The organism is Arthrobacter agilis (genome assembly GCF_006494655.1).
GTDB classification, from domain to species: domain Bacteria; phylum Actinomycetota; class Actinomycetes; order Actinomycetales; family Micrococcaceae; genus Arthrobacter_D; species Arthrobacter_D agilis.
Window position 1 is genome coordinate 518,065 of sequence record NZ_VHIM01000001.1, and the last position, 99,201, is coordinate 617,265.

Here is a 99,201-nt window from a genome sequence, read left to right on the forward strand (position 1 = left end):
CGGCACGGCCCCGGTCTTCCTCATCAGCCTGAAGGCCGGCGGCTTCGGCCTCAACCTGACCGAGGCCGACTACTGCTTCCTGCTGGATCCCTGGTGGAACCCCGCCTCGGAGGCGCAGGCCGTGGACCGCACGCACCGCATCGGGCAGACCAAGAACGTCATGGTCTACCGCATGGTGTCGAAGGGGACCATCGAGGAGAAGGTCATGAAGCTCAAGGAACAGAAGGCCAAGCTGTTCACGTCCGTGATGGACGACGACGCCGTGTTCAGCTCCGCCCTCACGGCCGACGACATCCGGGGGCTTCTCGAGGCCTGAGGCTCAGGCGCCGTCGTCCGCGCGGAGCGCCGGGTCGAGGAGCTGCGCGAAGACCCGTGGCTGCGAGGCGATCCACCAGTGGCCGCCGGGAACGCTCGTCACGGTCAGACGCTCCACCCACTCCTCCAGCCCGTCGACGAGGTGCGGGGACAGGAACGGGTCCCGGAGGGGCACGATCACGTGGACGGGGACGGTGATCCGACGGCGGGGTGGCGGTTTCGCCGCCATGAACATGTTGGCCCGGTACAGCGCGAGACCGCGGACGGGGTCCGAGCCGACGTTCCTCCGTGCCGCGAACTCGTATCTGCGGGTCAGCACGTGCCGCCAGAGGAGCTCGGGCAGCACCGGGAGCTGGAACGCCCCGACGTACCAGCTGCGCAGGAGCTGGGCCAGCCCCTGGGCCGCGGACCGCGGTGTCCGCAGCCGCCCGCGCAGCCAGTGCGAGAAGTGGCGGAGATCCGGCCCCGAGATACTCGTGTAGTCGAGGACCGCGCCGTCCGACCTCGGGTCCTGGACCACGGCCCACCCCTGGATCGAGCCCCAGTCGTGGCCGATCAGCCGCACACCACCCGGCGTGTCGACGTCGGCGAGGACGGCGAACACGTCCTCCACGAGCTCCGCGAGCAGGAACCCCGCACCCTCGAGCGCCCGTGACCGACCGGCGTTGCGCGTATCGAAGGTGACGATATGGTGGGTTGCCGCCAGCTGCCTGATGACGGGGAGGAAGACGCGGTGATCGTCGGGATAGCCGTGCAGGAGGACCAGGCTGGGTTCTCCCGCGCGCGGCTCCACACCGTACTCGAACACGGCCAGCTCAGCTCCGGCCGTCCTGACTGTCCTGTGCCTCTCCCGCGGTTCGTCCATGCCCCCACCCTAGGCCCCGTCTCCGGTCAGCGGGCTCCGCCTCCACCGTCCGTCCGTCCATCCGTCCATCCGTCCCCGGATCGTCGGGCACGAGCCTTCCTCCGTCCAGCCAGATGGTGCGGTGGGCGACGGCGGTCGCGAAGGCGGCGTCGTGCGTCGCCATGACCACGGCTCCGCCGCTCCGCGCGTGGCGGCGCAGGAGGCGGGCGAGGCCCGTCCGCGCGGACTCGTCGAGGCCACCGGTCGGCTCGTCGAGAACCCACACCGTGGAGCCCGTGGCGATGATCGACGCGAGCGCCACGAGCCGCCGCTGCACGAACCCCAGTTCGTACGGATGGAGCTCACGGACGAATCCCAGCCCGACGACGTCGAGGGCGTCCGCGGCGCGTCGCAGCGCCTCGGAACGCCGCACGCCGGCGGCCAGCGGACCGTACGCCACCTCCCGCAGGACCGTGCGCTCGAACAATTGCTGGTCCGTGTCCTGGAACAAGTAACCGACGTCGCCCGCGAACGTGCCCGTCGGCTGACGGCGGATCTGCTGCCCGAGGACGGACACCGTGCCGGTGTCCGCCCGGTGCAGGCCGTTGAGGTGCTGCAGCAGCGTGGTCTTCCCCGACCCGTTGGGCCCGCGGACCGCCACGATCTCCCCCGCCCGGACGGTCAGGGTGATACCGGACAGACCGGCGCCCGCCGGTCCGGTGTCGCTGTCGCTCCTGGTGTCGCTGGTGGGCGCGCTCTCCCCGGCGCCGGTCGGATGGTGGAAGCCGACGTCGGTCAGCACCACCGGGGACGGGGTCGCCGCTCCGGCACCGGTCGGCGAGTCCTGCGGGCGGACCCCTGCGTGGTCGGTCGGCTCGCCGTCGTCCGGGTGGGAGCCCAGGCCCCCCGTGCGGGAGCCCAGGCCGTCCGGCAGACCGGGCGGGTCCCCCGCCGTGCCGATACCGTACCGCCGCAAGCCCGCCCACCGGGCCTCGGTGAGCAGGCCCGAGAACACCGGGTGTCCCTCGGCGAGGGCCAGCACACGGGCATCGGCCGGCCCCGACCGCGGAAGCATCGCGTCGCAGACCACCACGGCGGTTCCCGCTCCGCGCAGGGCATCCAGCGCGGCAGCCACCTCGGCGGCGGAGTCCTCGTCCAACCCATGGAAGGGCTCGTCGAGTACCAGGACGCGGGGTCGCTGCACCACGGCCGCGGCGATGATGGTGCGCTGCAGTTGGCCACCGGACAGGCGCCGCGGGTCGCGGCCGAGCAGGGACGTCAGCCTGAGCGATGCCGCGACGTCGTGCACCGACCGGCGCAGCTCCTCGGTCGGGACTCCCCGGTTCGAGGGCCCGAAGGCGATCTCCTCGGCGACGGTTGCCGACATCATCGACAGCTGACCCCACGCGCCCTGGGACACGAAGGCCACGGCTGCGCTCCATGCGGCGCGGTCGATCCTGGGATCGGCCGGTGATCCGTCGAAGCGGACGGTCTCCCCCGCGAGGGTGATCGATCCCCTGAAGCGGCACCCGGCGTCTGAGCCGACGAGCCCCGCGAGCAGACGCGCCAGCGTCGTCTTGCCCGAACCCGATGCCCCGGCCACCACCACGTACTCACCCGCCCCCACCGCCAGCTGGACGCCCGAGAGCAGCGGCACGCCGTCGTCGTAGGTGAAGGACTCGCTCCGCACCGTGATCATGCGACCGCCCCGATCACGAGCCACGCGGCGGCGAAGAGGAGCACCGCGACGGTCGCGACGCGTCGCCCGGTCCGCTGGGCCGCCGTGTCGGTGTCGGGCAGATAGCTCGTCCGGGGCCCGGAGGAGGAGAACCCACGGGCCTCGAGCATGTGGTTGCGCTCCGAGGCGTCCACGAGGAGACCGATGACCAGCGGCGTCGTCACCATCAGGAGCGCGCGGAGGCGTGAGAGCGGTCCGCGCCCGACCACGAGACCGCGTGCCTGCTGCGCACGGGTGATCTGCCGCGCGCGCAGGGCGACGTGGGGGAGGAGTCCGAGGGCGGAGCCGATGATGAACACGAGTTTCCGGTTCCAGCCGCGGTGCGTCATGGTCGCGATGAGATCGGGGAGGTCGAGCGTCATGGCGGTGGTCAGGAGGACGCCCGTGAAGACACTCATCCGCAGTCCCATGAGGGCCGCGAAGACCAGGCCCTCCTGGGTGACCCGGGCCGGTCCGAGATCGAGCAGCACCACGCGGCCCTCCGGGAAGAACAGCCCGTGGAGGAGGACGGAGGAGAGCAGCAGCGGCCCTGCGACGAGGACGATCGCGACGCCGATCCGGCGGGGCTGTCCGGACACGAGCACCGCGGGGACGACGACGAGCAGCAGCACCGCCAGGGAGAACTCCCAGCGATTCACCACGAGGACGAGGACCACCAGCAGGACGGCGCCGAGCAGCTCCGTGAGCGGGTTGAGGGTCCTGCGGCGCGGCATGGGTCAGCGAGCGGCGGTGTCGGCTCCGGCCGGCGTCGTGGCGCGGCCGCCGCTCCGCTCGCCCAGCACCCTGTGGGTCCGCGCGAAGGGGAACTGGCGGACGGCCCGCTGCGGGAGCGCGTAGACGATCAGGGCAACGACGACGAAGACGACGATCTTGTCGAGCGAGTCCGAGAGCAGCCCCTGCTTCGTGGCCGCGACCAGCAGCTTGTCCCCCATCGACCGGAACACGGCGATGATCGCATTGGTGCCGAACGTCCCGGCCGCGCCGAACATGAAGACCGCCACGGGAGCCGCGACGATCCCGCCGATCGCACCGACGACGAGCCCTGCCACGGGCGCGAAGTACACGCGGCGGAAGGCGCCGTGCTTCGCGGCCAGCCCCGCGAGCAGGCCGATCAGCGCGGCCCCCGCGGCGAACGGCAGCGCGAACGGGTTGAAGAGACCCCAGAGCGCGTTGCTGAGCGCCCCCGTCGCGGCACCGGCGGCCGGGCCTGCGAGGACGGCGACGAGGACCGTGCCGATGGCGTCGAGGTAGATCTGCATCCCGAGCGATCCGGCGATCTGCCCGATGGCGATGTTGAGGGCGATACCCAGCGGGATCACGACGAGCGAGCTGGTGGTGAGCATCGGCAGGATGCCGCCGACCAGGAGGGCTCCACCGCCCAGGAACCCGACGAGCGAGACGAGCGATGCGGCACTGCCCATGCCGCCCGCGATCTCGGTGGGCTGGACGGTCACCAGGAAGACGTAGGTGGCGACGATCAATGCTCCGCCGAGAACGAGGAGCAGGCTGCGGGATCGCTGGGCAGCGGGCTCGGGGGGAAGGGTCAGCGGAGAGCTCACGATAGTCCTTGGGCGCGACGGCGGGGGGAAGCACCTCATGTCACCTCGGCGCGGCCAGCGCAGCAGCGCGGGCCGGTCCCAGTGTACCGGCCGGGTGGGCGCGCCGCGCCGGGCGGTCAGACCCGCGGGGGCGCTCCCGCGGGTCTGGCAGGCCGAGCCGGGGCGCACACGGCGGGAGGGGTCAGCCGTGCATCCGCGCCAGGTCCGCAAGCCGCCGGACCATCAGCGCGAACACCTCCTCGGGGTGGTTGCCCGAGACGATCCGCGCGTTCGGCTGCCTCTTCCACATCCCGGCGACGTCGGCGACGGTCTGCCCGATGGTCAGCGGTGACCCGGTCTCGACGTCGACGGTGGCGAGCCGCTCGTCGAAGGTCGCCTCGCCCGTGGCCACCATGGCCGCGAAGAGATCGTGCAGGTGCGCGATGTAGCCCTGGTCGTACGACCGGTGGAACTCCATGTAGAAGCGGAGGGCGTCCGACAGGCAGGCGACGACGGCGTTGGAGCTGCGGCTGCGCGTCCCGTCCCGCTCGCCCGGGTCGAGCACCTCCGGCTCCGCGCCGGCGGCCCGGGCGACGGCGTCGACATGTGCGGGCGTGCATTCGATCCGTTCCGTGGTCTCCAGTGCGCAGACGACCGGCAGCTTCTCGAACGGCAGGCCCTCGCAGGCCGCGTACACCTCCCGCGCCGCGTGCGGGTCCACGTGCGTGTTCCACTCGGCGACCGGCGTCGTGTTCCCCGGGTAGTTGAAGGAGCCGCCCATGATCACGAGGCCCTTCAGCAGCTGGGGGAGCTGGGGTTCGGCGCGGATGGCGAGCGCCAGGTTGGTCAGCGGACCGGTGACGACGCCGGTGATCTGCCCGGGGTGGCAGCGGACGGCTTCGAGCCAGACGTCGACGGCGTGGCGCGTGGAGATGTGGCCGCGGGGCGGAGGCAGTTCGGCGTAGCCGATGCCCTGGTCGCCGTGCGTCTCCTCCGTGGTGACGAGGGGAACCTGCAGCGGCACCTCGCTCCCGATCGCCACCTCCACGCCGGCGTGCCCGCACAGGTCGAGGAGCGCGAGGTTGTTGAGTGCCACTTGGCGGGCTCCGACATTGCCGGCGGTGCAGGTGATGGCCTCGACGGAGACCCCCGGGGTGGCCAGCAGGTACATGAGCGCCACGGCGTCGTCGATCCCGGTGTCGACGTCGAGCAGGAGGCGGCGGCGGGCATCGCCCACGGTCAGTCCGCCGCCGTGGTGCGGAGCAGCTGCAGGCGGAGGGTGCGCGCGGTCTCCATGTGGGTCCGGGCGATGGCCCTCGCGTCATCGCTGCGCCGCTCGGTGATGGCGCTGATGAGGGCCTCGTGCTCCAGCAGCACCTCCTGCCACCGGTCGCCCACCGAGAGCGTCGAGCGGGGTGTGTGGATGAGGTGCGTGGAGAGCCGCTGCAGCAGGTCCATGAGGACGGGGTTCCGGGCGGCCGCCCAGAGTGAGGTGTGGAACTCGAGATTGTTGGTCACCTTGGTGGTGTCGTCCGGGTCGACGACGGCACGGTCGCGTTCCAGCAGCGCCTCGAGGCGCATGAGGTCCGCGGTCCCCCGGTTGAGTGCGGCCTGTCCGGCGGCCTCCTCCTCGAGCATCACGCGCAGGTCGTAGATCTGGATGACCTCCTGCGGGTCGATCTGGGGCACCTGGAGCCCCCGCGCGGCGCGCTCGAGCAGGCGCTCGTGCTGCAGCCTGCTGAGCGCTTCGCGCACCGGCGTGCGGGAGACGCCGAAACGCTCCGAGATGACCACTTCACGCAGGGCCGTCCCGGGCGGATGGACACCGGCGAGGATCTCGCTGCGGAGCACCCGGAAGATGGCGTCGCCGTCCACGCGCGCCGACAGTTCGACGGACTCGGCCATGGCGCCCCCTCGGGTCGGCTGGAAGGTTGGGGTGGGAGCGGGACCGAGGACTACGAGTCCCCCGCCCTGGCGACGGCCCGGGCCGGGAACTCGCGCTCCCGGCCCGTTCCGCACGGACGCTAGCTGGCGAGCTGGCGCAGCACGTACTGCAGGATGCCGCCGTTGCGGTAGTAGTCCGCCTCGCCCGGCGTATCGATCCGCAGGACGGCGTCGAACTCGACGGCGCTGCCGCCGTCGGCCGGCGTCGCGGTCACGTGGAGCGTGCCCGGCGTGCGACCCTCGTTGAGCTCGGTGACACCGGAGACGGCGAAGGTCTCCGTGCCCGTGAGCCCCAGCGATTCTGCGTTCTCCCCTGCGGGGTACTGCAGGGGCAGCACGCCCATGCCGATGAGGTTCGAGCGGTGGATGCGCTCGTAGCTCTCGGCGATGACGGCCTTGACGCCCAGCAGCGCGGTACCCTTGGCCGCCCAGTCACGCGACGAGCCCGAGCCGTACTCCTTGCCGGCGAGGACCACGAGCGGGGTGCCCGCGGCGCGGTAGTTCTCCGCGGCGTCGTACACCGCGGCCTGCGGGGCGTCGGCCTGCGAGAAGTCCCGCGTGAACCCGCCCTCGACACCGTCGAGGAGCTGGTTCTTGATGCGGATGTTCGCGAACGTGCCGCGGATCATGACCTCGTGGTTGCCACGGCGCGAGCCGTAGGAGTTGAAGTCCTTGCGCTGCACGCCCTTCTCGGTGAGGTACCGGCCGGCCGGGGTGTCCGACTTGAAGGAACCCGCGGGTGAGATGTGGTCGGTGGTGACGGAATCGCCGAGCTTCAGGAGCACGCGGGCGCCGTCGATGTCCTCGACGGGGCTCGCCTCGCGCTGCATGCCCTCGAAGTACGGGGGCTTCCGCACGTAGGTGGACTCCGGGTCCCAGGCGAACGTGTCGCCGGCGGGCGTCGGCAGGGACTGCCAGCGCTCGTCGCCCTCGAAGATCGTCCGGTAGCTCGACGTGAACATGTCCTCGTCGATCGACGCGTCGATGACCTGCTGGACCTCGACCGGGTTGGGCCAGATGTCCTTCAGGAACACGTCCGTACCGGACTCGTCCTGGCCGAGGGGCTCGTTGTCGAAGTCGAAGTCCATGGTCCCGGCGAGGGCGTAGGCGACCACCAGCGGCGGGGAGGCCAGGTAGTTCATCTTCACGTCCGGGTTGATGCGGCCCTCGAAGTTGCGGTTGCCGGACAGGACGGCGGTGACGGCGAGGTCGTTGTCCTGGATGGCCTGCGAGATCTCGTCCTCGAGCGGGCCGGAGTTGCCGATGCAGGTCGCGCAGCCGTAGCCGACCGTGAAGAAGCCGAGCTTCTCGAGGTACGGGATCAGACCGGACTTCTCGTAGTAGTCGGTGACGACCTTGGAGCCGGGAGCCACGGACGTCTTGACCCATGGCTTGGAGACGAGGCCCTTCTCGACGGCGTTGCGCGCCAGCACGGCGGCGGCGAGCATGACCGACGGGTTGGACGTGTTGGTGCAGGAGGTGATCGACGCGATGCTGACCGCGCCGTGGTCCAGCTCGAACTCGCGTCCGTCCTTCATGGTGACCGCGACCTTCTTCGACGGACGTGTGCTTCCGGCAGCGCCGGCGTCGACGGTCTCGCGGGGCCGGTTGTTCTCGTCGGTGACGGACTCTGCGGTGCCCGGGGTGAAGCTCGGCGAGTCGGACGCCGGGAAGCTCTCCTGCGAGGACTCGTCGACCGTCCCGCCGGGGGCGAAGTCGAGGTCGGGATCGGTGGAGTAGTTCCGCAGGTCCTCCCGGAACTGGCCCTTGGACTTACTGAGCTCCACGCGGTCCTGCGGACGCTTGGGGCCGGCGATCGAGGGCACGACGGTGGAGAGGTCCAGCTCGAGGTACTCGGAGAAGCGGATCTCACGCGAGGGATCGTGCCAGAGGCCCTGTTCCTTCGCGTACGCCTCGACGAGCGCGACGTTCTCGGCGGGACGGCCGGTCAGGCGCAGGTAGTCGAGGGTGACGTCATCGATGGGGAACATGGCGGCGGTGGAGCCGAACTCCGGGCTCATGTTGCCGATGGTGGCGCGGTTCGCGAGCGGCACGGAGGCCACACCCTCACCGTAGAACTCCACGAACTTGCCGACCACGCCGTGCTTGCGCAGCATCTGCGTGATGGTGAGCACCACGTCGGTGGCCGTGGCACCGGCGGGGATCTCGCCGGTGAGCTTGAAGCCGACCACGCGCGGGATGAGCATGGAGACGGGCTGGCCGAGCATCGCTGCCTCGGCCTCGATGCCGCCGACGCCCCAGCCGAGCACCCCGAGGCCGTTGACCATGGTGGTGTGCGAGTCGGTGCCGACGCAGGTGTCGGGGTACGCACGGAGGACGCCGTCGATCTCGCGGGTCATGACGGTGCGGGCCAGGTACTCCAGGTTGACCTGGTGGACGATCCCCATGCCCGGCGGGACGACCTTGAAGTCGTCGAACGCGGTCTGGCCCCAGCGCAGGAACTGGTAGCGCTCGCCGTTGCGCTGGTACTCGATCTCCATGTTGCGCTCGAGGGCCCCGGCGTTGCCGAAGGCGTCGATCTGCACGGAGTGGTCGATGACCATCTCGGCAGGCGCCAACGGGTTGACGCGCTTCGGGTCTCCCCCGAGATCGGCGACAGCCTCACGCATCGTGGCGAGGTCGACGACGCAGGGGACGCCGGTGAAGTCCTGCATGATCACGCGTGCGGGCGTGAACTGGATCTCGGTGCTGGGCTCCGCCGCGGCATCCCACTGCGCGAGGGCGCGGACGTGGTCCGCGGTGATGTTCGCACCGTCCTCGGTGCGGAGCAGGTTCTCGAGAAGCACCTTGAGGCTGAACGGGAGGTTCTCCGCGCCATCGACGGCACTGAGCCTGAAAATTTCGTAGTCAGCGCCGGCGACATCGAGTACGCCCTTCGCGCCGAATGAGTCCGCGGTCGTCATGACGTCGGCTCCCTTCAGAGAGATTGTGGAATACCTCCATCCTATTCCACGATTCCCGTCACTGTATACAGTCGTACACCGAGTTTCGGAGCCTCTCAGGCATCGCGCGGCACGGCTCCGTCGCCACTCCCGGCACCCTGTAGCCCGAGGAGCAATTCGTCCTGGTGCAGCGACTCGGTGCGACTGTGATCCACCACTGGGCCCGTTCCGGCGATCTCGCGGATCAGCTCGATCCCGGCGATGGCTTCTTCCTTCGACGCATAGAACGTGGAGACCGCGACGAGCGTGCCGTCCGGCGCCGTCAGCTTCACGCGGAAACCATCGTCGTGCGCATCCACCAGTTTGAAGTACCCTGCCATCGTCCTGCCTCCTTGTAAGGTGATCGCCACTCTGCGATTCCTTGCCCTAAGCATACTTATTGATCGTTCCGTCCACGCCCCGATCCGACCGCCGCCGGGTACTGGACAGCGGCGACACACTGCGGCAGGCGGAGGCCCGCTCACGTAGTCTTCCCCGTGCCATCCCGATTCCGACCACCCTGCCGCGACGGGCAGGACGCAGAAGGAGCATCATGACCGAGTCGAGCAGCAGCGCAGGGCACCCGGACGGCGCCGCCCTTCCCGCGGACCACCCCCTCGGCCCGGCGGTACCCATCCCGCCGCGCGACGAGGAGGCACAGGACACCGGGGCGAAGGACACCAGGGCGAAGGACGACACAGGGAACGACGTCGCGCCCGGATCGGACGACGGCGCGCCGGCAACGCACGAGGGCGCCGACCAGCAGGGCGACGACGGCCGCCCGGAGGCGGACCGCCGAGAGGACGTCCTCGATCCGGGAGCGGGAAGCGCCGATCACCATGCTGCGAGCATCCGCGACGAGCAGGGCACGCACAGCGCCGGCACGGTCCCGGCCGCCTACAACGGCGACGGCACGCCGGACAATCCCGAGGAGGACGGCCACCCGGAAGAGGCTGCAGCGGAACCTGAGCGCTGGGACAGCGGCGGGGCTGCGGGCTGATCCGGCCGGGCCCGGCCGGATCGGTCGGGCCCGCCGACCTCCGGCCCGGGCCGGTTCGTCTCGGACCGCCGACCTCCGGGCCGGGCCGGATCGGTCGGATCGGCGGGCAGCGCGGGGCACTACCGGCCGCGACGCGCCAGCCGCGCCACGAGGGGCGACGGCGCCACCCTCGCCAGTGCCGTGATGAGCTTGTACCGGGCGCTCGGCACCGACACGGCCTTGCCCGCCGCGGCGTCGCGGATCGCCTCGCGGACCACGAGCGCCGCGTCGAGCCAGAGGGGCCCCGGAACGCTGCTCTTGTCGGCCCCCATGCGCTGGTGGAACTGGGTGTGCACGAAGCCCGGGCAGACGGCTGTCACGCGGATTCCTTCCGGCCCGTACGTCAGGTTCGCCCACCTGCTGAAGCTGATCATCGCTGCCTTCGCCGCACCGTAGGTACCTCGAGGAGTGAATCCGGCCACGCTGGCCACCGTGAGGATCGTCCCGACCCGCCGTGGGCGCATCGACTGCAGGGCGGCGTGGGCCAGGGCCAGCGGAACTTCGACGTGGATGCGGAGGTGCCGGATCTCGTCCTCGAGCGCGTTGTCCGCGAAGGGCTTCACCAGCCCGTATCCGGCGTTGTTCACGAGGACGGTGACCGGAGCCGCACCGGGAGTCCCTGGTCCCCGCCCGCCGACAGGACCGGGCCCCCTGGTGGGTGGTCCCCCGCCGGCGGCCGCCCGCAGCCGCGCGAGGACCCGACCCAGTCCCTCGTCGTCGAGCAGGTCCGCGGCGATCGTCTCGATGCCGATCCCCCACCGGCCACGGAGCTCGCGTGCCACCTCGTCGAGCGGGCCGGGAGCCCGCGCCACCAGCACGAGGTCGTCGCCGCGAGCGGCGTACTGGCGCGCGAACTCAGCTCCGATGCCGGAGGTCGCGCCGGTGATCAGGACGGTCTCTGTCATGGCCCCAGCCTCCCCCGGATGCCCCGAACGGACAAGGAGTCGCCACCAGGGCGTCGATGCACCGACCCTGAAGGGTCGGTGCAGGGTCGGTGCAGGGCGAGTGCAACGTTGGTGCAACCCCCGCACCTGTAGCGTCGGCGGCACCGGCGGCTGCGCACTCCATCGGTGCACCGCGCGTCGGGCACCCGGGTACACCGGGTGTGAGCACACACGGAAGAAGGACGTTCCATGAGCGGTAACAGAGCTGTTGCGTACAAGGGACCGGGGAAGGTCGAGGTCATCGACATCGACTACCCCACATTCGAACTCAAGGACGGGCCGGGGGTGAATCCCGCCAACGTCGGCCGATCAGTGCACCACGGTGTGATCCTCAAGACCGTCACCACCAATATCTGCGGTTCGGATCAGCACATGGTGCGAGGGCGGACGTCGGCTCCCTCCGACCTCGTGCTGGGCCATGAGATCACCGGCGAGGTCGTGGAGGTGGGACGCGACGTCGAATTCATCAAGAAGGGCGACATCTGCTCCGTCCCCTTCAACATCGCCTGCGGCCGATGCCGCAACTGCAAGGAACGCAAGACCGGCATCTGCCTCAATGTGAACCCGGACCGACCGGGCAGCGCCTACGGCTACGTCGACATGGGCGGCTGGGTCGGCGGCCAGGCCGAGTACGTCCTGGTCCCCTACGCCGACTGGAACCTGCTGAAGTTCCCGGACCGCGACCAGGCGCTGGAGAAGATCCTCGACCTGACCATGCTCTCGGACATCTTCCCCACCGGATTCCACGGCGCAGTGACCGCCGGGGTCGGTGTCGGGTCCACCGTGTACATCGCAGGTGCCGGTCCGGTCGGCTTGGCCGCCGCTGTGTCGGCGCAACTGCTCGGTGCGGCCGTCGTCATCGTCGGCGACCTCAACGAGGGCCGGCTGGCGCAGGCACGGAGCTTCGGCTGCGAGACGGTGGACGTGTCCAAGGGCGATCCCCGCGACCAGATCGAGCAGCTGCTCGGCGTTCCCGAGGTCGACTGCGGAGTCGACGCCGTCGGGTTCGAGGCACGTGGGCACGGTTCCGGATCCGCGGCCGAGGCGCCGGCCACGGTGCTGAACTCGCTCATGGACATCACGGCTGCCGGCGGCGCCCTGGGCATCCCCGGGCTCTACGTCACGAGCGACCCCGGCGCGGGCGACGATGCCGCGAAGGTGGGGTCGCTCTCGATCAGCCTGGGCACCGGATGGGCCAAATCGCTGTCCTTCACCACCGGCCAGTGTCCGGTGATGAAGTACAACCGCGGGCTCATGATGGCGATCCTGCATGACCGCGTCTCCATCGCGAAGGCCGTCAACGCGAAGCCGATCGGCCTGGAGGAGGCACCGCGTGGTTACGAGGAGTTCGACGCCGGAGCCGCGACGAAGTACGTCCTGGACCCGCACGGCTACGTAGCAGCCTGATTCGCAGCCCCGGCGGCTCGATCAGGTGAGGGGACCCGGATCCGGGTGGATCCGGGCCCCTTTGCCTGTGCCATGACCGAAAGGAATGGAAGTGTGGCATAAACCCGTCGATTCGGCCACTTCCGATTCCTTTTCCGCCAGCAAAGTCAAGCGGCGCGCCGTACCGGTTTGGCAACGAATGAAAATTACCCTACCGTTGAGGTAGTTCCCCGTCCGGGGAAGCGAAAAGGCTGCCGATCATCGAGCAGCTGTGAATGCCCGGCGCCGTCCTCCACCGCTCGTTGCTCGACAGGCGGCTGCCGAACCATGACCTCTAAACCGTCAAGGTGAGCAGCGGCGCGAAGAAGTCCGGGGACGGACCTAGTGCGGGTGGCCTCTCGGAGCATCGTAACCCCATGAATACACACACCTTCAGCACGACCGCGCGTCGCGGATTCGCAGCAGTAGCGCTCACCGGCCTCGGCCTCGGCGCCGCAGCAGGCGCTGCGAACGCAGCACCCGCCAGCGACTGGGACGCCCTCGCTCAGTGCGAGAGCGGCGGCAACTGGGGCATCAACACCGGCAACGGTTTCTCCGGTGGACTGCAGTTCACTCCCTCCACCTGGGCCGGCTTCGGCGGCCAGGGACTCCCCCAGAACGCCAGCCGCGAGCAGCAGATCGCCGTGGCCGAGAACGTCCTCGCCGGCCAGGGCTGGGGAGCATGGCCCGCGTGCTCCGCGAAGCTCGGTCTGAACAGCGCCGCCAACCCGGGTGGCGTCCCCGCCCAGGCTGCTCCCGTCCAGGTCCGGCAGGCACCCGCCCAGCTGCAGGTCCAGCAGGTTCCCGTGCAGCAGGCCCCTGTTGCCCAGGCACCCGTCGCCCAGGCACCGGTCGCCCCGGCACCCGTCGCCCCGGCACCCGTCGCCCAGGCTCCCGTGGTCGAGGCACCCGCCGTCCAGGCACCGGTTGCCCAGGCTCCCGTCACCCTGAGCGGCGAGACCTACACCATCCAGTCCGGTGACACCCTCAGCGGCATCGCCACCAAGCTCGGCATCGAGGGTGGCTGGCAGGCGCTGTTCGCAGCGAACGCCGACACCGTCATCCACGCGGACCTGATCTTCACCGGTCACGTCCTTCAGCTCCCGGCCTGATTCACGGCTCCCGAGCTCTCTGCCTGACCGAGGGGCACGCCCCCTCCGCAGAACCCCACGCGGCACCCGCACCCCAGCCAACAGTCTGGCGGAGCGGGTGCCTCGTCGTTCCTAGCCCTGACAGGACGTCGCGTCGACGTCGATCTTGAGGTTGTGCGCCACCGAGTAGTCGCGGTCCGGCGAGGAGAACGCCACGAGGATGTTGTCGGCACTGCCGTGCGTGGCACCCTCGGCGAGCTCCACCGTGACGATGATGTTGACGTGCGCATCGGGGACGAACTGGTAGCCCTCGGCGGGCTCCGGCGGGCCGATCGGCTCCGGCGACGCCGTGGGGCTCGGCGCTGCGGAGTGCTCCTCGTGCGCGTCATCGCCCGCGGCAGGGTGGTGATGACCTTCCCGGTTGGCCGTCTGCACCATCGAGGAGATGACGTCCAGGTCCTGCGGATTCCCGAGCGCCATCTCACCGAAAGTGAAGGTCTCGAGCGTGGGGTTGTGGAGCATGACGGTGTAGCGGAGGCGGCTGTCGTCGGGCTGGACGCCACACAGCTCGGCGCCGTCGAGCCCGATGTCCAGCGGATCGTCGCCGAGATCGGCTCCCACGGGAGCTGCCCGCGTGCCGTCCTCCGGCATCGCCGCTTCGCCCGGCCCCGGGGATGTATCGGCGGGCGTGTTGACGCCGAGCGGATTCTCCTCGACGCCGCCGCAGGCGGCCAGGGCGAGGGACGCCGTGAGCGCGATGGCGAGGAGGCCGGCACGGCCCCGGATCGCAGAGGTCTTCGGTGTCACTGAACAGCCCGTTCGTCTCGGCCAGCCGTCGGACGGCACTTCTCCGGCGGCGATAGCTGTGATTCGTCGCACACGACGGCGCGGCTTGGTGCCCGGGCCGCCGTGTCCGAGCAGCATCGATCAGGCGAGCGGCTTGCCGCCGGTCACGCCGAGGATCTCGCCGGAGACATAGCGCGCGTCGTTGGAGGCCAGGAACACATAGGCGCCGGCCAACTCGGCGGGCTGGCCCATGCGGCCCAGAGGGGTTCCCTCACCGAAGGATTCGAGCTTCTCACTGCTGGTCGTCGCAGGCTGGAGCGGCGTCCAGATGGGCCCGGGCGCCACGGCGTTGACCCGGATGCCCCGCTCCCCCAGGATTCCCGCGAGACTGAAGGTCAGATTGTTGAGCGCGGCCTTGGTCGCGGCGTAGTCCATCAGGCTGGTGGACGGATGGTACCCCTGCACCGAGGTGGTGTTGATGATCGAGGCGCCGTCGGACAAGTGCGGCAGCGCCGCCTGGGTCAGCCAGATGGTGCCGTACACGTTGGTCTCGAACGTCCGCCGCAGCTGGTCCGCGTCGATGTCCGGCAGACCGTTCGGCTGCGCGATGTGGAAGCCGGCGTTGTTGACCAGGATGTCCAGGCCACCGAGGTGGTCGAGGACCCGGCGGACCGCCGCTTCGGCGTAGGACTGGTCCCTCAGGTCTCCCGGCACGGCGAGGGCGATTCGACCCTCGGCGCGGATCAGTTCGAGGCAACTTGCGCCGTCCTCCTCTTCCTCCGGAAGGTACCCGATGGCGACGTCGGCCCCCTCGCGTGCGAAGGCGAGGGCAACGGCCCGGCCGATGCCGGAGTCACCGCCCGTGATGAAGGCCTTCCGACCGGTGAGGCGGCCTGTCCCCGAGTAGCTGTCCTCGCCGTGGTCCGGCCGGGGGTCCATGCGCTCGGTGTACCCGGGGTACTCCTGCAGTGACGTGGAGACGTCGACGTCGGGACCGCGGGGGTCCTCCTGGTCGAGCGTGCCTGACGGATCGTTGCCCATGATGCTCCTGACGATGATGGCCGAATACTAAGCCTACTGTCATTGTGTTTGTCGCGTTAGTCCTCTAGTAATGGACGTATGACAGTGATCCTGAGGTCCCTAGAAACAGCTGTTCCCGAGACCGTGATGGTGCAGCCGCAGGTCCGCGACGTCTTCGCGGCCCAGCCCGGCCTGACCCGCCTCGGGCAGCGGCTCGTCGGAGCGGCCTTCGACTCCTCGGGCATCGAGACGCGCTACACCGCGGTGAAGGAACTGACGGTCACCGAAGCCTTCGAGAATCCCGTGTTCTTCGACCAGAAGGACATGCGGATCCTCACCCCCAGCACCAAGACACGCAACGAGGTCTACGCGGAGGAGGGCACCAAACTCTTCGTCGAGGCCGCGCAGAAGGCGCTCGACGCCGCCACCGGCATCGACGCCTCCGACGTGACCCACGTGGTGACCGTCTCCTGCACCGGGTTCTTCGCGCCCGGCCCGGACTACAAGGTGGTGCGTGCCCTGGGCCTCGAGCCCTCCGTGCAGCGTTACCACCTCGGATTCATGGGCTGCTACGCGGCCTTCCCCGCACTGCGCTCGGCCAAGGCGTTCTGCGAGGCCGATCCGGACGCCGTCGTGCTGGTGATCTCCGCGGAACTGTGCTCGCTGCACGTCCGGTCCTCGAACAACCCCGACACCATCGTCGGCTCCTCCCTCTTCGCGGACGGGGCCGCCGCAGCGATCATCAGCGCACGGGACCTGCCCCTGGACGGCCCCGCCCTGAGCCTTGACCACTTCGAGACGGTCCTCACGCCGGTCGGCGAGGAGTCGATGGCCTGGAACATCGGCGACGAGGGCTTCGAGATGGTCCTCGGGACCTATGTCCCGCACATCATCGACGAGCACATCATCGGAGCCCTCGAACCCCTGCTGGCACGCGACGCCTCGCTGCAGGGGCTCGACTACTCCGAGATCGAGCACTGGGCCATCCACCCGGGCGGGCGCAGCATCCTCGACAAGGTCGAGGCCAAGCTGGGCCTCTCGGAACACCAACTGGTCCCCGCGCGCGAGACGCTGCGCGACTACGGCAACATGAGCAGCGCCACCGTGATGTTCGTGCTCAAGAACATCCTCGAGCAGCCCGCCACGGACGGCAACAACCGGATCTGCTCCATGGCGTTCGGGCCCGGGCTCACCGTGGAGACCGCGCTGCTCACCCGGATCGGGGCAACCCCCGACGACGCCGCGCAGCACACCGACGGCGCCGCGGCGGTTCCCACGGCCCGCACCGTGCCCGCGGATCTCGAACCCGTCCTCGCCCGGGCAGGCGCATGAGCCCATGGGGCTTCCTCGCGGAGCGTGACCCCACCGCCGTCGAGCAGATGGACCGCCCGGACTGCGACCCTGCCAGGCTCGACCGCACCTATGCACAGTTCGGCCTCGTCAACGCGGTGGTCTCGGGATGGCGCCGCACCTACACGTCCCTGCTGCGGCCCGCCTTCTCGACGGACCGCACCAACACCCTCCTCGATATCGGGTCGGGTGGCGGCGATCTCCCGCGGGCACTCGCGCAGTGGGCGCACCTCGACGGGCTGGAGGTGGAGGTCACCGGGATCGACCCGGACGAGCGTGCACACACCTATGCGACGTCGAAACCCGCCCGACCGGGCCTCACCTTCCGCCGGGCGCTCAGCTCCGACCTGGTGGCCGAGGGAGCGGTGTTCGACGCCGTCGTCTCCAACCATGTGCTGCACCACCTCGACCGGGCGGAATTCGACGGACTCCTGGCGGACACGGAGCGGCTTACGCACCGCGTCGCCGTCCACAGCGACATTGCCCGCCATCCGCTCGGGTACGGCCTGTTCTCGGTCGGCACCCTGCCGATGCCGGGATCGTACATCCGCGAGGACGGCCTCACCTCGATCCGACGGAGCTACACGCCCGACGAACTGCGCCGAGCCGCCGGAAAGCGGCATGGGTGGTCCGTGCGGACGGCCGCGCCGTTCATCAACCTGCTCGTCCTCCGGCGCGCCGGGAACGGGGTCGTGCGGGATGCATGACGTGATCGTCGTCGGCGGCGGACCCGTCGGGCTCTACACGGCCCTGCTGCTGCGCCAGGCCGGACTCCACGCCGTCGTCCTCGAGCGGCGCGCCGAGCGCAGCAGCCATTCCCGCGCCATCGGCATCCATCCCCCCGCGCTCAGGGCACTGGAGGCCGGCGGCATCGCGGACGAGCTGCGATCACGGGGAGTCCGCATCCGCGATGGTGTGGCGCGCAGCGGCGGACGCCACGTCGGCACGGTGTCCTTCTCGACCCTGCCGGGTGAGGAGAGATATGTCCTGGCCGTGCCACAGGCCGTCACCGAGGAGATCCTCGAACGGCGCCTCGAGCAGGACTTCCCGGGCACGCTGCAGCGCGACGTCGCGGTGGTCACCACGCACGACGCCGGAGACCACGTCCTCGCGGTGACCCGCGCGCACGGCAGGGACGCCGTCCTCCGCGCGAAGCTCGTGGTCGCCGCGGACGGCGCCCGGAGTTCCATACGGGACGATGCCGGCATCCGCGCGCCCTCGAGGCGGTACCCGGACTGCTACGTGATGGGCGACTTCCAGGACGAGACCGGCGACGGCGACGACGCCGTGCTCTATCTGGAGACCGACGGGATCGTCGAGTCCTTCCCCCTGCCCGACGGCATCCGGCGCTGGGTCGTGCGTCTGGGCTGTCCCGTCGAGCGCCCGACGGCCGAGGACCTGACGGATCTGATCCGTGCGCGGACGGGCGTGGACGTGGACCCGGGGACCAACTCGATGCTGAGCGCGTTCGGGGTGCAGTCACGCCTGGCCGAGCGCTTCGTCTCGGGCCGCACCGTTCTCGTGGGCGACGCCGCACACGAGATCTCCCCCATCGGCGGGCAGGGCATGAACCTCGGCTGGCTGGACGCCGCCCGGCTCGTGCCGATCATCGCGGCGTCACTCAGGGACGGCGACGACGTCGCAGCACGGCTCGCGCTGTACGAGAGGGATCGCCGCGCGCAGGCCGCCCTCGCGCGGCGCAAGGCACACCTCAACATGGCACTCGGGCGCCCCCTGCCCGCCCCGCTGATGCGTCCGCGGAACGCGATCCTCGCAGCGCTCATCCGGAACGACTCCGTGCATGCCGGCGTGGCGCGCGCCTTCACCATGCAGTAGGGACCCGTGGGGCCGGCGGAAGCACCGGCTCCCCGACGCGAAAACCCCCGCTACCGCCGACGTCGTCCGCGAGGTGGACGTCAGGGTGCGGGGGTTTCCGGTGTCCGGGGACTACTTCTTGAGCAGGCCCTTCTTGACGTTCGTGGGGCGCTGCATCTCGCCCTGCTTCGCGCCCATCACGACGACGATGCCGCTGATGAGGGGCAGCAGCCACTGCGTGGTCTTGAGCTGCGACTGGGCCTTGGCCAGTTCGTCGCTGGCACCGGGACGTGGCTCGGTCGCGCCGTCACCGCCCTGTTCGGACAGTTCACCGACCTTCTTGCCGAGCATGCCGGAGTAGAGCGAGAGTGCCATACCGGCGAGCGTGACGATCGACTTCCAGACCGTGTTGGAGCCCACCGAGTCCTGCGCCGCGACGCGGCCCTTGTTGCCGAGGATCAGGCCGATGCCGCCGGCGGCGTGGACGGCGAACGCGGCGACCTGCACGGGGGTCCACTTGGCCCAGCCGAGCGCGGAGAGGCGCGTGCGCTCCTTCGGGTCCTTCGCCTTGCCGGTCGCACCGTTCAGGCCGACGGCGCCCATCAGGGTTCCGCCGAACCAGGCTGCTGCGCCGAGATCGTGGGCTGATCGTGCCAAAAGGTTTCCTGCCATGATGTGAAGCTCCTTAGACGTTTTGGTTCGACCTACCCTCTACATCTATCAGCATGCTTAGGATTAAGCTATCGGGAGGTCCCCGGCCGCCGTCGGCTGGGAATCTCGCCCCTCATTTGATACGGAAGGCAGGCGATCCATGACCGACTCCACGAAGAACCTCGACGAGATCTGGCCAGCATGGAAGGAGGCCGTCAACATGAGCGCCTCGCAGCTGACATCGTGGCTCGACACGGAGGAGTCCCGGTCCGTGGGGCAGAAGGAATCCGATGCAGGCGAGTCCGTGGGGCACCGCTCCGGCAAGCGGATCATCGAGATCCTGGGAACGAAGCGGGACGACCTCACGGCCGACGACGTCAGTCACATGCACAAGGTCGTCGGCTACGTGCACCGCCATCTGGCGCAGGAACCGTCGAAGGAGGACATCGAGTCCTCCAGATGGCGCTACTCCCTCATGAACTGGGGCCACGACCCACTGAGGTAGCAGGCAGGGCGGCATCCGCCACCCTGCCTGCTATGTCCCGTCCGTCGGTGTGCCGGTGCGGGCTACTTCTTCGACAGCGCACTTTTCTTGTGCGCAGCCTGCTTGCCGGACTTCGAGCTCTCCACCGTGTAGTAGGGCTCGTCCTTCGACGCGTTGAACTTCTGGTCGTCGAAGGTGAACTCCTTCTCGTGCTTCTCCACGATCGTGCCTTCGGTCTCGCCCTGCGGCGTGTTCCAGGTGATCTTGTCGCCCTTGCTGAATGCCATGGCGTTCCTTCCTCGGGTGGGGATGTCGAGCAGTGCCTCCGACACTCTCACCCCCCGGCAGAAAAGGAAAGCCTACTGATCAAGATGGGTGGGGGCGAACAACCGGATCAGCGCCTCCACCACCACGACGTTCGGGCCCTCGCCGGCGAGGCTTTCGCGCAGCGCCTCGCCGATCCCCTCCGGTGCCACGCGCCGGGCCGGCACCCCGAAGGATTCAGCGAGCGCCACGAAATCGGGCCGCGCGAGTTCCGTCGCCGTCGCCTTGCCGAAAGCCCCCTCCATGTATTCGCGGAGGATGCCGTAGCCGCCGTCGTCGACGATCAGCCACGTGACCGGGATGTCGTGCTGGCGGGCCGTGGCGAGTTCCGCGATCGAGTACATGGCAGAACCGTCGCCGGAGACCGCGAGCACCCTGGCCGGGAGCCCCCGCGACTCGAGCCCCACGGCACCACCGATGGCACCGGGGAACCCGAACCCGAGCCCGCCCGCCCCCTGCGCGGAGTGGAACTGACCGTCGCGGGCGTCCCAGCAGCTCCATGCCCAGTACGCGGAGATGGTCATGTCCCAGAACGTCTGCATGTCCGCCGGTACGGCCTCATGGATGTCCCGCAGGAAGGCGAGCTCCTTGCCGAGGTCCTGGCCCTCGAGCCGCGCCGCCACCTTGGCGAGCGTCCCGGCGACCAGCGTCACGGCGTCGTAGCCCGGCTCACGGTCCCGCGGCAGGGGCTCGAGTGCCTCGTCGAGGGCGGCGAGCGCCTGGCCGGCATCGGCCCTGATGCCGAGCGCCGGGCGGTTCGATTCGAGCACGCGGGGTTCGGCATCGATCTGGATGATGCGCCCGCGCGGCTCCAGGGTGAAGTAGTTGGAGGTGACCTCGCCGAGGGACGAGCCGACCACCAGGAGGACATCGGCGTCCTCGAGCACCTCGGTCACGTGGCGGTCCTCCACCCACGACTGCAGGGACAGCTCGTGCGTCCACGGGAAGGCGCCGTTGCCACCGGGTGAGCAGACCACGGGCGCGCCGAGCTTCTCGGCGATGGACAGCAGCCAGGACTCGGCCCGGCCACGGCGCGTCCCCCCGCCCGCGACGATCGCCGGCCGCTTCGAGTCCCTGAGCCAGGCGACGGCCTCCCGGGTGAGCTCGATGCGGGGCGGATTGTCGAAGGGTTCTGCGAGGGCGTCCTCGACCTGCGGCACCAGCACAGGATCGAGCAGCACGTTCTGCGGCACCTCCACCCACACGGGCCCCTGCGGCGAGGAGACGGCCTCCGTCCACGCGTCCTGGATGGCCGAAGGAATACCGGAGGCGTGCTGGATGAGGCGCTGGCTCTTGGTGACGTTGGCCGCCGAGGCCTTCTGGTCGTCGAGCTGGTGCAGCATCCCCTTCCGTCGGGCGCCGAGGCCCTCGAGCGGGATCTGGCTGGCGACGACGACCATCGGTACGCCCGTCGCATAGGCCTCCTGCAGGCCGGCGAGCGAGGTGAGCGCCCCCGGTCCGGTGGAGAGGAAGAGCACGCCGACGTCGCCCGTGGCCCGCGAGAAGCCGTCCGCTGCGAACGCGGAGTTGTTCTCGACGCGCGAGGAGACGAAGCGGAGCTCGGAGCGGGAGAGGGCGTCGAACAGCCCGAGGGCGTGCTGTCCGGGGATACCGAAGACCGTCGTCGCGCCGAGGGCTGTCAGCGTCTCGACCACGAGATCGCCGCCGTTCCGCTGTCCGGTGAGGTGCATGGGCGGGGCGGATGCTGCGCCTGCGGTGATGTCCATCAGTGCTCCTCGACGATCGGGGTGGGGGTGTCGGGCGTCAGGGTGTCGGCCATGAGCGTGACGAGGTCGTACGCCACGTGGGAAGCGGCCACGCCCGTGATCTCGGCGTGGTCGTAGGCGGGAGCCACCTCGACGACGTCGGCGCCGACGAGGTTCAGGCCCCGGAGCCCGCGGAGGATCTCCAGCAGCTCGCGGCTCGTGATGCCGCCGGCCTCGGGGGTTCCGGTACCCGGGGCGTGCGCGGGATCGAGGACGTCGATGTCGACGGAGACGTAGAGCGGACGGGTGCCGATGCGCGTGCGCAGCTTGTCGACGATCTCATCGACGCCCTGGCGGTAGACGTCTGAGGACGTGACGATGCCGAAGCCGAAACGGCGGTCGTCCTCCAGGTCGCGCACCCCGTAGAGCGGGCCCCTGGTACCCACGTGGGAGATGGCCTCGGTGTCGAGGATGCCCTCCTCGACCGCGCGACGGAACGGCGTGCCGTGCGTGTACTCGGCGCCGAAGTAGGTGTCCCAGGTGTCGAGGTGCGCGTCGAAGTGCAGCATCGCGACGGGTGAGCCCGCGCGCTCGGCGGCGGCCCGGAGGAGCGGCAGGGCGATGGTGTGGTCGCCACCGAGCGTCACGAGGCGGGCGCCGTCGGCCGTGAGGTCCAGCGCGTTCTGCTGCACCGTCTCGATGGCCTCGTTGATGTTGAAGGGATTCACGGCCATGTCGCCCGCGTCGGCCACCTGGACACGCTCGAACGGCGAGACGTCGAGCGCCGGGTTGTAGGGGCGCAGGAGCCGCGAGGCCTCGCGGATGTGGTTGCCGCCGAAGCGAGCGCCCGGGCGGTAGGAGACACCGGAGTCGAAGGGGACACCCACGACGGCGATGTCCGTCCGGTCCACCTGGTCGAGGCGGGGCAGCCTCGCGAAGGTCGCCGCCCCTGCGTAGCGGGGAATGCGGGAGGAGTCGATGGGCCCGAGGTGGCCGCCTCCCGTGACGCGCAGTTCTTCCACGATCTCCATCCCATCCGGGCCCGCACCCGCGGAGTTGCCCAATATGCATCAAAAGGTTTTCCCAAGGCTATTCCCGGCGCCCAGTGGGGTCAAGGTTCCCGTCCGACCCTGACACCCGGTGCGGTCCGGACACCCGCGCCATCAAGATTCCGTTAAGAGCGGCGTTACGCCCTCGCGGCGGTCCTACTGTGATGCGGTGAGCTCCTCCGTACGCCTCCAGTCCCCCGCCGCATCACGCGTCCGGGCCAGGACACGCCTCGAACGCTGGCTCCTCAACGAGTCCAGCCAACCGGCCGTGCACCAGCCGGAGAAGGCCCGCACCCAGCCCTGGTGGAAAGTGATGTGCCTGACCGGCGTCGACTATTTCTCCACTCTCGGGTACCAGCCGGCCATCGCCGCCGCGGCCGCCGGCGTCCTCTCTCCCCTGGCGACCCTGATCCTCGTCGCCGTGACGCTGTTCGGCGCGCTGCCCGTCTACAAACGGGTGGCGTCGGAGAGCCCGCGCGGGGAGGGCTCCATCGCGATGCTCGAGAAGCTGCTGCCCAAGTGGCGCGGCAAGGTCTTCGTGCTGGTCCTGCTCGGCTTCGCCGCGACGAGTTTCCTCATCACAATGACGCTCTCGGCCGCGGATGCCAGTGCGCACCTCATCGAGAACCCCTTCGCTCCCGCCTGGCTCCAGGGCCAGGAGATCCTCCTCACGGTGGTGTTCCTGGGCCTGCTCTCGGGCGTGTTCCTGCGCGGCTTCCGCGAGGCCATCGGGATCGCCGCGGGGCTCGTCGCGATCTTCCTCCTGCTGAACCTCTGCGTCATCTTGGTCTCCGCCGTCCAGATCGTGGGGAACGGCGGTCTCGTGCACGGCTGGTGGACGGCCCTGACCACGCAGCACGGCAATCCGCTGGTCATGCTCGGCCTCGCCGTCCTGGTGTTCCCGCGCCTGGCCCTCGGGCTCTCCGGCTTCGAGACCGGCGTCGTCGTCATGCCCCAGATCGAGGGGAAGCCCGGCGACACCGAGCAGGATCCAGCAGGACGCATCGTGGGCGCGCACCGGCTCCTGACCACCGCGGCGCTCATCATGAGCGGCTTCCTCGTCACCTCGAGCATCGTCACCACGCTGCTCATCCCGGCGGCAGCCTTCGAGGAGGGCGGACCGGCGAACGGCAGGGCCCTCGCCTACCTCGCCCACCGGTACCTCGGCGACGGCTTCGGCACCGCCTACGACCTCTCGACCATCGGGATCCTGTGGTTCGCCGGGGCATCGGCCATGACGGGCCTGCTCAATCTCGTGCCCCGGTACCTGCCGCGCTACGGCATGGCACCTGCCTGGGCCAAGGCCGTGCGGCCCCTCGTGCTGGTCATCACCCTCATCGCCGTCGTCGTCACCGTATTCTTCAAGGCCGACGTCGAAGCACAGGGTGGCGCCTACGCCACCGGGGTCCTCGCCCTCATCACCTCGGCGTCCGTCGCCGTCACGCTCTCTGCGCACCGCAGGAACCAGCGGGGCCTGACGATCGGCTTCGGGACCGCCACCGTGGTCTTCGTGCTGACGACGGCCGTCAACATGATCGAGCGTCCAGACGGCCTCAGGATCGCCGCGTGCTTCATCCTGGGCATCATCGTGATCTCCTTCATCTCCCGATCACGCCGCGCGTTCGAGCTCCGCGCCACGAGCATCAGGCTGGACGAGGCGGCGCTGTCCTTCGTCAGTTCCCAGGACGACGGCGACATCCTGCTGATCGCGCACGAGCCGAAGCGGCTCAGCAGTTCGGCGTACCGCCACAAGCTGCAGCACGCCTGCGCCGTCTCGCACTTCCCCGGCACGGCCCGGCCGCTCTTCATCGAGGTGACGGTGGACGATTCCTCCGATTTCGAGACCGAACTGCGGGTGCGGGGCGTGGTCCGCCACGGCTACCGCGTCCTCGAGGTCCACAGCTCCAACGTGCCCAACACCATCGCGGCGGTCATGCTGCACATCCGCGACATCACGGGTCTCATGCCGCACGTCTACTTCCGGTGGACGGAGGGGGATCCCGTGGCCAATCTCTTCAAGTTCCTCTTCACGGGCGAGGGCGAGATCGCACCGGTGACCCGGGAGGTCCTGCGGGCGGCCGAACCCGACGTGACCCGGCGGCCCTGGGTGCACGTGGGCTGAGCCGCCGCTACGTGCCCGACGCCGCCGGCACGAGCGTCCACAGCACCACGGCCTCGGAGTCGTCGGGGCTGAGCCAGGTGTGGGGCTCACGCCCCGGGAAGGTCACGGTGTCACCTGCTGCCAGCTCGTACCGGTCGTTCGGGAAGATCAGGACGAAGCGCCCCGAGACGACGTGCAGGGTTTCCACCTCGCAGTCCACCGAATACAGCTCGTCCTCCCCCCTGCCGTGGGGCTCGACGACGGCGCGGATCATCTGCAGCCTGCGCTCGGACCGCGCGGTCACGAGCCTCTCGTTGATCCCCTGCCCCCCGAGGCTGATCCCGGGCGCGTCCCCGAGCCTCGTCAGGTGCGTCTCCGGGACCAGGAAGAGATCCCCGATGGAGATGGACAGCACCTGGCACAGTGTCACGAGGGACGCGACCGACGGGGAGGTGAGATCACGCTCCACCCTGCTGAGGAATCCCTTGGTCAGCCCCGTGGAGCCGGCGACCTGCTCGATCGTCATGCGCTGGGCCTGCCGCGCGGCGCGGATCCTCGATCCGATCGCAACGGGAGCGTTGGTGGGCTCGACGGGCAGGGCCTTCATGCGTGTCCTCTCCTACAGCGTCCCGGGGCAGGGCATCTCAGGAAGCATATCCGTCACACCGCCATCACGAGGGCGACACATCGGCCTGCCACGATTGACGCGTGACTCGCGTCACGAGTAGCTTACTGGGCAACAACGGTTGCCTGCTAGGCATCCAATCGCTATCGAACGAAGGGCCCCCTCATGCAGGCACTCAACATCGCGATCGTGGTGGTCTACCTGGCCGCCATGCTCGGCTTCGGCTGGTGGGGCAAATCCCGCACCCGGAACGCCAGCGACTACCTCGTCGCCGGCCGACGCCTCGGCCCGCTCCTCTACACCGGCACCATGGCCGCCGTCGTGCTCGGCGGCGCCTCGACCGTGGGCGGTGTGGGCCTCGGCTACCAGTACGGCATCTCCGGGATGTGGCTCGTCGTGGCGATCGGCACGGGCGTGCTGCTGCTGAGCCTGCTCTTCGCCCCCACCATCCAGCGTCTCAAGATCTACACCGTCTCGCAGATGCTCACCCTGCGCTACGGCCACCGGGCCACGCGCGTGTCCGGGATCGTGATGCTCGCCTACACCCTCATGCTCTGCGCCACTTCGACGGGCGCCTACGCCACCATCTTCGTGGTCCTGTTCGGGTGGGACCGGGCGGCATCGATCGCCGTCGGCGGCGCGATCGTCCTGGTCTACTCCACGATCGGCGGGATGTGGTCCATCACGCTGGCCGACATGGCGCAGTTCGTCATCAAGACCATCGGCGTCTTCGCCCTGATGCTGCCCTTCTCGCTCCAGGCCGCCGGCGGCTTCGACGGGATCCGCGAGCGCGCGGGAACCGAGTTCTTTAGCATCACGGGCATCGGCGCGCAGAGCATCATCACCTACTTCGTCGTCTACACGCTCGGGCTGCTGATCGGCCAGGACATCTGGCAGCGCGTCTTCACAGCGCGGACGCCGGAGATCGCCCGCTGGGGCGGCTCCGCCGCCGGCGTCTACTGCATCCTCTACGGCGTGGCCGGGGCCGTCATCGGCATGAGCGCGAGCGTCATCCTGCCCGCGATCGAGTCGCGGGACGATGTCTACGCGGATGTCGCGCTCAACGTCCTGCCGATCGGCGTGGGCGGGCTCGTGCTCGCCGCCGCGGTGGCAGCCATGATGTCCACGGCGTCCGGGGCCCTCATCGCGGCAGCGACCGTGGCCCGCACCGACGTCGTCCCGTTCGTGGCGGGCTGGTCCCGTGGAGGGCGACGCGCCACGAGCGTCGTCGACGGTCGGGAGCAGGTGACCGAGGACCATGACGTCGCGTCGAGCCGCTGGTGGGTCCTCGGCCTTGGGCTCGTGACGATCGCCCTCGCCGTGATCGTGCAGGACGTGGTCGCCGCACTCACCATCGCCTACGACATCCTCGTTGGCGGACTCCTCATCGCGATTCTCGGTGGCCTCGTCTGGCGCCGCGGCAACGGGATCGGCGCGGGGGCTTCGATGGCCGCCGGCACCGTGGTCACGCTCGCGGTCATGGCCTTCCTCGAGATCACGGCCGAGGCACGCTACGACGGCATCTACGCCAACGAACCGATCTACTTCGGCCTGGCGGCGTCGCTGATCGTGTACGTGGCCGTCTCGCTCATGACCCGGCCCACGGACCCCCGGGTGATGGATGCCTGGGACCGCCGCGTGGCCGGCGATGTGCCCGAGGACACCCCCCAGGAGTCGATGCACTGAGCTCCCGGCCCGCGGGACCGCACTGCGCGTGCCGGTCCCGCGGGAGGCCGATCAGTCCTCGGCCGGGGATGATCCGCTACGACCCCATCGCCGGCTCCTCCGGCCACGACGCGCGCCGGTGTCCGGCACGTCAGCGGCAGTGCCGGTGCCGGTGTCGGCGTCGTGCACGTCAGCGGCAGCGGCAGCGCCTGCATCGTGCCCGGAGTCAGAGCCGGTGTCCTTTCCGTCGGTGTCGTACCCCTCGACGCGCCGCTCCTGCGTGCCGGGACGCTCATCGGCTTCCGCGACGGCGACGGCGGCCGCCTCCTCCTTCTCGGCATGCTCGTGCTTGGGTGTGGAGCTGAGGCCGTGACCGGTCTCGTCGAGCGCCGTGCGCCGCTCGGCGTCCTCCACCTCCTCGTCCGTGATGTCCTCGTCCCGCTCCTCGTTCCAGGCCTTGATCGCGGCCCAGCCGACGGCGGCCACCGGCACGGAGAGGATGGCGCCGATGATGCCGGCGAGGATGGTCCCGGCCGTGAGGGCAACCAGGATGACGAGCGCGTGGACCTGCAGCGTGCGGCCCATCACCACGGGCTGGAGGAAGTTGCCCTCGAGCTGGTTGACCACGATGACGGCGATCACGACCAGGAGCGCCACGAACGGCCCGTTGGCCACGAGGGCGATCAGGGCGGCGAGCACCCCGGCGAGCGTGGCGCCGACGAGCGGGACGAAGGCACCGACGAAGACGATCGCGGCCAGCGGCAGTGCGAGCGGGACATCGAGGAAGAACAGGGCGAGACCGATGAACAGCGAGTCGACCAGCGCCACGATCGCGGTTCCGCGCACGTACCCGCCGAGGACGGCCATGCTGCTGTAGCCCACCCGACGCGCCTTCACGAGCCGCTTGCCCTTGAACGCGCGCAGCATGAAGGCCCAGATCTTCTCGCCGTCCTTCAGGAAGAAGAACAGGATGACCACCATGAGCAGCGCTCCGGCCACGAAGTTACCGGCGGCACTGAGCCCCGAGATCGCCCCGGCACCCACGGTGCTGCTCGTGGCGAAGTCCACCACCCAGTCACGGGCCTGCTGGATCTGCGCGTCGTCGACCGGGATGGGTCCGTTCTGCACGAAGGCGTAGAGCTTGTCGAAGCCTTCGGTCGCGCTGGTCGCCAGCTCGTCCGCCTGACCCATCACGGCGAAGACGATCCCCGTGATGAGACCACCGAAGATCAGCAGGAGGAGCAGGAAGGAGACCGCGGTGGCCAGGGACGCATTCCACCCCTTCCGGCGCAACCAGTTGACGAACGGACCGATCGCCGCGGCCAGGATCAGGGCCAGAAGCATCGGGATGACCACGAGCCTCACCTGGATGAGCGCATAGACGGCCACCACGGCGAGCACCAGGAGCAGGAGCACCTGGGCAGCCCTGGTGCCGGCTTTCCCCAGGCTGTCTCGCCATGGGTCCTGTCGAGCGGGGGTGTCCGCCCCCGGATACTGGGATCGGGTCATCGTCTGTCACTTCCTTCGGCACGGGGGCCATCGTTGAGCAGTTGCGTGCGCACCTCGCGTCGGAGGATCTTGCCGATCAGGGATCGTGGCAGGTCCTCGACCTGGACGATGGTGCGCGGGACCTTGTAGGCGGCGAGTGCATCGCGACACCGGGACCGTACATCCTCGACGTCGAGGATCGCCCCCTCGGAGAGCACGACGACGGCGGTCACGTCCTCGCCGCCGCCGCGTCCGGGAAGGCCCACCACGGCCGCGTCGCGGACACTCGGATGGGTCTTCAGGACGTCCTCCACCTCGCTCGGCGCCACGTTGAAGCCACCCGTGATGATGAGTTCCTTGATGCGGTCCACGATGGTCAGGAAACCGTCGTCGTCCATCCGTACGATGTCGCCGGTCCGGAACCACTCGCCGTCGATCAGCGCGGCGTGTGTCTCGTCCGGCCTGCGCCAGTAGCCCTGGAACACCTGCGGCCCACGGATGAGGAGCTCGCCCGGCTCGCCGGGCGATCGGTCGGTCGAGGGCTCGTCCGGGTCCACGATGCGGACATCCGTGCCGGGGAACGGGACGCCGACCGTCCCGGGACGCCGGGTGGGCCCGATCGGGTTGCCTGCAGCGACGGGCGAGGTCTCGGTGAGTCCGTATCCCTCGATGAGGTAGCCCCCCGTCGCTGCTTCCCAGGTCTCCACCGTCGACTGCGGGAGGTTCATGGCGCCGGAGATCGCGAACCTGATGCTGGTGAGGTCCACGCCCCGTTCGTCAGCCGCAGCGGCGAGCCGCTCGTAGATCGGTGGGACGGCGGGCAGGAACGTGGGCGGACTCTTCTTCACGGCATCGAGTACCAGGCCCACGTCGAAGCGGGGGAACAGCACGAGCTTGGCCCCGATGCTCATCGCGAAGGTGAGGCACAGGGTCAGGCCGTACGCGTGGAACATGGGCAGGACGGCGTAGACCGTCTCACGGCCGGTCTCCAGCCCGGGCACCCATGCCCGGCCCTGGGCGGCGTTGGCCAGGAGGTTACGGTGCGTGAGCACCGCTCCTTTGGGGATGCCGGTGGTGCCGCTCGTGTACTGCAGGACGGCGGTGTCCGTGGCCGCGGGTCGGGGGTGCCTGCGCGTGAGGGGTTTGTGCCGGAGCAGCTCCTGCCAACGCACCGTCCTTCGGGGTCCGGTCAGCTTCTCCGTCGTGGTCAGCGCCTTCCGCGCATCGCGCGCGCGGCGCACGGGCAGCGTGAGGGCGAGCCGACGCGATGCGGGCATGGCGCTGATGAGGTCCACCGTCACCACGGCCGTGACCCGGATGTCCTCGGGAAGCCGCTGGATCCGGGGCACCACGCGATCCCACACGATCGCGACCTTCGCCCCGTGGTCCTCGAACTGGTGCCGCAGCTCCCGGTCCGTGTACAGCGGATTGTGCTCGACCACGATCGCGCCGAGGCGCAGTACCGCATAGAACGCGATGATGTGCTGCGGGCAGTTGGGCAGCACGAGCGCCACGCGGTCCCCCGCCGTCACCCCGAGGGCACGCAGGCCCGCCGCGGCGCGGTCGACGGCGGCGCCCAGCTCCCGGTAGGTGGTCGGTGCTCCGAAGAACTCGAGCGCGACGGCCGAGCGGTAGGTCCGTACGGAGTCCTCGAGGAGATCCGGAAGACTGCCCTCGGGTACGACGAAGGTGCGGGGCACCCCCGGCGCATAACTCGCCAGCCAGGGTCGGCCTGCCAGATTCATAAGCCTGCTTCCTGTCGTCCGTCCGACTCTATCGCGCGTCGGAACGACACGGTACCCGAAGCGCGGCGCCTCACCGTCGCGCGCGCACCCCGGCCCGCCGATGCTCCGGCGCTCCGGCGCTCCGGCGCTCCGGCGCTCCGGCGCTCCGGTAGGATGGTCGGGCGAAGGGGAGTAGCTCCGCATCCGCTGGATGTGCGGCTTGTCGACATACTGGCACCGAGGGTGCCCGGCAATCCACCGGCTCAGCCGGCGAGCGAGACCTTCGGCCGAGATGACGCACCTGCGATCCCCGGCCGGAGCTCCAGCTTCGGGACGGGAGCGCACGCACCCGAACAACCGGAGTACACCCCGTGAACAGCCAGGAATCCATGCCCGACCCCACCCCTGACCCGTCGTCGGTCCCTAGCGGCGGCCAGGGTCCCTCCCGCCAGGACATCCGACGCTGGCGCCAGTACCTCGCCGACGAGCGGGGTGAGGCGGCGACCTACCGCGACCTGGCCCACCGGAGGACGGGCGAGGAGCGGGAGATCCTCCTCGGGCTCGCCGAGGCGGAGGGGCGCCACGAGGCCCACTGGCTGGCCCTCCTCGGCAACGACGTCGGCCGGCCGCTCCGCCCATCGCTGCGCAACCGCATCCTCGGCGTCCTCGCCCGGCGGTTCGGCTCCGTCTTCGTCCTGGCCCTCGCACAGCGTGCGGAGGGCCGCTCCCCCTACGGCACCGATCCCTCTGCCACGAGCGCCATGGTGGCGGACGAGCAGATCCACGAGGAAGTGGTGCGCGGCCTCGCCACCCGAGGGCGCAACAGACTCTCCGGGAATTTCCGGGCAGCGGTCTTCGGGGCGAACGACGGCCTGGTCAGCAACCTGGCCCTCGTCATGGGCATCGGCGCCACGGGCGTCTCCACCTCCTTCATCCTGTTCAGCGGACTGGCCGGGCTGCTGGCCGGAGCACTGTCCATGGGCGCGGGAGAGTACGTGTCGGTCCGGTCGCAGCGCGAACTCCTGTCGGCCACACGACCCACACAGATCACGCTGACCGCCGCCAAGGAACTGGACATCGCGGCGAACGAGCTCGTCCTGGTCTACCGGGCACGGGGCATGACCCCGGCGGCGGCCGAACACCGCGCCGCCGAACGGCTGGGCCTGTACACGTGCGACTGCGATCCGAGTTTCTCGCTCCAGCCGGAGGAGGACGAGGCCGTCGATCAGCACGAGGCCGTGGGCACGGGCCTCGGCGCGGCGGCGTCGAGCTTCTGCTTCTTCGCCTCGGGCGCGATCATCCCGGTCCTGCCCTATCTCCTGGGGATGAGCGGCCTCTCGGCGGTCGTCGTCGCCTGCGCCCTCGTGGGTCTGGCCCTGCTGGCGACCGGCGCCGTCGTCGCCCTGTTGTCCGGGGCCTCCCCCCTCCGCCTCGCCCTGCGTCAACTCGCCATCGGCATGGGCGCGGCCGCCGTCACCTACGCGCTGGGACTGCTGTTCGGCACCTCGGTCGGCTAGCGGCGGTCCTGGAGCACGTAGTCCTCGAGCTTGGCGAGCGTGGCCTCGATGCTCGCGGGGTGCCGGCGGGTGAAACCGGTCAGGCGGAAGACGAACCGCCACCGGACGGCCCGGCCGTCCCACTCCTCGCGCACGAGGGTCTGCCCGCCGCGCGGCTCGAGCGTGTAGCGCCACACGTGGGCCGAGAAGTGCCGCCACGCGATACGGCGGCCCTCCTCGAACTCGACCACGCGATTGAGGATCCGGTAGGACGTCCCCATGCTCATGTCCATGCCGAACCTCGCCCCGAGGGACAGCCGGGTCGGGCCGTTCGGCTGTTCACCGCGTACGGTGCCCGAGCCGTCGATCACGCTGTGCAGGGCCGGTGTCGCGAGCACCTCGAAGATGCGCTCTGCCGGCGCATCGATGAGGCGCTCGCGCGCGATGAGATAGGGAGTGGGTGTCATGCCCTCATTCTGCCCGTTCCCCGGCCCCGCCCCGTCCGTCAGGGCTTGAGCAGCACCTTGATGGCCCGGCGCTCGTCCATGGCCCTGTACGCTTCCGCGGCGTCCTCGAGTGGCATCTCGACGTCGAACACGCGGCCGGGGTTGATCGTGCCGTCCAGCACGTCCTTCAGGAGTTCCGGGATGTAGGTGTGTGCCGGAGCCATGCCGCCGCCCACCGTGATGTTCTTCGCGAACAGCACGCCGATCGGCAGTTCCGGACCTCCCGCGGGAACCCCCACGAAGCCCAGGTTGCCGCCCGGCCGGGTGCTGCGGAGCGCCTGGTCCATCGATTCCTTGGTCCCCACGCACTCGAGGACGGAATCGGCGAGGACTCCCCCGAGCAGCTCACGGACCTTCTCCACGCCCTCGTCGCCGCGCTCGGCCACGATGTCCGTGGCACCGAACTCTCGGGCTAGCGCCTGCCGGTCCTCGTGACGGGACATGGCGATGATCCGCGCCGCGCCCAGGCGCTTCGCGGCCAGCACGCCGCACAGGCCCACAGCGCCGTCGCCGACCACGACGACGGTGCTCCCGGGACCGACGTTCGCGGACACGGCGGCGTGGTGACCGGTCGACATGACATCGGAGAGGGTGAGCAGGCTGGCCGTCAGGGCGGCGTCGGGCTCGGTGACGCCCTCGACCTTCCGCAGCGTCCCGTCCGCCTGCGGCACCCGGACGGCCTCGCCCTGGCCGCCCTGCAGGAAGTCGCCGTGCTCGTCGTTGCTGCCCCAGCCGGCGAGGTGGTCGCAGGCGACCGTGACACCGTTGAGGCACTGGGGGCAGTGCCCGCAGCTGTCGACGAAGGGCGCGATCACGAAGTCGCCGACCGACAGGTCGCGGACGTCCTCGCCGATCGATTCGACGACCCCGACGAACTCGTGGCCGATGGCCTTCGGTTCCTTGGTGGGGCGGACGCCACGGTACGGCCACAGGTCCGACCCGCACACGCAGGACGCCGTGACCCTGACGACGGCGTCCGTCGACCGGATGATGCTCGGATAGTCACGGTCCTCGACGCGGATGTCCCCTGGCCCGTGGATGATGGTGGCGCGCATGTCGTCCTCCTGGAAGCTTGCCTGACGCGATCGGTGGTCCCCCAACCGCCACCCTACAAGCTGGCCACCGGCACCCCCCACCGTCGGGGCGTGCTGGTGGCCGCACAGCGGGGACTGATAGCCGGACAGCGAAAAGCCTCCCCCGCAGTCGCGGGGGAGGCTCGTCGTCGGGCAGGGATCAGAGTGTCGCGTAGACCTCGCGCAGGAGCTTCGCGGTCTCGGACGGCGTCTTGCCGACCTTCACACCGGCGGCCTCGAGGGCCTCCTTCTTCGCCTGCGCCGTGCCGGCCGAGCCGGAGACGATCGCGCCTGCGTGGCCCATCGTCTTGCCCTCGGGCGCGGTGAACCCGGCCACGTACCCGACCACGGGCTTCGTCACGTTGGCCTTGATGAACTCGGCCGCGCGCTCCTCGGCGTCGCCACCGATCTCACCGATCATCACGATCGCCTTGGTCTCGGGGTCCGCCTCGAACGCCGCGAGGGCATCGATGTGCGTGGTGCCGACCACGGGATCGCCGCCGATACCGATCGCCGTGGAGAAGCCGAGATCACGGAGCTCGAACATCATCTGGTAGGTCAGGGTGCCGGACTTCGAGACGAGGCCCACGCCCCCCTTGCCGGTGATGTTCGCCGGGGTGATGCCCACGAGGGACTCGCCCGGAGTGATGATGCCGGGGCAGTTCGGGCCGATGATCCGGGTGACCTGGTGGCCGTCGGCGTCGACCTTCGACTGGGCGAGCGCCCAGAACGAGGCGGAGTCCTGGACGGGGACACCCTCGGTGATGACGACGACGAGGCCGATACCTGCCTCGATGGCCTCGACGACGGCGTCCTTGGTGAACGCCGGCGGAACGAAGACGATCGACACGTCGGCGCCGGTCTCCTTCATCGCTTCCTCGACCGTGCCGTACACGGGCAGGGTGACGTCACCGTGGGTGACGCTGGTGCCGGCCTTGCGTGCGTTGACGCCGCCGACCACCTGGGTGCCGGCCTTCAGCATGAGGGCGGTGTGCTTGGTGCCCTCGCCGCCGGTGATGCCCTGGACGATGACCTTCGAGTCCTTGTTGAGGTAGATAGACACGGGTGTTCCCTTACTTTCCGTAGGCCAGCGCGGCGGCCTTGTCGGCGCCTTCGTCCATGGTGTCGGCGAGGGTCACCAGCGGGTGGTTGGCCTCGGCGAGGATGCGGCGTCCGTCCTCGACGTTGTTGCCGTCGAGGCGCACCACGAGGGGCTTGTTGGCCTCGTCGCCCAGCATTTCGAGGGCCTTCACGATGCCGTTGGCGACGGCGTCGCAGGCGGTGATCCCGCCGAAGACGTTGACGAAGACGCTCTTCACCTGGGCGTCGTTGAGGATGACGTCGAGACCCGCGGCCATGACCTCGGCGGACGCTCCGCCGCCGATGTCGAGGAAGTTCGCGGGCTTCACGTTGCCGTGTGCCTCGCCTGCGTAGGCGACGACGTCGAGCGTGGACATGACCAGCCCGGCACCGTTGCCGATGATGCCGACCTCGCCGTCGAGCTTGACGTAGTTGAGGTCGTTCTCCTTGGCCTTCGCCTCGAGGGGATCGGCGGCGTTTTTGTCCTCGAGCGCGGCGTGGTCTGCGTGGCGGAACTCGGCGTTCTCGTCGATCGTGACCTTGCCGTCGAGGGCGAGGATGTCACCGGCGCCCGTCTTGACGAGCGGGTTGACCTCCACGAGGGTGGCGTCCTCCTTCACGAAGACGTCCCACAGCTTCAGGATGGTGTGGATGACACCATCACGCAGCTCGGGCGCGAACCCGGCGGCGTCGACGATCTCCTCCGCCTTCGCCTGGTCGATCCCGGTGCCGGGGTCGACGGCGATGCGTGCCAGCGCGTCGGGGCGTTCGACGGCGAGCTGCTCGATCTCGACGCCGCCCTCCACCGAGCACATGGCCAGGTAGTTGCGGTTGGACCGGTCGAGCAGGACGGAGAAGTAGAACTCCTCGGTGATGTCCGCGCCCTGCGCGATCATCACCTTGTGGACCGTGTGCCCCTTGATGTCCATCCCGAGGATGTCCGAAGCGTAGGAGAAGGCCTCGTCGGGGGTCTTGGCGACCTTGACGCCGCCCGCCTTGCCGCGACCGCCGACCTTGACCTGGGCCTTGACGACGACGACGCCGCCGATCTTCTCGGCTGCCGCCTTTGCTTCTTCTGGGGTGTGCGCCACGATGCCGGCGAGCACGGGAACCCCGTGTGCCTCAAAGAGATCGCGCGCCTGATATTCGAACAGGTCCACGGGCTAGAGTCCTTCTACGTCGAAGTAGGTTTACAAGAGGGAACTTTAGCCCCCTCGGGCCTGAGGCCTTTTCCAGACTATCCGTTTAGTGAGTAAGGCCACAGTTCTATCTTTTGTAGAAATCGAGGTTCTGCTGGTAGCGCCCCGGGCCCCGTGTTCCGGGCCTTCAGGCCACCTTCGTCAGCGGCGCGTAGCGCAGCAGGAGCCGCTTCTCGCCGACATCGAACCGCACCTTCGCGACCGTCTTGTCCCCCGCACCCTCGACGGCCAGCACCGTACCGTTGCCGAAGCTCGCGTGGTTGACATGGTCGCCGACGGACACCGAGACGACCTCCTTCTGCGGCTGCACCCGACCGATCGCCTTCGCGGCGGCCGGAGCACCGCCACCGGAGAATCCGCCACCGCTGGCACCCCAGTAGGACCCGCTGAAGCGGGGACCGCTGCTGCTCCCCCCGCCGCCGGACCAGGCCGGTTTCGCAGCACCCTCCCGCTTCCAGTGGATGAGCTCCTCCGGGATCTCGCTGACGAACTGGCTCGCGGGGTTGTACTGGCTCTGGCCCCACATGCTGCGCACCTCGGACCGGGTGATGTAGAGGCGCTGGCGGGCCCGGGTGAGGCCCACGTACGCGAGGCGGCGTTCCTCCGCGAGCTCCTTCGGATCGGTGGCCGACCGCTGGTGCGGGAAGATGCCCTGCTCCATGCCGGTGAGGAACACGACGGGGAACTCGAGGCCCTTCGCCGTGTGCAGCGTCATGAGCGTGACGACACCCTGCCGGCGCGCCTCCTCGACGGCGCGCTGCACGTCGGCGGCGGACCCGTCGGGGGCGTCGGGGATCTGGTCGGCATCGGCCACGAGGGACACCTGCTCGAGGAAGTCCCCCAGCGTGCCCTCGGGATTGTCCCGCTCGAACTCGCGCACCACGGCCACGAGTTCGGCGAGGTTCTCCACGCGTGACTCGTCCTGCGGGTCGTTGCTGATACGCAGCTGCTCGAGGTAGCCCGTCTGCTCCAGCACCGCTTCCAGGGCGGCGGACGCACCGGAACCAGCGGCCACCTCCGCGAGGTCGTCGACGAGCTTGACGAACCCCGCGACCGCGTTGACCGAGCGCGTGGCCATGCCGGGCGCCTGGTCCGCGCGCCGGAGGGCTTGCATGAAGCTGATGCGCTCACGCTCGCTGAGGGCGGCGAGAGCGTACTCGGCGCGGTCGCCGATGCCGCGCTTGGGCTCGTTCAGGATGCGCCGCAGGTTCACGACGTCGTCGGAGTTCACCAGCACCCGCAGGTACGCGAGGGCGTCCTTGATCTCCTTCCGCTCGTAGAAGCGTGTGCCGCCCACCACCTTGTACGGCAGGCCGACGCGCAGCAGGATCTCCTCGATGGACCGGGACTGCGCGTTGGTCCGGTAGAAGACGGCCACGTCGCCGGGGCGCAGGTTCTCCTCGTCCTGGAGCCTGTCGATCTCCTCCGAGATGAAACGAGCTTCCTCGTGTTCGTTCTCGCCGACGTATCCGACGATCTTCTCGCCGCTGCCCTCGGCCGTCCAGAGGCGCTTCTCCGGCCGGTTCGGGTTGCGGGAGATCACCGCGTTGGCCGCACTGAGGATGTTCTGGGTGGAGCGGTAGTTCTGCTCGAGCAGGATCGTGCGTGCACTCGGGTAGTCGTTCTCGAACTCGACGATGTTCCGTACGTCGGCGCCACGGAACGCGTAGATCGACTGGTCGGAGTCACCCACCACCGTCAGCTCCGCGGGATCCTCCGTCGATTCGCCCGGCACACCGACGATCTCGCGGACCAGGGAGTACTGCGCATGGTTGGTGTCCTGGTACTCGTCCACGAGGACGTGGCGGAAACGGCGCCGGTAGTAGTCCGCCACTCCGGGGAAGGCCCTGAACATGTAGACGGTCTGTGCGATGAGGTCGTCGAAGTCCATGGCGTTGGCCTGGCGCATGCGCTGGGCATAGCCCGTGTAGACCTCGGCGACGGCCTGTTCGAACGGGTCCGCGAGGTTGACGGTGGAGGCGAAGGACTCCTCGTCGACGAGTTCGTTCTTCAGTGCCGAGATCTTGTGCTGGATGGCCTTCGGCGGGACCTTCTTCGGGTCGAGGTCCAGGCCCTTGGCCACCAGGGTGATGAGGCGCAGGGTGTCCGCGGAGTCGTAGATCGAGAAGTTCGAGTTCAGCCCCACCGACGCCGCCTCGCGACGCAGGATCCGCACGCACGAGGAGTGGAACGTGGAGATCCACATGCGTTTCGCGACGTCGCCGATCAGCCCCTCGATGCGCTCGCGCATCTCGGCCGCCGCCTTGTTCGTGAAGGTGATCGCGAGGATCTGCCCGGGGTGTGAACGGCCCGTGGCGAGCAGGTAGGCGATCCGGTGGCTCAGCACGCGCGTCTTGCCGGACCCTGCGCCCGCGACGATCAGGAGCGGCGAGCCGCCGTGCTTCACCGCCTCTTCCTGCTGCATGTTGAGCCCGACGAGCAGCTCCCGCGCACGCACCTCGTCCACGCCCGCCCTCGACGGCAGGTGGGCGGCCGCGGGATCCCCCGATTCAGCGGACCCTCGGACGGCGGGCGTCGCCTCATTCCCCATCGCAGCTTCGCGGGCACGCTTCTTCTCGGCGGGCGTGGGCGGGGAGACGTAGGGATCGAAAAGCATGTCCATGATGCCGTCAAGTCTAGGCCGTGCCCCCGACAGTCGCCGGTGGCGGTGCCGGTGCCGGTGCCGGTGCCGGTGCCGGTGCCGGAAAAGACGACTGCCCCCGCCGGGGTCCCGGCGGGGGCAGTCGATCAGCGAGGGGGTGCTGCTACTTCTCGCTCTGGAGCTCGTCCTTCTCGATGCCGAGGATGAGGAGCTTGCCGCTCTTGCGGTCGGCGAGGTACTCGCGCATCTCCCGCTTGATGACGGGGAGCAGGAAGTACACGCCGAGCAGGTTGATGAACGCACAGACGAACAGTGCGGCATCCGCGAAGGCGATGACCTGGCTGAAGGTCAGGACGCACCCGGCCACCGTGAAGAAGAGGAACACGATCTTGTAGGTGATCTCCGCCGTCTTGCCGCGACCGAACAGGTACTCCCACGCCTTAAGGCCGTAGTAGGACCAGGTGATGAGGGTCGAGTACGCGAACAGGATGACAGCGATAGCGAGGACGATCGGGAACCAGGGGATCACCGTGGCGAAGGCGTCGGAGGTGAGGATCACGCCGTCGGGCGTATCGCCGCCGCCCTGGACCTGGTCGATGCCCGCCTGCAGGCTCGGAGCACCGGCGATGATGATGGCCAGCGCCGTCATGGTGCAGATGAGCACGGTGTCCACGAGCGGCTCGTAGAGGGCCACGAAGCCCTCACTGACCGGGCGACGGGTCTTGACCGCCGAGTGGGCGATGGCCGCGGAACCGACGCCGGCCTCGTTGGAGAAGGAGGCACGCTGGAAGCCGACGATCAGGACGCCGAGGATGCCGCCGGCGATTCCCTGCGGGTTGAAGGCGCCACTGATGATCGCTCCGAAGGCGCCGGGCACCTGTTCGATGTTGACGAGGATGACGAACAGGCATGCCAGGACGTAGACGCCGCCCATGGCGGGGACCAGGCGGGAGGTCGTGGCACCGATGGACTTGATGCCGCCCAGGATCACGATGGCGACCAGGAACGCGAGGACCAGACCGAAGATGAGTGCGGCGCCTGCGCTGCCGAGGAAGCCGTCCGCTCCGCCGGTCACGTTCTGCACCTGGGCGAAGGTCTGGTTCGCCTGGAACATGTTGCCGCCGGCCACGCCGAAGATCAGGATCGCGACGGCGAAGATGCCGGTGAGGATCTTCGCCGGAATGCTGCCCATCTTTTGGAAGGCGATCGGAAGGTACTTGAACGGACCACCACTGATGGTGCCGTCCTCGTGGACCTCGCGGTACTTCACGCCGAGGGTGCACTCCGCGAACTTGGTCGCCATGCCGATCAGGCCCGCGAAGATCATCCAGAACGTGGCGCCCGGGCCACCGAGGGCCATGGCCGCACCGACGCCGGCGATGTTGCCGAGACCGACGGTGCCGGAGAGTGCGGAGGTGAGGGCCTGGAAGTGGGGGACCTCGCCCGGATCGTCCTTGGAGGAGTAACGCCCACGCACCACTTCGTATCCGACCCGCAGGCCGCGGAGCTGGGGCACTCCGAAGTAGATCGTGAAGATGATCCCGGCAAGGATGAGCCAGGCGACGACCGCGGGGAAGCTGACGTCGCCGATCGTGATCGGGAAGAACACGATGTTGGAGAAAATCTCCGTGGGTCGTGCGAAGGCGTTGTTGATCGCCTCGTCGATGGCAGCGAGCCACCCGACATCCTCGGTGACTGTTGTCATGGGTAGAGCGGTATGTATTGGCATCCCCCTAATGAACAGCTTTTTCGGTGTGAAGGCAATCACAATGCCGCCACACGCGCCGAACGTCATCTGATCGCAACGCAGTTCACATGGCGTTCACAGGCGGCCATGGGACATGCACATGTCGCCCATACTGGGAGGGTGGCAAAGACAAGGGCTCAGATTGCACGCAAGTACGCCGCAGGCGCACCCACGCCCGCTCCTCCCCGCCCGGGCTCCGGCCAGAAGAGCAACGGCACCCTCGTGTTCATCGCGGCGGCGGTGGCCGCCCTCTTCCTGTTCTGGTACTTCCACCTGCTGACCCTCGGCCAGATGACGCAGCTCTCCGACGGCCTCCCGATGCCCGATTCCCTGATCGGCGGTTACGACGTGGCGCACGTGGAAGGCCTGCGTGCGGCCATGGACGACGACGCCCGCGGGCAGCTCAGCTATCTCCACAAGACGGCCGGCACCCTGTTCCCGCTGATCTTCGCGTTCGCCTGGCTGCTCCTGGTGCAGCTGAACACCGGGCGGCGATGGCTGCGCTGGCTGCTATGGAGCCCGGTCCTGCTGTTCGTCGTCGTCGACCTGTGGGAGAACGTGGCCATCGATGCGATGCTCGCCCAGGCGGCGCCCGAGCCGGGAGCCGTGGCGCTGGCCTCCACACTCACCGTGCTGCGCTGGGTACTGCTCGCGGTGAGCCTCGTGGCCGGTGCCACCTCCGTGTTCCTGCCACGACGACTGCGCACACGAGGTCAGCTCACCGGGACTCCGGCGACGGGAGCACCCGCGGGCGCCGACGGCGCGACGGGCGCGAACGGGGCCACGCGGACCGGGTAAGCTAGGACCGCCGCATCGGTGATCCACCGGTGGCGCGCCTCTGTAGCTCAGTAGGATAGAGCGTCCCTCTCCTAAAGGGAAGGTCGTCGGTTCGATTCCGGCCAGGGGCACCACGGCCCGGTGTCCGACACCGGATGACGGGGAGGGCGGGCCGGCGCCCGTCCTCCCCTCGTCTCGGAGGGAACGCATGGCCGGCTCGGGGCCCAGCATCACGGTGACAGCCCTGTGCCTGCTCGATGCCCGCGGGCGCCTGGTGCTCGTGCGGAAGCGCGGGACCTCCCTCTTCATGCAGCCCGGCGGCAAGCCCGAACCCGGGGAGGACGCCGCACAGGCAGGCGTCCGCGAACTGTTCGAGGAGCTGGGCCTCGCGGCGACCGTCGGGGATCTCGAACCGCTCGGCAGGTGGCGCGGCCCGGCGGCCAACGAGGCGGACACCCTGCTCATCGCCACCGTGTTCCTGTGCCCGCTTCCCGGCCCGCCGATCATCGGCGCCGAGATCGAGGAGCTGGACTGGCTCGATCTCGACGTGGCCCCGCTGCGGCACGACCTGGCCCCGCTCCTGACGGACTTCGTGGTGCCGGCCCTGCTGGCGCGCAGGGGCCAGCGCGCCTGACATCCGTCCTCGGAGCCGCGGAAGCCCGCTCGAGTGAGCGGGAGCGACCCTCCTCAGGCGCCGCTCAGCGCCCCGGTCTCCTCGTCGGCCGCGACGTTCTTCTGCACCGCGAACTGGGTGCGGTGCAGTTCCTCGTACCGCCCGGCGAGCGCGAGCAGCTCGTCGTGCGAACCGCGCTCCACGATGTTCCCGTCCTCGATGACGAGGATCATGTCCGCGCTGCGGATCGTCGAGAGCCGGTGCGCGATCACCATCGCCGTGCGGCCCTCGAGCGCCTCGCTGAGCGCCGCCTGCACCGCTGCTTCCGACGTGGAATCGAGCGCCGCCGTCGCCTCGTCGAGGATGACGACGCGCGGTTGTGCGAGCAGCAGGCGCGCGATGGTCATCCGCTGGCGCTCACCGCCGGAAAGCCGATAGCCGCGCTCCCCCACCATGGTGTCCAGCTGATCGGGCAGGGACCGGACGAGCTGTTCGAGGCGGGCGCGCCGCACGGCGTCCCACACCTCGTCCTCCGACGCATCCGGGCGGGCCAGCCGGAGGTTGGAGAGGATGGTCTCGTGGAACAGGTGTCCGTCCTGTGTCACCATGCCGAGCGTCTGCCGCATCGACGCGAAGGTCACGTCGCGCACATCGGCACCGGCGAGGCGCACCGCACCGCCGTCGACGTCGTACAGGCGGGCCAGCAGCTGGGCGATGGTGGACTTCCCCGCGCCCGAGGTGCCCACGAGGGCCACGGTCTGACCGGGCTCGATGCGGAAGGAGATGCCGTGGAGGACCTCCTCGCCGCCTCGGGTGTCGAGCGTCGCGACCTCCTCGAGCGACGCCAGTGACACCTTGTCGGCGGACGGGTAGGCGAAACGCACGTCGTCGAACTCGACGGCGACGGGACCCGCCGGCACGCTCGCGGCGTCGTCCTTCTCCTGGATGAGCGGCTCGAGATCGAGCACCTCGAAGACGCGCTCGAAGCTCACGATGGCGCTCATGATCTCCACGCGCGCATTGGCGAGGCTGGTCAGCGGGGCGTAGAGGCGCGTGAGCAGGAGAGCGAGCGTGACGACCTCGCCCGTATCGAGCTGGCCCCTCAGCGCGAGGAACCCGCCGAGTCCGTAGACGAGGGCCAGCGCGAGGGCGGAGACCAGCATGAGGGCCGTGAAGAACACGAACTGCAGCATCGCCGTGCGCACCCCGATGTCCCGCACGCGTGCGGCGCGCAGGCGGAACTCCTCGGCCTCCTCGTCCGGCCTGCCGAACAGTTTCACCAGGGTGGCCCCGGGCGCGGAGAACCGCTCGGTCATCTGCGTGCTCATGGCCGAGTTGTGGTCCGCGGCCTCGCGGCGGAGGGCGGCGAGGCGGCTGCCCATGCGACGGGCGGGGATGAGGAAGATGGGCAGCATGATCACGGCGAGCACCGTGACGAGCCAGGAGGTGCTCAGCATGACCGCGAGCGTGAGGATCAGCGCCACGAGGTTGGTGACCACTCCGGACAGCGTCCCGCTGAAGGCCTGCTGGGCGCCGATGACGTCGTTGTTCAGGCGGCTGACGAGCGCTCCGGTGCGGGTCCGGGTGAAGAAGGCGATCGGCATCCGCTGCACGTGGTTGAACACGGCGGTCCGCAGGTCGAGGATCACGCCCTCGCCGATCCTCGCGGAGAACCAGCGGGTCACGAGGGACACCGCGGCATCCGCGACGGCGACCATCGCGATCACGACGGCGAGCCACACCACCGTGCGGACCTCGCCCTGCGCCACGATCACGTCCACCACCTGTCCGGCCAGTACGGGCGTCGCCACCGCGAGGAAGGCGCCCGCGACGGACAGGAGGACGAAGAACACCAGCTTGGAGCGGTAGGGCACGGCGAACGTGAAGATCCGGCGCACCGATTCCTTCGAGAATCCGTGCTTGCCGTTCCGGGCGGTCGAGATCTTGTACAGCGAGCTCCAGGCCGCGCCTTCCATGCTCATAGCCATTCCTTCCATGGATGCCAGTCCCAGCTTAGGCGCCGGTGTTCTGGACCCCCGCCGCAACACTTCGGAACAATAAGTGCATGCTCCGGTGTTCACCTCAGTAGTGTTCACGTCCGGTCCCGGTGGGGCCGAGGGAGCATCCCCCGGCTTCAAGCCGGAGGACGCCCCGCTTATTTCCCCACCGGGCCTGCCCGCCATCGCAATCGAAGGAATGCCCCCATGAAGCACAGCCTGTCCGTCCTCGGTGCCGCCGCCGCACTCACCCTCGCCCTCGCCGGCTGTGGCTCGTCGTCGACCCCTGCGTCCGGCGAGTCCGCCGCCCCCTCCTCCCTGCAGGAGATCCAGGACTCGGGTGTCCTGACCGTCGGCACCGAGGGCACCTACCGCCCCTTCAGCTTCCACGAGGGCGGAAGTGGCGCGCTGACGGGGTACGACGTCGAGGTCATCACCGCCGTCGCGGAGAAGATGGGCGTGGAGGCGGAGTTCGAGGAGACGCAGTGGGACGCGATCTTCGCCGGCCTCGAGGCGGGACGTTTCGACGTCATCGCCAATCAGGTGAGCATCACGGACGAGCGCAAGGAGTCCTACGACTTCTCCGAGCCGTACACGGTCAGCTCCGGCGTGATCGTCACGACCGCGGACAACGACGACATCTCCTCGTTCGAGGACCTCGACGGCAAGACGACGGCGCAGTCGCTGACCAGCAACTGGAACGACCTGGCGAAGGAGAGCGGCGCCAACGTGGAGCCGGTCGAGGGCTGGGCACAGTCCGTCACGCTCCTCGAGCAGGGGCGCGTCGATGCCACCATCAACGACGAGCTGACCTACCTGGACTACCAGAAGAACAACAGCAACGAGAACATCAAGATCGCGGCCACCACCGAGGAGAACTCGCAGAGCGCCGTGGCCGTCCGCAAGGGCAGCACCGAGCTCGTCGACGCCATCGACAGCGCCCTCGAGGAGCTGCGCGCCGACGGCACCCTCGCGGAGATCTCGCAGAAGTACTTCGGCTCCGACGTCAGCGAGTGATCGGATCACTAGGCTGGGGACGACGACGCGTCCCGCACGGCAGGGGCGCCGGGGCCGGAGGGGCTGACTGATGGACTGGGAACTGGTGCGCACGTCCTTCTGGCCCATGCTCTCGGGCGGGCTGATGGGCACCATCCCGCTGTCCCTCGCCTCGTTCGCCCTCGGCCTGGCGCTGGCCCTCGTGGTCGCGCTCATGCGTATCAGCGGACAGCCGGTCCTCTCCGCCGTCGCCCGGGCCTACGTGTCCGTGATCCGCGGCACGCCGCTGCTCGTGCAGCTGTTCGTCATCTTCTACGGGCTCCCCTCCATCGGGGCGACCATCGATCCGTGGCCCAGCGCCATCATCGCCTTCTCGCTCAACGTGGCGGGCTACGCGGCGGAGATCCTGCGCGCCGCCATCCTCTCCGTGCCGAAGGGGCAGTGGGAAGCCGGGCACACCATCGGGATGTCGCGCGCCCTGACGCTACGCCGTGTGATCCTCCCCCAGGCGGCCCGGGTCTCCGTGCCTCCCCTGTCCAACACGTTCATCAGCCTCGTGAAGGACACCTCCCTGGCCTCGCTGATCCTCGTGGGTGAGCTGTTCCGCGAAGCCCAGCAGATCGCTTCCTTCTCGCAGCAGTTCCTCCTGATCTACATCGAGGCCGCGGCGATCTACTGGGTGTTCTGCCTCGTCCTGTCCGGCGGCCAGTCCGCACTCGAGAAGCGATTGGACCGCTATGTCTCCCGCTGATCCCCTCCTGAGAGTCACCGGTCTGCAGAAATCCTTCGGGGACAACCGGGTGCTGTCCTCCATCGGTCTCGACCTCGCCGACGGGCAGGTCCTCGCGCTCGTGGGCCCGTCCGGCTCCGGCAAGACCACCGTGCTGCGGTGCCTCAACGGACTCGAGACACCCGACGGCGGCACGGTCGCCTTCCGCGGCGGACCGGACGTGGACTTCGGCACGAAGGTCGCGAAGAAGGAAGCGCTCGCCCTCCGCGACCGCAGCGCCATGGTGTTCCAGAACTACAACCTCTTCCCGCACATGACAGTGCTGGAGAACATCATCGAGGGCCCGGTCCAGGTGCAGAAACGCCCCCGCAGGGAGGCCGTCGTCGACGCCGAGCGACTCCTGGAGCGCGTGGGCCTCGCCGAGAAGCGCGACGACCACCCCTTCAACCTCTCGGGCGGGCAGCAGCAGCGCGTCGGGATCGTCCGCGCGCTGGCACTCCGGCCGGATCTGCTGCTCTTCGACGAGCCGACGTCGGCCCTGGACCCCGAGCTCGTGGGAGAGGTGCTGACCGTCATCAAGGAGCTCGCGGAGGAGAAATGGACCATGGTGATCGTGACCCATGAGCTGGCCTTCGCGCGGGAGGTCGCGGACGAGGTGGTGTTCATGGACGGCGGGGTCGTCGTCGAGCACGGGCATCCCGACCAGGTGCTGCGCAACCCCCGTGAGGAGCGCACGCGCCGCTTCGTGCAGCGCCTGCTCAACCCGTTCTAGGGCCCAGGCCGACCCCCGTCCGGGACCCCTCGGGATCCCCCGCCGACATCGCGCGTCAGAACCATCCCGCGTCCCGTCCCAGCCGACGTCGCGCGTCAGAACCGTCCCGATGCCGCGGCCCAGCCGGCGTCGCGCGTCAGAACCGTCCGGTTGCCGCGGCGTCGTGCACGTCCTTGGAGCCGCGCGGGGAGAGTTCCGCGGCGTGTTGCCCCGCGACACGCCTTCTGCCGGTGAACCGCGTGCACGACGCCGCACCCGTCGCCGGATCACCGCAGCAACGGTGCACCACGCCGCACCCGCCGCCGGATCACCGCAGCAACGCCGCACGACGCCGCACCATCGCCGAGGTCAGTCGCGGTCGGGGCTGCGGGCGGCTCGATCAGGCGGTCTGCTCAGGCGGCGATGCGGTCCGGGTGCGAGTAGCAGTTCAGCGAGGTCCCACGGCTGAAGCCCACGAGGGTCAGCCCGGCGTCGTCGGCCAGGTCCGCGGCGAGCGACGACGGCGCGCTGACAGCAGCGAGCACCGGGATGCCCGCGAGCTGCGCCTTCTGCACGAGCTCGAAGGACGCCCGGCCCGAGACCTGCAGGATGGTGCCCCGCAGGGGGAGCATGCCCTCGCGCAGGGCCCAGCCCACCACCTTGTCGACGGCGTTGTGGCGTCCCACGTCCTCCCGCAGGCACAGGAGGTCACCCTCGGCGGTGAAGAGCCCGGCAGCATGCACGCCGCCGGTGCGGTCGAACAGCTTCTGGTGCTCGCGCAGACGGTCCGGCAGCGACGCGAGGATCCCGAGGTCCACGGACGCGGTGTCCTCATGGAGGTCGAATCTGGAGGACTTCCGGACGGCGTCGATGGACGCCGTCCCGCAGATGCCGCACGAGCTCGAGGTGTAGACATGGCGCTCCATTGCGGTGTCGGGAAGCTCGACGCCGGGCCGAAGCTGCGCCTCGACCACGTTGAACGTCTGCTGGCCGTTGTCGTCCACTCCCGCGCAGTAGCGCAGGCTCGGCAACTGGCCCGGTTCCCACACCACCCCCTCGGAGACGAGGAAACCCGCCACCAGGTCGAAGTCGTCGCCCGGCGTGCGCATGGTGACGGTGAAGGCACTCCCACCGAGCCTGATTTCCAGGGGCTCCTCCCCTGCCAGGACATCCTCACGGCGTCCGGTCTGCGCCCCGATCCGGAACTTGGTGATGCGGCGGCGCTGCGTGACCCTGTTCATCCGGCTCTCCTCACTTCGGCCCTATGATGAGGTTAGTTGACCCCGGACACTTTGCCGGCGGGTCGACGTCGACACGAGGATGTGGATAGCGTGGCAACGAAGGCCCCCAAGGACAATATCGACGAAGCACAGCTGACGGTGGGGGCGCGGAAGACGCGGGCAGTAGGCCTACCCGCCGTCATCAATTCGCTGAAGATCTCCATGGACCAGATGGGCCCCGTGCGCAGCGCACAGACCCTCCTCGCCGTGAACCAGGTCAAGGGCTTCGACTGCATGGGCTGCGCCTGGCCCGAGGGCGACAAGCGCCACACGGCCGAGTTCTGCGAGAACGGCGCCAAGGCCGTCGCCGAGGAGGCCACGCGCCGCACCGTCCCGCCGTCGTTCTTCGCCGAGCACTCCGTCGAGGACCTCATGGGACGGGACGACTACTGGCTCGGCCAGCAGGGGCGCCTCACGCACCCCATGCTGCTCGACGACGGCGGAACCCACTACCGCGCCGTGTCCTGGGACGAGGCGAACCAGGTCATCGTCGACGAGCTCGCGGCCCTCGACAGCCCCGACGAGGCCGTCTTCTACACCTCCGGACGCACCTCGAACGAGGCCGCCTTCCTGTATCAGCTGATGGTGCGCGGTATCGGCACCAATAATCTGCCCGACTGCTCGAACATGTGCCACGAGTCCTCAGGATCGGCGCTGAACGAGACACTCGGCGTCGGGAAGGGGACGGTGTCCCTGCTGGACCTCGACACCGCGCCGCTGATCATCATCGCCGGCCAGAATCCCGGCACCAACCACCCCCGCATGCTGACCTCGCTCGAGAAGGCCAAGAAGAACGGCGGGGCCATCGTGGCCATCAACCCGCTCCCCGAGGCCGGGCTCATGCGCTTCGAGAACCCGCAGAACCCCATGGGCCTGCTCGGCACGCGCTTCGGTGGCGGCACGGCCCTGGCGGACGACTTCCTGCAGATCCGCATCGGCGGGGACCAGGCCCTGTTCCGCGGCCTCGGCAAGCACCTCCTCGAGCGGGAGGAAGCCACCGGCACGGTGTTCGACCACGACTTCATCGCCGAGCACACCCTCGGGCTCGAGGACTACCTCGCGAGCCTCCGGGAGACCAGCTGGGAGGAGATCACGACGGCGAGCGGCATCTCCAAGGCCGAGATCACGAAGGTCGGCGACCGCATGATCGCCTCGCCCGGCACGATCGTCTGCTGGGCGATGGGCCTGACGCAGCACAAGCACTCGGTGTCCACCCTGCGCGACGTCGTGAACGTCCTGCTGCTGCAGGGCAACGTCGGCAAGCCCGGAGCCGGGGTCTGCCCGGTGCGCGGCCACTCCAACGTGCAGGGCGACCGCACCATGGGGATCTTCGAGCGCATGCCCGAGGCGTTCCACGACGCCCTCGACCAGCGCTTCCACTTCGCTTCCCCCCGCCGGCACGGCTTCGACACCGTTGCCGCCATCCGGGCGATGCGCGACGGCAAGGCGCGGGTCTTCATGGGCATGGGCGGCAACTTCGTCCGCGCGACACCGGACACGAACGTCACGGAACAGGCGCTGCGGAACACGCGCCTGACCGTGCAGGTCTCGACCAAGCTGAACCGCTCGCACCTCGTCACCGGGACGCGCGCCCTGATCCTCCCTGCCCTCGGCCGCACGGACAGGGACACGCAATCGGGCGGCGACCAGCGTGTCACCGTCGAGGACTCCATGAGCGCGGTGCACGCCTCGACGGGCCGCCTGAAGCCCTCGAGCTCCGAGATGCGGTCGGAGATCGCCATCGTCTGCGACCTGGGTGACCGCCTGTTCGCCCGGGAGGACAGCCCGTTCCGCAGCAACGCCCCGCAGCTGGACTGGAAGGCCGCGCAGGCGGACTACCGCGTCATCCGGCAGCACATCAGCGCCGTGGTGCCGGGCTTCGACGACTTCGAGGACCGCATCGACAAGCCCGGTGGCTTCGTGCTGCCGAACGGCCCACGCGACAGCCGCACCTTCACCACCGCGACGGGCAAGGCGAACTTCTCGGCCAACACACTGGAGTACCCGAAGGTCCCCGCGGGCAGGCTCATCCTGCAGACCCTGCGCTCGCACGACCAGTACAACACCACGATCTACGGCAAGGACGACCGCTACCGCGGCATCCACAACGGTCGCCGCGTCGTCTTCCTCAGCCCCGAGGACATCGCGGAGGCCGGGCTCGACGACGGCGACATGGTGCACCTGGTCTCCGAGTGGTCCGACGGCGTCGAGCGCCGCGCCGAGGACTTCCGTGTGGTCGCCTACTCGACGCCGAAGGGGTGTGCGGCAGCGTACTACCCGGAGACGAACGTCCTCGTGCCGCTCGACTCGACGGCCGACATCAGCGGCACGCCGACGTCGAAGTCCGTGATCATCAGAGTCGAACGAGCGGGCTGACCGGTCGGAGGGCGCCAGGCGCGCCCTCCGACCGGCGCTCCGCCGTCAGGCCAGCCAGGGGAGGGACAGCCCGGGTACGGAGTCGCCCGCCGCACACCCCTCCGCGGGCACCACGAGGACGCCGTCGGCCGCGGCCAGCCCCCGCAGCATGCCCGAGCGCTGGTGCGAACTCGGCACGGCGTGTCCGGACTCGAGCCGGTAGGGGACGAGGCGGCTCCTGCCGTGCAGGGGTTCGAAGGCCTCCGCGCTCGTCACCGGCTCCGGTTCGTCGAGGCCCGCACCGCGCAGGCCGGCCAGCAGGGGCGCGGCGACGGTGAGCATCGCCATCATCGCGGCCAACGGATTGCCCGGGAGGCCCACGAGGAAACGGCCGTCGGCCAGGCGTGCCAGCAGGGTCGGGTGCCCGGGTCTCATCGCGATGCCGTCGATGATGAGTTCCGCGCCCAGTTCCGTGAGGGCCCGCCGGATGTGGTCGGCCGAGGAGCCCCCGGTGCCGCCCGTGGTGATCAGGACGTCGCCCGAGGCCCTGGCAAGGGAGAACTCGTCGGTCGCCTCGGCACTGATGGCCGCGACGACGTCGTCGAGATCGTCCTTGGCACGGCCCGCCACGTCCACGTGGCCGCCGAGCATCGCCACGAACCCGGGCAGTTGCGGGCCGAAGGTGTCCCGCACCTGGCCCGCGTGCGGGAGGCCGTGGTCGATCACCTCGTCACCCGTCATCAGCAGGGACACGCGCGGCGACCTGAGGACCGTCAAGGTATCGTGCCCACAGACCGCGGCGAGGGCGATCTGGGCCGGGTTCAGGACGACGCCGGCGGGGATGGCGATGATGCCCTGCTCGGCCTCCTCCCCCGCGGGACGGACGTGCTCGTGCAGGGCGGGTTCATCGGGTCGGGCGGAGCCGTTGCGGTCCAGCAGGTCACCGCGGACGGCGCCGTGCTCGGTCCGCAGGATACCGACGGCGTTCTGCGGGACCACCCCGCCCGTGAGGATGAAGGTGGCTTCCCCCGGTGCGAGGGCGACCTCTCCGGAGTCGGCGTGCGGCGACGGCCGCCCTCGGGGGTGTTCCTCGGGTGCGGCATGGCTGACGAGCCGCCACGGGGCCTCCCCGTTGACCGCCCAGCCGTCCATCGCGGACGAGGCGTAGTGCGGGATGGGCTGGAGCGGGTACACGGGTTCGGCCAGCGTCTGCCCCAGGGCGTCCGCGAGGGGAACGGTGTGGAACGGCAGTGCCCGTCCGGCACGGTACGCGAGCGTCCGGGCGGTCCGCCAGTCGACGTCCTGCGCAGGGATGAGGGCCTCGCTCATTCGGTGCCGCCGTCCGTCGCGGCCTCAGTGCACAGGGTGTCGGCGACGGACATGGCCGAGTCCATGGCCACGCGTTCCTCTGCCTGCCCACTGCCCACCGCGAGCCCTGCGGCATAGCCGACCACGAACGTGGTGAGCGGTGCCGCCGGCCGGACGACGCCGTGCGCCGCCTTGCCGGCGAGATCGAGGACGGCGTCGATGTCCACGCGCGTCCCGTCGATCTCGAAGGCGGCGAGCAGCTTCTCCGTCCAGTCGTGCAGGAGCTTCTGGCGATCGTCCATGGGGGTCCTCCGGGTGGTGCTAGGGGACGTCGACGCCCAGCGCTCGTGCATCGTTCCAGGTGTCGACGTCGTACGTCGTGCCCCGCGGAACCGGGACCGGTCTGCTCCTCACAGTAGCAAGGAGGCTGCGCATCGAGAGATTGTCAGCGGACCCGCGTGCGAGGACGGCGCCGATGGACGCGGCGAGGTCCGCGGAGCGGTAGAGCGCCGCGAGCGGTTGGTCGCGTCCGTCGTCGACCGCGACGAGAGACGCACGCGTGTCCGCCGAGGCCTCCGCCAGCAGCAGCGGAAGAAGCTCTCCCAGGCGGGGCATGTCACACGCGACCACGGCGCACCAAGGCGATCGCCCCGGGTCGAGGGCTGCGAACCCCGCGACGACGGCCGCGGCGGGCCCCGCGAACGGCGGCTCCTCGCGCACGAAGGACGGCGTGCCCGGCAGGGACGCTGCGATACCGCCCGGCACGGGTCCCACGACCACGATCCGTGCTGCCTGGTCGAGGACCGCGCACGTCCGGTGGAGCAGCGTCTCGCCGTCGAGGAGGAGGCCCGCCTTCGGCACGCCGCCGAGACGCGAGGACCGGCCTCCGGCGAGGACGACGGCATCGAACCGCGGTCCGGGCTCGCTCACGCAGCCCTCTCCGTGAGGAACTCGCTCCACTGCGGCGCAGGCTTCTCCAACTCCCTGATCTGCCACTGGGGACCCCGCGGCGGCAGGGGCACGACGCGCAGGGACCAGCCCAGGCTGCCCAGGGTCTTGTCCCCCTTGGCGTTGTTGCAGGGTGAGGCAGCACGCCACCAGGTTCTCCCAGGTGTCCGCGCCGCCCCTCGAACGCGGCATGACGTGATCGATGGTGGACGCCGTCCGGCCGCAGTAGGCACACAGGTGGTTGTCACGGCGGAGGACACCGCGCCGGGTCGCGGCCACGTCATGGCGGTACGGGATCTTCACGTACCGGTTCAGCAGGATCACCGATGGCCGCCCGAGGATCTCCGAGGGCCCGACGATCGGTTCGTCGTCCTCGGCGACCACACTCGCCTTGCCCGTGAGAACAAGCACCAGCGCCCGGCGGAACGTGACGACCGCCAGTGGTTCATACCCTGCATTCAGAACAAGAGTGCGCATACGAAGGGCCTCGTTGCTACTGCTCCCCGCGCCGGTTGCCATCCCGGGTCACTGGGAGACGTGCTTCGGATTATCACTGCAAGGGTAAGCCGGAGACCCGGCGGGGGCTAATCGGCGCGCAGCCGGGTGGGCACGTGTCGCACGGCGCGGGTTCTGCTGGTACTCGCCCTCTCGGCGCCGGGACGCGAAAGGGACCGACGCCGAGCGCCGGTCCCTTTCGCACCTGCGGATGGTTCGGGTACTGGTCAGCCGCCCACGCGGATGTAGACGCCGCCGGAACCGAGTTCGGCCGGTGCGATCACCGTGGAGTTGCCGTTGAAGCCACCGTGCACGGCCTGGCCGCCGCCGATGTAGACAGCGATGTGGGCCATGCCCATGCCGCCGTCGGCGTAGTAGATGAGGTCACCCGGGATGGCTTCTCCGGCGCTGACGGTCCGACCGAGGGAGAGGTAACCGGCCGGCCAGCCGTGGAAGTTGATCCCCGCGGCGGCGAGGGCGTTGCTGGCGAGCCGGGTGCAGTCCTGCGTCACGCCGAGCTGGCCCTTCGCCGCGGCGGCGATGGTGGCGGCGACACCGGACGAAACGGCCGGAGCGGGAGCGACGACCTTGGCGGGCACAGGAGCGGCGAACTTGGCGGGCGCGGGAGCAGCGACCGGGGCCGGCGCTGCGACCGGGGCTGCGACGACGGCGGTGGCGACGGGCGCAGGTGCTGCGACCACGGGCGCTGCCGCAACGGGTGCCGGTGCTTGAACGGGGGCCGGCACCTCTGCGACGGCGGCTGCCGCGACGGGAGCGGACACCTCCACGACGGCGGCAACAGGAGCTTCCACGGGGGCTTCGACCACGGGTGCAGGCTGCACGGCTGCGAGCTTGGGCTTCGCGACGACGGGCTTGGCCTTGACTTTCACGGCTGTCTTGTTGAAGGAGACCACCGGCGTGGTCGAGGCGACGACGGCCGTGCGGGTCGCGGTCACCGTGATGTTGGAGGTGGCGACATCGCGCTGGGGCTGGAGGTCCGCGGCGTTGGCTGCGACACCGCTGGTCAGGATGAGGCCGGATGCAGCGGCGATGACGGCGGCCTGGCGGCCCATCCCGCCCGCGTTGGTGGTGACGGCCTTGGCGAGGGCTGAGAGTCCGGCAGCGTTCTGCGCGTCTGCCCGGTGGCGTGCGATGGTGGCGCGTGAAGTCATGGTGTTATCTCCGTGGGGTTCTAGCGGACGCGGACGAAGCTGGCGCCGGGAAGGTCGGACAGGGCGTGAAGGCCGGTGTTCATGCCGTTGAGGCCACCGCTGATGACCTGGCCGTTGCCGACGTAGATCGCGACGTGACCGGGTGTGATGACGAGATCGCCCGCCGCGGGTGATCCCACGACGTCGCCGAACTGGAAGAACTGACCGGGAGCCAGATCGCCGACGGTCTTGCCGACGGAGCGCAGGGCCTTCTCGACCATCGCCGTGCAATCCTGCGCGACACCGATCTGGCCGTACGCGGAGGCGACGAGACCCGCTGCGACACCCGAGGACTGGACGGGGGCAGGCGCAACAGGAGCGGGAGCCGCAGGGGCCGGAGCTGCCGCGACGGCAGCAGCAGGCGCCACCGGCGCGGGAGCAGCGGGGGCTACCGGCGCGGGGGCAGCAATGGCCACCGGAGCGGGAGCGATGGCTGCCGGAGCGGGAGCGATGGCTACCTCGACGGCGGCCACCTCCACAACGGGGGCGATCTCAGCGACGGGAGCGGCCTCGACGACCGCTGCCTCCACGGACGCGGCCTCTGCGACGGGGGCTTCCGCGACGGGTGCTTCCGCGGCCGGAGCCTTCGCGATCGGAGCGATCTTCACCGATGCAGCCGGGGTGACGGCGACGGCTTCCCGCTCGAAGGCGACGGTGGCTGTGGCCGGAACCGTGATCTCGACGGCGGCGACGCGGCTGATCGTCGCTGTGGACGACTGCACCTCGCGCTCGGCGGTGGTGACCCCGTGGGCCGGCAGGCCTGCCGTGAGTACCAGCCCGGAGGCGGCGACGACGACCGCGGCCTGGCGCCCGACCGATCCGGCGTTGGAGGCTGCTGCGGCGGAGAGCGCCGTCAGCGGACTGCGGGTCTGGGGCGCGCGGTGGCGACCCAGCGAAGAGCTGGTGGACACGTTGGATTACCTCTCCCAACGCCTGCGAGGTGAGCTGTCGGATTCGGATGGGAGTCACCCGGCCGCTGCGTGAACAGCGACTTAACCCCGAGGATCTCTGGATCGAGACCCGAAAATTGGTTCCCCCGCCTCTGCCATGCGATGGTGCGAACGGACCTCCGGCAATGGCAGAGCTAGGCAATTTGCGCGGAGGGTGCCGGATCTAGAGCGACGGTGGCACGGGATGAAGGCTATCCCAGAACCAGCCTTATGTCACGTTCCGATCACGGAACGGTGTGTTTATGGTGACGGCGCTGCTCGCGGGCCCCGCCGTTCGAGGCGTGAGCGCCGTCGCCCGGCATGCCGCGCGGCCTGGTGAACCGGCCGCGCAGTGTAACGGACCCCGTCATGCAGTGCCGCGCGGCGAGGTGAACCGGCCGCCTCAGGCCGCGACGGCGACGAAGACGTGCGAGGCGACCTCCGGCGGAAGTTCGAGCGCTCCCTCGACGCCGGGCACCCGTACGGACACGTATCCGCCCACGGATTCCAGCGAGAGCTGCGCTCCCGGGCGGAGCCCCCCTTCGTCCAGCTGCGTGAGGAGCTCCGGGTCCACCTGGATGGGCTCCGCGAGACGGACCAGCGTGACGCTGCTGTCCGGGGAATACGTCCCCATGGCTGCGAGCAGTGTCACCACGCCGTCCGTGAACAGCTCCGACCGCACGCCTCCGATGGCCTCGAGGCCCGGGATCGGGTTCCCGTAGGGCGATTCGGACGGCTTCCCGAGCAGTTCGTACAGCCGCCGCTCCACCCGCTCGCTCATGACGTGCTCCCAGCGGCAGGCCTCGTCGTGCACGTAGGCCCAGTCGAGTCCGATCACGTCACTCAACAGGCGCTCCGCGAGGCGATGCTTGCGCATCACGCCGGTCGCGCGGTGCCGGCCCAGTTCGGTGAGTTCGAGGTGTCGATCCCCGGACACCACGACGAGGCCGTCCCGCTCCATGCGTCCGATGGTCTGGGAGACAGTGGGTCCCGAGTGGCGCAGGCGCTCCGCGATGCGCGCCCGCAATGCCACGATGTTCTCCTCCTCGAGCTCGAGGATGGTCCGCAGGTACATCTCGGTGGTGTCGATGAGATCCGTCATGCGGGGTCAGCTCCTTGGTGCGGTGCGGGTGCGCGGCCGGACATGCCTCACGCCGGTCGAGGGGCGTGGCGCCCCGTGACAGCAGCCGGTTCACCCCACGCTTCCCAAGGTTAACGCATGAGTGAACCTCGGGAAGCGTGGAGGACGTGGGTCGGATCTCCCTGATGGACGACGCCGCCCGGCGCACGCGGCGCGAACCGTTCACAAATGGAGGGCCGCCGGTCGCTGGGGCAGAATGAGGGCCGTACCCGCCGCCGACCAGCTGGAGAACCCATGAGCGAAACACTCCGCATCCCCGATCACCTGCTGCCCGCGGACGGCCGCTTCGGCGCCGGTCCCTCGAAGGTGCGCAGGGAACAGCTGGACGCCCTGGTCGCGGCCGGACCGGCGCTGCTCGGGACATCCCACCGCCAGGCTCCCGTGCGGAACCTCGTGGGGCGCGTGCGCGAGGGTCTCGGGACGTTCTTCGACGCACCGGACGGGTACGAGGTGGTTCTCGGTGTAGGCGGCTCGACGGCGTTCTGGGACGTCGCGACCTTCGGACTCGTGGAGGCGAAGGCCCAGCATCTCTCGTTCGGGGAATTCGGCTCGAAGTTCGCCGCGGCCACGACGAAGGCGCCGTTCCTCGACGATTCCTCCGTGATCACCGCGCCGCCCGGCACCCGGCCGGAGGCAGTCGCGGAGACCGGGATCGACACCTATGCCTGGCCGCAGAACGAGACCTCCACGGGCGTCGCTGCACCTGTGCGGAGGGTGCAGGGAGCGGACGACGGCGCCCTGGTACTCGTCGACGCGACATCGGCCGCAGGTGGGCTCGACGTCGACGTCTCCCAGGCGGACGTCTACTACTTCGCACCGCAGAAGAATTTCGCGTCCGACGGCGGGCTGTGGTTGGGCCTCTTCTCCCCCGCGGCCCTCGAGCGGGCAGCACGGATCGCCGCCGGTGACCGCTGGGTCCCCGACTTCCTGAACCTGCAGACAGCGATCGACAACTCCCGGCTGAACCAGACCTACAACACCCCGTCCCTCTCCACCCTCGTGACACTCGACGCGCAGGTGCAGTGGCTGAACGCGCAGGGCGGCCTCCCGTTCGCCGCGGCACGCACGGCGGATTCCGCCGGCCGCCTCTACCGCTGGGCGGAGGCCTCACCGGTGGCGAGCCCCTACGTCGCTCGCCCCGAGGACCGCTCGAACGTCATCGTCACCGTGGACTTCGACGAGGGTGTCGACGCCGCACGCATCGCCGCTGTCCTGCGCTCCCACGGGATCGTCGACGTCGAGCCGTACCGCAAGCTCGGCCGCAACCAGTTGCGCATCGCCACCTTCGTCGCGATCGAGCCGGACGACGTCTCGGCCCTCATCGCCTGCATCGATCACGTGGTGGAACAGCTCCTCTGAGGGAGCCGGGGCCGCCGTCAGCGACTGCTGCCCGCGGCGCCGGGCTCGTGGTCCAGGCGGAGCCGGCGGGGCGCCGTGCGGTCGTAGCGCAGCCTGACCTCGTGGTACTTCCACGCCCAGAAGATCCCCGCCGCGGCGGCGATGATTCCTGACGCGGCAGCGACGCCGAGGCTCCACCGCGGACCGAACATGTCGGAGACCCACCCCACCACGGGCGCTCCGAGGGGTGTTCCGCCGAGGAAGATCGCGAAGTAGAGGGCCATCACCCGCCCGCGCATGGTCGGGTCGGTGGTCGTCTGCACGTAGGCGTTGGCGCTGGTCATCAGGGTGAGCGCGAACAGTCCCACGGGCACCAGCGCCAGCCCGAACAGCCAGAGGGTGGGGGCCAGTGCCGCCAGCAGGCACGCGACACCGAAGGCGGCGGATGCTCCGAAGATGAATCGCAGGCGCGGACGCTCGCGGCGTGCGGACAGGAGCGCACCGGCCACCGAGCCAACGGCCATCACCGAGGAGAGGACTCCGAAGACCCCGGCGCCTTGGCCGAACTCGGTACGCGCCATGGCCGCGATGAACACGGCGAAGTTGAGCCCGAACGTCCCGACGATGAAGATGGCGAGCATGACCATCATGAGGTCCGGACGCTGACGGACGTACCGGAAGCCGGCGCGGATGCGCCCCTTGCCCCGGGCCTGCCGCGGTTGCGGGTTCAGTTCCGAGCGGCGCATGGCGAGGAGGACGTAGACCATGGCGCCGAAGGTGAGGGCGTTGATCATGAACACCCAGCCCGGCCCCACTCCTGCGGTGAGGAGCCCGGCCACGGCCGGACCGATCAGCCGGGCCCCGTTGAAGGAGGCACTGTTGAGGGCGACGGCGTTCGGCAGGTAGTCATCGCGTACGAGTTCGGAGACGAAGGCCTGCCGGGCAGGAGCGTCGAACGCGGAGACCACACCGAGTGCCAGGGCGAACGCGTAGACGTGCCACAGGACGGCGACGTCGAGGATGACCATGAGGCCGAGCCCCACACCCAGCAGCGCCATGGCGACCTGCGTCACCGCCAGGAGCTTCCGCCGGTCCACGGTATCCGCGATGAGGCCCGCCCAGGGCGCGATCACGAGCTGCGGACCCAGCTGGAGTGCCATGACGATGCCCAGGGCCGAGGCGTTCTGCGGCGTCAGGATGTCGTACACCAGCCAGTCCTGCGCGGTGCGCTGCATCCAGGTGCCGATGTTGGAGATCAGGGCCCCGATGAACCAGAGCCTGTAGTTGTGGATGCCGAGAGACCGGAAAGTGCTCATGCGCTCCCCTGTCCGTCCCGACGCCCCCGACCGATCACTCGGCGTCGGGGTCTTCCGCGCCGTCGGAACGGGTGTCGGCTGCCTCGTCGATCCCTGCACCGGCTGTGTCGGCGACCGGGTCAGCGTTGTCCGTCGGGGCGTCGTCCCCGGGGCGTCCGGCGGACGATGCGGCGTCCGCCGACGGGGCGGCGTCCGCTGACGGGGCGTCGTCCGCCGACGGGGCGTCGTCCTCCTGGGAGTCCTCCGGGCGCACCCGCTCGGACCAGGGCAGCCATTCGGGAGCCAGGAGTGCCGCGTCGGAGGGCAGCAGGCCGACCTCGCAGATCGTGACCTCCTTGCTCCGGGCCACGCGTGCGACCGTCGCGTACCACTGCCAGCCGCCGTACCCGGGCACGAAGGCTTCGAAGCGGTGGGTGACGAGGCGCTCTCCCTCGATCACCGCCGAGACATGGCGTCCCACCCGCGCCTCGGCGGCGCCCTCGAGGATCGCCTCCCGGGCTCGCTCCACGGCACCCTCGAGCACCGAGTCCGAGGTCGGGATTCGCCGGGCCGCGCGGGGCCGCTTCGGCGGGTCCGAGCGCTGGGGCGCGGACGCCTCGGAGAGGGCGGCGTCATCGGTCGGGAGCATGCCGGTCCCGGTCGGCGCTTCGCCGTGGGCAGTCTCCGGGCTGGTCTGGGTCATGGTCGAAGCCTACGCGTCGAGGTCGTCGGCGACGGCCCTGAGCACCGCGGCCACCTTCGTCGCGTGGGACTTCTCCGGGTAGCGACCCTTGCGCAGGCCGTTCGAGACGGCGTCGAGCAGCTTGATGAGGTCCTCGGTGATGACCGCCATGTCGTCGGCGCTCTTGCGGGTCGCCTTCGCCACCGACGGCGCCTGCTCGAGGATTCGCGCGGAGAGGGCCTGCAGCCCGCGGCGGCCGTCGGCGACGCCGAACTCCAGCTTGGTGCCGACCTTCACCTCGCTCACGCCGGCGGGCAGCGCCGAGGCATGTAGGAACACTTCCTTGCCGTCGTCCGTGGCCACAAAACCGAAGCCCTTGTCCACGTCGAACCACTTCACTTTGCCGATCGGCACGTCGTCTACCTCTTCTTGGCTGAACCGGACGCGAAGGCGTCTGCGGTGATGGTCCCGGCTCCATGACACTGGTGCTGGAGATGCGTGCTGCACTGCCGCCGCCGGGTAAGTCCGTGTCTCCTAGGATATAGGGTCACGGCCCTGCGCCCTGCCGAGATTCTTGTAGTCTGGGACGGCTATGATCCCTGACGACCCGGCCTCCTATCCCCCTCGGCGCGACGACACCGGGCGACGCCCGCACGACCCCGCGGAGCGACCCGGGCGTGGTCGGTTGATCGTGATGATCCTTGCGGTCGCCTTCGCGATCGTCGGGCTGCTGTCCCTGGCAGCCATCCTCGCCACGGCGTTCGTGCAGGGCACGGTGTGGCCCGGCTTCGTCCTGGCCAGCTATTTCTGCCTCCCCACCGCCTTCCTCCTGATGGTGGCCCTGGTCGTGTGGTCGGTCATCGGCCGCCGTCGGACCTGACCCGCCGCGCCCTGCACGCCCCCACACTCCGGGCTCCCACTGGATGAGGGCCATCCGGGGTGTCGGGGGTGGCGGGTAATCTAGGCGTGATGTCCGCAATCCGAGCACTGGCCGATCAGCTGGCCCGCCGGAGCGATGACGACCTGCGCCGCCTGCTCTCCGTCCGGCCCGACCTCATCCTCCCCGCGGTGCCCGACTTCTCCGCGCTCGCAGCGCGGGCCTCCACCCGCGTGAGCCTGCAACGTGCGCTCGACAACGCCACCCGGCCGCATCTCCAGGTGCTCGAGGCCGTCGCGATCCTGACGGACGACGACGGCCTCCCGGTCTCCCGCCCGCGGCTGCTGGCAGCCCTCGGTGCGACGGTAGCGGCGGATGCCGACCGGATCGTCGAGGACCTCGTCGGGAAGGCGCTCGTCGTGGAGTCGGAGGACGGCATCCTTCCCGTCGGCGCCCTGACCGACGCCCTGGGCCCGTATCCGGCCGGGCTGGGCCGCTCCTTCCGTACGCTTGCCCGATCCATCCCGCGCTACGGCCCTGCACTGATCACCGCTGTGCCTCTCGTCGCACCCGCCGCACGCACGGAGGCACTCACGTCCGCCGCCGCAGCGGGGCTCGTCGACGCGGTCGCGGCCGACGCCGACGCGTGGGACCGGGTGCTGGCGGAGGCGCCGGACGGCGTCCAGGGCCTCCTCGACCGCCTCCGGGAGACCCCTGTGGGCACGACGGCGACAGGAAGCGACGGCGGCGCCTCGCCCGCGGTCCGCTGGCTGCTCGACAGGGGTCTGCTCGCGCCACTCGACGCCCTGCACGTGGAGCTCCCGCGGGGCGTCGGGATGGCCCTGCGGGGCCACGCGGTCTTCCCCACCCTCGCGCTCGAACCACCCGTCGTCGTCGAACGGACAACGCGCGCAGCACTGCGCGACAATGCCGCGTTCGGCGCCATCGCGGAGACCCTGAGGCTCATGACGACCCTCCTCGGGATCGTCGCCGCCGTTCCCGTGGCCACCCTGCGCTCCGGCGGGGTGGGCGTGCGCGAGGTGAGGCGCGTCCGGGAGGCCCTGCAGAGCAGTGATGCCGAGGCCGTCTGGCTGCTGGAGCTCGCCGCATCGGTGGGCCTTCTCGCCCTCGATCCCGACGATTCGCGCTGGAAGGCCGCACGCCTGCAGGTCTGGGAGTCGCTGGACCGCGACGCGCAGTGGCTCCTCCTCGTCGAAGGGTGGCTCGCCCTGGACCGGGCGCCGGCGCTCATCGGGTCCCGGTTGCCGGACGGCAGCGCGGTGAACGCGCTGGCCGCGGAGGCGTCGCGTCCCGACGCGCCGACGGTGCGCCGGAGGCTCCTCCAGGCCGCCGTGCACCTGACCGGCCCCGATGCCGCCCCCGAGGCGCTGCCCGTCCTGGCCGACCGGTCCGTCGTCGACCTCGCGTCCTGGTACCAGCCCCGCCTGCAGCGGCGCTTCGCGCGGCTGCTCCCCGGCATGCTCCTCGAGGCCGCGGCGCTGGGCCTGACCGGCGGCGGATCGCTCACCGATGCCGGGCGCCTCGTCGCCGGCGACCAGCTCGAGGACGCCGCCCGCCACGTCCGCGAGGCACTGCCGGACCCTGTGGCCCACGTCGTCCTCCAGGCGGACCTCACCGCCGTCGCCCCCGGCTACCTGCAGCCCGAGGTGGCGCGCGGGCTCCTGCGCATGTCCACGCCCGAAGGCCAGGGACCGGCCACCACCTACCGTTTCTCCGCCGATTCCGTGCGGTCAGCGCTCGATGCGGGCGAGGACGCCGCCTCCATCCTGGCGTTCCTGAGCACGCACTCGGCCACCGAGGTTCCTCAGGCCCTCACCTACCTGGTCGAGGACACGGCATCCCGGTACGGGCGCCTCCGCGTCGGTCGTGCCGGCAGCTACGTCCGGACGGACGACGACGCCGTGACCGCCGCCGTCCTGGCCGACCCACGGGCGTCCGTGCTCGGCGTCGTCCAGGTGGCACCCACCGTCCTCGTCTCCCCCGCCTCCCCCCAGGAACTGACCGCACTCCTCCGGGACCTCGGCTTCACCCCCGCACCCGATACGCCGGCGGGAGAGGGTGCCCGGACGATGTCGGTCCGGGAGACGGGGGATGCAGGGACCGCGGCCCGCCTGCCGCCGGACCAGCTGCGATCGCAGCCCACCACATGGGCTGTCGCCGAGGAGGAGATCACCGCGCAACTGGCCGTCCTCCGATCCGCGCGGACCGGCCCCAGCGACCGGCAGATCGGGTCCGACGGACCTCTGCTGGGCCTCGAGACCCTGCGTGCCGCCATCCGCTCACACAGCAGCATCCGGCTCGGCACGGCGGACAGCGAGGGGAATCACGTTCGCCAGATCCTTGTTCCCCTCTCGGTATCGGGTGGGCGCCTGCGCGTGTTCGACCCGGACAAGCAGGTGGAGAGAGTCGTATCCGTACACCGCGTCATGGACGTGGAGATCCTCGAAGGGAGCCCCGCTGATGGTTGACGGACCGCTGATCGTCCAGAGCGACAAGACCATCCTGCTCGAGGTGGACCACGAGCAGGCCACGGAGGCGCGGCACGCCATCGCGGCGTTCGCGGAACTCGAACGCGCCCCCGAGCACGTGCACAGTTACCGCCTCACGCCGCTGGGCCTGTGGAACGCGCGGGCGGCCGGGCTGGACGCGGAGCGGGTCCTCGACACCCTGCTGAAGTATTCGCGCTTCCCCGTGCCGCACGCGCTCCTCATCGACATCGAGGACACCATGTCGCGGTACGGGCGGCTGCGCCTCGAGAAGGACCCGCAGCACGGGCTGGTCCTGCGCACCACCGACTACCCCGTCCTCGAGGAGGTGCTGCACGCGAAGAAGATCCAGCCCCTCCTCGGCCCGAGGATCGACGGCGAGACCGTCGTCGTCCACTCCTCGCAGCGCGGGCAGCTCAAGCAGCTGCTCCTGAAGCTCGGCTGGCCCGCGGAGGACTTCGCCGGCTACGTGGACGGAACGCCGCACCCCATCGCGCTGGACGAGGACGGGTGGACGCTGCGCCCCTACCAGCAGCTCGCCGTCGAGAACTTCTGGTCCGGCGGCTCGGGCGTCGTCGTCCTGCCCTGCGGTGCCGGCAAGACACTGGTCGGCGCTGCCGCGATGGCCACGAGCCAGACCACCACCCTGATCCTCGTGACCAACACCGTCTCCGCCCGGCAGTGGAAGGATGAGCTGCTCAAGCGGACCTCGCTCACGGAGGAGGAGATCGGGGAGTACTCGGGCGCCGTCAAGGAGGTCCGTCCCGTCACCATCGCGACGTACCAGGTGCTCACGACGAAGCGGGGCGGGCTGTACCCGCACCTCGAACTCCTCGACGCCAACGACTGGGGCCTGATCGTCTACGACGAGGTGCATCTGCTCCCCGCGCCGATCTTCAAGATGACCGCCGATCTACAGGCGCGCCGCCGGCTAGGCCTCACCGCCACGCTCGTGCGCGAGGACGGCCGCGAGGGCGAGGTGTTCTCCCTCATCGGGCCCAAGCGCTACGACGCCCCCTGGAAGGACATCGAGGCGCAGGGCTACATCGCGCCCGCGGACTGCGTCGAGGTGCGGGTGGACCTGCCACGTGACGAGCGCGTCGCCTATGCGATGGCCGAGGACGGCGACAAGTACCGTCTGTGTGCGACGTCGGACACGAAGTCCGACGTGGTGGAGAAACTGGTCGCGTCGCACAGGGGCGAGCAACTGCTCGTGATCGGGCAGTACATCGACCAGCTCGACGACCTCGCCGCGCGGCTCGACGCACCCGTCATCAAGGGTGAGACGACCGTGAAGGAGCGCCAGCGCCTGTTCGATGCGTTCCGGGCCGGCGAGATCCACGTCCTCGTGGTCTCCAAGGTCGCGAACTTCTCCATCGACCTGCCGGAGGCCTCGGTGGCCGTCCAGGTCTCCGGCTCGTTCGGTTCCCGTCAGGAGGAGGCCCAGCGGCTCGGCCGCCTGCTGCGGCCGAAGGCGGATGGTCGTGCCGCACGCTTCTACACCGTCGTCGCCCGCGACACCCTCGACCAGGACTTCGCTGCGAAACGCCAACGATTCCTGGCAGAGCAGGGCTATGCCTACCGGATCCTCGATGCGGCGTCGATCGGCGAGACCGGGCCCAGCGACTGACCAGGCCACTCTCAGGGCCGACCCAGCGAACTCACAGAGAACGTGCGGATACTGGTGGGGTGAAGAAAACAGGCCCCGAAGCAAAACTGCTCGTCGTGGATGACGAACCCAATATCCGCGAGCTCCTTTCCACCTCGCTGCGTTTCGCAGGTTTCGAAGTGGTCGCGGCCGGCAACGGCCGTGACGCCCTCGCCGCCGCGGAGCTGCACAACCCGGACCTCGCGGTCCTCGACGTCATGCTCCCCGACATGGACGGGTTCACGGTCACGCGGCGCCTGCGCGCCGCGGGCCGGCACTTCCCGGTCGTCTTCCTGACCGCTCGCGATGACACGGACGACAAGGTCACCGGGCTCACGGTCGGCGGCGACGACTACGTCACCAAGCCCTTCAGCCTCGACGAGGTCGTGGCCCGGATCCGTGCGGTCCTGCGCCGCACCCATCCGCTCGAGGACGACGACGCCGTGATCCGCGTCGACGACCTCGAACTCGACGACGACGCCCACGAGGTCCGCCGCGGAGGTGAGGTCATCGACCTCTCCCCCACCGAGTTCAAGCTGCTGCGCTACCTGATGATGAACCCGAACCGCGTCCTGTCGAAGGCACAGATCCTCGATCATGTCTGGGAGTACGACTTCAACGGCGACGCCTCGATCGTCGAGTCCTACATCTCCTACCTGCGGCGCAAGATCGACAGGAACCCCGACGCCGCCGCACTCATCCAGACCAAGCGCGGCGTGGGCTACCTGCTCCGTACCGCCGACAAGCGGTAGCGCGGGCCCCTCGTGATCAAGCGGTGGAACGCGGCGTCCCTCCGGTCCCAGCTCGTGGCGATCATCATGCTGCTCATGATCGTCACGGTGGGCATCACGGGGCTCGCCACTGTCTCGCTGCTCCGCGACGGTCTGATCGATCGCGTGGACCAGGACCTCAGCAACAATGTGCAGAACGTGTCGAGGAACTTCTACACGAATCCCCAGGGCGACAGCTCGGTCCTCAGGTACTACGCGGCCGTCCTGGACGGCAGCGGCCAGGTGACCGGCACCAACCAGCTCGACGGCGCTCCCGACCTGCCCGATCTCAGCGGCCTGACGAGGGAACGGATCCTCGAGCTCCAGAGCTCTGGCCTGAACGTACCGAGCACCGACCCGACGGGCCCGGGTTGGCGGGTCCAGGTGTACTCGTTCCGCGCCAATGACGGATTCTTCGCCATAGCGTCCCCGCTGAAGACCGTGAACGATTCCCTGCAGGAGGCCACGGAGATCATCTTCACGTCGGGTCTCGTGACCACGACCCTTGCATCGCTCATCGCCTTCATCACCGTGACGCGTCAGTTCGCCCCGCTCGCACGCGTCGAGCGCACGGCGGCAGGCATCGCCGCCGGGGACCTCACGCGCCGCGTCGCCGTGGAAAGGCCGGCCACGGAGATCGGGCGGCTCTCCCGATCGCTCAACGCGATGCTCGCCCACATCGAGCGTGCCTTCGCCGCGCGCACCGCCTCGGAGACCAAGATGCGGAGGTTCGTCGCGGACGCGTCGCATGAGCTGCGCACTCCACTCGTCACCATCCGCGGCTATTCCGAGCTCTATCGGCACGGTGCGCTGCAGAAGGACGAGGACGTCGCGGCGGCCATGGGCCGGATCGAGAGCGAGGCGATCCGCATGGGCCAACTGGTGGAGGACCTCCTGACGCTGGCGCGCATCGACGAACAGCGCCCGCTCGAGGTCAAGCCGGTGGATCTCAAGGTTCTCGGCCATGACGCGGCGTTCGATGCCCGCGCGACCGCGCCGGACCGCTCGATCACCGTGATCGGGCTCGACGGCGGAACCCCGCGCCCTGCCCCGACACGGGGTGACGAAGCCAGGCTCCGCCAGGTGATCGCCAACCTGATGACGAATGCGCTGCGGTACACGCCCGAGGGCACGCCGATCGAGATCGCCGTGGGAGTGGCACCCGTGCTGCACGGCCACAGCGATTCCGTGCTGGAGGTGCGCGACCACGGGCCGGGCATCTCCGATGCCGATGCGGCCAAGGTCTTCGAGCGGTTCTACCGCGCGGACTCGTCACGGTACCGCGAGACCGGCGGCACGGGCCTCGGCCTCGCGATCGTCGCTGCCCTGGTGGCCCAGCACGACGGCAGCGTACGGCTCGAGGAGACCCAGGGCGGCGGTGCGACGCTGTCGATACGGCTGCCCCACATCCCGGCCGACCAGCAGGACGGCGACGACGCAGGTGCGTCCCGCGGAGCATCCGCGCCGGTGAACGGCATCGTGCCTCCACAGCGTCCAGCCGCACAGCCGGTTGTCCACAAAGGCCGCGACGACGGCTGACCGCCCCGCATCCTCACCTACCGTCGAGGGGTCACAGCACGTGCGATCGATCCCAGGGGAGACAGCAATGGCATTCTTCAACGTAGACACCGACAGCCTCGCGGCCAAGAGCAGCCAGGTCCAGGGCACCATCTCGCGGCTTCAGGCGGAGGTCGATTCGATGCAGGCGGGGCTCCGTGAACTGGAGGGTCTGTGGACGGGCCAGGCCGCGTCGAACTTCCAGCAGCTCATCGTGCAATGGAGGGCCACGCAGCAGCAGGTCGAGGAGTCGCTCACCGGCATCAACCAGGCGCTCACCGTCGCGACGCAGCAGTACGCGGAAGCGGAGCAGAGCAACGCGCGTATGTTCATGAGCTGACACCTGCCGATCGCCGCAGGACGGCGAACGCCCTGCCGGGCGCCGAGCCTAGCCCGTGTCCTGCCCCGTTCCCGTGTGACAGTCAGGACGAAGAAGAGGGCGGCACCCCCGGTCAGGGGTGCCGCCCTCTTCTGCTGTGCAGGTGGTGCGATCGATGCGGGGGGAGGCTAGAAGCCGCCCATCCCGCCCATGCCGCCCATGTCGTCCCCGCCGCCACCGGCAGGCGCTGCCTTCTCCGGCTTGTCGGCCACGACGGCCTCGGTGGTGAGGAACAGGCCGGCGATCGACGCCGCGTTCTGCAGGGCCGAGCGGGTGACCTTCACGGGGTCATTGACGCCGGCGGCCAGCAGGTCCTCGTACTCGCCGGTTGCGGCGTTGAGGCCGTGACCGGCGGGCAGGCCGCGGACCTTGTCGACCACGACGCCGGGCTCGAGGCCGGCGTTGAAGGCGATCTGCTTGAGCGGGGCGTCGATGGCGACGCGCACGATGTTCGCGCCGGTCGCCTCGTCACCCGTGAGCTCGAGGTTGGCGAACGCCTTGGCGCCGGCCTGGATGAGGGCCACGCCGCCACCGGCGACGATGCCCTCTTCGACGGCAGCCTTCGCGTTGCGGACGGCGTCCTCGATGCGGTGCTTGCGCTCCTTGAGCTCGACCTCCGTGGCCGCTCCGGCCTTGATGACTGCAACGCCACCGGCCAGCTTGGCCAGGCGCTCCTGCAGCTTCTCACGGTCGTAGTCGGAATCGGAGTTGTCGATCTCCGCGCGGATCTGGGCCACGCGGCCGGCGATGGCGTCGGCGTCGCCGGCTCCCTCGACGATCGTGGTCTCGTCCTTGGTCACGACGACCTTGCGGGCGGTACCCAGCAGGTCGAGGGTCGCGGTCTCGAGCTTGAGGCCGACCTCCTCGGCGATGACCTGGCCGCCCGTGAGGATGGCGATGTCGGCGAGCTGCGCCTTGCGACGGTCACCGAAGCCCGGGGCCTTGACGGCGACGGACTTGAAGGTGCCGCGGATCTTGTTGACCACGAGGGTCGCGAGGGCTTCGCCTTCGATGTCCTCGGCGATGATCAGCAGCGGCTTGCCGGACTGCATGACCTTCTCGAGGACCGCGACGAGGTCCTTGACGTTGCTGATCTTCGAGTTGACGATCAGGATGTACGGGTCCTCGAGGACCGTCTCCTGGCGCTCGGCGTCCGTGACGAAGTAGCCCGAGATATAACCCTTGTCGAAGCGCATGCCCTCGGTGAGTTCGAGCTCGAGGCCGAAGGTGTTCGACTCCTCGACGGTGATGACGCCTTCCTTGCCCACCTTGTCGAGGGCCTCGGCGATCAGGTCACCGATCTGCTTGTCACCGGCCGAGATGGAGGCGGTGGCAGCGATCTGCTCCTTGGTCTCGATCTCCTTGGCGGAGGCGAGCAGCTCATCGGTGACGGCCTTGACGGCCTTCTCGATGCCGCGCTTGAGGCTCAGGGGGTCCGCTCCGGCCGCGACGTTGCGCAGGCCTTCCTTGACGAGCGCCTGGGCGAGCACCGTGGCGGTGGTGGTTCCGTCGCCTGCGACGTCGTCCGTCTTCTTGGCAACTTCCTTGACGAGCTCCGCGCCGATCTTCTCGAACGGGTCGTCGAGCTCGATCTCCTTGGCGATTGAGACGCCGTCGTTCGTGATGGTGGGGGCGCCCCACTTCTTCTCGAGGACGACATTGCGGCCACGCGGGCCGAGCGTTACCTTGACGGCATCAGCGAGGATATTGAGGCCTCGCTCGAGGCCGCGGCGGGCCTCTTCATCAAAAGAAATGATCTTGGCCATAACGGCGTAGGTCCTTTCGGGACGGTTGCATTTCAGCACTTGAATGCTTGCCTGCGTGTGGTGCCCGCGACGGCCGGGTATCACCTGGACGATCTCTTTCACGACCAGGGCGACACCCCCACCACAGAGGTTTGCCTGCTTCACCCGCCACGCGCAGCTTTAGCAGTCTGCGCGCGCGAGTGCTAACTCCATAATTAGCACTCCCACCCCCCGAGTGCAACCTGCTGAGGGGAGTCGGGGGGACCACGAAGACGGGCTCGGCAGGCCGTGGTGAGGGGACGGGAGCCCCAACCATGGCGCCGATTTCTCGCAGGGCATAGGTTGGGCGGACATCGAGCAACAGGAGGCATCGTGTCGACGTCAGCATCCGGTCCGGACAACGGGAAAGACGACGTGCAGGGAGCGGCGGGCAGCGCCCCTGGTGAGGAACCCGCATCCTCCCCCGCTGCCCCACCACGGGCGGATGCCGGCACCCGGCACGACCGGCCGTCGGGGCCTCTGCCCTCGGGCGAGGGTATCGGCCCGGCTGACCACCCGCCGTACGGGTACCCGCAGAACGGGCACGGTCCGGGCCCGTCCCAGCCGGGCCCCTACCAGCCGGGCTCGTACCAGCAAGGCCCGTACCAGCCGGGCTCGTACCAGCAGGGCCCGTACCAGCCGGGCTCGTACCAGCCAGGCCCGTACCAGCCGGCCCCCTACGGGCAGGGTGGGTTCGCTCAGGGCCCCTCCGGCCGGCCCTACGCTCCCCAGAAGTCCCGGGTGGTGGCCGGTGTCCTCGGGATCCTGCTGGGATCGCTCGGCATCCACCGCTTCTACCTCGGTTTCACCACGATCGGCGTCATCCTGATCCTCATGTCCACCGTGGGCGCGTTCCTCACCTTCGGTCTGAGCGCGATCGCCGCCGGAATCTGGGGACTGATCGAGGGCATCATGATCCTGGTGGGATCGGAGCAGTTCCAACGGGACGCGAAGGGCATTCCCCTCAAGGACTGAGCACGTGCGTGCACCGATGCCGGGTCCCGAGGCCGATCCGGTTCCCGTTCGATCTGAAGGCCCGCCGTCGCACCTGCGGCTACTCGAAGTCGGGGCCCAGCACCACCGAGATGTCCGGAGAGACGTCCGGGCTCTCGACCACGGTCGCGATGTCGAGGTCCGCCGCGACGGACTCGGCGGCCTCGCGTTGCGCCTCCCCGTTGTAGAAGACCACGGAGGAGTCGAGCGGCGCTCCGGCCCAGTTCCCGGGCAGCGCAGCCGTCCATCCGGCGGTGGCCAGACGCTCCGCCGCGACGGTCGCGAGGCCGGGAGCGCCGGTGCCGTTGAGCACGTTGACGGTCTGGTCGCGGTCCGGATCGTCCCCCGCGTCGTTCCCGGCATCGGTCGCCGTGGCGGATGCCACTCCGGGATCACTGTCGGGTGCCGACGCCGCGGGGCCCCCTGACGCACCGCCCGTCGGGTCCGGAGCCAGGGCATCCGCGGACGGACCCGGCGTCGTGCTCGAGGCGGGGGCGGCACCCGGACCCGTGTCGTTCCCTCCGAAGAGGCCGAGCCGAGGGAGCAGGAAGAAGACACCGAGGACGATCAGGAGCGCGAGGACGCCGACCGTGATCTTCAGCCCCAGACCGCTGGAGCGAGCAGGATCGAGGTGCTCCCGATGCACGCCCTGGCGGTCCGATGTCTCGGGGACCGCGTCGAACTCGTCCCTCGGGTGGTCAGTCATGACGTGGGCTCGTCCGGATGCGGGTCCTGCATGCGGTACTGCTAGATGTCCGCGCCGAGGCGCCGTGCCGACCGGACCTTCTGGCGTGTGGACCGGAGGCGACGCAGCCGCTTCACGAGCATGGGATCATGCGCGAGCGCCGCTTCCGTGTCGATCAGCGCGTTCAGCAGCTGGTAATAGTGCGTCGCGGACAGCGTGAAGAGATCGCGGATGGCCTGTTCCTTGGCTCCCGAGTACTTCCACCACTCGCGTTCGAGGGCGAGCATGCGCTGCTCGCGGTCGGTCAGGGTCAGGCGGGCATCCGGTGCGGGGTGGGGGCTGTCCGCCTGTCGTCGTGCCTCTGCCATACCTGCTACCGCCTTCCATCTCCAGCTCGGGTGTCACCCCATGGTAGAGAAGAATTACATGCCTGTCATTCGCGCAGGACGCCACCGCCGGGCAGGTCAGAATGGAGGCATGACCCACGACGACGGCGCACTCTTCGACCTTCCCGTCACCCCCGCCGCCGGGGCACCGACGTCCTCCGCCGACGAATCCGTCTTCCCCTTCGCGGCCCCTGCCGGCGTCGCTGATCTCGTCGCGCCGGACTGGGTGCCGGCACTCGAGCCGCTGCAACCCGTGCTGCACGCACTGGCCACCGCCCTGGCCGCAGATCTCGCTCGCGGAGCGCGTGTCCTGCCCGACTCCCACGACATCCTCCGCGCCTTCACCACTCGCCTCGCAGAGGTGCGGGTGGTCATCGTGGGGCAGGACCCCTACCCCACCGTGGGGCATGCCGTGGGGTTGAGCTTTTCCGTGCATCCGGCCGTGCGTCCCGTCCCCCGGAGCCTTGCCAACATCTACCGGGAACTCTCCTCCGACACTGGCGCCGCCGTCCCCGCATCCGGAGATCTTTCCGGCTGGGCCGCGCAGGGGGTACTCCTGCTGAACCGGGTCCTGACGGTGCGCGCCGGCGAGGCCGCATCGCATCGCGGACTCGGCTGGGAACAGGTCACCGACGCCGCCGTCCGCGCACTCGTCGCCAGGGGCGGCCCGCTCGTCGCCGTGCTGTGGGGCAAGGACGCCCAGCGGCTCAAGCCGCTCCTGGGCGCCACACCGACCATCGAATCCGCGCATCCCAGCCCGTTGTCGGCGTCGAGGGGGTTCTTCGGCTCACGGCCGTTCACCCGCGTCAACAGCCTGCTCGCCGAGCAGGGAGCTGACCCGATCGAGTGGGCGAGGACGTCCGCCGTCGTCCGCACCCCCTAGTTCGCCCAGCCGGGGCAGCACGCGCGGTCGTCCGCATCAGCGGCGCCTGTTCCGCTGCCGTTCGTTGGAACTGAGCTTGCGCGTGAAGGGCCTCGCGACATTGTCACCGAGCACCACTCCGGCGGCGATCGCCAGGACCACGGTCAGGGCGTTGAACAGCCCGAGTGCGCCGTCGTTGACCACCTCGGCATCGAGGGTCAGCATGTACATGGAGCGGAAGATCGTCAGCCCGGGGTAGAGGAACAGCACGGCGGGCACCGCGACCACGAGTTGCGGCGCTCCCAGCCGGAGCGCGACGACTCGGGACAGGGCTCCGATGAGGATCGCGGCGAGCGCGGGAGCCAGACGGTACCCCACGCCCGCGGCCGTGGCGCTCACGAGCAGGAGGTACCCGGCAACGGCCACGAGGGACGTCGGGATGACCAGCTTCACGTCCGTCTGCTCGGCGATGCAGATCATGGCCACGGCCACGAAGGTCAGGACGGCCACCGCGGGCCACGGGTACTGCGATCCCGACGATTCGATGACCTCGAGGGGCGGGATGCCCAGGGCGGCCCCTGCGACGAGGGCGACCGCGATCCCCGCCACCAGGGCGGCGAAGATGAGGACCGCCGAGAGGAACCGGCCCGCCGCCGTGACGGGGAAGCCGTTGATCGCATCCTGGGTCGCTGAGACCAGCCGCCCGGTCGGCAGGAGCAGGAGGATGCCGCCCACCACCACGAGCGCGGGCGAGATGGGGACCTCCAACCACCAGAAGAGGAGGGCGATGAGGGTGACCAGCGCAGAGCTCGTCGCCACCGAGAAGAACTCCGGAACGCGCCACTCGCCCAGCTTCCGGCTCACCAGGTCCACCAGGATGCAACTGACGAAGCCGATGAGTGAACCGAGCGGTGTCCCTCCCACGAAGGCCACGATCGCCGCCGAGAAGATGCCGAAGGCCGCCGTGACCATCCAGCGGGGGAAGGGTTTGGGGCGGTGCGTGATCTCGTCGAGCCGCTGGGCAGCCTCGGTCCGGGAGACGCCGCCGTCGGCGATGTCCGAGACGAGGCGGTGGATGGCCGTGAGACCGGCGTAGTTGTTGGTCCACGACCGGACGACCCGGAGCACCGTGGTGGGCGTCTGGTCCTTCGCCGAGTAGTTGAGCACCACCGACTGGTTGGTGATGTCCACCTCGATGTTCTCGAGACCGAAGGCTGCGGTGACAGCGATGATGCTGGTCTCGACCTCGAGGGCACCCGCGCCGTACCGGAACATCGTCTCGGCGAGGTTCAGGGCGAAGTCGAGGGCCTTGCGCGCACTGGCGTCGGGACCTCCGGCCTGGATGGTCGGATTAGCGTACGGACTTCCCGCGAGCCGCTCCACGATGCTCATGGCCTGCGTGGGCGGCGCCTCCCCCTGCACGAGCCGGCGCAGCATGCTGCGGGCGGCCGCATTGGGGCGGCTGGATGCCGGCACTTTCTGGGGAGTGGTGGGCAGGGCATCCGTGGGGCGCGGAGCGGGCTGGCGCTGGCGGCTCTGGCGGGGCGTCTTCGGCTCGGCCGCGGAGCGTCCCGACGGGGCGTCAGGAGAGGCGGGGGGACGCCGTTTCCTGCTGCTCCCCAGCTTCTTCTTCTGGTCCTCGGGTGGATCGAAGGGGCGCTGGATGAGCGGCAGGGCCTCGGCCACGGGCGAAGGGTTGGTGGAGGGCGATCGGCCGTCCCCGGGAGTGGAACCGTCTTTCACAGCCGCCTTTCATGCGTGCTCTCCCGCGGCGATCCGCGGCATTCCTCAGTAGAACGGCTGGTGCGTGCGTCGCCAGTGGATCTGGCGGGCCACGCGCTCGGCGATCGTGTTCCACACACGATACTTCCAGCCGCTGACCACGAGGTCGAAGCAGCCGGCATAGTCCGTCACAGTCTTCGTGAAACTCGTCTTGAACAGCCCCAGGCCATGATGCGGATGGTCCGTGTCCTTGAGCCTGTCGCTCGGCGGAGTGCCGCAGAAGTCGTACTCCACGATGCCGAACTCGTCCTTGAGATCGTTGATGGCGGTCCACTGCACCAGGTGCGAGTCCCCGTACTGCGAGCGCCCCGGGCGCGATCCGCCGTCCTTGTAGGTGCCCTTGGAGCCGTAGTTGACGACGAAGGCGCCCACGGAGGGCTGCCCGTCCTCGTGGACGAAGTAGAAGCGTCCCTGACCGGCGTCCACGAAATTCTGCCAGAAGCGGCTGTAGTACTCGAAGGACCGCATACGGGCCGCGGAGCGATCCTCGATGTGCGACATCAGCGCGTACATCGCGCGGAAGGTGTCCTCCGTCGGTTCCATCCGCTGCACCTCGACGCCTTCACGGATGGCCCGCCGGACCGCGTTCCGGCCCCGCGAATGCAGCGTGCGCAGCAACTGGTTGGACTCCGGCGTGGTGTCGAGGAGGGCCGTGCTGTCATTGGGCTGCAGGTTGAAGGTCTTCACCAGTCCGGCGACACGGAACGTCTCGCGCAGCTCGGGGGTGTCGACGAGGTCGGGCTCCACCTTGATCGCGAACACGTTGTGCCTCTCACGGCGCGCGAGCTCGGCGACGGCCTGCGCCGCGGCGGGCACGTGGCCGGGGTCCGTCACGGCGGGACCCTTGATGAGGTACCACAGCGCTCCGACGACGGGCACCTTCTTCTCCAGGACCAAAGCGTGGCTCGTGTAGTCGGGTCCCTCCAGGACGACGAACCGGGGCCGCCAGCCGTGGTGGGACTTCACCTCGGCGAATGCCCTGGACTGGAGCATGTTGCCCCCGCCGGGGTTCCCGGTGACGAGCGAATCCCAGTTCTGCTGCTCCGTCCCGGTAGCGAAACGAGCGCTGAAGTGGGCCACGATTCCTCATTCACTGGTCGGCTGCAACGGCAAGGTCGCGGTCAAGTCTAGCGGCTGCACGGTACCGCCCCTGCGCCGTGCCATGGAAGTTGCCCCAGGAAACGGACCTCCCTGTACTCGGATGCTCAGGGTGGTTAGCATCGGGACCATGGACTTCAGATACCTCGGAAACAGCGGCTTCAAGATTTCGGAAATCACGTACGGCAACTGGCTCACGCACGGATCGCAGGTGGAGAACGACGTCGCGACGCAGTGCGTGCGGGCAGCGCTCGACGTCGGGATCACCACCTTCGACACCGCCGACGTCTACGCGAACACGGCCGCGGAGACCGTCCTCGGGGAGGCGCTGAAGGGTGAGCGCCGCCAGTCCCTGGAGATCTTCACGAAGGTCTGGGGGCCCACCGGCCCCAAGGGACACAACGACGTCGGGCTCTCCCGCAAGCACATCATGGAGTCGATCGACGGCTCGCTGCAGCGCCTGCAGACCGACTACGTGGACCTCTACCAGGCACACCGGCACGACCACGAGACTCCCCTCGAGGAGACCATGCAGGCCTTCGCGGACATCGTGCGCCAGGGCAAGGCCCTCTACATCGGCGTGAGCGAGTGGACTGCCCAGCAGATCCGCGACGGGCACGCGCTCGCCAAGGACCTCGGCTTCCAGCTCATCTCCAACCAGCCGCAGTACTCGATGCTGTGGCGCGTCATCGACGGTGAGGTCGTGCCGACCTCGGAGGAACTGGGCCTGTCACAGATCGTCTGGTCGCCGGTGGCGCAGGGTGTGCTCACGGGCAAGTACAAGCCCGGACAGCAACCCGAGCAGGGCACACGGGCTTCGGACGACAAGGGCGGCGCCGACATGATCAAGCGCTGGATGGACGACGACGTCCTCACCGGCGTCCAGAAGCTCGCCCCGATCGCCGACGGCGTAGGCCTGACCATGGCGCAGCTCGCTATCGCCTGGGTGCTGCAGAACAAGAACGTCGCCTCGGCGATCATCGGGGCATCGCGCCCCGAGCAGGTGGAATCGAACGCCGTCGCCGCGGGCGTCACGCTCGAGGACGACGTCATGAAGGCCATCGACGACGCGATCGGCGACCTCGCCGAGACCGATGTCGCGAAGACGGTCTCGCCCGAGCAGCGGCCCGCCTGATGGCGCCGCTCACGGTCGCCGTCACCGGCTCCAACGGCAAGCTCGGCCGCAGCGTGGTGCGGGGTCTCCGCGAGGCCGGGCACACCGTCGTCGAGCTGGACCAGTACGGCGAGCGCAGCGCGTCCTTCCTCCGGATCGACCTGCGCGACTACGGCCAGGTCGCCGACGCCTTCCAGGGCGTCGACGACAAGTACGACACGCTGGACGCCGTGGTGCACCTCGGTGCCATCCCGGCGCCCGGGCTCCAGGCGGACGCCGCGACGTTCCACAACAACATGACGGCCACGTACAACGTGTTCCAGGCGTGCCGGAGAGCCGGCATCAAGCGGATCGTCTACGCCTCCAGCGAGACGGTGCTGGGCCTCCCGTTCGACACGCCACCGCCGTACATCCCGGTGGACGAGGAGTACCCGGCCCGGCCCGAGAGCACCTACTCGCTCGTCAAGCACCTGGAGGAACAGCTCGCGATCGAACTGACCCGCTGGGACCCCGAACTGAGCATCACGGCTCTCCGCTTCTCCAACGTCATGGATCCGGCCGATTATGCCGAGTTCCCGTCCTTCGACGCCGATGCGACCGCGCGCAAGTGGAACCTGTGGGGCTACATCGACGGGCGGGACGGCGCCCAGGCGGTGGACCGCGCCCTGCAGAACGCGGCGCCGGGGTTCGACCGCTTCATCATCGCGGCGGCGGACACCGTGATGAGCCGCCCGAGCGCCGATCTGGCCGCCGAGGTGTTCCCCGGTGTCGAGGTGACGCGCGAGGTGGGCGAGCACGAGACCCTCCTGTCGATCACGAAGGCACGTCGCGTCCTCGGGTTCGATCCGCAGCACAGCTGGCGCGACCACGTGTGACCCGTCCCGGGAGGGGTATCCGGGGGCCAGCCCCACCCCGGTCCACCCCGACGGAATTCATCAGCAGGCTGATGACTTCGCTAGGCTGATGCTTGAACGCTGCGCAGCACCGACGAAAGGCAGAGAACATGACTGAGAACCTTCCCGACGAGGAACTGACCATCGTGGGCGAGGACCCCGAGGTGCCGAACGATTCGCTCGCACCCGAGGCCTTCGACCCGGTCCTCGAGGGCCAGCCGGACGCCTACGAGGACGCGGCGGAGCTGAACCCGGACCGCTGGCAGGAGGATCCGCTCCTGCAGGACGAGCCCACCGTGACCGAGAGCGGCGACGACGAGAACGGCGTGTCCGGCGTCGGCGAGGAGGGGGTCCTCAGCGACCAGACGCTCCGCGACGAGACCGCCGAGGCCCGCTACGAGCACGGTGAGGAGCAGGTTCCTCCGGATGAGCCGATGCTCGGCGAGGCGGCCGCCGACGTCGATTTCGGCATGATGGACGACGACGACGTCGACGCCAGCGACGACCCCGCCAACCGCGGCGGCTCACCGCTGAGCGGGATGGACCAGGAGGACGTCAGCTAGCGACGCCGCACCCGGTTCAGACGGAGCCCCGGACAGGTCACCTGTCCGGGGCTCCGGCGTCTCCGCGGCCGGACGCGCTGACCGATCGGGCTCACTCCACGGCCGAGCTCACGGTGCGTCCGGAATCGTCCTCGAGGCGTGCAGCGCTCCGGGCGCCGCCGGCGGACCGTCGACGGCACAGTGGCTGGGATACTCATTCTCCGCGACCCGGGGGTTCCGGATGGTCAGCGCGGCGAGCATGCCTCCGACGACCAGCACCACCGCCCCGATGATGCAGGCGGTGTCGAATCCTGCCGCGAACACGGGGGGATCGGTGTAGGCGTCGCCGGTGAGCCCGGCGGCCGCGGGCAGGACGGCGATCGCGATCAGGCCCGCGGCCCGGGCCACCGCGTTGTTCACCCCGGAGGCGAGGCCCGCCTGCCGCTCCGGTACCGCAGAGAGCGCCGTGGACGTCAGGGGCGCGACGAGGAGGGACAGCCCGAGCCCGAGGACGAGCACCGACGGAAGGACGTCGATGAGATAGGAGGCACCGGGACCGATGCGCAGCATGAGCACGAGTGCCACCGCGCACAGCAGGGGTCCGACTGCCATCGGTCCCCGCGGTCCGATCCGTGCGCTCAGCGCGCCCGCTCGCGGGGAGAGCACCAGCATCAGGGCGGTGATCGGCAGCATCGCGATCCCGGCGGCGACGGGGCTGAAGCCCGAGACCACCTGGAGGTGGACGACGAGCAGGAAGAAGATGCCACCGAACACCGCGTAGATGAGGAAGGTGACGGCGTTCGCCGCACTGAACTGGCGGTTCGCGAAGATCCGCAGGGGCATCATCGGATGCCCGGAGCGCCCTTCCACGAGAAGGAAGGCCGCGGCGGCGGCGAGCCCGAGGACGCCCGATCCGACGACGGCCGGGGAGCCGGCTCCCTGCGTGGGTGCCTCGATCAGGGCATAGGTGGTGCCGGCCAGGGCGAGCGCTCCGAGGACCGCTCCCGCGACGTCGAGCCGGCCGGTCGCGTCCGCATCCCGCGTCTCGGGCACGTGCCGTAGCGCGATCCACACGACGGCAGCGGCGATGGGCACGTTGAGGAGGAAGATCCAGCGCCAGGAGACGCTCTCCACCAGCCATCCGCCGAGGAAGGGACCGATCGCCGTCGCCACCCCGCCGAGCCCCGACCACGCACCGATGGCCCGCGCGCGATCCTCTCCCGAGAACGCGGCCTGGATGATGGCCAGGCTCCCGGGCGTCAGCAACGCGCCCCCAACACCCTGCAGGGCCCGCGCGGCGATGAGCAGCCCTGCGTCGGGCGCCATGCCGCAGAGCAGCGACGCCACGGCGAACCAGATCACACCGATGACGAAGATCCGGCGCCGGCCGAACCTGTCCCCGAGGGAGCCGCCGAGCAGGATGAACGAGGCGAGCGTCAGGGTGTAGCCGGTCACGATCCACTGCAGGGCGGCGAAGTCCGTTCCGAGGTCGGCCCCGATGGTCGGCAGGGCCACGTTCACCACGGTCGCGTCGATTCCCGCAATCCCGGAGCCGAGGACCGTCGCGAGGAGCACCCACCGTCCGGGTGCCGTGTTCATGCGGATCTCACCCATGTCGCATCGTCATCGCCCGCCGAATCCTCGCGTCCCGCCGAGCCGCGGGAACACGCACAGTGTCCCACCGCGCCCGGTCCCACACCACCGGCCGGGGGCGATCCACCCAGGCGAGTGCGGCCGGGCAGGACCCACGGTGGGCGGCGTGACGAGCAGCACATGAGGAATAGCCTCCTGCGGTAGCCGGTTCCTGATCAGTAGGACCCACCCCCGTCAGGAAGCAGGACCACGTGAAGCTGTTCTCCCCCCTCACCCTCGGTACGCTCGAACTCCCCAACCGCGTCGTGATGGCCCCCCTCACCCGGGTGCGCTCCGGAGACGCCGGGATCCCGGGCGACATCGTCGTGGAGCACTACCGTCAGCGCGCGTCGCTGGGACTGATCGTCAGCGAGGGCACCTACCCGAGCCACGCGGGCCAGGGCTTCCCCGGGCAACCCGGCCTCGTCGAGGACGAGCAGCTCGCGGGCTGGAAGCGCGTCACCGACGCCGTCCACGACGACGGCGGCCGCATCGTGGCCCAGGTCATGCATGCAGGCCGCGTGACCCACGCCGACACCAATGGCGGCTACGAGGTCGTGGCGCCGAGCGCCATCGCCATCGACGGCACCACGCGCACGAGCACAGGCAAGCAGCCGTACCCCGTGCCGCACGCACTCACCACCGAGGAACTGCCCGGGATCATCGAGGAGTTCGTCACTGCCTCGCGCAGGGCGATCGACGTCGCGGGATTCGACGGCGTGGAACTGCACGGCGCCAACGGCTATCTCCTGCACGAGTTCCTCTCCCCCGAGTCCAACCAGCGTGACGACGCCTTCGGAGGATCGCCGGAGAAGCGCGCCCGGTTCGTGATCGAGCTGGTCCGCGCCGTGGCTGCCGAGGTGGGAGCGGACAAGGTGGGACTGCGCGTCTCGCCGGCCCACAACATCCAGGATGCCCTCGAGACCGAGGCAGCCGATGTGCATGCCACCTACGGAACACTCGTGGACGCGCTCGCTCCGCTCGGCCTCGCCTACCTCAGCGTGCTGCACGCCGAACCGACGGGCGAGCTCGTTCAGGACCTCAGGAAGCGCTTCGGCGGGCCCATGCTGATCAACAGCGGCTTCGGCGTCATCACCAACCGCGAGGAAGCCATCGCGATCCTCGAGGACGGCGTGGGCGATGCCGTCGTCGTCGGCCGTCCCGCCATCGCGAATCCGGATCTCGCCCGCCGCTGGCGTGAGAACCTCCCCGAGAACGAGCCGAATGCGGCGACGTTCTACTCGACCGGCGCGGAGGGCTACACCGACTACCCGTTCTACGACGGGACCGCGAACGCCAACTAGGTGATGTCTACCTGCAGGAAGGCGCTCCCGTCATTCGACGGGGGCGCCTTCCCGTTCCGGGCCCCGTGAGCTCGCGCGTGGAGATCATCCCGCGGTCCGTGAACGATCGCGTCCCCGGACCGCCTCCGGGAGCGCACCCAGTGCAGGAGCGCCCGGTGCCGCAGGACCAGCCAGCCCAGGAGGAGCGCCGCGGCGAGGTGGGTGTGCAGCATCAGCATTGCCTCGGGCGAATGACCCGTGGAGCCGGCGACGCCCACCGGCGGGGCCTCGACGTGATGGCCGGACACGCCGGGAGCGGCGGACGACGGACCGCCGGCCAGTCCGCCGAGGAGCCAGTGGAGGAGTTGCTGCGCAAGTCCCAGCAGGAGCAGCAGCGCCCAGCCCGGCAGCCTGCACCGGGTCACGAGGACGGCGGCCAGGACGCCGAGGGCGGCGAGTCCACCGAGGACGGCGAGACCAGGCACCGCTCCCCCTGCAAGTGCGTGAGCGCCCAGCCCCGCAGCCAGGGACGCGAGCCCCATCGCCGTCGCCCCGAGCAGCTCTCCCCGCTCGAGCGGGCGCCGCACCACGGCCGTGTCCTGCGTCGTCATGCCCCGATGGTAAGCATGCTGATGAGCCGGGGTCACGCGCTCATTGCCGGGTTATGCCTCGGCACGCAGGTCCGTAGACTGACACTAAGGGAGGTTACTTTCCCTCGAACCGAAAGGACGAGTGCATGTCAGAGCAGCCGAGCGACGACGACCGCATCCACGCCGAGGCGCCTGCCGAGGGCGACCGGAGCGCCGACACGGAAGACATCCGCGTGCACCCCGAAGCGCCTGCCGAAGGCGCGGACCCCGACGATACGGACGGGGCAGGCAGCTAGCAGCAGCCCACCGCACGCAGAACGACGGAAGCGCCGGCCCCCTGGCCGGCGCTTCCGTCGTTTTTTCACCAGACCCCTCGGACGACGGGCAGCCGTTCAGCGGGTCCCCTCGACGACCTCTCCGAACGGGACCTCCTCGGATGTCTCGGCGCCGCGATCGAGCGCCTGGTCGCTGATGAGGATGCCGTGCTTGCCCTCGGCGACCGACTGTTTCATGACCATCAGGACCGTTTCGGCGAAACCCTCGTCCTGGGCCTCGAGATAACGGACGTACGCGGGCGGGAATTTCTCGGGAACTGTCAGCATGCTGTCCACGCTACCAATCGCCACCCATGCGCAACGAGGCAATTTCAAGCCCGGCGCCGCTCGTCGCGGACCTTCTCACGGCGCGGCCGGGGTGATAGACCATAAGGGTCCTTAGTAAATGCGGCGCCGGCCGCCGCCATGACAAGACAGGGGATCCTTCGTGACGCACGTACTCAAAGACCACGCCCATCTGTTCGAACGGCCCGGTCCCTGGACCACCATCTACGTGGATGGCAGCACCGGTACCGTGGACGGCCTGGCGAGCGATGAGATCCTTCCCCGCAGCATCGCCCAGGAGATGAAGGCCGCGGATGCGCCGCCCGGGGACATCGAGGCGGCCGTCACCGCGCTCGCGCGCACGGCGAAGGGCCTGCCGGACCCCGTGACACGCTATCTCCTCGTGAACGACGGGACGGCGGTCGTCGACGAATTCCTCTCCGGCGACCTCGTCGGCCTCACGGTCACCGCGACGGGGCCCATCCCGGATCTGACACCGCTGGTCCGCCACAGCCCGGAGGACTTCGCCTACCTCGTGGCGGAGGTGGGACACCATGGCGGCGAGATCTACCTGCAGTATGCCGACGGCGACGAGCAGCACATCACCTCGGGGGCCCCTGCCTCCGACATCGAGGGTGACACGATGCACACCCGGAAGCTCGGCAGTGGTGGCTGGTCCCAGCGGAACCGGCAGCAGCACGCGGAGAAGGTGTGGAAGATGAACTCGCGTGAGGTCGCCTCCGAGATCGACCGCATCGCCGCGGAGCACGACGCACAGTTGATCGTGGTGGCCGGCGACATCCGGGCGCGGCAGCTCGTGGCCGATGAGGTCTCCCAGGAGTCGGCCGCGAAGCTCGGCATCATCGAGAGCAACACCCGGGCCGACGGCGCCGACGAGGAGATGTTCAACGAGCAGGTACAGGCCCTCGTGGCCCGCACCATGGCCGAGCGCCAGCAGACCCTGCTGGCGCGCCTGGCCGAGAAGGAGGGCCAGGGTACGCGCACGTCCGCCGTCGGCCGCGGCGCCGTCGTCACGGCGCTGCAGCAGGCCCAGGTCGAGTCCCTTCTCCTCGAGGCGACGGCCTGGGACGGGGAGACGCTCCTCGCGCTCGACGCCGCTCCCTGGGTCGCGGCGTCCGAGACCGAGACCGCGGGAGCAGTCGTGCTGGGAGAGGTGCCGGCCGTAGCTGCCCTGCTCCGGGCGGCAGCCCTCACCGACGCGGAGGCGACGATATACCCCTCCGGTGCACTCCAGGAGCGGCCGATCGCGGCCCTCCTGCGCTGGCCGACCGGACCCGACGCACCGACGGCGGCCTGAGCGATGACGGACGCAGCCGAAGGCACCCGCACGGACGACCGGGAGCCCTCGGGGTCGGTCGCCGACCTCGTGGTGCGCCGCCTGGCGTCCTGGCGCGTGGACAGGGTCTTCGGCTACAGCGGTGACGGCATCAACCCCCTCCTGGGCGCCCTGCGCAGGGCGGGGAGCCCGGAGTTCGTGCAGGCCCGCCACGAGGAGGCCGCCGCCTTCATGGCGGTGGCGCACGCCAAGTACGCGGGTGGAGCGGGGAGCCCGGAGTTCGTGCAGGCCCGCCACGAGGAGGCCGCCGCCTTCATGGCGGTGGCGCACGCCAAGTACGCGGGTGGAGTAGGAGTGGTGACGGCGACGCAGGGGCCCGGCGCGGTCCACCTGCTCAACGGACTGTACGACGCGCGGATGGACAGCGTGCCGGTCGTCGCCCTGGTCGGACAGCAGAGCCGGACGGTGCTCGGATCGGCGTACCAGCAGGAGATCGACCTGCCGGCCCTGTTCAAGGACGTCGCCTCGGAGTTCCTCCAGCAGGTCACCGATGCCGAGCAGCTGCCCATGGTCCTGGATCGTGCGTTCAAGGCCGCGCTGGCCACGCGGTCACCCGCCGTCGTGATCCTGCCGCACGATCTCCAGCAGGAGGCCACGCCCGCGACGCCCCACGAACACGGCGTCGTGCCGTCCTCGCCCGTCTGGTCCCTCGGGTCCGTCGCGCCACGCGAGGAGGACCTCCGCGACGCCGCCGCCGTCCTCAATGCAGGACGCAGGATCGCCCTCCTCGTCGGTCAGGGGGCTGCGCACGCGCAACAGGAAGTGGTCGCCGTCGCCGAACGGCTCGGGGCAGGCATCACCACGAGCCTTCTCGGCAAGCCGTACGTCGACGAGTCGTTACCCTTCTCGACCGGCACCATGGGCCATCTCGGCACCACGGCGAGCGCCTACCTCATGGACACGTGCGACACCCTGCTGATCATCGGATCGAACGATCCATGGACCGAGTACTACCCGGCTCCCGGGCAGGCCCGGGCCGTGCAGATCGACATCGATCCGAAAGCGATCGGGAACCGGTACCCGATCGAGGTGGCCCTCCACGGCGATGCCGCCGCAGCGCTTGCGGCCCTGCTCCTGCTCCTGCACGGCCGGCAGGAGCAGGACTACCGCACCGAGGTCGAGCAGGAGGTGGAGCGGTGGCACCGGATCGCCCTGGAGCGTGCGATGACGCCGGCCGATCCGGTGAATCCCGAACGCGTGGTGCACGAGCTGAACAGTGTGTTGCCGGAGGACGCCCAGGTGGCCGTGGACGTCGGCAGCTGCGTGTACTGGTACGCCCGCCAACTGCGCCTGCCGCGGGGTGTGCCCGCACACCTCTCGAGCACGCTGGGCTGCATGGGGGCGGGCGTCTCCTACGGGATCGCCGCGAAACTCGCCCGCCCGGACCGGCCCGTCGTCGTCCTCGTGGGCGACGGCGCCCTGCAGATGGCGGGGCTCGCGGAACTCATCACCGTCTCCCGGTTGTGGAAGGGCTGGGCGGACCCGCGCTTCGTCGTCTGCGTCCTCACCAACCGTGATCTCGCCGAGGTCTCCTGGGAACAGCGCGAGATGGAGGGTGAGCCGCGGTTCGTGGACAGTCAGGCGCTGCCGGACGTCGACGCCGCTGCCTACGGGCGGCTGCTCGGGCTCGATGGCGTGCGGGTCCAGGACCCGGAGCGGCTCGCCGATGCCTGGCATCAGGCCTTCTCCTCCGACCGCCCGTTCGTCCTCGACGTGGTGACGGACCCGAATGTGCCACTCCTGCCGCCCTTCCCCGCAGGAGCAGCGAAACTCGATGTCATGCGCGGCGCCCTCGCGTCCGAGCCGGACAGCAGCGCGGGCAGGCTGCTGAAGCGCTACGCGGACATCGAGGCCGGATAGGCGACCACCGAGGTTGCTGTTCACCCGCTGCCCGGGCAGCGGGTGAACGACGGATGCGGGGACCTCCGGGCCACCCCGCATCCGCGAGAACCAGGGCCCGACGTAAGGAGAATGCCATGACCGATGTCGCCAGCCAACCACCCGCCGAGGGTGACGACCGCGCCGTCCTGACCAACCGCCAGGGCCACCAGGTCTTCGACAACCAGAACTCCCGCACGGTCGGCGCCCGCGGCCCCGCCACGCTGGAGAACTACCAGTTCCTCGAGAAGATCAGCCACTTCGACCGCGAGCGCATCCCCGAGCGCGTGGTCCATGCCCGCGGTGCGGTGGCCTACGGCGAATTCGAGGCGACGGGCAGGTGGGGTGACGAGCCGATCGCCACCTACACCCGCGCGAAGCTCTTCTCCGAGCCGGGCAAGAGGACCGACGTCGCCATCCGCTTCTCGACCGTCATCGGCGGCCGTGATTCCTCGGAGGCCGCTCGGGACCCCCGCGGGTTCGCCGTCAAGTTCTACACCGAGGACGGCAACTGGGACCTGGTGGGCAACAACCTCGCGGTGTTCTTCATCCGTGACGCCATCAAGTTCCCTGATGTCATCCACTCCCTGAAGCCGGACCCCGTCACCTTCCGCCAGGAACCGGCGCGCATCTTCGACTTCATGTCGCAGACGCCGGAGTCCATGCACATGCTCGTGAACCTGTTCAGCCCCCGCGGTATCCCCGCGGACTACCGCCACATGCAGGGGTTCGGCGTGAACACCTACAAGTGGGTGGACGCCGGCGGCGGGACGAAGCTCGTGAAGTACACCTGGCAGCCGCACCAGGGCGTGAGGAGCCTCACCGAGGAGGACGCCGCCGCCATCCAGGCCACGGATCTCGGGCATGCGTCGAAGGACCTCTACGAGGCCATCGAACGCGGCGAGTACCCGAAGTGGGACCTGTACGTGCAGCTCATGGAGGACGGCGACCACCCGGAACTCGACTTCGACCCACTCGACGACACGAAGACCTGGCCGGAGCAGGACTTCGAGCCGAAGCTGGTGGGCACCATGACGCTGACCCGGAACGTGGCGGATCACCACAACGAGAACGAGCAGTTGTCGTTCGGCACCGGCGTGCTGGTCGACGGGCTCGATTTCTCCGACGACAAGATGCTCGTGGGCCGGACCTTCAGCTACAGCGATGCACAGCGGTACCGCGTGGGCCCCAACTACCTGCAGCTGCCCGTGAACTCTGCGAAGAACGCCTCCGTGCACACGAACCAGCGGGGCGGCCAGATGTCCTTCGCGACGGACCTCGCGCCGGATCAGAACCCCCACGTCAACTATGAGCCCTCCATCACCGGCGGGCTGAGGGAGGGTGAGTATCCGACGCACGACGAGCAGGGCCCCGAGATCCGTGGTCGCCTGACGCGCACGCGCATCCCACTCACCAACGACTATCTCCAGGCGGGCCAGCGCTACCAGCTGCTCGAGCAGTGGGAGAAGGACGATCTCGTGGGGAATTTCGTGACCCTGATCGGGCAGGCGGCACGCTCGGTCCAGGAACGCATGGTGTGGCACTTCTACCTGGTGGACGATGAGCTGGGCGCGCGCGTCGGGGAGGGCCTCGGCATCGGCCTCGACGAGGTGAAGGATCTGTCGCCGCTCGCGAGCCAGACACTCTCGGAGGAGGAACTGGCCCGGCTCGAGAACCTGGGGAAGAACGGCCCCCGGGACGTGACCGGGTTGACCATGACGCACTGCGTCCCGAACGAGCACGTCGTCGTCAGGCGCTGAGGCGGGCCTGCCGGAGGGCGCCTAGCGCCGGCGCCTTCCGGCGGCCTGCCTGCCGAGATGCAGGACCGCGGCCGCGGCGACGACGAAGGACAGGGCAACGACGACCAGCATGAGGTAGAGCAGCACGAGGGCGGTCATCGGTGAGGAGACGACATGCAGTATCCGGGGGAGTCCACCGAGCAACCCGACGGCCCAGAACAGCCCTACGCCCCCGAGCGCGTAGGCTGCGCGCCTCGGCTCGCGGTCGAAGCCCATGCTCCGGGCGCACTGTGCGAGGAGACCCTGCCATTGATCCATGCCTCCATCATCGGGGCCCGGACCGGATGACCCGACCCCGCCGCCTATCGTGTCGCTCACATTGACAGCAGCGGGCGCGCATGGTGAGCGGGACAGCGCCTCCACTCACCGGCGTCACCTGCGTGGCAGGCGGCGCAGCCAGGCGAGCCGTCGCCAGCCTCCCGTGACTCCCGTCTCCGAGCGATCGGCCACGGACAGATTGCCGTCCGTCGCGGGCGCGCGGTCTCCGGTGAGCGCGAGGGCAGGGTAGACGCGGGCGAGGACGGCCTCGTAGGCCGCCGGGGCGACGGCCCGGCCGTACACGGCCAGCGACTGCACGCGGCCCACCTGCGTGAGGCGGCGGGGGCTCCGCGAGACCCGGACGATGGCGCGGGCCACCCGCACCGGATCGGTCACGGGAGGCAGGGGCCTGACCCTCCTGCCCGTGTGGTTCGCCGCGTGCTGGTGGATGGGTGTGTCGATGGTCGCGGGAAGGACGGCGCACACATGGATGGCCGGATCGTTGCGCAATTCCATGCGGAGTACCTCGAGGAAGCCGAGCAGACCGAACTTGCTCGTGACATAGGGGCCGACGAGCGGAGAACTGATCCTCGAATAGAGCGACGCGACCGATACGAGGACACCGCGCCCCTGTCGGCGGAAGACGCGAAGTGCCGCGCGTGCCCCGTAGACCTGACCCTGGAGGTTGACGGCGATCAGTCGGTCGAACACCGCGGACGGCGTCTGCTCGAAGGTGCCGAAGCTGTACAGCGAGGCGTTGCCCACCCAGACGTCGATGTCCCCGAAGCGCTCCACCGCCGCGTCGGCGAGAGCGTCGACCTCCGCTTCCGAGGAGACATCGGTGGGCACGGTGATCACCGTGGCTCCCCTGGCGCGGCATTCCGCACCGACGGGCTCCAACGTGGCGGCGTCCCGCCCCGCGAGCACGAGCTGAGCACCGTCCGCGGCGAAGAGCCGCGCCGTGGCCCGCCCGATCCCGCTGGACGCGCCCGTGATGACCACCGTCTCCGCCGTCGTCCGCTCCGCCCCCATGGGTCTACCCGCCGGGGCTAGCCCCCGAAGCCCCCGAGGCCCGGGATCTTCCCGAGCAGGTCCTGGGGGTTGATGCCGAACTTCGCCAGGAGGTCCGCGTGCTGCTCGGGATCAACCGTGTCCGGCAACGCAGACTGGGCCTCGTCCGCGCGATCGTCCTTGCCCTGGCTCTTCAGGAGGTCGATGATCTGTGACTTGTCGATCTGCATTGGGTGCCTCCTTGCGGCGGTGACCGCCGATTGGTAAGTGTGCTGATGAAAGCATGGCACAGGATCGGGCACCGTGTCACCGGACCGGGTACGCCGGCAGCGGGGACAGCCGACGGGCAGAATGGCACCATGTCGCTCTCACTGACGATCCTCGCGGACACTCACCTGCCCAGGCGGGCACGAGCCCTGCCCTCCGCGGTGTGGGCCGCTGTCGAGGCCTCCGACGTCGTCGTCCACGCGGGCGACTGGACGGAAGCACCGCTGCTGGACGAGCTCGAGGCACGGGCACGGCGGCTCATCGCCTGCTACGGAAACAACGACGGCGCCGATCTCCGGGCGCGCCTCCCCCTGGTCGCGAGGGCCGAGCTGGACGGCGTGCGCCTCGGCGTGGTCCACGAGACCGGACAGAGTCAGGGCAGGGAGGCACGGATGGCCGCGCTGTACCCCGATACCGATGTCCTCGTCTTCGGCCACAGCCACATCCCTTGGGACACCACCGCACCCTCGGGCCTCCGGCTCCTCAACCCCGGCTCCCCCACGGACCGCCGCCGCCAACCGTTCTGCACGTTCCTCACGGCCGTCATCGACGCCGGGACGCTGACCGTGGCCACGCACCGGCTGCCGCCGCGCTGATCCGCGCTGATCCGCGCTGATCCGCGCTCCGCTCCGGTGTCCACACTTCCGGCCGTTGCGCCGGGTGTCCTGCAGATCTGTTCGTTCGGTCGATCGATTGCCTACGGTTGAGGGGTGAGTACCGCGAAGACCACACCCCGGAGCACCACGGACAGACGCTCGACCATCGGCTGGATACTGATGCTCGGAGCCCTCGCGGCACTGCCCGCCGTCACCACGGACATGTACCTCCCCTCCCTGCCCGTGGTCGCCGAGGATCTCGGGGCCACGCAGGCGGCAGCGCAGTTCACCATGTCCGGGATGCTCCTGGGTGCCGGCGTGGGCCAGCTCGTGATCGGCCCCTTCTCCGACCGCTTCGGCCGCCGGCTGCCCCTGCTCATCGGCATCTCTCTGCACGTCGTGACCTCCCTTCTTTGCTCCATCACGCCCGACATCGGCACACTGATCGGACTCCGGATAACCCAGGGATTCTTCAACGCCGCGGCGTCGGTGGTGGCGATCGCCGTCATCCGGGACCGCTTCGTGGGATCAGACGCCGCACGGCTGCTCTCACGCCTCATGCTCGTCATCGGCGTGGCCCCGCTGTTCGCACCCACCATCGGTCAGGCCATTGCAGGGGCATGGCAGTGGCGGGCCGTCTTCTACGCCCTCGCCCTGATCGGGCTGGCTCTCGTGCTGATCGTCTGGCGCTTCATGCCGGAATCGCTGCCCCGCGAGCAGCGCCGTCCCGGCCGCCCGCGGCAGGTGGCCGGCGGCTATGCGTCCCTGCTCCGCGACCGCCACTTCATGGCCCTCGCCGTCATCCCCGGTCTGGGGCTCGCCGTGATCATGAGCTACGTGGTCGGGTCGCCCTTCGTACTCCAGGACCAGTACGGGCTGAGCCAGGCACAATTCGCCGCCGTCTTCGCCCTCAACGGAGTGGCGATCGTCGGGTCCGCACAGCTCAACGCAGCGCTGGTGCGTCGCGCTGCACCGATCCGCATCCTGCGGGTGGCCGCCGTCGTGCAGATGGTCTGCGCCCTCATCCTCCTCGCGATCGTGCTGACCGGTTTCGGGGGGATCGTCGGGTTCGTGGCCGGGCTCTGGCTGGTCCTCGGGACGCAGGGAATGATCCCCGCCAACGCCTCCGTGCTGGCACTGCACCACTATGGGCACATGGCGGGAACCGCTGCGGCGGTGATCGGGGCCCTGCAGTCCGGCGTAGCGGGCCTGGTGAGCCCCTTCGTCGGCCTGCTCGGCGGGGACTCGGTGGCCATGGTGTGCGTCATGCTGGCAGCGGTGTCCCTCACGCTGGTGGTCCTCGCGACGGCCACGCCCGCCTACCGCACGGGCGGTTGGCGGGAGCTGGACGGCATGGAGCCGGGTACGACGACGAGCGTGGGGCAGACGGAGGAACGGGAGGCCGAGCAGGTGGAGGCGCAGGGCCCGGACCAGCGAGGATAGGGCGCGGCCGGCACGGTGACTGACAGCGGGACCCCACTCTGGGACAATGGAGCACCGCAACGGCGCGAAGCCCGCTGTCCCGTGACGAGAGGAGCACCATGACTGTCCTGCAGCTAGCTCTCGTCATCGGCGCCGGCATCGCCGTCTGGCTCCTCGCCGTCGTGCTGATCGTGGTCTGGGTGATGGGCATGAGCCGGAACACGGCGGTGGACGAGGAGAAATTCCGCCGTGATCTCCAGCGGGACAGAGCACGGGCGGCGCGCAAGGCGGCCGAGAAGGCGGACCGCACCTCGGCCTGAGACCGCTGTGGCCTGAGGTTGCCGACGTGCCGGGTGCGGGCGTCCAGCGGCGGACGGACCGCGTCGGGATCGTGGAGCCCCCTGTCGGATTCGAACCGACGACCCCCGCTTTACAAGAGCGGTGCTCTGGCCAACTGAGCTAAGGAGGCGTGCTGGCCCGGCCAGCCGGCGCCGGCCGTCCCCCATGCGGAGGTACGGCGAGCGCACACCAAGGTTAGCCCAGCACCGGCACTGCGGGAAATCAGCCCTGCGCGTCCAGCTGCTCCTGGACCGCCGTGTCGAAGTCGGCGACGGCGTCGGGCACCAGTGCGCCGTCGACATAGACGGTCGGCGTGCCGCCGACCGCCGCTGCCTGGGCTGCTGCCGTCGTGTACTTGACGAACGGTCGGTAGGTGCCGTCCTCCACGCAGGCTGAGATGTCCCCCGCGCCCGCTTCGTCGGCGAGCGCCACCAGCCCCTCGTCGTCGAGCTCGCCCTGCTCGTAGTGCGCGAACAGCCGCTGGTTGAAGTCGAGGTAGGCGCCGGGAGCGGAGTCGGCCACGCAGGCCGCGGCATTGGCACCCCGCGATGAGTAGTCGGTGCGGCTGGCGCGATCGAGGAAGGCGACCGTGCGGTACTCGAAGGTGATCTCACCGGCGTCGAGCCACGCGCCGATCCGGTCGGCATGCTGCGCCTCGAAGTCCGCGCAGTGCACGCAGTTGACGTCGACGTACGCGACCACCTGCAGGGGCCCACTGGACACCTGGGTGATCCCGTCCGGCACCGTCCCCTCCGCCGCGGGCTCGGCAGGCAGGGACGCGGTATCCACCGAATCCGTGCCGGTGGGGGCCGTCTGCGTGGTGGACAGCAGGGTCACGCCGCCCTGGGCGTTGCCGCCTTGCGGCGCGGGCCCGGCGTCGGGGATCTGGCCGCGCACGTTGTTGACCACCACGACAGCGATCAGGGCGACGACGATCAGGGCCGCCAGGACGACACCCCACTTGGCGAGCAGTCCGTGACGGCGCTCCCTGCGCTGCTGCTCCTCGCGTGCGGCCTTCTCGCGGTCGCGGGCTGCTGCAGTACGTTCTGCTTTCGTCGGCTTGCGTGCGGGAGCGGGCGCCATCGGTCCTCTTCGTCGGCTGTACGGGGGCCCAGTGTATCGATCCGACCTGCGCGATCCCCACGCGGCCCCACTCCCACCCGGTGACGGCGCGACCGGCTAGAGTCGGGAGCGAGACCCCACTACTGCGATGGAGCCAGTTTTGAGCGCAGCACAGCCTTCCACCACGCCCGGCGTGAAGTCCTCCTTCTCCGCGGACGGCTCCTTCGGGGACTTCGACTTCATCGTGGTCTCCAACCGGCTCGCCGTGGACCGCGTGGTCGACGAGCACGGCGAGAGTTCCTGGCGGCGCTCGCCCGGCGGGCTGGTGACCGCCCTGGCCCCGGTGATGGCGAAGGCCGACGGCGCCTGGGTGGGCTGGCACGGCGCCCCCGACGAGACACTCGAACCCTTCGACGAGGCGAACATGCGCCTCGTCCCGGTCCCTCTGAGCGCGGAGGAGGTGGAGCTGTACTACGAGGGCTTCTCGAACGCGACCCTCTGGCCGCTGTACCACGACGTCATCGCTTCCCCCGAGTTCCACCGCACCTGGTGGGACTCCTACCGCAGGGTCAACGAACGCTTCGCGCAGGCGACGGCGTCCGTTGCTGCGGAGGGCGCGACGGTCTGGGTGCAGGACTACCAGCTGCAGCTGGTCCCCAAGATGCTGCGGCAGGCGCGACCGGACCTCAAGATCGGCTTCTTCAACCACATCCCGTTCCCTCCGCTGGAGATCTACGCGCAACTCCCCTGGCGGCGACAGGTCATCGAGGGTCTCCTCGGAGCCGACCTCATCGGCTTCCAGCGTCCGAGCGATGCGAGCAACTTCCTGCGCTGCGTCCGCCGCTTCAAGGGCTACACCATCAAGGCGCAGCAGGTGCAGGTCCCTGAGGGCGACGACGGCGTCCCCGCGTACGCCTCCCGTGCCGAGGCGTTCCCCATCTCGATCGACACGGCGTCGATCACGGAACTCGCGCAGCGCCCGGACGTGATCGAGCGGTCCCGGGAGATCCGGCGGGAGCTGGGCGATCCTCAGCACATCCTGCTCGGTGTCGACCGCCTGGACTACACCAAGGGCATCGGTCACCGGCTCAAGGCCTACGGTGAACTGCTGGAGGACGGCGCCATCACGGTCGAGGACGCCGCTCTCATCCAGGTCGCGAGCCCGAGCCGCGAGCGCGTGGAGCAGTACCGCATTCTTCGGGAGGACATCGAGGGCGCGGTCGGCCGGATCAACGGCACGCACGACACCATGAAGAACACGGCGATCCGCTATCTGCACCACAGCTACCCGGTCGAGGAGATGGTGGCCCTGTATCTGGCCGCCGATGTCATGCTGGTCACCGCCCTGCGGGACGGCATGAACCTCGTCGCCAAGGAGTACGTGGCGGCCCGCACCGGCAACACGGGCATGCTGGTCCTCAGCGAGTTCGCGGGTGCCGCCGACACCCTGCGCCAGGCGATCCTCGTCAACCCGCACGACATCGACGGACTGAAGAGCGCCATCGTCTCGGCGATCTCCATGCCGAAGACCGAGGCCATGCGGCGCATGCGGCTTATGCGGCGCCAGGTGGTCCACAACGACGTCGAGCGCTGGTCCCAGGCCTTCCTCAACGCACTGCACGCGGGAAGCCCCGAGCATGGCGCTTAATCCGGACCTGCGCGCGGCCCTCGCGACACTCGCCGCCACGCCCCACCTGCTGGTCGCCCTCGACTTCGACGGGACGCTCGCCCCGCTGGTCGAACGCGCCGAGGACGCGCGGGCCCTCCCTGCGTCGGGTACCGCCCTGCGGGCCCTCGCCGCGCTTCCCGGCACCACGACGGCGCTGATCTCCGGCCGCGCCCTCGACAGCCTGCGGGTGGTGGCCGAACCGCCCGAGGACATGATGATGATCGGCAGCCACGGGGCGGAGACCTGGACCGGGCCGGACGGCGCTCCCCTCGCCCTGACGCCGGAGCAGGCCGGGTTGCTGGCGCGCGCCGTCGACGTCGTCGAGCGCACGATCGCGGCCCACCCGGGCACCCGGATCGAGTTCAAGCCCGCCGGGGTCGTCCTCCATACGAGAACGGCGACCGACGACGTCGCCGACTCGGCGGTGGCAGCAGCACGTGCGGGCCTCGAAGACCTCGCCGACCTCAGCATCACCGACGGCAAACGCGTCCTCGAGATCTCCGTCATCAAGGCGGACAAAGGCCAGGGACTGGCCCTCCTCCGCGAGACCACGGGCGCCACGGCGGTCCTTTTCGCGGGCGACGACGTCACCGACGAACATGCGCTCCGGACGCTCCTCCCGGACGACGTCGGCATCCGGGTTGGTCCGGGAGGGACCGCCGCCCGGTTCACCGTGGCCTCCCCGGAGGACTTCTCGGAGGTGCTCTCCGAACTGGTCTCGCTCCGCACCCAGGTGCACCCCGCAAACTAACGTGTCATACTACGGGGGCGTGACCAACGTCACCGGTACTGCTGATCGGCCACGCGAACAACTGAATATTTTCCATTCACTACGGATCGTCGGGCACGTACCTGCCCGTGAAAAGGAATCAACACCATGGCAACGGTAACGTTTGACCAGGCCACGCGCCTGTACCCGGGCACGGAGAAGCCCGCCGTCGACAAGCTCGACATCGATATCGCCGACGGCGAGTTCCTCGTCCTCGTCGGCCCCTCAGGTTGCGGCAAGTCCACCTCGCTGCGCATGCTCGCCGGCCTCGAGGACGTGAACTCCGGACGCATCCTCATCGGCGACCGCGACGTGACGGACGTCCCGCCGAAGGATCGCGACATCGCGATGGTCTTCCAGAACTACGCCCTCTACCCGCACATGTCGGTCGCCGACAACATGGGCTTCGCCCTGAAGATCGCGGGTGTCTCCAAGGAGGAGCGCGCCGAGCGTGTCCGCGAGGCGGCAAAGCTCCTCGACCTCGAGGACTACCTCGACCGCAAGCCGAAGGCTCTCTCGGGTGGGCAGCGCCAGCGCGTCGCCATGGGTCGCGCCATCGTGCGTAACCCCCAGGTGTTCCTCATGGATGAGCCCCTCTCCAACCTGGACGCCAAGCTCCGCGTGCAGACCCGTACGCAGATCGCGTCGCTGACCCGCCGCCTCGGGGTCACCACGGTCTACGTCACCCACGATCAGGTCGAGGCCATGACCATGGGTGATCGCGTCGCGGTCCTCAAGGACGGCATCCTCCAGCAGGTCGACACCCCCCGCAACCTGTACGAGCGCCCCAAGAACGTCTTCGTGGCCGGCTTCATCGGCTCGCCCGCGATGAACCTCCTCGAGCTGCCCGTGACCGACGGCGGTGTCATCTTCGGCGGGATCGTCTACCCGGTCCCCGGGAGCGTCCTCGACGCGGCAGCCGGCAACACCGTGACGCTGGGTGTCCGCCCCGAGGATCTCAAGCTCGCGGACAACGGAGCGGGCCTGCAGGTCGAGGTCGACGTCGTCGAGGAACTCGGCGCCGACGCCTACATCTACGGCCACACCACGCTGGACGGCAAGGACCACGACATGGTGGTCCGCGTCGATGGTCGCCGCCCACCGATGAAGGGCGACACCGTCTACGTCCGTCCCGAGCAGGGCCACGTGCACCTCTTCGACACCCAGAACGGCCTCCGCCTGGCCGATTCGGTCTAGCCCCACTCGGGTTCAGCACCACGCACGACGACGGTGGCGTCCACCGGGCATCCTCTGGAAGCCTGGCGGGCGCCACCGTCGTCGTTGACGGCATCTACCCTTGATGCAGGCCCCTTCCCGCCCCGACCCGGAGGCAGCACGATGACCGAGACCTCGAACGCACAGTGGCATGACGAGCCGACCGACTACGACCAGGCGGGCAAGCTCCCGCGGATGCGCCCTGCCTCCGCCGAGAGCCCGAGCTTCGGCTCGCTGAACATCACGGCGGCGGCCACCGACCCCGAACTGCTGGATCTTCCCTGGCACGTGGCGCTGGAGCAGTGGCCCGCGAGCGCCCTCGCCGCTCTTCCCCGCGGCATCTCCCGGCACATCGTGCGCTTCGCGCACCTGGGCGGCTCGGTGATCGCCGTCAAGGAGACCAGCGAGCACATCGCCCGCCACGAGTACCACATGCTGCGCAAGCTGCAGCGGCTGGATGTGCCCTGCGTCGAACCGGTCGCCGTCATCTCCGGACGCACCACACAGGACGGCGAGGAACTCGACCCCGTGCTCGTCACCCGGCACCTGAAGTTTTCTCTGCCCTACCGCGCGCTCTTCTCCCAGACACTTCGCCGCGACACGCTCACCCGCCTGATCGATGCGCAGGCACTCCTCCTCGTACGCCTCCACCTCATCGGCTTCTACTGGGGGGACGTCTCGCTCTCCAACACCCTGTTCCGCCGTGACGCGGGATCCTTCGCCGCGTACCTCGTCGACGCGGAGACCGGCGAGCTGTACCCGGAACTCTCGACCGGGCAGCGCGAGTACGATCTCGAGATCGCCCGTGTGAACATCGCCGGCGAGCTGATGGACCTCGCCGAGGGCGGACTGATCGAGGAGAAGGTCGACCCCCTCGCGACCAGTGAGCTGATCATGGACAGCTACCGCAGGCTGTGGATGGAGCTGACGGAGAAGGAGTCCTTCGAGCTCGGGGAACGCTGGCGCGTCAGCGCCCGCATCCGCCGCCTCAACGAACTCGGCTTCGACGTCGAGGAGTACGTGATCAAGACGGCGGCAAACGGCACGCAGATCCAGCTCCAGCCGAAGGTGGTCGACGCCGGGCACCACAGCCGCAGACTGCTGCGGCTGACCGGGCTCGACGCCCAGGAGAACCAGGCCCGCCGCCTGCTCAACGACATGGACGCCTACCGCGCGGACAACAATCCGACGCTCGACGAGGAGTTCAGTGCCCACCTGTGGGTGAACGAGGTATTCGAACCGATCGTGCGCGCCGTGCCGCGCGAACTGAGTGGGAAACTCGAACCCGCCGAGGTGGTGCACGAGGTCCTGGAGCACCGCTGGTACATGTCCGAGCGTGAGGACCGGAACGTGCCGATGGCCGAAGCCGTGCAGTCCTACCTCGACAACGAGCTGCGGCACCGCCGTGACGAGGCGGAGATCATGCTGACGGCCGATTCCAGGACCATCGGCATCGATGAGGACTCGGAGTACGGCGACAACTAGTCCGCCATGACGAAGGGCCGACAGCCATCGGCTGCCGGCCCTTCAGTTCGTGCCGATCAGGGGCAGGTAACCGTCTGCCCCTGGACGGTGACAGTCCCACCGGAGGCGACACCTTCGCACGCTTGAGCCACTTCCTGGATGAGTGGAGCGGCCGCAGCGATGAGCCCGACAATGAGGATCAGGCCGATCGTGAAGAGAACACCGATGATGATGCCGGCGAGGGCGAACCCGTTGCCCATCCTGGCCTTCCGCGACTTCACGAACGCCACGATGCTAATGATCAGACCCACCGGCGCGATCACGATGGCGAGGATGAAGCCTACGATTCCGAGCGTTCTCCCGGGGTTCTCCGCGACCTGTCCCTGGTAACCCTGATTGCCCGGGTAGTTGTTGCCGCCCTGGTGACCGTATGGGGACTGCGACTGCTGGCCGTACGGCGATGCGCTCTGCTGGCCGTACTGCGGCTGGCTCTGACCGTCGGGCAAGCTCTGACCGTACTGCGGCTGGCTCTGACCGTCGGGCAAGCTCTGGCCGTACTGCGGCTGGCTCTGACCGTCGGGCAAGCTCTGACCGTACTGCGGCTGGCTCTGACCGTCGGGCGAGTTCTGGCCGTACTGCGGCTGGTTCTGGCCGTCGGGCGACCCGCCCTGCGATCCTGGATTGTTGTCAGACATGGCGCTCCCCATCGTGGTGGTGGAAGTGCCGGTAGATCCGGCAGTTTCCAGAACATTATCATCGGGCAGAGGAGGCCTCCTGGCACTCCCGGACAACGATCAGGAGACGATGGCTTTTCCAGGGTTGAGGATATCGAGCGGGTCGAACACCTGCTTGATCCGGCGCTGCAGGTCGAGGACCTCGACAGCCTGCTCCCAGCCCAGCCACCGTCGCTTGTACTGTCCCACGCCGTGTTCACCCGTGATGGTGCCACCGAGAGCAAGCGCCGAGCGGACTGATTCATCGAGGGCCTGCTCGAGACGTTCCTCGGCCTGCGGACCGTCACTCCGCTGCACCCAGAACGTGGGATGCAGATTGCCGTCCCCAGCGTGAGCGACCACCTTCAGGTGGACGCCGTGCCGCGCGGCCATCGTTTCCAGCGCCGCAACGTAGTGGACGAGCTGCGACTTGGGCACCGCCACATCCTCGCCGACCCTATAGACGTCCTCGACCGCGTCCCCCCGGCTGTGGCGACGGAGGTCCACCAGTCGGTCGGCCTCCTCCGATCCCTCGTCGCTGACCTGAGCCCCGAGCCCCACGAGGACGTCGCGGATGGCCTGGGCCTCCGCAGCAGCACCGAAGCCATCCGTCTGAACGAGCAACAGCGATCCGCCGTGCGACCGCAGATCGGAGCCGTGTGCGCCGTCGAGCGCTTCGAGCGTCCTGCCGTCGAGAAGCTCGAGGATGGCCGGTTGGACCCGTGCCCGCCCGATCGCGAGCACACCCGCCGCCGCCTGCGGGAAATCATCGAAGTAGGCTGCGAGCGTGCGAATGTCCCGCGGCAGGTACCGCAGGCGGACGGTGATGCCGACCACCACGCCGAGTGTTCCCTCCGAGCCTGTCATCAGGGCCGTGAGATCGTACCCGGCCACGCCTTTGAACGTACGGTGTCCTGTTGTGATCAGAGTGCCATCGGCAAGCACCACCTCCAGGGCGAGCACCGAGTCACGCGTGACGCCGTACTTCGCACACCGCAATCCTCCGGCGTTCGTGGCTACGTTCCCTCCGATGGTCGACCATCGGTAGCTCGCCGGATCCGGTGCGTACATGAGCCCGTACTCCGCGACCGCAGCGTTCAGGTCCGCGTTGACAACTCCCGGCTCGACCACAGCCGTCTCATCGTCCGGATCGACCGAGATGATGCGATTCAACCGCTCGAGAGAGAGGATCACGCTGCCCGGAGTGGCGTTGGCCCCTCCCGACAGTCCCGATCCAGCCCCGCGGGTGACGATCGAAACACGGTGTGCCGTCGCCCACCGCAGGACGGCCTGCACCTCGTCGACAGAGCGTGGGCGCACAACTGCCACGGGACTCACCGTTTCGACGACGGGCCCCTGATCCTGCGAATACATCGCCAGATCCTCCTGGCTGGTCGAAACCGCTCCGGGATGTGCCTCGCTCAGCACGGCGAGGGCCTCCGCCTGCATCACGAGCCGCCCATGAAGCGCCGATAGCGGCCCAGCGCGACGGGCCAGAATTCTTCATAGAACCGGTACAGGTCGCTGGGATCCGATTTCAGCCAGCCGCCGTGAGTGAGGACCAGCGACGTCGCGTCAGCCCCGCCCTCCTGGCGATCAATCACTGCCGCGACCTGCTCTTTGCCGTCCCGCCCCCCATCCCCGCGAGGCATCGGCCCTGCTTGCTCAGCGGGTCCCATCTCGAGGCGAACCAGCGTCATCAGATCAACTCCCACATGGCGCCAGGTCAGCTCCAGCCACTGCCCGGGGACACCGTCCGCCCTCTCCCCCCAGACATTCTCGTCGTCCTGTTCGGAAGTCTCCACGAGAGCGCTGTCCTCCAGATCGAAGAAGCTTCCTTCTCCCCATCGACTGAGCTGATCGGCGGGCCACCAGAGATGGAGATGCTCGGTGAGGCCCGCCCATGCGTGGTCCACCGGGGCGGGCACCATCACGGACGCTGTCAGTGCAGGCCGGTCAGCTGCATCGGTATCCGGCTCGGCGGGGTGGGAGAACAAGTCGCTCATGCACCGACCCTACCGTTGCGTGGCGGGTGTGAGTGGTTGGGGGTGCTGGTTCAGCCTCCCCGCGCTGGATTGGGTGTGGAGTGCCATCCGGGTGCTGCCGGCTCAGTGGGTGGGTGGGTGGTTAAAGGGGTGAGGCCCCGCACCTGGTGGTGTGGGGCCTCAGCCTAATGGTTGTCCGGCGGTGTCCTACTCTCCCACACTCTCTCGGGTGCAGTACCATCGGCGCTGTGGGTCTTAG

91 protein-coding genes, 2 tRNA genes, 1 pseudogene and 1 riboswitch (1 of these 95 only partly in view) are annotated in these 99,201 nt (G+C 69.4%); of the genes and pseudogenes, 42 read left to right on the plus strand and 52 right to left on the minus strand.

The genetic code is table 11. From position 1 onward, the window contains the following. Positions 1-316, plus strand: partial view of a DEAD/DEAH box helicase gene (locus tag FJV46_RS02305; RefSeq protein ID WP_087031555.1) — the 3' end only. Its footprint begins 2,984 nt before the window's first position; 316 of the gene's 3,300 nt are visible here — the last part of the coding sequence; its start codon lies off the left edge, out of view; its stop codon occupies positions 314-316. A gap of 3 nt (positions 317-319) precedes the next feature. Here FJV46_RS02305 and FJV46_RS02310 read toward each other — a convergent pair whose 3' ends face one another. The 8 genes from FJV46_RS02310 to FJV46_RS02345 form a co-directional block, all read right to left on the minus strand. Beyond that, positions 320-1,180: an alpha/beta fold hydrolase gene (locus FJV46_RS02310; RefSeq protein ID WP_087031558.1), complete on the minus strand. Its 861-nt coding sequence runs from the start codon at positions 1,178-1,180 to the stop codon at positions 320-322. Next, complete coding sequence (locus FJV46_RS02315; protein ID WP_087031562.1) at positions 1,131-2,858, minus strand: ABC transporter ATP-binding protein; 1,728 nt, start codon at positions 2,856-2,858, stop codon at positions 1,131-1,133. The genes FJV46_RS02310 and FJV46_RS02315 overlap by 50 nt, the downstream gene beginning before the upstream one ends. Further along, positions 2,855-3,610 carry an energy-coupling factor transporter transmembrane component T gene (locus tag FJV46_RS02320; RefSeq protein ID WP_087031565.1) on the minus strand — a complete coding sequence of 252 codons (756 nt, stop codon included), beginning with the start codon at positions 3,608-3,610 and terminating at the stop codon, positions 2,855-2,857. The genes FJV46_RS02315 and FJV46_RS02320 overlap by 4 nt, the downstream gene beginning before the upstream one ends. A 3-nt stretch (positions 3,611-3,613) precedes the next feature. Next, a complete protein-coding gene (locus FJV46_RS02325; protein ID WP_087031569.1) occupies positions 3,614-4,456 on the minus strand; it encodes a glycosyl transferase family 9 in 843 nt (280 codons plus the stop codon). Between the two features lie 181 nt (positions 4,457-4,637). Continuing rightward, complete coding sequence (locus FJV46_RS02330; RefSeq protein ID WP_087031572.1) at positions 4,638-5,672, minus strand: nucleoside hydrolase; 1,035 nt, start codon at positions 5,670-5,672, stop codon at positions 4,638-4,640. 2 nt (positions 5,673-5,674) lie between these two features. After that, positions 5,675-6,340 carry a GntR family transcriptional regulator gene (locus FJV46_RS02335; RefSeq protein ID WP_087031575.1) on the minus strand — a complete coding sequence of 222 codons (666 nt, stop codon included), beginning with the start codon at positions 6,338-6,340 and terminating at the stop codon, positions 5,675-5,677. Between the two features lie 119 nt (positions 6,341-6,459). Beyond that, positions 6,460-9,303, minus strand: coding sequence for an aconitate hydratase (locus tag FJV46_RS02340; protein WP_087031578.1), 2,844 nt, complete (start codon positions 9,301-9,303; stop codon positions 6,460-6,462). Positions 9,304-9,398: 95 nt separating this feature from the next. Next, a complete protein-coding gene (locus tag FJV46_RS02345) occupies positions 9,399-9,662 on the minus strand; it encodes a YegP family protein (protein WP_158250162.1) in 264 nt (87 codons plus the stop codon). 212 nt (positions 9,663-9,874) lie between these two features. Here FJV46_RS02345 and FJV46_RS15345 point away from each other — a divergent pair, with 212 nt between their 5' ends. After that, positions 9,875-10,321 carry a hypothetical protein gene (locus FJV46_RS15345; protein ID WP_087031583.1) on the plus strand — a complete coding sequence of 149 codons (447 nt, stop codon included), beginning with the start codon at positions 9,875-9,877 and terminating at the stop codon, positions 10,319-10,321. A gap of 119 nt (positions 10,322-10,440) precedes the next feature. Here FJV46_RS15345 and FJV46_RS02355 read toward each other — a convergent pair whose 3' ends face one another. Next, positions 10,441-11,265: an SDR family NAD(P)-dependent oxidoreductase gene (locus FJV46_RS02355; RefSeq protein ID WP_087031586.1), complete on the minus strand. Its 825-nt coding sequence runs from the start codon at positions 11,263-11,265 to the stop codon at positions 10,441-10,443. A gap of 228 nt (positions 11,266-11,493) precedes the next feature. Here FJV46_RS02355 and fdhA point away from each other — a divergent pair, with 228 nt between their 5' ends. Continuing rightward, on the plus strand, positions 11,494-12,711 hold the full coding sequence (fdhA, locus tag FJV46_RS02360) for a formaldehyde dehydrogenase, glutathione-independent (RefSeq protein ID WP_087031589.1): 1,218 nt from the start codon (positions 11,494-11,496) through the stop codon (positions 12,709-12,711). Positions 12,712-13,106: 395 nt separating this feature from the next. After that, positions 13,107-13,841: a LysM peptidoglycan-binding domain-containing protein gene (locus tag FJV46_RS02365; protein ID WP_087031591.1), complete on the plus strand. Its 735-nt coding sequence runs from the start codon at positions 13,107-13,109 to the stop codon at positions 13,839-13,841. Between the two features lie 111 nt (positions 13,842-13,952). On the opposite strand, the gene FJV46_RS02370 is transcribed toward FJV46_RS02365, so the two are convergent. Together FJV46_RS02370 and FJV46_RS02375 are read right to left on the minus strand one after the other, a co-directional pair. Then, entirely contained in the window at positions 13,953-14,627 is a 675-nt protein-coding gene (locus tag FJV46_RS02370; protein ID WP_087031595.1) for a hypothetical protein, read from the minus strand. Positions 14,628-14,747: 120 nt separating this feature from the next. Continuing rightward, positions 14,748-15,647 carry an SDR family oxidoreductase gene (locus FJV46_RS02375; RefSeq protein ID WP_087031597.1) on the minus strand — a complete coding sequence of 300 codons (900 nt, stop codon included), beginning with the start codon at positions 15,645-15,647 and terminating at the stop codon, positions 14,748-14,750. Between the two features lie 78 nt (positions 15,648-15,725). Between FJV46_RS02375 and FJV46_RS02380 the strand changes: the two genes are divergently transcribed. The 3 genes from FJV46_RS02380 to FJV46_RS02390 are packed head-to-tail and all read left to right on the plus strand — an operon-like array spanning position 15,726 to position 18,812. Beyond that, positions 15,726-16,958 carry a type III polyketide synthase gene (locus tag FJV46_RS02380; protein WP_087031600.1) on the plus strand — a complete coding sequence of 411 codons (1,233 nt, stop codon included), beginning with the start codon at positions 15,726-15,728 and terminating at the stop codon, positions 16,956-16,958. Continuing rightward, positions 16,955-17,683: a class I SAM-dependent methyltransferase gene (locus FJV46_RS02385; protein ID WP_087031603.1), complete on the plus strand. Its 729-nt coding sequence runs from the start codon at positions 16,955-16,957 to the stop codon at positions 17,681-17,683. The genes FJV46_RS02380 and FJV46_RS02385 overlap by 4 nt, the downstream gene beginning before the upstream one ends. Beyond that, a complete protein-coding gene (locus FJV46_RS02390; protein ID WP_087031606.1) occupies positions 17,676-18,812 on the plus strand; it encodes an FAD-dependent oxidoreductase in 1,137 nt (378 codons plus the stop codon). The genes FJV46_RS02385 and FJV46_RS02390 overlap by 8 nt, the downstream gene beginning before the upstream one ends. 111 nt (positions 18,813-18,923) lie before the next feature. Here the strand turns inward: FJV46_RS02390 and FJV46_RS02395 are convergent, their stop codons facing one another. Next, the gene (locus FJV46_RS02395) at positions 18,924-19,463 is read right to left on the minus strand and encodes a hypothetical protein (RefSeq protein ID WP_087031609.1); all 540 of its coding nucleotides are present in this window, start codon (positions 19,461-19,463) and stop codon (positions 18,924-18,926) included. Positions 19,464-19,602: 139 nt separating this feature from the next. Between FJV46_RS02395 and FJV46_RS02400 the strand changes: the two genes are divergently transcribed. Beyond that, the gene (locus tag FJV46_RS02400) at positions 19,603-19,947 is read left to right on the plus strand and encodes a DUF3140 domain-containing protein (protein WP_087031612.1); all 345 of its coding nucleotides are present in this window, start codon (positions 19,603-19,605) and stop codon (positions 19,945-19,947) included. Between the two features lie 62 nt (positions 19,948-20,009). Here the strand turns inward: FJV46_RS02400 and FJV46_RS02405 are convergent, their stop codons facing one another. From FJV46_RS02405 to speB, 3 genes are all read right to left on the minus strand, one after another. Further along, positions 20,010-20,213, minus strand: a complete 204-nt coding sequence (locus tag FJV46_RS02405) for a hypervirulence associated TUDOR domain-containing protein (protein ID WP_087031615.1) — start codon at positions 20,211-20,213, stop codon at positions 20,010-20,012. A 72-nt stretch (positions 20,214-20,285) separates the two neighbouring features. Next, a complete protein-coding gene (locus FJV46_RS02410; protein ID WP_232008581.1) occupies positions 20,286-21,977 on the minus strand; it encodes a thiamine pyrophosphate-binding protein in 1,692 nt (563 codons plus the stop codon). After that, positions 21,977-22,978 (minus strand): agmatinase, encoded by a 1,002-nt coding sequence (gene speB, locus FJV46_RS02415; protein WP_087032007.1) that lies wholly within the window; start codon positions 22,976-22,978, stop codon positions 21,977-21,979. The genes FJV46_RS02410 and speB overlap by 1 nt, the downstream gene beginning before the upstream one ends. Before the next feature lie 340 nt (positions 22,979-23,318). On the opposite strand from speB, the gene FJV46_RS02420 reads away from it, so the two are divergent. Then, a complete protein-coding gene (locus tag FJV46_RS02420) occupies positions 23,319-25,127 on the plus strand; it encodes an APC family permease (protein ID WP_087031618.1) in 1,809 nt (602 codons plus the stop codon). Between the two features lie 7 nt (positions 25,128-25,134). Here the strand turns inward: FJV46_RS02420 and FJV46_RS02425 are convergent, their stop codons facing one another. Continuing rightward, on the minus strand, positions 25,135-25,713 hold the full coding sequence (locus FJV46_RS02425; RefSeq protein WP_087031621.1) for a helix-turn-helix domain-containing protein: 579 nt from the start codon (positions 25,711-25,713) through the stop codon (positions 25,135-25,137). 183 nt (positions 25,714-25,896) lie between these two features. Here FJV46_RS02425 and FJV46_RS02430 point away from each other — a divergent pair, with 183 nt between their 5' ends. Further along, on the plus strand, positions 25,897-27,417 hold the full coding sequence (locus FJV46_RS02430) for a sodium:solute symporter family protein (protein WP_087031624.1): 1,521 nt from the start codon (positions 25,897-25,899) through the stop codon (positions 27,415-27,417). 51 nt (positions 27,418-27,468) lie between these two features. Here the strand turns inward: FJV46_RS02430 and FJV46_RS02435 are convergent, their stop codons facing one another. Beyond that, complete coding sequence (locus FJV46_RS02435; protein WP_087031627.1) at positions 27,469-28,905, minus strand: AI-2E family transporter; 1,437 nt, start codon at positions 28,903-28,905, stop codon at positions 27,469-27,471. After that, positions 28,902-30,629 carry a long-chain-fatty-acid--CoA ligase gene (locus FJV46_RS02440; protein WP_087031629.1) on the minus strand — a complete coding sequence of 576 codons (1,728 nt, stop codon included), beginning with the start codon at positions 30,627-30,629 and terminating at the stop codon, positions 28,902-28,904. The genes FJV46_RS02435 and FJV46_RS02440 overlap by 4 nt, the downstream gene beginning before the upstream one ends. 368 nt (positions 30,630-30,997) lie before the next feature. Between FJV46_RS02440 and FJV46_RS02445 the strand changes: the two genes are divergently transcribed. After that, positions 30,998-32,125, plus strand: a complete 1,128-nt coding sequence (locus tag FJV46_RS02445) for a VIT1/CCC1 transporter family protein (protein ID WP_087031632.1) — start codon at positions 30,998-31,000, stop codon at positions 32,123-32,125. On the opposite strand, the gene FJV46_RS02450 is transcribed toward FJV46_RS02445, so the two are convergent. From FJV46_RS02450 to FJV46_RS02475, 6 genes are all read right to left on the minus strand, one after another. Further along, on the minus strand, positions 32,122-32,571 hold the full coding sequence (locus tag FJV46_RS02450; RefSeq protein WP_087031636.1) for an SRPBCC family protein: 450 nt from the start codon (positions 32,569-32,571) through the stop codon (positions 32,122-32,124). The two genes, FJV46_RS02445 and FJV46_RS02450, sit on opposite strands and share 4 nt — an antisense overlap. A gap of 38 nt (positions 32,572-32,609) precedes the next feature. Continuing rightward, positions 32,610-33,665, minus strand: a complete 1,056-nt coding sequence (locus FJV46_RS02455; protein WP_087031639.1) for a zinc-dependent alcohol dehydrogenase family protein — start codon at positions 33,663-33,665, stop codon at positions 32,610-32,612. A gap of 178 nt (positions 33,666-33,843) precedes the next feature. Further along, on the minus strand, positions 33,844-34,746 hold the full coding sequence (gene sucD / locus FJV46_RS02460) for a succinate--CoA ligase subunit alpha (RefSeq protein ID WP_087031642.1): 903 nt from the start codon (positions 34,744-34,746) through the stop codon (positions 33,844-33,846). 10 nt (positions 34,747-34,756) lie between these two features. Beyond that, entirely contained in the window at positions 34,757-35,923 is a 1,167-nt protein-coding gene (sucC, locus tag FJV46_RS02465) for an ADP-forming succinate--CoA ligase subunit beta (protein WP_087031645.1), read from the minus strand. Between the two features lie 166 nt (positions 35,924-36,089). Beyond that, the gene (pcrA, locus tag FJV46_RS02470) at positions 36,090-38,585 is read right to left on the minus strand and encodes a DNA helicase PcrA (protein ID WP_087031649.1); all 2,496 of its coding nucleotides are present in this window, start codon (positions 38,583-38,585) and stop codon (positions 36,090-36,092) included. Positions 38,586-38,727: 142 nt separating this feature from the next. Next, positions 38,728-40,269, minus strand: a complete 1,542-nt coding sequence (locus tag FJV46_RS02475) for an alanine/glycine:cation symporter family protein (protein WP_232008580.1) — start codon at positions 40,267-40,269, stop codon at positions 38,728-38,730. Positions 40,270-40,431: 162 nt separating this feature from the next. On the opposite strand from FJV46_RS02475, the gene FJV46_RS02480 reads away from it, so the two are divergent. The 3 genes from FJV46_RS02480 (at position 40,432) to FJV46_RS02490 (ending at position 41,722) form a co-directional block, all read left to right on the plus strand. Beyond that, positions 40,432-41,109 (plus strand): hypothetical protein, encoded by a 678-nt coding sequence (locus FJV46_RS02480; RefSeq protein ID WP_232008579.1) that lies wholly within the window; start codon positions 40,432-40,434, stop codon positions 41,107-41,109. A 36-nt stretch (positions 41,110-41,145) separates the two neighbouring features. Continuing rightward, positions 41,146-41,222 (plus strand) — tRNA-Arg (locus tag FJV46_RS02485). A gap of 74 nt (positions 41,223-41,296) precedes the next feature. Further along, positions 41,297-41,722 (plus strand): NUDIX hydrolase, encoded by a 426-nt coding sequence (locus FJV46_RS02490; protein WP_087031656.1) that lies wholly within the window; start codon positions 41,297-41,299, stop codon positions 41,720-41,722. 53 nt (positions 41,723-41,775) lie between these two features. Here the strand turns inward: FJV46_RS02490 and FJV46_RS02495 are convergent, their stop codons facing one another. Beyond that, positions 41,776-43,683 (minus strand): ABC transporter ATP-binding protein, encoded by a 1,908-nt coding sequence (locus tag FJV46_RS02495; protein WP_087031659.1) that lies wholly within the window; start codon positions 43,681-43,683, stop codon positions 41,776-41,778. A gap of 222 nt (positions 43,684-43,905) precedes the next feature. Here FJV46_RS02495 and FJV46_RS02500 point away from each other — a divergent pair, with 222 nt between their 5' ends. From FJV46_RS02500 to FJV46_RS02510, 3 genes are all read left to right on the plus strand, one after another. Beyond that, the gene (locus tag FJV46_RS02500; protein WP_087031662.1) at positions 43,906-44,715 is read left to right on the plus strand and encodes an amino acid ABC transporter substrate-binding protein; all 810 of its coding nucleotides are present in this window, start codon (positions 43,906-43,908) and stop codon (positions 44,713-44,715) included. A gap of 70 nt (positions 44,716-44,785) precedes the next feature. Continuing rightward, entirely contained in the window at positions 44,786-45,445 is a 660-nt protein-coding gene (locus FJV46_RS02505) for an amino acid ABC transporter permease (protein WP_087031665.1), read from the plus strand. Further along, positions 45,432-46,196, plus strand: a complete 765-nt coding sequence (locus FJV46_RS02510; protein ID WP_087031668.1) for an amino acid ABC transporter ATP-binding protein — start codon at positions 45,432-45,434, stop codon at positions 46,194-46,196. Before FJV46_RS02505 ends, FJV46_RS02510 begins: the two co-directional genes overlap by 14 nt. A 392-nt stretch (positions 46,197-46,588) precedes the next feature. On the opposite strand, the gene fdhD is transcribed toward FJV46_RS02510, so the two are convergent. Then, a complete protein-coding gene (gene fdhD, locus FJV46_RS02515; protein ID WP_087031671.1) occupies positions 46,589-47,416 on the minus strand; it encodes a formate dehydrogenase accessory sulfurtransferase FdhD in 828 nt (275 codons plus the stop codon). Between the two features lie 90 nt (positions 47,417-47,506). Here fdhD and FJV46_RS02520 point away from each other — a divergent pair, with 90 nt between their 5' ends. Further along, positions 47,507-49,831, plus strand: a complete 2,325-nt coding sequence (locus tag FJV46_RS02520; RefSeq protein ID WP_087031674.1) for an FdhF/YdeP family oxidoreductase — start codon at positions 47,507-47,509, stop codon at positions 49,829-49,831. Between the two features lie 45 nt (positions 49,832-49,876). Here FJV46_RS02520 and FJV46_RS02525 read toward each other — a convergent pair whose 3' ends face one another. The 7 genes and pseudogenes from FJV46_RS02525 to FJV46_RS02555 form a co-directional block, all read right to left on the minus strand. Continuing rightward, entirely contained in the window at positions 49,877-51,139 is a 1,263-nt protein-coding gene (locus tag FJV46_RS02525; RefSeq protein WP_087031676.1) for a molybdopterin molybdotransferase MoeA, read from the minus strand. Next, positions 51,136-51,420 carry a DUF6457 domain-containing protein gene (locus tag FJV46_RS02530; protein WP_087031679.1) on the minus strand — a complete coding sequence of 95 codons (285 nt, stop codon included), beginning with the start codon at positions 51,418-51,420 and terminating at the stop codon, positions 51,136-51,138. The genes FJV46_RS02525 and FJV46_RS02530 overlap by 4 nt, the downstream gene beginning before the upstream one ends. 19 nt (positions 51,421-51,439) lie before the next feature. Then, entirely contained in the window at positions 51,440-52,048 is a 609-nt protein-coding gene (mobA, locus tag FJV46_RS02535; RefSeq protein WP_087031682.1) for a molybdenum cofactor guanylyltransferase, read from the minus strand. Next, positions 52,045-52,543, minus strand: a pseudogene (locus tag FJV46_RS02540) (HNH endonuclease). The gene mobA and the pseudogene FJV46_RS02540 overlap by 4 nt, the downstream one beginning before the upstream one ends. 245 nt (positions 52,544-52,788) lie before the next feature. Continuing rightward, entirely contained in the window at positions 52,789-53,733 is a 945-nt protein-coding gene (locus FJV46_RS02545; protein ID WP_087031685.1) for an NlpC/P60 family protein, read from the minus strand. 20 nt (positions 53,734-53,753) lie between these two features. Continuing rightward, positions 53,754-54,683 (minus strand): NlpC/P60 family protein, encoded by a 930-nt coding sequence (locus FJV46_RS02550; protein ID WP_087031688.1) that lies wholly within the window; start codon positions 54,681-54,683, stop codon positions 53,754-53,756. Positions 54,684-54,688: 5 nt separating this feature from the next. Continuing rightward, positions 54,689-54,857, minus strand: a riboswitch (cyclic di-AMP (ydaO/yuaA leader). A 247-nt stretch (positions 54,858-55,104) separates the two neighbouring features. After that, entirely contained in the window at positions 55,105-55,803 is a 699-nt protein-coding gene (locus FJV46_RS02555; RefSeq protein WP_087031691.1) for an iron-dependent transcriptional repressor DtxR, read from the minus strand. A 273-nt stretch (positions 55,804-56,076) separates the two neighbouring features. Between FJV46_RS02555 and serC the strand changes: the two genes are divergently transcribed. Continuing rightward, positions 56,077-57,201: a phosphoserine transaminase gene (serC, locus tag FJV46_RS02560; RefSeq protein ID WP_087031696.1), complete on the plus strand. Its 1,125-nt coding sequence runs from the start codon at positions 56,077-56,079 to the stop codon at positions 57,199-57,201. Positions 57,202-57,218: 17 nt separating this feature from the next. Here the strand turns inward: serC and FJV46_RS02565 are convergent, their stop codons facing one another. From FJV46_RS02565 to FJV46_RS02575, 3 genes are read right to left on the minus strand one after another with little or no spacing between them, the layout of a single operon-like run. Then, positions 57,219-58,496: an MFS transporter gene (locus FJV46_RS02565; RefSeq protein WP_087031699.1), complete on the minus strand. Its 1,278-nt coding sequence runs from the start codon at positions 58,494-58,496 to the stop codon at positions 57,219-57,221. Between the two features lie 34 nt (positions 58,497-58,530). Continuing rightward, positions 58,531-59,178, minus strand: a complete 648-nt coding sequence (locus FJV46_RS02570) for a DUF3027 domain-containing protein (protein WP_232008578.1) — start codon at positions 59,176-59,178, stop codon at positions 58,531-58,533. 9 nt (positions 59,179-59,187) lie between these two features. Beyond that, positions 59,188-59,571: a cold-shock protein gene (locus FJV46_RS02575; RefSeq protein ID WP_087031702.1), complete on the minus strand. Its 384-nt coding sequence runs from the start codon at positions 59,569-59,571 to the stop codon at positions 59,188-59,190. A gap of 178 nt (positions 59,572-59,749) precedes the next feature. On the opposite strand from FJV46_RS02575, the gene FJV46_RS02580 reads away from it, so the two are divergent. The 6 genes from FJV46_RS02580 (at position 59,750) to FJV46_RS02605 (ending at position 66,856) form a co-directional block, all read left to right on the plus strand. Next, positions 59,750-60,037, plus strand: coding sequence for a hypothetical protein (locus FJV46_RS02580; protein WP_126130553.1), 288 nt, complete (start codon positions 59,750-59,752; stop codon positions 60,035-60,037). A gap of 89 nt (positions 60,038-60,126) precedes the next feature. Continuing rightward, the gene (locus tag FJV46_RS02585) at positions 60,127-62,523 is read left to right on the plus strand and encodes a helicase-associated domain-containing protein (RefSeq protein WP_087031707.1); all 2,397 of its coding nucleotides are present in this window, start codon (positions 60,127-60,129) and stop codon (positions 62,521-62,523) included. Then, on the plus strand, positions 62,516-64,171 hold the full coding sequence (locus tag FJV46_RS02590; RefSeq protein WP_087031710.1) for a DNA repair helicase XPB: 1,656 nt from the start codon (positions 62,516-62,518) through the stop codon (positions 64,169-64,171). The genes FJV46_RS02585 and FJV46_RS02590 overlap by 8 nt, the downstream gene beginning before the upstream one ends. Before the next feature lie 59 nt (positions 64,172-64,230). Then, a complete protein-coding gene (locus tag FJV46_RS02595; protein WP_087031713.1) occupies positions 64,231-64,941 on the plus strand; it encodes a response regulator transcription factor in 711 nt (236 codons plus the stop codon). A gap of 12 nt (positions 64,942-64,953) precedes the next feature. Further along, entirely contained in the window at positions 64,954-66,498 is a 1,545-nt protein-coding gene (locus tag FJV46_RS02600) for a sensor histidine kinase (RefSeq protein ID WP_232008577.1), read from the plus strand. A gap of 67 nt (positions 66,499-66,565) precedes the next feature. Further along, positions 66,566-66,856 (plus strand): WXG100 family type VII secretion target, encoded by a 291-nt coding sequence (locus tag FJV46_RS02605; protein ID WP_087031716.1) that lies wholly within the window; start codon positions 66,566-66,568, stop codon positions 66,854-66,856. Between the two features lie 167 nt (positions 66,857-67,023). Here FJV46_RS02605 and groL read toward each other — a convergent pair whose 3' ends face one another. After that, complete coding sequence (gene groL / locus FJV46_RS02610) at positions 67,024-68,661, minus strand: chaperonin GroEL (protein WP_087031718.1); 1,638 nt, start codon at positions 68,659-68,661, stop codon at positions 67,024-67,026. A gap of 351 nt (positions 68,662-69,012) precedes the next feature. Between groL and FJV46_RS15485 the strand changes: the two genes are divergently transcribed. Beyond that, positions 69,013-69,654 carry a TM2 domain-containing protein gene (locus FJV46_RS15485; RefSeq protein ID WP_232008576.1) on the plus strand — a complete coding sequence of 214 codons (642 nt, stop codon included), beginning with the start codon at positions 69,013-69,015 and terminating at the stop codon, positions 69,652-69,654. A 79-nt stretch (positions 69,655-69,733) separates the two neighbouring features. Here FJV46_RS15485 and FJV46_RS02620 read toward each other — a convergent pair whose 3' ends face one another. Beyond that, positions 69,734-70,378, minus strand: a complete 645-nt coding sequence (locus tag FJV46_RS02620) for a LytR C-terminal domain-containing protein (protein ID WP_087031721.1) — start codon at positions 70,376-70,378, stop codon at positions 69,734-69,736. 41 nt (positions 70,379-70,419) lie between these two features. Then, a complete protein-coding gene (locus FJV46_RS02625; RefSeq protein WP_087031724.1) occupies positions 70,420-70,725 on the minus strand; it encodes a DUF3263 domain-containing protein in 306 nt (101 codons plus the stop codon). A gap of 109 nt (positions 70,726-70,834) precedes the next feature. On the opposite strand from FJV46_RS02625, the gene FJV46_RS02630 reads away from it, so the two are divergent. Continuing rightward, complete coding sequence (locus FJV46_RS02630) at positions 70,835-71,626, plus strand: uracil-DNA glycosylase (protein ID WP_087031727.1); 792 nt, start codon at positions 70,835-70,837, stop codon at positions 71,624-71,626. Positions 71,627-71,662: 36 nt separating this feature from the next. Here FJV46_RS02630 and FJV46_RS02635 read toward each other — a convergent pair whose 3' ends face one another. Next, positions 71,663-73,291 (minus strand): threonine/serine exporter family protein, encoded by a 1,629-nt coding sequence (locus tag FJV46_RS02635; RefSeq protein WP_239961570.1) that lies wholly within the window; start codon positions 73,289-73,291, stop codon positions 71,663-71,665. Between the two features lie 102 nt (positions 73,292-73,393). After that, the gene (locus FJV46_RS02640) at positions 73,394-74,467 is read right to left on the minus strand and encodes a lipid II:glycine glycyltransferase FemX (RefSeq protein WP_087031729.1); all 1,074 of its coding nucleotides are present in this window, start codon (positions 74,465-74,467) and stop codon (positions 73,394-73,396) included. Positions 74,468-74,615: 148 nt separating this feature from the next. Here FJV46_RS02640 and FJV46_RS02645 point away from each other — a divergent pair, with 148 nt between their 5' ends. The 3 genes from FJV46_RS02645 to FJV46_RS02655 all read left to right on the plus strand — a co-directional run bounded on the left by FJV46_RS02645 (position 74,616) and on the right by FJV46_RS02655 (position 77,055). Further along, a complete protein-coding gene (locus tag FJV46_RS02645; protein ID WP_087032023.1) occupies positions 74,616-75,620 on the plus strand; it encodes an aldo/keto reductase family protein in 1,005 nt (334 codons plus the stop codon). After that, positions 75,620-76,474 (plus strand): NAD-dependent epimerase/dehydratase family protein, encoded by an 855-nt coding sequence (locus tag FJV46_RS02650; RefSeq protein WP_087031733.1) that lies wholly within the window; start codon positions 75,620-75,622, stop codon positions 76,472-76,474. Before FJV46_RS02645 ends, FJV46_RS02650 begins: the two co-directional genes overlap by 1 nt. Before the next feature lie 128 nt (positions 76,475-76,602). Beyond that, positions 76,603-77,055 (plus strand): hypothetical protein, encoded by a 453-nt coding sequence (locus tag FJV46_RS02655; RefSeq protein ID WP_087031736.1) that lies wholly within the window; start codon positions 76,603-76,605, stop codon positions 77,053-77,055. 108 nt (positions 77,056-77,163) lie between these two features. Here the strand turns inward: FJV46_RS02655 and FJV46_RS02660 are convergent, their stop codons facing one another. Next, a complete protein-coding gene (locus FJV46_RS02660) occupies positions 77,164-78,648 on the minus strand; it encodes an MFS transporter (protein WP_087031739.1) in 1,485 nt (494 codons plus the stop codon). A gap of 230 nt (positions 78,649-78,878) precedes the next feature. Here FJV46_RS02660 and FJV46_RS02665 point away from each other — a divergent pair, with 230 nt between their 5' ends. Continuing rightward, positions 78,879-79,970, plus strand: a complete 1,092-nt coding sequence (locus FJV46_RS02665; RefSeq protein ID WP_087031743.1) for an alkene reductase — start codon at positions 78,879-78,881, stop codon at positions 79,968-79,970. Here the strand turns inward: FJV46_RS02665 and FJV46_RS02670 are convergent. Then, on the minus strand, positions 79,967-80,560 hold the full coding sequence (locus tag FJV46_RS02670; protein WP_179195234.1) for a hypothetical protein: 594 nt from the start codon (positions 80,558-80,560) through the stop codon (positions 79,967-79,969). The genes FJV46_RS02665 and FJV46_RS02670 overlap by 4 nt on opposite strands. Positions 80,561-80,685: 125 nt before the next feature. Here FJV46_RS02670 and FJV46_RS15300 point away from each other — a divergent pair, with 125 nt between their 5' ends. After that, positions 80,686-80,835, plus strand: coding sequence for a hypothetical protein (locus tag FJV46_RS15300; RefSeq protein ID WP_170212718.1), 150 nt, complete (start codon positions 80,686-80,688; stop codon positions 80,833-80,835). Between the two features lie 96 nt (positions 80,836-80,931). Here the strand turns inward: FJV46_RS15300 and FJV46_RS02675 are convergent, their stop codons facing one another. Further along, positions 80,932-81,141: a hypothetical protein gene (locus FJV46_RS02675; RefSeq protein ID WP_087031746.1), complete on the minus strand. Its 210-nt coding sequence runs from the start codon at positions 81,139-81,141 to the stop codon at positions 80,932-80,934. A gap of 160 nt (positions 81,142-81,301) precedes the next feature. Between FJV46_RS02675 and FJV46_RS02680 the strand changes: the two genes are divergently transcribed. The 3 genes from FJV46_RS02680 to FJV46_RS02690 all read left to right on the plus strand — a co-directional run bounded on the left by FJV46_RS02680 (position 81,302) and on the right by FJV46_RS02690 (position 86,133). Further along, on the plus strand, positions 81,302-82,456 hold the full coding sequence (locus tag FJV46_RS02680) for a baeRF2 domain-containing protein (protein ID WP_087031749.1): 1,155 nt from the start codon (positions 81,302-81,304) through the stop codon (positions 82,454-82,456). Between the two features lie 3 nt (positions 82,457-82,459). Continuing rightward, positions 82,460-84,355 (plus strand): thiamine pyrophosphate-requiring protein, encoded by a 1,896-nt coding sequence (locus FJV46_RS02685; RefSeq protein WP_087031752.1) that lies wholly within the window; start codon positions 82,460-82,462, stop codon positions 84,353-84,355. 116 nt (positions 84,356-84,471) lie between these two features. Next, positions 84,472-86,133, plus strand: coding sequence for a catalase (locus FJV46_RS02690; RefSeq protein ID WP_087031755.1), 1,662 nt, complete (start codon positions 84,472-84,474; stop codon positions 86,131-86,133). 21 nt (positions 86,134-86,154) lie between these two features. On the opposite strand, the gene FJV46_RS02695 is transcribed toward FJV46_RS02690, so the two are convergent. The 3 genes from FJV46_RS02695 to FJV46_RS02705 all read right to left on the minus strand — a co-directional run bounded on the left by FJV46_RS02695 (position 86,155) and on the right by FJV46_RS02705 (position 87,671). Then, a complete protein-coding gene (locus FJV46_RS02695; RefSeq protein WP_087031759.1) occupies positions 86,155-86,430 on the minus strand; it encodes a hypothetical protein in 276 nt (91 codons plus the stop codon). 114 nt (positions 86,431-86,544) lie between these two features. Further along, positions 86,545-87,462, minus strand: a complete 918-nt coding sequence (locus FJV46_RS02700; RefSeq protein WP_087031761.1) for an SDR family NAD(P)-dependent oxidoreductase — start codon at positions 87,460-87,462, stop codon at positions 86,545-86,547. Between the two features lie 17 nt (positions 87,463-87,479). Further along, on the minus strand, positions 87,480-87,671 hold the full coding sequence (locus FJV46_RS02705; RefSeq protein ID WP_087031764.1) for a hypothetical protein: 192 nt from the start codon (positions 87,669-87,671) through the stop codon (positions 87,480-87,482). Between the two features lie 129 nt (positions 87,672-87,800). On the opposite strand from FJV46_RS02705, the gene FJV46_RS02710 reads away from it, so the two are divergent. The 3 genes from FJV46_RS02710 (at position 87,801) to FJV46_RS02720 (ending at position 90,046) form a co-directional block, all read left to right on the plus strand. Then, the gene (locus FJV46_RS02710; protein ID WP_087031767.1) at positions 87,801-88,304 is read left to right on the plus strand and encodes a metallophosphoesterase family protein; all 504 of its coding nucleotides are present in this window, start codon (positions 87,801-87,803) and stop codon (positions 88,302-88,304) included. A 114-nt stretch (positions 88,305-88,418) separates the two neighbouring features. Then, a complete protein-coding gene (locus tag FJV46_RS02715; protein WP_232008574.1) occupies positions 88,419-89,747 on the plus strand; it encodes a multidrug effflux MFS transporter in 1,329 nt (442 codons plus the stop codon). A gap of 98 nt (positions 89,748-89,845) precedes the next feature. Further along, on the plus strand, positions 89,846-90,046 hold the full coding sequence (locus FJV46_RS02720) for a hypothetical protein (RefSeq protein ID WP_087031772.1): 201 nt from the start codon (positions 89,846-89,848) through the stop codon (positions 90,044-90,046). A gap of 72 nt (positions 90,047-90,118) precedes the next feature. Here FJV46_RS02720 and FJV46_RS02725 read toward each other — a convergent pair. Continuing rightward, positions 90,119-90,195, minus strand: a tRNA-Thr gene (locus FJV46_RS02725). A 92-nt stretch (positions 90,196-90,287) separates the two neighbouring features. Next, entirely contained in the window at positions 90,288-91,148 is an 861-nt protein-coding gene (locus tag FJV46_RS02730; RefSeq protein ID WP_087031775.1) for a DsbA family protein, read from the minus strand. A 127-nt stretch (positions 91,149-91,275) separates the two neighbouring features. On the opposite strand from FJV46_RS02730, the gene FJV46_RS02735 reads away from it, so the two are divergent. The 4 genes from FJV46_RS02735 (at position 91,276) to FJV46_RS02750 (ending at position 96,265) form a co-directional block, all read left to right on the plus strand. Then, positions 91,276-92,775 carry an alpha,alpha-trehalose-phosphate synthase (UDP-forming) gene (locus FJV46_RS02735; RefSeq protein ID WP_087031778.1) on the plus strand — a complete coding sequence of 500 codons (1,500 nt, stop codon included), beginning with the start codon at positions 91,276-91,278 and terminating at the stop codon, positions 92,773-92,775. Continuing rightward, complete coding sequence (gene otsB / locus FJV46_RS02740; RefSeq protein ID WP_087031781.1) at positions 92,765-93,547, plus strand: trehalose-phosphatase; 783 nt, start codon at positions 92,765-92,767, stop codon at positions 93,545-93,547. The genes FJV46_RS02735 and otsB overlap by 11 nt, the downstream gene beginning before the upstream one ends. 126 nt (positions 93,548-93,673) lie before the next feature. After that, entirely contained in the window at positions 93,674-94,762 is a 1,089-nt protein-coding gene (locus FJV46_RS02745; RefSeq protein ID WP_087031784.1) for an ABC transporter ATP-binding protein, read from the plus strand. A 141-nt stretch (positions 94,763-94,903) separates the two neighbouring features. Continuing rightward, complete coding sequence (locus FJV46_RS02750; RefSeq protein WP_087031787.1) at positions 94,904-96,265, plus strand: DUF4032 domain-containing protein; 1,362 nt, start codon at positions 94,904-94,906, stop codon at positions 96,263-96,265. Between the two features lie 56 nt (positions 96,266-96,321). On the opposite strand, the gene FJV46_RS02755 is transcribed toward FJV46_RS02750, so the two are convergent. From FJV46_RS02755 to FJV46_RS02765, 3 genes are all read right to left on the minus strand, one after another. Next, complete coding sequence (locus FJV46_RS02755; RefSeq protein ID WP_126130552.1) at positions 96,322-96,939, minus strand: DUF4190 domain-containing protein; 618 nt, start codon at positions 96,937-96,939, stop codon at positions 96,322-96,324. Positions 96,940-97,038: 99 nt separating this feature from the next. Continuing rightward, a complete protein-coding gene (locus FJV46_RS02760) occupies positions 97,039-98,406 on the minus strand; it encodes an FAD-binding oxidoreductase (protein ID WP_087032026.1) in 1,368 nt (455 codons plus the stop codon). Continuing rightward, complete coding sequence (locus FJV46_RS02765) at positions 98,406-98,963, minus strand: SRPBCC family protein (RefSeq protein WP_087031792.1); 558 nt, start codon at positions 98,961-98,963, stop codon at positions 98,406-98,408. The genes FJV46_RS02760 and FJV46_RS02765 overlap by 1 nt, the downstream gene beginning before the upstream one ends. Positions 98,964-99,201 lie beyond the last annotated feature (238 nt).

Coding starts and splice junctions, on each gene's coding strand:
- FJV46_RS02310 (WP_087031558.1), bottom strand. CDS start 1,180: ATGGACGAACCGCGGGAGAGGCACAGGACAGTCAGGACGGCCGGAGCT.
- FJV46_RS02315 (WP_087031562.1), bottom strand. CDS start 2,858: ATGATCACGGTGCGGAGCGAGTCCTTCACCTACGACGACGGCGTGCCG.
- FJV46_RS02320 (WP_087031565.1), bottom strand. CDS start 3,610: ATGCCGCGCCGCAGGACCCTCAACCCGCTCACGGAGCTGCTCGGCGCC.
- FJV46_RS02335 (WP_087031575.1), bottom strand. CDS start 6,340: ATGGCCGAGTCCGTCGAACTGTCGGCGCGCGTGGACGGCGACGCCATC.
- FJV46_RS02340 (WP_087031578.1), bottom strand. CDS start 9,303: ATGACGACCGCGGACTCATTCGGCGCGAAGGGCGTACTCGATGTCGCC.
- FJV46_RS02345 (WP_158250162.1), bottom strand. CDS start 9,662: ATGGCAGGGTACTTCAAACTGGTGGATGCGCACGACGATGGTTTCCGC.
- FJV46_RS15345 (WP_087031583.1), top strand. CDS start 9,875: ATGACCGAGTCGAGCAGCAGCGCAGGGCACCCGGACGGCGCCGCCCTT.
- FJV46_RS02355 (WP_087031586.1), bottom strand. CDS start 11,265: ATGACAGAGACCGTCCTGATCACCGGCGCGACCTCCGGCATCGGAGCT.
- fdhA (WP_087031589.1), top strand. CDS start 11,494: ATGAGCGGTAACAGAGCTGTTGCGTACAAGGGACCGGGGAAGGTCGAG.
- FJV46_RS02365 (WP_087031591.1), top strand. CDS start 13,107: ATGAATACACACACCTTCAGCACGACCGCGCGTCGCGGATTCGCAGCA.
- FJV46_RS02375 (WP_087031597.1), bottom strand. CDS start 15,647: ATGGGCAACGATCCGTCAGGCACGCTCGACCAGGAGGACCCCCGCGGT.
- FJV46_RS02380 (WP_087031600.1), top strand. CDS start 15,726: ATGACAGTGATCCTGAGGTCCCTAGAAACAGCTGTTCCCGAGACCGTG.
- FJV46_RS02385 (WP_087031603.1), top strand. CDS start 16,955: ATGAGCCCATGGGGCTTCCTCGCGGAGCGTGACCCCACCGCCGTCGAG.
- FJV46_RS02390 (WP_087031606.1), top strand. CDS start 17,676: ATGCATGACGTGATCGTCGTCGGCGGCGGACCCGTCGGGCTCTACACG.
- FJV46_RS02395 (WP_087031609.1), bottom strand. CDS start 19,463: ATGGCAGGAAACCTTTTGGCACGATCAGCCCACGATCTCGGCGCAGCA.
- FJV46_RS02400 (WP_087031612.1), top strand. CDS start 19,603: ATGACCGACTCCACGAAGAACCTCGACGAGATCTGGCCAGCATGGAAG.
- FJV46_RS02405 (WP_087031615.1), bottom strand. CDS start 20,213: ATGGCATTCAGCAAGGGCGACAAGATCACCTGGAACACGCCGCAGGGC.
- FJV46_RS02410 (WP_232008581.1), bottom strand. CDS start 21,977: ATGGACATCACCGCAGGCGCAGCATCCGCCCCGCCCATGCACCTCACC.
- FJV46_RS02420 (WP_087031618.1), top strand. CDS start 23,319: ATGTGCCTGACCGGCGTCGACTATTTCTCCACTCTCGGGTACCAGCCG.
- FJV46_RS02425 (WP_087031621.1), bottom strand. CDS start 25,713: ATGAAGGCCCTGCCCGTCGAGCCCACCAACGCTCCCGTTGCGATCGGA.
- FJV46_RS02430 (WP_087031624.1), top strand. CDS start 25,897: ATGCAGGCACTCAACATCGCGATCGTGGTGGTCTACCTGGCCGCCATG.
- FJV46_RS02435 (WP_087031627.1), bottom strand. CDS start 28,905: ATGACCCGATCCCAGTATCCGGGGGCGGACACCCCCGCTCGACAGGAC.
- FJV46_RS02440 (WP_087031629.1), bottom strand. CDS start 30,629: ATGAATCTGGCAGGCCGACCCTGGCTGGCGAGTTATGCGCCGGGGGTG.
- FJV46_RS02445 (WP_087031632.1), top strand. CDS start 30,998: ATGCCCGACCCCACCCCTGACCCGTCGTCGGTCCCTAGCGGCGGCCAG.
- FJV46_RS02450 (WP_087031636.1), bottom strand. CDS start 32,571: ATGACACCCACTCCCTATCTCATCGCGCGCGAGCGCCTCATCGATGCG.
- FJV46_RS02455 (WP_087031639.1), bottom strand. CDS start 33,665: ATGCGCGCCACCATCATCCACGGGCCAGGGGACATCCGCGTCGAGGAC.
- pcrA (WP_087031649.1), bottom strand. CDS start 38,585: ATGGACATGCTTTTCGATCCCTACGTCTCCCCGCCCACGCCCGCCGAG.
- FJV46_RS02475 (WP_232008580.1), bottom strand. CDS start 40,269: ATGACAACAGTCACCGAGGATGTCGGGTGGCTCGCTGCCATCGACGAG.
- FJV46_RS02490 (WP_087031656.1), top strand. CDS start 41,297: ATGGCCGGCTCGGGGCCCAGCATCACGGTGACAGCCCTGTGCCTGCTC.
- FJV46_RS02495 (WP_087031659.1), bottom strand. CDS start 43,683: ATGAGCATGGAAGGCGCGGCCTGGAGCTCGCTGTACAAGATCTCGACC.
- FJV46_RS02500 (WP_087031662.1), top strand. CDS start 43,906: ATGAAGCACAGCCTGTCCGTCCTCGGTGCCGCCGCCGCACTCACCCTC.
- FJV46_RS02505 (WP_087031665.1), top strand. CDS start 44,786: ATGGACTGGGAACTGGTGCGCACGTCCTTCTGGCCCATGCTCTCGGGC.
- FJV46_RS02510 (WP_087031668.1), top strand. CDS start 45,432: ATGTCTCCCGCTGATCCCCTCCTGAGAGTCACCGGTCTGCAGAAATCC.
- fdhD (WP_087031671.1), bottom strand. CDS start 47,416: ATGAACAGGGTCACGCAGCGCCGCCGCATCACCAAGTTCCGGATCGGG.
- FJV46_RS02525 (WP_087031676.1), bottom strand. CDS start 51,139: ATGAGCGAGGCCCTCATCCCTGCGCAGGACGTCGACTGGCGGACCGCC.
- FJV46_RS02530 (WP_087031679.1), bottom strand. CDS start 51,420: ATGGACGATCGCCAGAAGCTCCTGCACGACTGGACGGAGAAGCTGCTC.
- FJV46_RS02545 (WP_087031685.1), bottom strand. CDS start 53,733: ATGACTTCACGCGCCACCATCGCACGCCACCGGGCAGACGCGCAGAAC.
- FJV46_RS02555 (WP_087031691.1), bottom strand. CDS start 55,803: ATGACGGATCTCATCGACACCACCGAGATGTACCTGCGGACCATCCTC.
- serC (WP_087031696.1), top strand. CDS start 56,077: ATGAGCGAAACACTCCGCATCCCCGATCACCTGCTGCCCGCGGACGGC.
- FJV46_RS02565 (WP_087031699.1), bottom strand. CDS start 58,496: ATGAGCACTTTCCGGTCTCTCGGCATCCACAACTACAGGCTCTGGTTC.
- FJV46_RS02570 (WP_232008578.1), bottom strand. CDS start 59,178: ATGACCCAGACCAGCCCGGAGACTGCCCACGGCGAAGCGCCGACCGGG.
- FJV46_RS02580 (WP_126130553.1), top strand. CDS start 59,750: ATGATCCCTGACGACCCGGCCTCCTATCCCCCTCGGCGCGACGACACC.
- FJV46_RS02585 (WP_087031707.1), top strand. CDS start 60,127: ATGTCCGCAATCCGAGCACTGGCCGATCAGCTGGCCCGCCGGAGCGAT.
- FJV46_RS02590 (WP_087031710.1), top strand. CDS start 62,516: ATGGTTGACGGACCGCTGATCGTCCAGAGCGACAAGACCATCCTGCTC.
- FJV46_RS02605 (WP_087031716.1), top strand. CDS start 66,566: ATGGCATTCTTCAACGTAGACACCGACAGCCTCGCGGCCAAGAGCAGC.
- groL (WP_087031718.1), bottom strand. CDS start 68,661: ATGGCCAAGATCATTTCTTTTGATGAAGAGGCCCGCCGCGGCCTCGAG.
- FJV46_RS02620 (WP_087031721.1), bottom strand. CDS start 70,378: ATGACTGACCACCCGAGGGACGAGTTCGACGCGGTCCCCGAGACATCG.
- FJV46_RS02625 (WP_087031724.1), bottom strand. CDS start 70,725: ATGGCAGAGGCACGACGACAGGCGGACAGCCCCCACCCCGCACCGGAT.
- FJV46_RS02630 (WP_087031727.1), top strand. CDS start 70,835: ATGACCCACGACGACGGCGCACTCTTCGACCTTCCCGTCACCCCCGCC.
- FJV46_RS02645 (WP_087032023.1), top strand. CDS start 74,616: ATGGACTTCAGATACCTCGGAAACAGCGGCTTCAAGATTTCGGAAATC.
- FJV46_RS02650 (WP_087031733.1), top strand. CDS start 75,620: ATGGCGCCGCTCACGGTCGCCGTCACCGGCTCCAACGGCAAGCTCGGC.
- FJV46_RS02655 (WP_087031736.1), top strand. CDS start 76,603: ATGACTGAGAACCTTCCCGACGAGGAACTGACCATCGTGGGCGAGGAC.
- FJV46_RS02660 (WP_087031739.1), bottom strand. CDS start 78,648: ATGGGTGAGATCCGCATGAACACGGCACCCGGACGGTGGGTGCTCCTC.
- FJV46_RS02670 (WP_179195234.1), bottom strand. CDS start 80,560: ATGACGACGCAGGACACGGCCGTGGTGCGGCGCCCGCTCGAGCGGGGA.
- FJV46_RS15300 (WP_170212718.1), top strand. CDS start 80,686: ATGTCAGAGCAGCCGAGCGACGACGACCGCATCCACGCCGAGGCGCCT.
- FJV46_RS02675 (WP_087031746.1), bottom strand. CDS start 81,141: ATGCTGACAGTTCCCGAGAAATTCCCGCCCGCGTACGTCCGTTATCTC.
- FJV46_RS02685 (WP_087031752.1), top strand. CDS start 82,460: ATGACGGACGCAGCCGAAGGCACCCGCACGGACGACCGGGAGCCCTCG.
- FJV46_RS02690 (WP_087031755.1), top strand. CDS start 84,472: ATGACCGATGTCGCCAGCCAACCACCCGCCGAGGGTGACGACCGCGCC.
- FJV46_RS02695 (WP_087031759.1), bottom strand. CDS start 86,430: ATGGATCAATGGCAGGGTCTCCTCGCACAGTGCGCCCGGAGCATGGGC.
- FJV46_RS02700 (WP_087031761.1), bottom strand. CDS start 87,462: ATGGGGGCGGAGCGGACGACGGCGGAGACGGTGGTCATCACGGGCGCG.
- FJV46_RS02705 (WP_087031764.1), bottom strand. CDS start 87,671: ATGCAGATCGACAAGTCACAGATCATCGACCTCCTGAAGAGCCAGGGC.
- FJV46_RS02710 (WP_087031767.1), top strand. CDS start 87,801: ATGTCGCTCTCACTGACGATCCTCGCGGACACTCACCTGCCCAGGCGG.
- FJV46_RS02720 (WP_087031772.1), top strand. CDS start 89,846: ATGACTGTCCTGCAGCTAGCTCTCGTCATCGGCGCCGGCATCGCCGTC.
- FJV46_RS02730 (WP_087031775.1), bottom strand. CDS start 91,148: ATGGCGCCCGCTCCCGCACGCAAGCCGACGAAAGCAGAACGTACTGCA.
- FJV46_RS02735 (WP_087031778.1), top strand. CDS start 91,276: ATGGAGCCAGTTTTGAGCGCAGCACAGCCTTCCACCACGCCCGGCGTG.
- otsB (WP_087031781.1), top strand. CDS start 92,765: ATGGCGCTTAATCCGGACCTGCGCGCGGCCCTCGCGACACTCGCCGCC.
- FJV46_RS02745 (WP_087031784.1), top strand. CDS start 93,674: ATGGCAACGGTAACGTTTGACCAGGCCACGCGCCTGTACCCGGGCACG.
- FJV46_RS02750 (WP_087031787.1), top strand. CDS start 94,904: ATGACCGAGACCTCGAACGCACAGTGGCATGACGAGCCGACCGACTAC.
- FJV46_RS02755 (WP_126130552.1), bottom strand. CDS start 96,939: ATGTCTGACAACAATCCAGGATCGCAGGGCGGGTCGCCCGACGGCCAG.
- FJV46_RS02760 (WP_087032026.1), bottom strand. CDS start 98,406: ATGCAGGCGGAGGCCCTCGCCGTGCTGAGCGAGGCACATCCCGGAGCG.
- FJV46_RS02765 (WP_087031792.1), bottom strand. CDS start 98,963: ATGAGCGACTTGTTCTCCCACCCCGCCGAGCCGGATACCGATGCAGCT.